This is a genomic window from Paraburkholderia sp. PREW-6R (assembly GCF_039621805.1).
Classification (GTDB): Bacteria; Pseudomonadota; Gammaproteobacteria; order Burkholderiales; family Burkholderiaceae; genus Paraburkholderia.
Window position 1 is genome coordinate 1,838,534 of the sequence record NZ_CP155073.1, and the last position, 115,343, is coordinate 1,953,876.

Sequence of the window (115,343 nt, forward strand, 5' to 3'; positions counted from 1 at the left end):
GATCGGCAACGCGAGTTGTGCGCCGAACTCACGGCTGCCGAGTGTTTTCGGCTGGTCGTAACCCATCCATGCCACCGCGACGAGCGACTGCTGATAGCCGGCAAACCAGCCGTCCTTTGCGTCGTTGGTCGTACCGGTCTTGCCTTGCAGGTCCGAACGATGCAGCACGTTGGTGCCCGAACCCGTACCCGATGTAGCCACCGAATGCAGCAGGCTGTTCATGATGAAAGCATTGCGCGGTTCGAGCGTGCGCGGTGCGTCGCGGCCGGCGGTAAGCGGCTGCGCTTTCGAGAGCGGCTCGCCGCGCGCATCGGTGACTTCGTTGATCAGATACGGGTTGATGCGGTAGCCGCCGTTTGCAAACACCGAGTAGCCGCCCGCCGACTGCAACGGCGTGACGAGGCCCGCGCCGAGCGCCATGGGCAGATACGGCGGGGTCTTGTCCGCATCGAAACCAAAGCGCTGCGTGACGAACTCCTGCGCGTATTTCGTGCCGATGAACGACAGAATGCGGATCGACACGAGGTTCTTGGACTTCTGCAACGCGAGACGCATCGGCATCGGACCGTCAGGCTGGTCGTCGTCCTTCGGCTCCCAGGCGTCGCCGCCCGGCGTGCTCGACGGGAAGTACAACGGCGCGTCGTTGATGATCGTGGCCGGTCCGAGCCCCTTGTCGAGTGCGGCTGAATAGATGAACGGCTTGAAGCTCGAACCTGGCTGGCGCCATGCCTGCGTGACGTGATTGAACTTGTTCTTGTTGAAGTCGAAGCCGCCCACGAGCGCGCGAATCGCGCCGTCCTGCGGCGTGAGCGACACCAGTGCGCCCTCCACCTGCGGAAGCTGCGTGATCTGCCAGCCGCCCTTGTCGCCCTCGACGACCCGCACGATCGAGCCGACCTTGATCTTCGTCGCGGCCGTGGCGCGCGTGCTCAGTGCACCGGCGACGAAGCGCAGACCGTCACCGCTGATCGTGATCTGCGTGCCGTCCACGAGTTGCGCCTTCACCTGCTTCGGGCTGGCATCCGTGACGACCGCCGCGATGATCTCGCCGTTGTCAGGATGGTCGGTCAGCGCGTCGTCAATCGTCTGGTCGCGGTCGTCGCCCGGTGCGGGCAGTTGCACGAAGCCTTCCGGTCCGCGATAGCCGTGACGCCGCTCGTAATCCATCACGCCTTTGCGCACCGCGCGATACGCGGCGTCCTGATCGGCGGAGTCGATTGTGGTGGTGACGTTCAGGCCGCGCGTATAGGTTTCGTCCTTGTATTGCGCGTACATCATCTGCCGCACCATCTCGGCAATGTACTCCGCGTGCACGCTGTACTCGTTGCCCGGGTTCCTCGTGTGAATCTCTTCTTTCACTGCCTGATCGTACTGATCCTGACTGATGTAGCGCAACTCCAGCATGCGCCTCAGAATGTATTCCTGACGGATCTTCGCGCGCTTCGGATTCACCACCGGGTTATACGCCGACGGCGCTTTTGGCAGGCCGGCGAGCATGGCGGCTTCCGCGAGCGTGATGTCCTTGAGATCCTTGCCGAAATAGACGCGCGCGGCCGCCGCGAAACCGTAAGCGCGCTCACCCAGATAAATCTGATTCATGTACAGCTCGAGAATCTGATCTTTAGTCAGCGCGCGCTCGATCTTGTACGCGAGCAGCATTTCGTAGATCTTGCGCGTGTAGGTCTTTTCGCTGGAAAGGAAGAAATTGCGCGCCACCTGCATGGTGATCGTGCTCGCGCCCTGCGACGCGCCGCCGTGCGCCAGGTCGGCAAAACCCGCTCGCAGAATGCCCACGAAGTCCACTCCGCCATGCTCGTAAAAGCGGTAGTCCTCGATCGCCAGCACGGCCTTCTTCATCTGATCCGGTATGTCCTGGAAGCGTACGAGACTGCGGCGTTCTTCACCGAATTCGCCGATCAGCACGTGGTCCGCGGTGTACACGCGCAATGGCACTTTCGGGCGATAGTCGGTCAACGCGTCGAGCGAAGGCAGTTGCGGCCCCATCACCACCAGCGCATAGCCGAGAATCAGCGCGCCTACTACCGCGAGCGTCGCAATCAGGCCGATGAACCAGATACCGATCGTGGCGCCGATCGAGCGGCGGCCAGACTCGGCGTCGCGCGCGGCAGCGTTGCGTCCTGGAGTGCGTTGGTAGGAGTCCCGGTCTTCGCCAGCCGGAGAATTGGAAGAATGCGGTCGTTTGATGATTGGCATGACTGGAATGGTGGGCGCGTAACTGAACGCCTTTCTGCGCGCGCTCCTGGCGCGTGCATGGATCGTGAGCAAACATCGTGGCCTGAAACGCAAAGCACCGCGCGACCCTGTGCCCCCGGCCGGCCGCAACGGCGCGCCCGAGACCGCTTCTGGCGCAACGTAACAGCGCATTTTAAAAGAAATCGCGCACGCTCCAAGGGTGTTTTTTTGTAAGAATTCCCTTTGGACCGGTTCGACCCTGTAGAAGACGCCAGCCTCGTGCGCTATCAGCGGCGCAAAGTTATCAACAGAAAATGTGCAAAGGCCTGTGGACAAGCGCCTCGCAAACGCTACAACCCGTTGATGTCACGGGATTTTCATGCAGCGCACGTTCCGCATCGGTGCAACTCGTCATATGATGGACGCGAGCGCGTGCCAACCACGATTGCCGCGCCGGCGTAGGCCAGAAATACGCCGTGATTCGCCCATGCCAACAAGTCTGCGAGCCGATTATGAACAAGCCCAGCGAGCGCATCGTCGTATTTGTCACGACCGCGCAGAAACGCGCGATCACTGCCACCGCCGACAATCTGGGCATTAGCGTCAGCGAACTGATGCGGCGCGCCGTGCTGAGCTTCGGCGCGACGAGCGAACAGGTGAAAGCGGCGAGTATCGTCGACCGCCTGCGTGCGCCGCGCGCGCCGGATGCGCTCGATGCGGCACTCCAACGTGTCGCTCGCGGCACCAGGTACGCCCGCGCGACGCAGCCGCCAGCTTTGCAAACGGGCGCGGGAAGTGAAAACAACGCTGCCGGCACGGCAGGCGTAGGCGCTGCTTCGGCTGCGGCCACGGGTGCGTTGCCGGGCTCGCCGGTATCTGCGCCCGCTCCACTGCTGCCCGCCGGCGTCCTCGCGGCGCTCGCCGCAGCGGAGGATAGGCAAGCCGCTGCAACCGCAGAGGCCGTCGCGCGCGTCGCGGCCGCTGAAGCCGCAGCGGGTGGCGCGATGCCGACGGCGACCGAAGCGGATGCGCAGGTGCGGCGCGTGATGAAGCGCCCGCGCGTCGACACGTCACACGAAGATGAAGATCCACGCGCCGATCCCAGCACTGAAGGCGGCCGGTTCGCGTGAAGCGTTTTAATCCGTTGCCTATATGACACTTCGCCTGTCGAACCGCGCGCGATCGCGTGCCCGCCGCATCGCTACTGCGAAGTCGTTGCACCTCGTTACACGAAACGACGCCCTCTTCTGAGCTTTCCATACTGCAAGCTTTGCTCGCGCTGCACACATCACAGCCTTCTACTCTCCGACTCCTGCGCAACATTGACGACACGCAATCGACACCGGAACGCTGCAAAGTTGGCAGATCTGTCATCGCGCCCTTTAAGGCGGTTTTAAGAGACCTCGTGGTGTAATATCCGCGAGCGACTGAATCACCTGTCGCATATTTTTATGCATTACGCGGCTGCGCTTCGCCTGCCGGAACGGGACATTTCCTGGCGCAGCTATTGCATTTCACCCGCGCGCCCCGAACTCCGGTCCGAACACTGCGCAGCTTCACGCGCAGCGGCGTAAAGTAGTAACGAAGCAGCACTGGAAAGCACTGAAGCATGCAGATTTTTTCAGCGCCGATTACATTCTCTGGAGGTTTTCATGTCGCTTTTTGACAGCATTTCGCGCACGCTCAAAGGTCTCCTGAACGACGCAGCCGATTCGGTGCAGGACCCGTCGCGTGACTCGCGCCAGATCGTGCGCGAGCTCGACGAGAGCATCGCCAAAGCTGAGAATTCGCTGATCGAGATTCAGGCGCAGGTCGCCACGCAGCAAAGCAAGCGCGATGTCGCCGCGGACAAGGCAAGGAAGTATGAAGACGGCGCAAAGCGCGCGCTGCAATCGGGCGACGAAGCACTCGCTCGCGAAGCACTCGGCGCACAGGCGAACGCGGAAGCGGAACGCGACGCGCTTGCGAAGGAACTGGTTACGCTGGAGCCGTCGGTTGCACAGTTGAAGAGCCAGATCGAAGACATGCGCACGCGTCGCAACGACCTGAACGCGCGCTCGAATATTCTTCAGGCGAAGCAGCAGATCGCCCAGGCGAAAGATGTGGCGGCAACCGCGCTTGGCGGCATTGGCGGCAAGAATCTGTCGGAAGATTTTCAGAAGCTCGAAGATAAGGTCGCATTGTCGAATGCGCGTTCGGACGCACGCCTGAATTCCGCCGACGTGAAAAGCGGCAAGGCGCTCGACGACAAGCTTGCCGATCTGAACCGTGGTCCGTCCGTCGACGATCGTCTCGAAGCGTTGAAAAAGCAGTTGAACACGCCGGCCCAGTAATTGCGTGCATAGCACGGGCCGCAACGGCGGCCATCGAAATGCACTGAAGGAGACGGGCGCGCTGCGCCCGGTCCGTACATGAAAAAAGTTATCGCAAGCGTGTTCGCATCGCTGCTGCTCGCGTCGGCCTCGGCTTTCGCCGTGCCGACGGCTCAGCAGATCGAGTCGGCGATGTCGCAGGGCAACTGGCAGCAGGCCGACGCTGGTCTAAGCGAAGTATTGCAGGCGCATCCGAACAACGCCCATGCGCATTATCTGTATGCACAGGTGCTCGACCGCGAAGGCCGCCCGGCCGACGCGCTGGCGCAGGTGCAGCAGGCGAAAACGCTGGACCCGCAAATCCGCTTTACCGATCCGACCCGCTTCGCGCAGACTGAAGCGCGCATTCGCAGGAATGCGGAGCGCACCGGCGGTGCCGGTGGCGGTACGTCGAGCCGCGCGCCCAATCCTTTCGCGCAACAGACTTCGCCGGCTGTGCAGCAGCAGTCGGCCATGGTGCCTCAGGCACCTCAACGACATGGTCCGGGGGCGGGTATGTGGATCGGAATCATCCTTCTCGTCGTGGTGATTGCGCTGGTATTGCGCTGGACCTTGCGGCGCGCCCGTACGCAGGACGACACGCGCGCCGACGACGATCGTCGCGTGCAACTCAAACGCGCCACGGATATGCTCAACGCCGTGCGCTCGCTCAAGCTCGACGTGAAGCTTTCCACCGCGCCGGGTCATGAGGCGCTGGAGAAGGAAGTCGAAGGCGTCGAAGAACAGTTGCGTGGCGTGATGGAAAGCCTGTCGAACAGCAAGAATCCGGTGCCACCGTACCAACTGGACGAACTTGAACAGCGCATTGGCAGCTTGCGGGCGCGCGCGGACGGACGGCCCGATCCGTACGCCGCGCAGGCCGGCGCGGCGCAGCAGTCGCCGTATGCACAGGAAGCCGAACGGTTCGGCAATCCGCCGCAATCGCCCTATCCGCCTCAAGCGCCTTATCCGCAGCAGGGACCGTATCAGCAGCCGCCCGTCATCGTGCAGCAAGGCGGCGGTGGTTTTGGCGGCGGCATGGGCGGCCTGCTTACCGGCGTGCTGCTCGGCGAAGCGCTGAATTCGGGGCGTGAGCGCGTGGTGGAGCGAGACGTCATTGTCGACGACGAATCGCGCCGCCGGGGCAACGACTCGAACGATGGCGGCGGTCTCGACTTCGGCCAGGGTTCGAACGACTGGAACGACGGCGGCGGCGTCGACATGGGCAACAATGACGATTCGGGCGGCTGGACGGATACCTGATCGACCACGCATCCAGTATCGGTTGGCCGGACACAGCCGTGCCCGAGAAAAAGGCTCCGCAAGGAGCCTTTTTCTTGCGCGGATCGATTTCATTCCGCCAATCCGGCCACTCTGCGCAACGCCGCATCACACGCCTTCTGCGCGTGCGCTCCGCTCACCTCATGCTGCGCGAGCAGCACCGAACCTGCGAACAGTCTGATGATAAAACGCTTCGCATAAGCCCCAACGTGTCGCTGCGCGCATCGGTGGAAAGTAGTCGCACGCGTCAATTGCTTCATTCAATCCTTTTGCCGCATTATTTTTCCAACGATGGAGACCTCCGTGACGCCTGCCTCATCCGCCCCGACCGTACCGCCCCGCATCGCGATTGTCGGGAGCGGCTTTGCGGGAATCGGCATGGCCATTCGCCTGCTGCGGGAAGGCATCACGTCGTTCACGATCTACGAGGCCGCCGCGGACGTCGGCGGCACGTGGCGCGATAACACCTATCCCGGCGCGGCATGCGACGTGCCCTCGCATCTGTATTCGTTTTCGTTCGAGCCGAATCCAGCGTGGTCGCGTGCTTTCGGCGGACAGGCGGAAATCTTCGCTTATCTGAAGCATTGCGCGCGCCAGTACGGCGTCGATCCCTATGTGCGCTGCAATGCGAGGGTGAGCGCCGCGCGCTTCGACGAGGCGCGGCAGGTCTGGCATGTCGAGATCGACGCCAACGGCGTAACCGAGCATATCGAGGCCGACGTGGTGATCGCGGCGAGCGGTCCGCTGTCGCGCCCCGCGCTGCCGCAGATTGCCGGGCTCGATCGCTTTCGGGGCAAGCTCTTTCACTCCGCACGCTGGGACCACGCGTATCCACTCGAAGGCAAGCGCGTTGCCGTCATTGGCACCGGCGCGAGCGCGATCCAGTTCGTACCACGGATCCAGTCACGCGTCGCGCGGCTCGAACTGTTTCAGCGCACCGCACCGTGGATCATGCCGAAACCCGACAGGCCGATCGGCTCTCGCGCACAGTGGCTGTTCCGCCATTTACCGTTCACGCAGCGCTTCGTGCGCAGCGCGATCTACTGGCAACTCGAATCGCGCGCAATCGCATTCGTGGTCAATCCCAAACTGATGAAGTTGCCGATGAAGTTCGGCCTCGGCTATCTCGAACGTCGTGTGAAAGACCCCGTATTGCGTGCAAAGCTGACGCCGAACTACCGGCTCGGCTGCAAGCGGGTGCTGCTTTCGAGCGACTATTATCCGGCGCTCTGCCAGCCGAATGTCGACGTGGTCACGACGGGCATCCGCGAGATCGTCGCCGACGGCATCGTAACCAACGATGGCATTCTTCATCATGCCGACGCGATCATTTGCGGCACGGGCTTCCAGGTCAACGACGTGGGCGCGCCGTTCGACGTGACCGGCATCGACGGCGCGGATCTCGGCGCGATGTGGCTACGCGATGGTCCAGAAGCCTACCTCGGCACGAGCGTGGCCAACTTCCCGAACTTTTTCATGATCGTCGGCCCGAACACCGGACTCGGTCATAACTCGATGATCTACATGATCGAGTCGCAGGTGCAGTACATCGCCGACTGCCTGCGCGTACTGCGCCGTCGCAACGCCCGCACGATGAATCTGCGCCCCGACGTGCAGCGCGATTTCAACGAGCGTCTGCAGAAAGAGATGCAGCACTCGGTGTGGGTTAGCGGCTGTCATAGCTGGTATCAGACGAAAAGCGGCAAGGTCACCGCGCTGTGGCCAGGCTTCACGTTCAGCTTTCGCAAACGGACGCGACGCGTACGGCCGCACGATTACCGTTTTGCGCGTTGAGCGGTGGCGGGGTGCGCCGCGCGTGCGCTCCCTTGCGGACGCGGACAACGCCACACCGCGCGTGAACGTGCACCACAGCGTGTGAAAGCGCGCTGCCGGCCAGATGGAACCAGAATGGGAGACGACGAATGGCAAACCTCGAACTACGTTGCCGCCGGTTGCGCCATCGCCGCCACGCTCGCTTGCCGCGACGCTCGGCATCACCAGGGGGCCGACGCTCGTGCTGTGGGGCGCGCGGGATCGCTGGATTCCGACGGCTCATGCGAGCGGGTTTTCAGTCGCACTCCGGGCGCGAAACCGGTGCTGTATCCGCGGCGCGGGCCTATTCTGACGGCGGGGGCGCCGAAGCGGGAGATATCGGATGTGCTGGCGTTTGCGGGGTCAGGCGGGGCGTTTCCTCGCGGCGAGCTGAGCAGGTCACGCGTTATCCGCTCCCTCCTAGCAGGCGCAACAGTTCCCAAAGGAACTTGCAGAGCATGACGATGAGTTCCCACAAGTGGTAAAGCTGTTGCCAGGCTGTTACGCGGGCGAAGGAATCGAGCATTGAGCTTGCTGGTGGCCGTTTTCTGATTGCACATGATAACCACAGCGGGTTCTTGTGGACCTTTGCCGGTTGGCTGAGTGGTCTATCTGTTGCCCATGTTCGGGGCGGCATTCACGCATTGTGGCGGTTGCGGCCGGAAGATAACAAGCCGTGTGAGCGTCACACCGTGACGCCAGACAGTGTTCGCGCCGACCTCGAGCAGCGCATTGGTTCGATCTACGAATGATCCTCTTCGGACCTGATGATCTTGACGGAGCGGTCATCTGCCGCTGCCGACTGTGTGCATCCCGGCGGGCTCGCTGGGGAGCCAGCGTTTCCCCCTGTTCCGCAAATTGAGATATGTCTGATCGTGTTGTGCTGGCGCGCGTGCGAAGGTTCTTGCATCTTCAATGTATGCGAGAAAGCGATGAAGTCATGTATGGTTTTGGCGGTGACGGTGGGCTGCGTGGCCGGTCTGAGCGGTTGTATTACGCCGACGCACACTTACGATGAGATTCATGCCCGCGGGTGGACGCGGGAGAGTTTCGAGCAGCGCTTTCCGGCTGGCACGACGGAAAAGCAGGTATTCAACAAGCTCGGAAGCCCTTTTGCATCTAAGAATGCGGGCGACCTGACGCGCTGGGATTACGTCGGCGGTGTGTCGGGCCAGGAGCATGTGATGTTTATTTTTCGAAACGCGCAGCTCGTGGAAAAGCGGTACGAGAATTTTTAGTGCCCGGGCGCGGGCGGGCTTTTGCTTTTGGGGATGAGATTTCGGGCGCGCGCAGCGCGGGCGGCTGGTTTTGAATTTTGGTGGTTGTCCTTGGCGTTCGCTTTTTTTGTAGTTCGCCTGCGGCGTTGGGCTTTTTGTGGTTCGCCTGCGGCGTTTGGCTTTTTGTAGTTCGCCTGCGGCGTTGGCCTTTCCTTGTCTTGCTTGTGGTCTATTAGCGTTGCCCCTGTGCGGGGCGGCACTCACTTTCTTTGCGGCCGCAAAGAAAGTAAGCAAAGAAAGCGGCTCACACCGCCAGCCATGAAGCGGGCGCCCCGGCTTGGAGGGCATATTGGTTCGATCTACGAATGATCCCCCGCACACTCCCCGCCCGTGACACAGCCGTCATCCGCTCCCACTCCGCACTGCGTGCGTCGCGGACGGGTCTGCCAGGGAAACCAGTGGTGCACTGACACGGCGGTGGGGCCATCGGCTTCGCCTCGGCGAGGCGCCGAGAAGATCAATGGTTAGTGTGCGCAGGGGCGCGCGGACAACCGATGGTTGCGGATGTACCCGTCGGCGCGCGTAGCGCCGCCGGAAGAATGACTGCCTTGTCACAGGAGCGGAGTGTGCGGGGACACGGATTCCAGATGGGCCACTGCATCCTGCAAGCCAAGGGACCCGCTTAAAAATTAGCGGTTTGAGCCGCTTTCTCTTGCCTACTTCTCTTTGCGGCGGCAAAGAGAAGTAGGTGCCGCCCCGCACAGGGGCAACGCTAATAGACCACAAGCGCAACAAGGAAAGGCCAAAAAAACAAGCAAACTAAAACCTGAACCTGAACCTCAAACCACCACACTCCCCCTCTTCCTCTCAGCCTTCTGCATGAAATAATTAACCACCACCACCCCAACAGTCACCACAGCAATAAACAACGTCGCCAATGCATTCATTTCCGGATTCAACCCAAGCCGAACTCGAGAGAAAACAACCAGCGGCAATGTCGTCGACCCAGGCCCCGACAAAAACGCGGACAGAACAAGATCATCAATAGAAAGCGTAAACGACAACAACCACCCGGAAACAAGCGCCTGCGAAATCAACGGCAACGTAATAAAGAAAAACACGCGCAAAGGCGTTGCACCCAGATCGAGCGCCGCCTCTTCGAGCGATGGATGCAACTCCCTCACCCGCGACTGCACAATGATCGCGACATAAGAAATACAGAGCATCACATGTCCGATCCAGATCGTGAAAATGCCACGACCGGCAGGCCACCCCAGCCACTTCGCCATTTCAATGAACAGCAGCAGCAACGAAATGCCCTGAATCACCTCGGGAATGACCAGAGGCGCATTGATCATCCCCGTATAAAGCGTGAAACCACGAAACCGCCCCATTCTGGCCAGCACAAAACCAGCCCACGTGCCAATCACTACGGAAGCAAACGCCGTCAGCAACGCCACCCGCAATGAAAGCCACGCAGCCGCAATCAACTCGTCGTCCTGCAACAGTGCCGCATACCAGCGCGTCGAAAACCGCGTCCACACCGTCACCAGTTGCGACTCGTTAAACGAATACACCACCAGGCTGACAATCGGCACATACAGAAACAGAAAACCGATGCCCAAAGCCAGCCACTGCAACAACCGGTTCGGCTTCATTTGCGCCTTTCCTCCATCGCCTTTGCCTGCGCGTACTGGAAAAACGCCATCGGTACCAGTAACAGCAACACCATTGCACATGTGACGGCAGACGCCATCGGCCAGTCCGCGTTGTCGAAGAACTCATTCCACATTACGCGGCCAATCATCAGCGTGTTCGCGCCGCCGAGCAGTTCGGGGATCACGTACTCGCCTACCGCCGGAATGAACACCAGCAGACAGCCCGCGATAATGCCATTCTTCGACAACGGCAGCGTAATCTGCCAGAACGCCTTCCACGGCCTTGCGCCAAGATCGTAGGCGGCTTCGAGCAACGTCATGTCCATCTTCACCAGATGCGCGTAAAGCGGCATCACGAGGAACGGCAAGTACGAATACACCATGCCGATGTAGACGGCGGTATTCGTGTGATACAGCTCGATCGGCGAATGAATCAGCCCGATCGACATCAGAAAGTTATTCAGCAACCCGTTGTTCTTCAGAATGCCGATCCACGCATAAACGCGAATCAGGAACGACGTCCAGAACGGCAGCATCACGGCCATCATCAGCAGATTGCGGCTCGCCGGATTCGAACGCGCGATGTAGTACGCCATTGGATAACCGATCAGCAAACACAGCAGCGTCGAAATCGCCGCCACCACGACGGAGTTGACGTAGGTCGCGAAATACAGGCTGTCGGTCAACAGAAACGCGTAGTGCGACAGATCGAGCGTGATGTGAATCGCGCCGTCAGCGAACTGGGTCAGCTCGGTATAAGGCGGAATGCCGAGTTGCAGGTCGGCAAAGCTGATCTTTACGACGAGCAGGAACGGCACGAGGAAAAACAGCAGCAGCCAGACGAACGGTCCCGCCACCACCGCCGTGCGGCCGGTGAGATTGAAGCGGCGCACCGGCCACGTTGCGAATGCGTTGAGCGTGCGCTTCATGATGTGAGGACCACGCCGGCAGATGCGCTCCAGCGCACGTACACTTCGTCGCCCCAGGTGGGCGTATCGATCTCGGTCAGCGCAAGGCTCGTTACATTCGCAATCACGGTCTTGCCGCCGTCGAGCTTCACGTGATACAGCGAATAGCCGCCCATGTACGCAATATTCGTGACCATGCCCTTACCCCAGTTGTACGCGCCTTCGGGCGGCTTGCGGGTCAGCGCGATCCGCTCGGGTCGCACGGAAATGGTCACCGGCATGCCGAGCGGACCGGTAATGCCGTGGTTCACGTATAACCGGCACGGCAGGTCCGGGGTTTCGATAAACACGTGATCAGGCTCGTCCTCGACCGTATGGCCCTCGAACAGATTGGTCGACCCGATGAACTCCGCCGAAAAGCGGCTATTCGGATACTCGTACACCTGGTGCGGCGTGCCGATCTGCACGATCTCACCCTCGCTCATCACGGCAATGCGCCCGGCCATCGTCATCGCCTCTTCCTGATCGTGCGTGACCATCACGCAGGTCACGCCGACCTTATCGAGAATGTTGACCAGTTCGATCTGGGTGCGCTGGCGAATCTGCTTGTCGAGCGCGGACATGGGCTCGTCGAGCAGCAGCAGCTTGGGACGCTTGACCAACGAGCGGGCGAGCGCCACGCGCTGCTGCTGACCGCCCGATAACTGATTGGGCTTGCGCTTCGCGAAACGGCCCATCTGCACGAGCTCGAGCGCGGCCTGCACGCGGTCTTTCAGTTCGGCCTTCGGCACGCCTTCCTGCTTCAGACCGAACGCGACATTGCTTTCCACCGTCATGTGCGGAAACAGCGCGTACGACTGGAACATCATGTTGACCGGCCGCCGGTACGGCGGCAGTTGCGAGAGGTCTTCGCCGTCGATCAGAATCTTGCCGGAACTCACGCTTTCGAGCCCGGCCATCATGCGCAGCAACGTGGATTTGCCGCATCCGGAACTGCCGAGCAGTGCGAACAGTTCGCCCTTCTTCACCGAGAGGTTCACGCCTTTGACCGCGACGGTCTCGCCAAACTTTTTCACGACGTCGACGATCTGGACGAAATTCGCCGCTGCGTCTTCGGCCGCGACTGCAGCGCCCTGATTCGCGGATGGCACGACGGCCCCGGTCAGTGCGCCCGACTGCTCACTACTCATCACAATGCATTACTCCGGCGTTTGACGAACAAAGCCCCCGGTGAACACCGAGGGCTTCTTGATGATGCTGACCCGTTCACGTTGACGGCGTTAGCGGCCAGACTTGAATTCAGTCCACAGCCGCGTTTGCAGCCGCTGGATTTCCGGCGGCAAAGGCTTCAGCAGAAACAGGGTTTTGATCACATCTTGCGGCGGATACACGGCCGGATCGTTCGCCACGTCCTTGTCCACGTATTTGCGCGCTTCGAGATTGGCGCTTGGGTAGTAGACCGCGTTGGTGATCGCGGCGTGAACCTGCGGCGTCTCGATGTAGTTGATCCATTCGAGCGCGGCTTCCTTGTTCTTCGCGTCCTTCGGAATGGCCATGACGTCGAACCACACCGGCGCACCGCCCTTCGGAATGTAATACTCGATCTTGTAAGGCTTCTTCGCCTCGACCGCGCGATGCTTGGCGATCACGACGTCACCAGACCAGCCGTACGCAAAGCACACGTCGCCGCCCACCAGGTCGTTGATATAACCGGACGAGTTGAACTGCGTAATGTACGGGCGGATCTTTTTCATCATCTCGAGCGCGGCGCGGTAGTCGGCCGGATTCGTGCTCATCGGATCCTTGCCGATGTAATGCAGCGCGGCAGCGAACATCTGGTCCGGCGCATCCAGCACCGAGACGCCGCACGCTTTCAGCTTCGAGATGTTCTCCGGCTTGAAGAGCACGTCCCAGTTGTCGAGCGGCACGTTCTTGCCGAGTATCTGCTGCGCTTTCGTGACGTTGTAGCCAAGGCCGGTGGTGCCGTATGCCCAGGGCACGGTGTACTTGTTGCCGGGATCGGCGCCGGCGACGAGCGCCATCAGCGACGGATCGAGGTATTTCAGGTTGGGCAGCTTCGATTTGTCGAGCGGCGCGAAGATGCCCGCGGCGATCTGCTTGCCGGCGTAATTGCTGGTCGGCACGACGATGTCGTAACCCGAATTGCCGGTGAGAAGCTTGGCCTGCAGCGTGTCGTCGCTGTCGTAATTGTCGTATTTGACCTGGACGCCGGTCTGCTTCGTGAAGTTCGGAATGGTGTCCTTGGCGATGTAATCGGACCAGTTATACACGTTCAGCTGCGTGTCTTTCGCAGCGGCCGTCAACCACGGCGCGGCGCACAAGACCAGCGCCGCCACTTGCCCCACTACCCGTCTTTTCATTCCGTTCTCCGATCTCGGCCGACCACGCCGGCCATCCTCACTCGCGCCGCGTTGCCGAGCACGCGACTCCCCTGAAAAACCCGAAAACTACCACTAATTATTGCGCGCGCCAAAAAAAATCCCACCTCGTCGCGCAAACGGTACAGTGCAAGCCGCACCGGAAGAAATGGGCGCAATTTTAGCGGGTTATCGCCCGCTGTCTACCCGAAAAAAACCCCGGCGGCCGCGCTGCTGTTATCTGATTGTCAAGTTGCGACGCCGACGTATCGCAAGAGGGGTGCAGCGTTATATTCATAAAACGTGTGCCGCGTTTGACCCTGCGTACGAGCCGGGCACGAGGTTTGCGCAAATGTGCAGTCTTGACCCCAGGCGCCAATGAACACCAACCCGTCCGTCTTACGGCCCAATCGCCGCCCGCGTTTGCCGGGTAACGGTCCCACACGCCCGGCGCACTGGTTTTCGTTCGTCGGCGCGGGCGCGCTGATCGCAGTCGGCTATATCGATCCGGGCAACTGGGCAACCGCGCTCGGCGCGGGCGCAGCCTATGGCTACAAGCTGCTCGGCATGGTGCTGCTCGCCAGCATCATGGCGATGCTGCTGCAATGGCTGTCCTCACGCATCGGCGTGGTCACGGGCCGCGATCTGGCGCAGCTGTGCCGTGAGCGCACGAGTCGCGGCACCACGCTGTTCCTGTGGCTGACCAGCGAGGTCGCGATTATCGCGTGCGACGTCGCCGAGGTCGTCGGGAGCGCCGTCGCGTTGCAATTGCTGTTAGGCGTCTCGCTCACTATCGGCGTGCTGATGTCGGCGGTATGCACGTTCGCGCTGCTCGCGCTTCAGCAAAAGGGTGGCCGCCGGCTCGAAGCCGTGATCGCAGCGCTGATCGTGTTCGTCGGAATGTGTTTCGTGGTCGAACTGGCGCTCGCGCGGCCCGACTGGCACGAGGCGCTGGCCGGCGTGGCGCCGAGCGTCGATCTGCTGCGGCATGCCGGCATGGTGTGGCTGGCGGCGGGCATCGTCGGCGCGACCGTCATGCCGCACAACCTGTATCTGCACTCGGCGCTCGTCAAGCACCACGCGCCGGAGGGCACCGATACGCAGATCAAGGCCGCGCTCCAGGTGGTCAACGTCGACACGTTCGCGTCGCTTTCATTTGCTTTCGTCATCAACGCGGCGCTTCTGATCGTCGCGGCGGCCGTCTTCTATGCGAGCGGCCATCGCGACGTGACCGATCTCGCCGACGCTCACCGGCTGATCGCGCCGCTCGTCGGCACGCACTGGGCGGGCATCCTGTTTGCCGCGGCGCTGCTCGCCTGCGGACTCAGCGCGACGGTCACCGGCACGCTGGCCGGTCAGGCGGTCATGGAAGGCTTCCTGCAAATCCGGCTGCCGCGCTGGAAACGCGCGCTGCTCACGCGCGCGCTGGCGATCGGCCCGGCGCTCATCGCCGTGACGATGTTCGGCCAGAACGGCTCGAATCAGTTGCTGGTGGCAAGCCAGGTAGTGCTCAGCCTGCAACTGCCGCTCGCCGTGGTGCCGCTGATCCGCTGTGCTTCCGACGCTGCGCTGATGCGCGGCTGGCGTGTGCGCGGCGTGCCGCTCGCGCTGTCCTGGTTAAGCGCGATGTTTATCGTCGTGCTGAACGCTGCGTTGTTGTGGCAGCTGACATTCGGCGCATGAGCGCGCGGAAAGACCCACTCGCTTTTTCGCTCGGACTGGCAATGCAGTGAGTTTGTAAGTATTCTCCGAAATCTGTGGCAAGGCCGGCAGAATGCTCGCAAGGCGCACGTTGCGGGTCGAGCCGTGATGGTTTGCAACGGCTGCCTGTTTTTACTGGCGGCCGTTTTCGCGCCGCTCTTAAACCACTTTTTGAGCCCTGTTGCGCCTGTGGCGCCCGTTGCGCCGCCGCGCTCACATGCGCAACTTGTGGTGGCCTCGACTGCACAGCCGGCGCGGCTGCTTGAGCCGTCTTTCGACGCGCCGTGACGCACTACATTGTTCTCGCTTTTCCGCTTCCTGGACGATAGCCCATGCGCCTTCACGTTTCATCCGCCTCATCTGTTTGCAAGCCGAGGCCTACGGCCCGTCGCGCGGTGCCGTGCCTGCCGCGCACCGCGATGCTCTCGGCGCTCGCCGCTGTCGCACTCTTTGCCGGCGACGCGCGCGCCACGGTCGCCATGCTGCAACCGGCGCGCGTCGCGGCGCTCAACGAACCGCTGCAGATCACGCTGATCTATTCCGCCGACGACGCGAGGCCGCTCACCGTGACCGTGCCGCCGTGCATCCGCGTGAATCTCAGCATGGCGGAACTGTCGCCGCAGCCGCTCGATCTGCAACGCGAGCCGGGCGTGCCAGGCACGCTGCATTTGCGGCCGGGGCAGTTCCGCAAGGTGCGGTTCTCGGCACCGTGGCCACAAGCAGCGCGCGGCGAGGTGCGCATCGACCCGGTGGGTTTCGACGCGTCGCCGGCGATCGTCGCGATCAATCGAGGACCGCAGCAGGACGCGCTCGCTCAGGCCGAGCGCTCGGAGACGCAGGCGACGACTCCCGCGCAGGCCGCCGCCACGGCCGCGAAAGTGGACGGCCCGACGGGCGACGCGATGTCGCCGCCGGGCGACTCGCTTGCCACGACTGGCCGCGGCGTGCTCGCTCACCTGTCGTACTACGAGCCGATGTACATTGCCGTAGGCCGCAACGGCGACACGAATGCACGGCTGCAACTGAGCTTTAAATACCGCATCCGCATTCCGGACGATCTGCGCTCGAAGTCGCTGCTCGACAACCTGTACTTCGCGTACACGCAAACGTCGATCTGGGATCTTTCCGCCGACTCGCGGCCGTTTCGCGATACCACCTACAGCCCCCAGCTGTTCTATTACGTGCCGGACACCGGCTGGCACAGCTCGTGGTTCACGCGCATGGGTTTCGCAGCGGGCGTGAGTCACGAGTCGAACGGCAAGGCTGGCGACGACTCGCGCAGTATCAACATGCCGTTCATCCGGCCGACGTGGGAATTCGGCGACCTGACGGCGAACCATCTGACCGTGTCGCCGAAAATCTATTACTACCTGGGTACGAGCAACAACCCGGATATCGCCGACTATCGCGGTTATGTCGATCTGCTCGTGAAGTATGGAAGCCCTGACGGCTGGCAGCTTGCCACCACGGTGCGCAAGGGCACGAAGCACTGGTACGGCAGCGTCGACACGCAGTTCACTTACCCGCTTGCGAAACTGCTCGGCAGCGCGTGGGGCGGCTATGTGTGGGTCGGCTATTTCAACGGGTACGGGGAGGACCTGCTCGATTACAACAACCGTCAACACTGGATTGCGCGAGTCGGGTACAGCATTGCGCGGTGATTGAGCGGACAACTTGCGCGAATGCGCGGCGCACGCTGCCAGCCGTGCATCGATCACGGCCAACGGGTCCGTCACGGCGAACCTTGCGGCCGGCATCGGTTAACATAGCGGAACTCTGCTTCTGCGCTCAAGGTTTCCGATGGCTTCGAATCTCCACGATCTTCCCGACAGCCCGTGCATCGGCGTCTGTTCCACGCTTTTCGACGACATCTGCAAAGGCTGCGGCCGCACCGCAGCCGAAGTGTCCAACTGGGTGTTCCTCAGCGACGAGGAAAAGCGCGCGGTCTGGACGCGCATCGAGCAGGACGGCACCGCGATGCGCTTCAAAAACGACAAGCTGTAACCGGCGGCTCACAGCACTAGAACCGCATACCCACACCTAGCCCGACCACCACCGGGTCGATACTCAGGCGGCCTAACGCCTCGCCGCCGAGCGATGCATCGGTGTGCATCCAGATCTTCTTGATGTCCGCGTTGACGAACAGCGACTTCGTCACCTGCACGTCGACGCCGGCCTGCAACGCCGGCCCAAAGCTGTGATTCGTGATCGAAATCGGCGCGCCGCCGGCGTTCAGACCGTTGTTGTAGAAGAGCGTGTAGTTCAATCCCGCGCCCACATACGGACGAATCCGCCCTGCATGGTTGAAGTGATACTGGAGCAATAGGGTGGGCGGCAACACGTTGACCCCGCCGAGACTGCCGAGGCTCGACGTCAGCTGATGACGCGACGTGCCGAGAATCAGCTCGACGCCGAGGTAGTCGCGAATCATGTAGGTGAAATCCAGCTCGGGCACGATCGCGTTATTCACATCGACGTTCAACGCCGACAGGGAATGCGTCGTCCCCACATCCGGCATGATGCTGATGGCCCGCAGACGCACGAGCACATCGCCCGCGTGAATGCCGTTCATCGAGTCATTGCTGGTGGCGGTGGTGCCGGTGCTGCCTGCGCCATCGCCCGCGTCTGCGGCATGCGCGAGCGGCGCGAGCGTGCCCGCGACTAACAGACTGGCCGAAATCACCGTGGTCCGGATGCGGCTGCCGAATGAGTGCTTCATGTGCTCCCCGAGCGTGTTGTACGTGCGGGGATTGTCGAAGCAATCACGGGTCCGCACGTTGACCCGCGTCAACCCAGCGAATACACCAGGCGACCTGCGACAGCCGGTCGCGTCGTGTTCGTTGGCAGCCAGTCGATCAGATCATGGACGCTCGACGAATTCGAGTGCCAGCACAAGCGCCAACACATTCGACAATGGTAGGACGGGCGTGTTGTAGCACGTCGTCTTTCTCAAGAATCTTCGTTTCTAGCGATGCGGAGCGCAGGAGTCAGGGTCTTTTCAGGCCGCGTGCCGGCGGCCGCGCGCCATGAAAAAAGCCCGCTTCAAGGAAGCGGGCTTGGTGTGCGACGCGTGGAAACTGGAATCGGCGACGCGCTTACTGCACGCCCTGGCTCGCCAGGAAATCCTCGTAATTCCCGCCGAAGTCGTTCAACGTACCATCCGTTTTCACTTCGATGATCCGGTTCGCGAGGCCGCTCACGAACTCACGGTCGTGCGACACGAAAATCAGCGTGCCTTCGAATTTGTCCAGCGCGATCTGCAGCGATTCGATCGACTCCATGTCCATGTGATTGGTCGGCTCGTCCATCAGCAGCACGTTGTGGCGGCCCAGCATCAGCTTGCCCCAGATCATGCGGCCCTTCTCACCGCCGGAAAGCACCTTGACCGATTTGCGGATGTCGTCGGCATTAAAAAGCAGACGGCCGAGCGTGCCACGCACCATCTGTTCGTCGTCCCCTTCCTGGCGATAGCCGTCGATCCAGTCCATCAGCGTGACGTCGTCAGGAAACTCTTCATACGTGTCCTGCGGCATATAGCCGATGTTCGCATTTTCGGCCCACTTCACCGTGCCGTGATTGAGCTGCAGCTTGCCGAGCAGCGAGCGCAACAGCGTCGTCTTGCCTGCGCCGTTCTCGCCGATGATTGCGATACGCTCGCCCGGTTGCACGCTGATGCTGAAGTTAGTAAAGATCGGCCGCTCGTACTTCTTCGAAATGCTGTCGGCCACCACGGCAATGTTGTGCAGCTTCTTTTCGAACTCGAAGCGGATGAACGGGTTCTGACGCGACGACGGCTTGAATTCCTCGATCTTGATCTTGTCGATCATCTTCAACCGGCTGGTGGCCTGGCGCGCTTTCGACTTGTTGGCCGAGAAGCGGCGCACGAAGTCCTGCAGGTCGGCGACACGTTCCTTGGCCTTTGCATTGGCGGCCTGCTGACGCTCGCGCGCCTGCGTGCTGGCGAGCATGTAGTCGTCGTAATTGCCCGGGTACACCTTCAGCGTGCCGTAGTCCATGTCGGCCATGTGCGTGCACACCTGGTTCAGGAAGTGTCGATCGTGCGAGATGATGATCATCGTCGAGTTGTACTGGTTGAGCATGTCTTCCAGCCAGCGGATCGAGTTGATGTCCAGGTTGTTGGTCGGCTCGTCCAGCAGCAGCACGTCCGGCTTCGAAAACAGCGCCTGTGCGAGCAACACGCGCAATTTCCAGCCCGGCGCGACGTTGCTCATCGGGCCGTTGTGATCCTCGATTGCAATGCCGATGCCCAGCAGCAGCTCGCCCGCGCGCGCTTCCGCCGTGTAACCGTCGTACTCGGCGAATTTCGCTTCGAGTTCGGCGGCGTGCATGTAGTCGTCGTCGGTGGCGTCGGGGTTGGCGTAAATCGCGTCCCGCTCGGTCATGGCGGCCCACATCTCGGTGTGGCCCATCATCACCACGTCGAGCACGCGCACGTCTTCGTATGCGAACTGGTCCTGGCGCAGTTTGCCGAGGCGCACGTTCGGTTCGAGCATCACGTTGCCCGAACTCGGCTCGAGGTCGGAGCCCAGGATTTTCATGAAGGTGGACTTACCGCAGCCGTTCGCACCGATCAGCCCATAGCGGTTCCCTTCCCCGAATTTGACGGAGATGTTCTCGAAGAGGGGCTTCGGCCCGAATTGCATGGTGATATTGGCGGTAGACAGCACGGCGCGTCCCTTTGAATGTGATATCGGCGAAAAACCCAATATTTTAGCAGGTTATCGCGAATTCAACCCGCGCGTGCGACGCCGTTGCGCGCTTTCGCGCCGCCACGCAAACCGGGCATGTGCCGGTGCGACGGAAGCGCCGTGCGGCCCTTTTTGAGGGCAGCATCCTGTAAGCGTCATCCGCGCCGTGCTGGGGGGAACGATGCGCGCCGCCCGGCCCGCGCCAATCAGTCGTGCTGCACGCCGCGCGGCGTTTGCAGGATGTCGATGAAAGCGGACAGGTCGGCCTGAGCCAGTCCCATGGCTGCGCCGAGTCGCAGCAGTTGCTGCACGGTTGACGTGACCGGCATCGGCGTGCCGGTCTCATACGCGGTAGCGGCGACCGTATCGATGTCTTTCTGGAACGTGCGAAATGCGCCCACCGGAGCAAGACCGCTTTGCGTCATACGGGGCACGAAAGTCTGCAGCAGCACCGAGTCGGCCCAGCCGCCGGCGAGACCCTCCGTCAACCTGGCCGGATCGATGCCGCTGCGCTGCGCGAGACTCACCGCTTCCGCGATCGCGGCAAGCGTGGCGGTGACGATGGCCTGGTTGCACAATTTCGACGTCTGGCCCGCGCCGACGTCACCCATACGCGTCACACGCGACGCGTATGCGGCAAGCAGGGGCCGCACCGCATCGACGTCCGCCGCCGCGCCGCCTGCCATCACGGCAAGCGTGCCCGCCGTGGCGCCGGCCACTCCGCCGGAGACCGGCGCATCGATCCACCCGACGCCGCCGGCTGCCTCCCTTCCCTCACCCTGACGCATACCTTGAACGTCACCCTGACTCACACCCGCCCGCACAGCGGTCAACGCCGCCGCGCGCTGCGCAAATGCGCGCGTGGCGGCGGGCGGAATGCTGGAGTGATCGACGATCCAGCGCAACCGTCCCGCGAACGACGCGTCCGCGCCCAGCAGGCCTGTTGCACCGAACACCGTCTCTTCGACCGCGGCCGCATCCGCGACACACAACAGTACGGCCTCGCAACGCTCGACCAGTTCGCGCGGCGTATCCGCCACCTGTGCGCCGTGCGCGAGCAGCGCTTCCGCTTTCGCGCGCGTGCGATTCCACACGTGCACGACATGTCCCGCGCGCAGCAGATGCCGGACCATCGGCGCACCCATCAGGCCGGGGCCGCAAAAACCAATTTCCACGTTCGAACCTCGTCAATGTGCGTCATATGTTGACGCCAATGATAACGGCCGCTTGCGGTCGCGAGATAGCGGGCACGCGATGTGCGACATGACTCGCTCATACGACGGTTTTCGTGCGCGATCCGTTGACTTCATTTTTTACACCAGCGAAGACTGAAGGAGAAAGTTCATGTCAGATCATGTCTACAAACAGATCGAATTGACCGGCTCGTCGACCAAATCAATCGACGACGCTGTGACCACCGCCATTGCAAAAGCGTCGAAGACATTGCGCAACTTGCACTGGTTTCAGGTGACGGAGACGCGGGGCCAGATCGAAGACGACAAGGTCGCTTACTGGCAAGTGACCATCAAGGTCGGTCTGCGGATCGAATAGCGAAAAAAAAGGCTGCGTCCATACGGGACGCAGCCTTTGCGGATCGCGGCGGCCAGCGGCGCCGCGCTTCAATGGTCGCTTACTTCGGCAACGAACCGTCCACGCCTTCCACGTACCAGTTCAACCGCTGCAGTTCCGCGTCGCCGAGCGTCTTGCCGGCCGGCACTTTCACAGCGCCGCTCTGATCCTTGATCGGGCCGGTGAACACATCCCACTTACCGCCTGCCAGCTCGTCGCGCTTCGCGGAAACCTTCGCCTGCGCATCGGCCGAGATCGCCGACGTGTTCAGATCTTCCAGATTGACGGCCTTCTGCGGAATACCCCACCAGACCGGGTCGTTTTTCCACTTGCCGTCCAGCACCTGCTGGATCGCCGCGTCGTAATACACGCCCCAATGCGCGACCACCGAACCCAGGTGCGCGTCAGGTCCGAACTTCTTCATGTCCGAATCCCAGCCGAACGCATGCACGTGCTTCTCGGATGCGGTGGCGAGCGTGGCGCTCGAATCGGTGTTCTGCAGCAGCACGTCCGCGCCTTGGCCGATCAACGTTTCAGCTGCCTGCTTTTCCTTGCCCGGATCGAACCAGCTATTGATCCAGATGACCTTCGTGTGAATCTTCGGGTTCACCGAGCGCGCGCCGAGCGTATAGGCGTTGATGTTGCGCACCACTTCCGGAATCGGCACCGACGCGACGAAACCCAGCGTGTTCGTCTTCGTCACATAACCTGCGGCTACGCCGGCAAGGTAGGCGCCCTGATACATGCGCACGTCGTAGGTGCCGAAGTTCGGCGCCTTCTTGTAGCCGGTCGCATGCAAAAACACCGTGTCCGGAAAATCTTTCGCGACTTTCAGTTCGAAGTCCTGATAACCGAAGCTCGTACCGATGATGATCTTGTTGCCCTTGCTCGCCAGATCGCGGAACACGCGCTCCGAGTCGGCGGATTCCGGCACGTTTTCAATGCGGGTGATCCTGATCTTGCTGCCGAATTTCGCTTCCGCTTCCTTCGAGCCCTGGTCGTGTGCGTAGGTCCACCCGGCATCGCCCGGATTGCCGAGATAGACGAACGCGACGCCCGGTGCGTCGGCGGCCTTCGCGCTCTGCGCGAGCGGCGCGGCGAGCGCCAGCGACGCGGCGCCCCATGCGAAAGCAGTCAGCAGATTCCTTCTTTTCATGTTTTCTCCTGTTGTGTTTGTGTGGTGCGTGTTTCTATCGTGCATGTTGGCGCGTTGTGTTCGCGCGTGAGTTGCTGTGGAGTTTGCCTGTCATGCTTACCTGTGTTGTGCTTGCCCGTGATGCGTGCCTTTCATGCGTGCCCGTCGGGTACGTTGCGCCGGCATCACGCATGCGACGCCGGCGAAGACAAAAGCACGCGGATCAGCCCGCCGAGAAAAACGGTTTGCCGAGCGAGGCTGGCGCGTTCAGGCGAATCGTGTTCGGATTGCGCGAGATCAGCACGAGCACGACGACGGTCGCGACATACGGCAACATCGCGAGGAACTGCGTGGGCACCGGCACGCCGATCGCCTGTGCGTAGAACTGCAGACCGGTCACCGCGCCGAACAGCAGCGCACCGATCAGCAGACGCCCGGGCCGCCACGTCGCGAACACCACGAGTGCGAGCGCAATCCAGCCGCGGCCCGAAGTGAGCTGTTCCTGCCACAGGTGCAGATTCACGATCGAGTAGTAGCCACCGGCGAGGCCCGCCATGCCGCCGCCGAACGCTACCGCGCCGTAGCGCACGCCCACCACCGGAAAGCCGACCGAGTGCGCGACCTGCGGCGACTCGCCCACCGAGCGCAACACGAGTCCGGCGCGCGTACGGTACAGAAACCAGCCGATCACCGCAAACATCAGGAACGCGAGGTAGTCGAGCGGCGTGAGGCTGAACAGCGCGGGGCCAAGCACCGGAATTTTCGAGAGACCGGGAATGGTCCACGTATCGATCGTCGCGCGCACGGCGGCCGACGTGTACGGCTTGCCGACATACGCAGACAGGCCGATGCCGAAGATCGTCAGCGACAGGCCGGTCGCGACCTGGTTGGCGAGCATGGTGAGCGTGAGAAACGCGAAGAGCAGCGACATCGCGAGCCCCGCTCCGATCGCGGCGACCACGCCGAGCCACGGGTTGCCGGTGACCGCCGTGACCGCGTAGCCGGTCACGGCGCCCATCAGCATCATGCCTTCCACGCCGAGGTTGAGAACGCCCGACTTTTCGGCGACGAGTTCGCCCGCGCCCGCGAACATCAGCGGGATCGCGGCAGTGACGGCGCTCGACGTGAGCGCGCTGGCTTGTTGAATATCCATGGGAATCCGGCGGGCAGAAATCAGTGGGCCTGCGCGGCGACGGAGCGCCGGCGCACGCGGTAATTGACGAACAGGTCGGCGCCGAGCAGGCAGAACAGCAGCAGCCCCTGGAACACGCCGGAGAGCGCCTGCGGCAACTGCATCGACGTCTGCACCGCTTCACCGCCGAGATACAGCAGCGCCATCAGCAGGCTTGCGAGCACGATGCCGAGCGGATGCAAGCGCCCCACGAACACGACGATGATCGCGGTGAAGCCGTAACCCGGCGACCAGGTGGCCTGCAACTGGCCGATCGGACCGGCAATCTCGCCCATGCCGGCGAGGCCCGCGAGACCGCCGCTGATCAGCAGCGACGTCCAGATGGTTTTCTTGTCCGAGAAGCCGGCGTAGCGGGCGGCGAGCGGCGCAAGACCGCCGACGTTCATCCGGTAGCCCGCGAAGCTTTTGCGCATGAACACCCACACGAGCGGAATCGCCACCAGCGTGACGAAAAGGGACGCGTTCAGCCGCGTGCCGCGCAGCCATTTCCAATGCCAGTCGCCGGAAAACGTGGGATAGAGCGCGTCCCCGCTGAACATTTCGGAGAGCGGAAAATTCATCCCCTGCGGATCACGCCACGGGCCGCTGACCAGATAGATCAGCAGTTGCGTCGCCACATAGGTGAGCATCAGGCTGACCAGAATCTCGTTGGTGTTGAAGCGGCTTTTCAGCAGCGCGGGAATCGCGGCCCACGCCATCCCGCCGAGTACGCCGGCGACCATCATGGTCGGCAGGATCCACCAGCCGGTGGCCTGGTCGAAGTAGATCGCGACGCCGCTCGCGGCGATGCCGCCGAGCAGCATCTGCCCTTCGGCGCCAATGTTCCACACGTTGGCGCGATAACCGATCGCGAGACCGAGGCCGATCAGGCACAAGGGCGACGCCTTGAGCAGCAGTTCAGACCAGCCGTTCACGCTCGAAAGCGGCTCGATGAAGAACGCGTGCATGGCCTGCACGGGATCACGTCCAACGAGGCTGAAGATCAGGAAGCCGATCGCGAGCGTGAGCAACGCGGCAATCAGCGGCACGGCGAGTTGCATCGCCCGCGAGGGCGTAGTGCGGGCTTCGAGTCGATACGGAAGCATCATGGGGAGCGAGTGGTGATGTGAGGTGAAGAACGGCTCAAACGTGAGCGGGCTGTTCCGCCGACGGCGCCGCGCCTTCGCGGTCGCCGAACAGGCCCGCCATCCAGCGGCCAATTTCCTCGGCGTTGGTCGCGCCGGTGGCCCGCACGGGCGACAGCCTGCCGCGCGCGAGCACCGCGATCCGGTCGCAGATGTCGAACAGTTCTTCCAGTTCTTCGGAAATCACCAGAATCGCCACGCCGCGCGCGGACAAATCCAGCAACTGCTGACGGATGAACGCCGCCGCGCCGACATCGACACCCCATGTAGGCTGCGCGACCACGAGCACCCTGGGCGCCTGCAGAATCTCGCGGCCCATGATGTATTTCTGCAGATTGCCGCCGGAAAGGCTTTGCGCCAATGCTTCGGAGCCGCCGCAACGCACGTCGAATGCTTCGATGCAGCGCTTCGCAAACGCGCGCATCGCGCCGGCCTTGATCCAGCCCGAGCTGACCATCTGCTGACGGTGCGCGGTGAGGAGCGCGTTCTCCGATAGCGTCATCGCCGGCACTGCGCCGCGCCCCAGACGCTCTTCCGGCACGAAGCCGAACCCGAGCGAGCGCCGACCTCCCGCGCCGAGGCGTCCGGCCGCCTTGCCGCAGATCGTGACCGCGTCGGCGCGCACGCCGCGCTTTTCGCCCGACAGCGCCGACAGCAACTCGGCCTGTCCATTGCCCGACACGCCCGCGATGCCGAAAATCTCGCCGGCATGCACGCTGAACGACACCTGCGCGAGCGACGTGCCGAACGGATCGTCGCTTTCCACCGAGAGCTGTTTCACGTCGAGCAGCACCTCGCCGGGATTGTGCTCGCGACGCGTATAGTCGGGCAGCGAGTGGCCGACCATCAGCTGCGCGAGCGACGCATGCGTTTCTTCCTTCGGCGTGACTTGACCCGTGACCCGGCCGCCGCGCATCACCGTGGCGGTGTCGCACAACTCCTGGATTTCGTCGAGCTTGTGGCTGATGTAGAGGATGCTGCAGCCCTCTGCGGCAAGACGCCGCAGCGTGGCAAACAGTTTGCGCACCGCCTGCGGCGTGAGCACCGAAGTCGGTTCGTCCATGATCAGCAGACGCGGATTCTGCAGCAGGCAGCGCACGATCTCCACGCGCTGCCGCTCGCCCACTGTCAGGCTATGCACGTGCCGCTGCGGATCGATGTCGAGCCCGTAGTCCGCCGACACTTCGCGAATACGTTTTGACAGCGTCTTCAGATCGAAAGGCTCATCCAGCGCCAACGCGATGTTTTCGCCGACCGTGAGCGTCTCGAACAGCGAAAAATGCTGGAACACCATGCCGACGCCCAGCTTGCGCGCCGCCGCCGGACTCGCGATCTCGACCGGCTGACCCTCCCAGCGGATCTCGCCGGCGTCGGGCCGCACCGCGCCGTAGATGATCTTCATCAACGTGCTTTTGCCGGCGCCGTTCTCGCCGAGCACGGCATGGATTTCACCCGGCTGCACGATCAACGTGACGTCGTCGTTGGCGCGCACGGCCGGATACTGTTTGGTGATGCCCGCGAGCATCAACCGGGGCGCCGCCTGTTCCGGCCTTTTTGCCGGCTGCGCGGCGGCGCCGTCGCTATAGAAAGAGTCGCTCATGTGATTCCGTTGTACGTCAGTGACTGCCGGTTACAGCGCGTCCGTCCACCTTGCCGGCAGGCGATCCGTCACCAGAACCGGATGACAATACCTAATTCGGGACAGTCAGTCGAGCCGCCAAAATTCCCGCAAACCCGCGTCGCAGCGTGCTCTGCGGGTATCCCACTCTTGACGTGGCCTTTCGTTCATATTAAAAGTCATATACCCACGCCCCCGGTCGATCAGCCAGAACATATATTTCGGAGAAGTCATGAGTCAGCAACGCGAGGCGATCGATACGTATCTATTACGCGTCTTGCACACCCTTCTGATGGAACGCAGCGTCACGCGCGCGGCCGTCAAACTGAATCAGTCGCAACCCGCCATCAGCGCGGCGCTGCGCCGTTTGCGCGACATCACCGGCGACCCGCTGCTGGTGCGCGGGAAGTCCGGCATGGTCCCGACGGAATACGGGCTGCGCCTGCTCGAGCCGGTGCAGAACGCGCTGCGCGAGATAGAACGCATCAAGTTCCAGCAACACAATTTCGACCCCGCGACGTCGATCCGTTGCTACCGGATCGGCTGCCCGGACTACCTGAACGTGCTGTTCGTGCCGACGGTGGTGGAGCGCTTCCGTCAGGCCGCGCCGAACGCGACGCTCGAGTTTCACTCGCTGGGGCCCGCCTTCGACTACGAACTTGCGCTCGAAGACGGCAAGCTCGACATCGTGGTCGGCAACTGGCCGGAGCCGCCGGAACAGTTGCACCTGTCGAACCTGTTCGTCGACCAGATCGTGTGTCTGATGAGCAACACGCATCCGTTCGCCAAGCGTGGCGGGTTGACGCTCGACCAGTACCTGAACGCTCCGCATCTCGCGCCTACTCCTTACTCGGTGGGCCAGCGCGGCGCGATCGACGTGCACCTCGCGCGCGAGCGGTTAAAGCGTCACGTGGTCGTGACGTTGCCTTACTTCAATCTGGCGCCGTACGTGCTGATCAAGTCGGACCTGATCTTCACGACAACGCGCCTGTTTGCCGACTACTACGCCAAATTCCTGCCGCTCACGGTCGTTCCCGCGCCGCTCGATTTCCCGCCGATGCAGTACTACCAGCTGTGGCACGAGCGCGTGCACTATTCGGACGAAGTGCGCTGGCTGCGCAGCCTGGTTGCCGAAGCGACCAGGACGTTGATCGACAAACCTTAAACCTGTTGCGCGGGGTTATCGGCACATGGCGACAACCCCGTTTCGTGTCTCCGTGTTTCCGTGTTCCTGTTACGCGGCCGCTTCGTACAACGTCTTCGCCAGCCGGTTGTGCTGCTCGATGACCGGAGCGAGTTCCAGCGTCGTCAACTGGCCTTCTTTCACCACTACCTTGCCGCCAATCACGCTCGTGCTCACCTGCGACGGCGCGCAGAACACCAGCGCCGCCACCGGGTCGTGCAATGCGCCTGCAAAGAGCGGCTGACGCAGATCGAACGACACGAAATCCGCCGCCATGCCGGGCGCCAACGCGCCGATGTCGTCGCGATTGAGCACTTTCGCGCCGCCGAGCGTTGCAATTTCGAGCGCTTCACGCGCGGTCATCGCATCGGGCCCGAAGCCCACTCGCTGCAGCAGCAATGCCTGACGCACTTCCGCGATCATCTGCGCGCCGTCGTTCGACGCCGATCCGTCCACACCGAGACCTACCGGCACACCCGCGAGCCGGAAGCGCCTGACCGGCGCAATACCCGACGCGAGCCGCATGTTCGAGCACGGACAGTGCGCGACACCGGTGCCCGTGCGGGCGAACAGTTCGATACCGGCATCGTCGAGTTGCACACAATGCGCATGCCACACGTCATGGCCGACCCAGCCGAGATCTTCCGCATACTCCGCTGGCGTCATGCCGAACTTCTCCCGGCTATACGCGATGTCATTGACGTTCTCGGCGAGGTGCGTATGCAGCGAGACCCCGTACTGACGCGCCATGACCGCCGATTCGCGCATCAGATCGCGGCTCACCGAGAACGGCGAACACGGCGCTACCACGACACGTAGCATCGCGTAACGCTCTTCGTCGTGGTAGGTCTCGATCAGGCGCTGCGTGTCTTTCAGTATGTCCGCTTCGCGTTCGACCACCGAATCCGGCGGCAGGCCGCCGTCCTTCTGCCCCACGCTCATGCTGCCGCGCGCCGCGTGAAAGCGCATGCCGATCCGGCGCGCGGCGGCGATGCTGTCGTCGAGCCGGCTGCCGTTCGGGTAGATATACAGATGGTCGCTCGACGTCGTGCAACCGGACAGCAGCAGTTCGGCCATCGCGGTGAGCGTCGACACTTCGATCATCTCGGGCGTGAGGTTCGCCCACACCTTGTACAGGCTCGTGAGCCAGCCGAACAACTCGGCGTTCTGCGCGGCGGGTATGGCGCGCGTCAGGCTCTGGTACATATGGTGATGCGTGTTGATCAGCCCCGGGATCACCAGGTGGCCGCGCATGTCCAGCACTTCGTCGGCCGTTTGCGGCAATTGCGCCGTCGGTCCGACCGCGACGATGCGGTTGTCCTCGATATACAGGCCGCCGTCGCGCAACTCGCGCCGGGCGCCGTCCATCGTGACCAGCACGTCCGCATGCTTGACCAGCATCGTTTTCTTCGGCGTGGTCGCCGTGTGTTCCATCGTCATTCGTTTCTCCGCTTTATTGCTTCCGTGCAAAGCCGTTCGAACGCGATGTGACGGCACGCCACCGTGCCGCCGCGTCCCGTCGAACGCCGTTGGCCCGGTTACCCAGCGTGCTTCCGCCGTCTTCGGGGTGAGTCGCAGTCGAATCGTCGTCGATCCGGGTTGACTGCAACGCACAGACGTAACCTTCGACGGCCAAAATAATGCTGACAACTCGCGCCCGAGCGATACCCAACTTCACGCCGCCGATATAGTGGGCCATTTTTGGCGCCGGTACGATCCGGCGGTGAGGCAAAATGCAGCGTAAACCCCCGTTGATGACGCGCATGGCGGCTTTCAGCAGGCTGTCTGTCATGCGCCAGGTATTATCTTTCCTATCTCGCACGCGCTGGGCGGAACAACCTTTTTACAATGGCTGCCACGGCGCTCGCTTCAATTCGCCGACGGGTATGTAGCCACTGACGTGGAGCCTCGATCCGCCGCAAACGTATCTGGATCGGGCTGCCGCCGAAACCTCGCATTCACATAAGGAAAATTGCGAATGGGAAAGCTCACTACCCATGTGCTCGACACCGCGAACGGCCGTCCCGGCGCGGGCATCAAGGTCGAACTCTTCGCGCTCTCGGGCGACACCCGCCGCGCGCTCAAAACCACCACCACGAATGACGACGGCCGCTGCGACCAGCCGCTGCTCGAAGGCGACGCACTGGTCACGGGCGAATACGAACTCGTATTCGGCGCGGGCGACTACTTCGCGTCGATCGGCACAAACGTGCCGCAGCCGCGTTTCGTCGATCGTGTCGTGCTGCGCTTTGGCGTGGCCGACGCCGGCGCGCATTATCACGTGCCGCTGCTGGTGTCGCCGTGGTCATACAGCACGTATCGCGGCAGCTAGACAGCGTCTCGCTGGCGGCTCCGGCTGCGTCGGGTCGAGGTCGCACCGAATGATGGCTGCGCCCGATTGCATTGCGCAGATGCGCGAAGGTGCTGATTCACGCATCTGCGCGCACCCGCGAAACGCATTCGAATGCACGCGATTCGACCCGATGGCCCATAAAAAACGGCGCTGTGCGAACTGAGCGCACCGCGTCTCTCACCCCGCAGTCTGCGCGTCGATGTAGTGTCCGCCGATCACTCAAAGGCACACACCTCGTTGCGCGTACAACGAATCAGAAGTGGAGGAGTTTCATGGAAGGCTTTATCACCGACTGGCTGAATCTGGCGATTCGCTGGTTTCACGTCATCGCCGCGATTGCATGGATCGGCGAATCGTTTTACTTCGTCGCGCTGGACAACAGCCTGAAACCGCCGACCGACCCGAACCAGCGCAAGCGCGGCGTGTTCGGCGAGCTGTGGCACGTGCACGGCGGCGGCTTCTACAACATGCAGAAGTACACCGTCGCGCCGCCCGAAATGCCGGACGATCTGCACTGGTCGAAGTGGCCGTCGTACACCACATGGCTCTCGGGCTTTGGTCTTTTCACCGTGCTGTATCTGTTCTCGCCGTCCACGTATCTGATCGACAGGAACGTGCTCGACATGGGTCCGGTGGTGGCTGTGGCCGCGGCGCTCGGCTTCCTCGCCGCGGGCTGGATCGTGTATGACTCGCTGTGCCGCATTCTCGGCAACAAGGACAAGGTGCTGGGTATCTGCGTCGGCGCGTACGTGCTGATCGCGGCATGGCTCGCGTGCCACATTTTCGCAGGCCGCGCGGCTTACCTGATCATGGGCGCGATGCTGGCCACGATCATGTCGGCGAACGTGTTCTTCGTGATCATTCCGGGCCAGCGCAAGATGGTCGACGCCATGCTCAAGGGCGACACGCCGAACCCGATCTACGGCAAGCGCGGCAAGCAGCGCTCGGTGCACAACACGTACTTCACGCTGCCGGTCGTATTCGCCATGCTGTCGAACCACTACGCGATGACCTACACGCACCCGCAGAACTGGGCCGTGCTCGTGATCATCATGCTGGCCGGTGCGCTGATCCGTCAGTTCTTCGTGATGCGTCACCGTGGTCAGGTGCTGTGGTATCTGCCGCTCGTGGGTATCGTGCTGATGTTCGGCGCGCTCTTCTGGACCATGCCGAAGCCCGTCGTGCCGAGCGCGCAAGCCGCGAATGCGCCCGTCGTCAAGGTTGCGGATATCGCGCCGGTGCTGCAACAGCGCTGCGTGGCGTGTCACTCCGCGCATCCGACGATGATGGGCAGCGCGCCCGCCGGCGTGTTGCTGGATACGCCGGATGAAATCTCACAGAACGCGCAGCGCATCTATCAACAGGCAGTGACGCTGAAGGCGATGCCGCTTGGCAACGTCACGCACATGACCGACGAAGAGCGCACGAAGATCGCCGCCTGGTTCGAAGGCGGTGCGGTGAAGTGATGCTGTTGGCCGGGCGTGCCGCCTGGCCGGATCAGGTATGAGGCTGGACTGGGGCGGGCTTTTCGCGTGAGCGAAAAGCCCGCTTTTTTGTTGCCGGAGCCTGGCTTATGGGACGTGTGTTGCGGGCGCTAAACATCGACGTCTGCGTTCCTGCGCCTGCATCTGGATCGCGCGGCAAGCTTTGCAGTGCCGTGCAAGGACAAGGTCTTTGCGACGTAACGAAGACATTCGCGCTAGCGACGCCCGGGCGCCAAGCCGACCCGACTCGCTTCGTACAAGGTCCAGGCCGAACAGACCGGGATCACGACTGCGCACGCCATGTGCTGCTAACGTCGCGACAGGAAGTGCGATACGCCCTGCGCAGACCACTTCGCGGCACAGAAAACAGAAAGCCCACGGCACGACACCGTGGGCTTTCTCACTTCGTTCAATGCGTGACGCCGTAGCGTCAAACCGTCAAACAGTCACTGCATTCATTGCGTCTTCGGTGAGCCACAACGACTCGGCCAGATCCTGCTCGTTCAGATTGAGCCCGTCCCCGCCCCGATCGACAACGATGAAGTCGCTCACGTCGCCCAACGCGATCAGCGGATGGTGCCACACGCCTTTCGCGTAATTGACGCCCTGCCAGCCGCTCGTCACGAACGCGCGGATCTTCGACGCGTCCAGGTCGCCGGCCGGCGCCACCACTACGAGATACGGTTTGTCGTTCAGCGGCACGAACGCCTGGCTGCCGAGCGGATGCCGTTCCAGCATCTTCACCTCGAACGGCAGCACGCGCGGTTGCCCACGGAACAGGTTCACGAGCGTGCGACCGTTCTCGTCGGTGACGTCCACTTTCGCGAGATCGTGAAAGCGGATCGTGGTGCCGAGGTTGATCGGAATCTGCTTCGCCCCTTCGAGTTCGATGACGTCGCCGAACGCGGCGAACGCCTCTTTCGTCAACGGTTCGATGGCAAGTGTCTTCATGATGCGAGCGTGCCCCACAGACGCAGACGCGATACGCCGCCGTCCGGAATGATGTTGAAGCGTACGTGCGTGACCGGGCCGAGCGCCGCGATTTCGTTTTCGAAGTAGTGCTGTTTGTCCATCTGCAGCTTCTGCTCGCCGAGCAGAACCGGCCAGAACATGGCCTGCGTAACCAGCGAACTGTCGGTGCCGCCCGTCACGAACGCGGCCTGAATCGAACAGCGGTCCGGATAATTGCCCTTGAAGTGAGCCGTGTCGACTTCGATCTTGCGGATGATGCCCGGCTGCGCCAGCGCGACGATCGCCCAGTCGTTGCCCGGCTCGCGACGGCGCCGCGTTTCCCAGCCGTCGCCCATGTTCACGCCACGGCCCGGCATCAGGATCGTCGACGCAGCGCCGAAATGCTGATTGTTCGCCGCGACGAGATACGCGCCGTTTTCCATTGCGGCCAGATCGAACTGCTCCGTGCGGCTCGCGCCGGCCCAGTCCATCTGCGGCTGGCCATACACGCGCAGGCGTGCGATACCGCCGTCCGGATAGATGTTCACGCGCAGGTGCGTGTAAGCGTTCTGGTCGCTGACCTCGTGGTAGTGGTGGCTATTGCCTTGCAGCGTCGTGGACGGAACGATTTCGGTCCACTGCGTGGACTGGTTCGGCTGGCCGTCCACCACGCGCGCCGCTTCGACGGAAGCGGCCGGCGGGAAGTTGCCCGTAAAGTGGCTCGTGTCCAGATCGAGACCCTTGATGACGCCAGGGCGCGCAAGCTTGACGATGCACCAGTCGTAACCGGTCGCGCGCTTGCGGCGCGTTTCCCAGCCGTCCATCCATTTGCCGTGCTCGTCGTACTTGCCCGGAATGAAAACGGCCGGCTCCGGATTCAGCATGCGTTCCTTCGGTGCGAAGAAATCGTCGCTGGCCTCGAGCGCCTGTGCGCCCAGACGCGGGTCTGCCAGGTTCACGTAGCGGCGCGTGAAGTCCGGTGCGTTGGGGTCGAGAATCGGGAGTGCCATTTGTGTGTCCTTGATTGGTCAGTGCTGAAAAAACGATTCCGGCTCGTGGTTCGCGACGCGCACGGCAATCGCGCGAGCGACGCGCAGGCGTCGATCAGGCGTCGATCAGGTCGTCGAGCCGGAAACGTGCGATGCGGTAGATCTGATCGAGGCTCGCGCGCAACTCTTCGGCGCGGCTGTTGTTCACTCGCGCCTCGAAGTTCGCGATGATGCCGTGGCGATCGTAGCCGCGCACCGCGAGAATGAAAGGAAAACCGAACTTTTCGCGGTACGCGGCGTTCAGCGAAAGAAGCTTGTCGAACTCTTCCTGCGTGCATTGCGAGAGGCCCGCGCCGCTTTGCTCGCGCGTGGACTCCGCGGTCAGCTCGCCGCGCACCGCCGCTTTGCCGGCAAGCTCCGGGTGAGCGTTGATGAGCGCGAGTTGCTTCTCTTCGCCGGCGGTCTCGACAATGGCCGACATCTTCCGGTGCAATTCGTCGATGCTCGCAAAAGGCCGCTGTTGCGCGGCGATTTCCGCGACCCACGGCGAGTGCTCGAAAATGCCCGATAGCGCCGCGACGAACGCGTCGGTCGAGGTACTGTTGAGTTGGTCCAGTGTGTATTGCATCGCCTTCATGCCGCAGCCCCGCGGTTGGTGGGTTGGTAAGGGTGATGTTCGCGCCAGTGCCGCGCGATGTCGACGCGCCGCGTCACCCACACGCGATCGTGCTGTTCGATATGGTCGAGGAAACGTTGCAGCGCGCGGAAGCGGCCCGGGCGGCCGAGCAGCCGGCAATGCATGCCGATGGACAGCATCTTTGGCGCTTCGTCGCCTTCTTCGTAGAGCACGTCGAACGCGTCGCGCAAATAGGTAAAGAAGTGGTCAGCGGTATTGAAGCCTTGCGGACTGGCAAAGCGCATGTCGTTCGTATCGAGCGTGTACGGCAGGATCAGTTGCTGGACCGTTCCGCCACCCGACACGTCCACGTCCATCCAGAACGGCAGATCGTCGCCGTAGTAATCCGAGTCGTACAGGAAGCCGCCGTATTCGGCGACCAGCCGCCGCGTGTTCGGGCTGTCGCGCCCGGTGTACCAGCCAAGCGGGCGCTCACCGGTGACGCGCTGGATCGCTTCCATCCCGAGGCGCATGTGCTCGGCCTCCTTCTCCACCGGCATGTCCTGATAATGAATCCAGCGATAACCGTGGCATGCAATCTCGTGACCGAGCTCGACGAACGCGCGCGCCACCTCCGGATTGCGCTCGAGCGCCATGCCGACGCCGAAGACGGTCAGTGGCAAGCCGCGCTTTTCGAATTCGCGCAGAATTCGCCAGACGCCGACGCGCGAACCGTATTCGTAGATCGACTCCATGCTCATGTGACGCGCCGGATAAGCGGCCGCGCCCACGATTTCCGACAGAAACTGCTCGGAGCCCGGATCGCCGTGCAGCACGCAATTTTCGCCGCCCTCTTCGTAGTTCAGGACGAATTGCACGGCGACACGCGCCTGACCCGGCCAGTTGGCCTGCACCGGGTGGCGGCCATAGCCGATCAGATCGCGTGGGTAGTTCGGGTCGAGTGGCATGGTTTGACGAATGCGTGGTGACAGTACGGTAAATTCGCGTCGCACTCACGGTTTATGCGCGTGAGCGGTACGCGATGGCGTGCATGATGGGCGAACGTATTTCCGCGCGTGAGCTGCCAGTGTTTTTTCTGCAGCGGCTCATGCCGGCGCGGACCTCCGGGGCCCTTTCGAAGCTCTCGGTCCGCACCATCAAAGCGCTGTCGGACCGCCTTTTCAGCGCCCCACAGGTACTCGCGCCGAGTTGGACCAGTGTAGCGAAAAGGCCCGTGTGCGCCCATACACACGGGCAGATAGTGCGAGTCAGAGTGAATGTATGTGCGCAACGGAATTTATAGCGTTTACCCGCAACAAATCGTCGTTTTCTGCGCTTTTTTGGCCGCTTTCTTCTCCAGCGGAACAGAGACCTTCAATTGCTTCACGCGGAGGTCGCGGGTTCGGGTCCGTCTCGGGTGGGCTGAACGACGCCAGTTCGCCGTCGTAGCGCTTGGCAAGCGGCCTTGCGAAGTCGCCGCGCTTGGCAGTGGAGAGCCGCAGCGCGACCAGCGCTTCCGTCCATTTGACCGCCGCCGTCACCCCCTCGATCACCGGCGCCCCAAGCGCGTCTTCGATCTCCGCGCACAACTCGGCCATGCCCGCGCAGCCGAGCACGATCGCGTCCGAGCCGTCCTCGGCCAGCGCCCGCCGGCATTCGTCGAGGATGATGCGGCGCGCCGCCGAGCCCGGCTTGTCGAGGTCGAGCACGGCGACATCGGTTGCGCGGACGTTGCGGCAGAACCGCCGCATGCCGTAGCGCTCGGCGAGATGCCACGCCATCCCGCAGGTTCTCGCGAGCGTCGTCACGACGGAGAAGCCGGGCGCGAGCACGCTTGCCGCGTGCATCGCGGCCTCCGCAATGCCGATTACCGGGCCGCGCGCGAGTTCGCGGGCGGCATACAGACCGGGGTCGCCAAAGCATGCGATCACGTAACCGTCGCAGCCTTCGCGCTCGCCCGCCGCCACCTCGGCCAGCAAACCGGGCGTGGCGAGCGCTTCGTCGTAATAGCCCTCGATCGACGGCGGCCCCATGGTCGGATTGACCGCGATCACTTCGGTGCCGGGCGAAGCGACCTCTCGCGCGCAGCGGCCCATGGCGTCGGTCATCCGCTGCGTCGTGTTCGGGTTGATCAGTTTGATGCGCATATCGACTCCCTATTCCTTCCGTGTGTTCCCTCGACGTTTTTCCTGTGGCGTGCCGGCGCCTAGCGGGCGAGAAAGCGATAGAACAGCGCGGCCAGCCCGGCGCCAATGAACCACGAGAAATTGCCCAGCCCGTCGAGCGACGGCACCATCACGCAGAGCACCGCAATAACCGCCGCCGGCAACAGCGCGCCCACGGCGCGATAATTGACGCCGTTGCGATACCAGTACGAACCCGTCGGCGCGACCGTGTACAGATCGCCAAGCACGATCTTCTGACGCTTGACGAGGTAGTAATCGACGATCAGGACACCATACAAAGGTCCGATGAAACTGCCGAGCACGTCGAGCGTGTAATGGATCACTGCGGGGTTGTTGAACAGGTTCCATGGCGTGATGAAAATCGACGCCACCGCCGCGAGCATGCCGCCCGCGCGCCAGCTGATCAGACGCGGCGCAACATTCGAAAAGTCGAAGGCCGGCGACACGAAGTTGGCGACGATATTGATACCGATCGTCGCAATCGTGAAGGTCAGCGCGCCGAGTATCACCGCGGTCGGATAGTCGATACGGCCGACCGTTTCGACAGGATCGGTAATCAGTTGTCCGAACACAGGCAGCGTGGCGGCGGTCGTCACGACTGTCACCAGTGAAAAAGCCAGGAAGTTGACCGGCAAGCCCCAGAAATTGCCGCGCTGCACGCTGCGAAAACTTTTGCCATAGCGCGAAAAGTCGCCGAAATTGAGCATGGGCCCGGAGAAATACGACACCACCAGCGAGGTCGCGGTGATCATCACCGGAATCACCTGCGCGCCGTGATACTTCACGCCGCCCAGGTTGATGCCGATATTGCGCCACCCCGCTCGATACACCATGTAGCCCGCGAGAATGAACATCACGACGTAGACGGCGGGGCCGGCGAAGTCGATGAACTTCTTGATGGTCTCCATGCCGTTCCAGAACACCAGCGCCTGCAACACCCACAGCAGCATGAAGCCGGACCAGCCCAACGCGGAGAGGCCCATGAAGCCGTGATGATGGACATCCGCATAAGGCAAGAGCTGCGGCACGAATTTCAGCACGACGATAACGAGCGCGCTCGACGCCAGATAGGTCTGAATCCCGTACCAGGCGACGGCGATCAGACCGCGAATCACCGCGGGTATATTGGCGCCGAGTACGCCAAAAGTGGCGCGACACGCGACCGGATAAGGCACGCCGTTCGCCTGGCTCGGCCGCGCGATCAGATTGCACAACACATTGACGATCGTAATGCCGACGAGCAGCGCAATCAGCACCTGCCAGCTCGTCAGACCCAGCGCGAACAGGCTGCCTGCGAACACGTAGCCGCCGACGCTGTGCACGTCCGACATCCAGAAAGCGAAGATGTTGTATGCGCCCCACGTCTGCTGGCGCAGCGGCGCGAGGTCTTCGTTGTACAGCCGTTCGCTGTAGCCGGCGGGTATGGACGGGTCGTTGGGCGAGCCGCCCTCCCCGTAGCTGGGAATGCTGGGATTGCCGGGCGCCGTACTGAACTGAGCCATGATTCCTCCTTGAGATGGGGACCGTCGAGCGCATCGACGGACATTGCATCGGCCATGCCAGCGGCGCCCGTCTCATCTCATTGCCGTGTGTGCCGGTGAAGACGAGTCGACGCTGCTGTGTTGGCGATGCCGCGGGTGTCTCCGTACTGACTACTGGTTGGAATCGCACCGCCGGTGGCCGCGGATCGCCGGCAATGCGTTACTGCTCGGGTGCCGTCTTTCGCCGACGGCCGGACGTGCGCGGACCGGCGGCACTCACGCGGGGCCGCCTGGTCACGTCTCATGCGATTCGATCTGGTTCAGTTCAATTCAGTGCAGCACGCACCACGAACGGGCGCTTGCGTGGCGCTTGCCTGCGCTTGCCTGGCGTTTTGCCTGTGCCTCGCGCGGACTTTCAGCGTGGTGCTGACTTCGATGCGCCACTCAGTGCGCCGAACACTTCATGCAAATCCGCCGCTCCTCGGGCGGGACGCTCCAGCATCTTCAACTCGACGCTTTGCAAATGGCGCGACATCAGAGCCGCTGCTGCTTTTGCGTCGCCGGCGTCGAGCGCGGCGAGAATGGCTTCATGGTCCTCGAACGAGCACGGGCTGCGTCCGAGCGACTCGTACAGCGCGGAAATCAGTGTGGAGCGTGCGACCAGTCCATTCAGGCAGTCGCACAGCACCGTATTGCCGGTGAGACTGGCAAGTTCAGTATGGAACTCGCCCGACAGCCGGATCCACGCTGGAAAATCACGCGTTTCGAACGCCTTGCGTTCGCGGCCGATCATGCTGCCGATGCTCTTTAACCGCCGCACGCCGTGGCCGCTGCAAATCTTCTCCACTACAGCGAGTTCGATGATGCGGCGCATTTCGAACACTTCATGCACTTCCTGTAGCGACGGACTTGCCACGAACGCCCCGCGATTCGGTTCGAGATCGACGAGATGATCGGTCGCCAGTTGCGCGAGCGCCTGCCGGATCGGGCCGCGCTTCACGCCAAATACTTCGCACAACTGCGCTTCTGTCAGCTTGGCGCCAGGCGCGAGCCGATGCTCGAGGATCGCGGCGCGAATGCGCTCGGCGATTGCTTCGGGCTTCGAACCATTCACGGCAGCGAGATCTGTATCAGACATTCAATGTGCGTTCCGGTATGTTGGTCATCATAGGATGGACATAAAGATTGTCAACAATTTTTATCCTGAATTTTAACGATCGGCGATATGCACGGTCGTGCGGTAGCGTTCGGGATAGGCCCAGGCAATAGCCGTGGCCAAATTGGGCGAGCCACCATGCGTACAGGCGGCTGCGGCTGGACGCTATTTTGTCGACAATTTGACTGGACCTTTATACGACTGGCGGATGTGAGGGGATATCGACGGCTGACCGTTAGTTGCGAATTTAGTTATGAAAGAAGCAGGCTTGCTGCCCGCTTCCGCGCTGCCGTCCTCCTCGCGTTGCTACGCTACTACGCGAGGCAGGGATAATTCGACACCGTCAGCTTGAAACCATGCGAATCCGCGACCAGATGCGCGTCCGCGCCGACCGGCAAGGTCAGCATATTCGGCACATGCCCGAACTGCAGCCCGGTGATAACCGGAATGCCGATCACCGAACGCATCTGCTCGATCATCGTATGAAGGTCGTAGCCGTTGTCGTAGTCATAGGCTTTTCCCCCCGATAAGTCGCCGAGCACCACGGCCTGCTGCTGCGCGAGAATGCCGGACAGATGCAACTGGTACAGCATGCGCTCGACGCGAAACGGCTGTTCGTTGACGTCTTCCAGAAACAGGATGCCGCCCTGCACCGGCGGCAGATACGGCGTGCCGATCAGCGACGTCAGCACCGCCAGATTGCCGCCCCACAGCATGCCCGACACGTCGGCCGATTGCGCTTGCGGCGTGTTGCCCGTCACTGTCAAGCTGGGCTTCGTCAGCGCCGACCAGAAATGCTGCATCGTGAATTCGCTGACATTTTCTGCGCCGAAATCGCTCATCAGCATCGGACCGCCGAACGTTTTGATGCCCGCCCGGGCGAGCAACGCCATCTGGATCGCGGTGAAATCGCTATGCCCGACGAGCGCGACCGGCTGGTCGGCAAGGCGCCGCTGCAACCCCTCGTAGTCGAGGCCGTGAAGAATGCGCGTTGCCCCATAGCCGCCGCGCACGGCCAGCACGATGTCGGGCAGCGCACGCGAGGGGTCGGCGAGCCGGTTCAGATCGGCGGCGCGCTCACCATCGGTGCCGGCAAAACGCTGGTAACGACGCCGGGTCGTTTCCACGCCCCCCACACGATGCCCTTGGGCGTGCAGCCGATGCAACGCACGGTGCAGCACGTCTGGATCATGCGGGTAACCCGATGGCGCAATCAGTTCAATAGTGCGATGGACGGTCATGTCGCGAGACCTGCTGGATATTGTTGTGTCAGAGCGGCTGGCTGGGATCGACTTCGGCTGATGCCGCGAGACCGGCTGTTTGGTCAGCCGTGATGGCGTCGTTCGAGACAAGTGTCGCACCGGCTTTGCGTGGCTGTTCCGCTTCGGCCGCGTCGACATCTGGCTGCGCGCGGGTCGCTGCGCGCGCCTCGCGGATCGCGCGCCGCCGCTCGGAGAAGAACGATTTAAGCGCTGCGCCGCACTCGGCTTCGAGCACACCGCCGGTCACGGACGTGTGGTGGTTCAATTGCGGATGGGCAAACGCGTCGACCACGCTGCCGCACGCGCCGGTTTTCGGATCGCGTGCCCCGAACACGACGCGCGCAATCCGCGCGTGCATGATCGCGCCCGCGCACATCAGGCAAGGTTCGAGGGTCACGTAAAGCTCGCAGCCCGGCAGCCGATAATTCCCGACGACTTGCGCCGCCGCGCGCAACGCGACCATTTCGGCATGCGCGGACGGATCGTGAGCGCCGATCGGATGATTAAAGCCCGTGGCGATGACCTCATTGCCGCGTACGAGCACCGCTCCGACCGGCACTTCGCCCGCTGCGCGCGCCTCCTCGGCGGCGGCCTGGGCGAGCGCCATGAAGCGCCGATCGCGCTCGGAAACGGCAGTTTGCGAAGTGGGCACAGTAGGCCCTGAACTGACAGGCGCCGCGGTGGCAGTGTCCGAAACGCCGGCGCCCTCCACTGCGGATCGGCGCGCAATTCGCGGACCGGAATGCGCGGAACGCTGCGTGGGCGTAGCAACCGGTTCAGCGCGCTCCACGGCTGAAGCGTCCACCGACGCGGCAGGAACCAGGGGCTCGCTCACTGCGAACCCGCGTCTGCGGTATTGAGATTGCCGACGCGCTCCGACAGACGTTCGGCGATTCGCCGGCAATACTCGCGCGGCACGACCAGCGGGCCGCCGCGCAGCGACTCGAGCGCCATGTCGAGCGCCAGCATGCGTGCCTGGAGTCGGCAACGAACCGCCTGATCGCTGACGGCGCTCAACTCCGCTTTCAGATTGCGCAACGCGCGCAACTGTTCCACAGCCGGCGGCGCAAAACCTGCATTTTTTAGAATCCGGTTAGCGACACGCACTTCTTCAGGCACCAGCGCATCGTCGTCCCAAGCCAGCGGCGCACCCGCGCCGGGCAAATCGTCGAACTCACCCCGCGCGACGGCGGCGGCGATTCGCTGTTCGACTAACGCATCAAGCAATTTCATCTGCGATCCACTACGTTGCGGCCCAAGCATTCTATCAGGGAGCGTGCAGCGGGCTTCAGCCTGCGATCGATGAAATCTTCTGGTTTTCAGATTTTGCGTATTTGCGTGACACATGGCGTGCTTTAGCGTGAGCGCAGTGCAGCGACGCCCAAACCGCAAGCAGCAAGCGGCCGACCGCCTATCGCCTATCGCCTATCGCCACAAGCATTCGTTCGACGACCCATGCGGTGGCCAAGCTCGTTTTTCACACTTTCAATGTCGACTCCTTCATGCGATCCCTAGCCTCTCATACTTGCCGGGGTAAGCGGCCAACCGCCAACGCTGCATGCCCAAGCCGCTGCAGACACCAGGCAATAACCGGTGACCGCCTGTCTGTTCGTACTAACGGTCATGTCTTTCGCTTACTGCTCGCGGTAGCGGCGCTGTCTGTCGCGCTTTCCGGCTGCGGCGTATTCTGCAGCGGCGGGGGCGGCAGCGGCAGCCACTTCGCGGGCGGCTGCGCGACGTCGCTGCGTTTTTGACGCGGGACGCCACCTGTGTCCGCTTTCTACGAGAGCGGCACGCAAGCACCGGTTCCAGCGACCTCGCGAGCAACTCCCTTCGCCGCGCGCATCACGTCACCCGCTTGCCGCCAGCGGCCATCGACCGAGCGCGACGTGGCGGCTCCGTCCGAGCAGGCTATGCATGAGCACGACCTCCCGCACATTCCATGCGAACGCCTCAACCGTCCGCTCGTCGATCCAGGGCATGCCGTAAGCAAGCGTGACATGCGGCGTGTAAGGCACTGACTCGCGCGCTGCATGACGCTCGAAACCCGCCTGATCAAGCGCCTGACCGAGAATATCGTGAAGCACGTGGAGCCCGGCCGCGCCTTCGCCGCCGCAAAGCACGAGCGGGCCGGGCCGCGGCTTCGATGCGAAGCTGACCACCCTGTCGAACTCCACGCTAAACGGCGCGATTGCTGCAGCTGCGGCTGCGGCCGCGCTCATCGCTGCGTCGACCTTGGGCCCAGGAAGTCCGCCCACAAAATTGCCAAGGTGATGCAACGTGACGTGCAAGCGGTTCGCCGCGAGCGGCTTGCTCCGCGAGCGCGATTGTTCGCGCAACTGCTGCGCCAGTTTCGCGATGCCCGCAGCCGTCGCAGCATTCGGATACACCGCAAAAAAGAGCCCGTCCGTAGGAACGGGAGGCGCTTCAAGGCCCGGCAACCACAGCTGTTCAGGCATCGCGCCCCTGAATCGGTGAAACATGCATATCGACCAGACTCCTGTGTTGGCGCAAGTTCATGCACCGGTTTTTTAAGCAATTCGCCGTCAGAGAACGAATCGCGCGAGGCCTACTGGGCGCCACTCCCGCCCTGCCCCCGGCCCATTGCCTCGTCGGGCTATAGTGCGTCGAGGTCTGCGAGATACACCTCGGCCTGCTGCAGCGTAGCGTGCCGCTCTTCGGCGCCCAACTTTTCCCACAGTTGATAAGGCATCTTCAAACGAGGATTACCACTGAGCAATGCGCGATGACGATCGTGGAAATGCCAGTACAAACTATTGAACGGACATGCGCGCTCGCCGTGACGCCGCTTCGGGTCATACGCGCAGCCTTTGCAATAGTCGCCCTGCTTGCTGATGTACGACGCCGCCCCGCAATACGGTTTGCTTCCAACCACTCCGCCGTCCGCGAACTGACTCATGCCCCGCGTATTGGGCATTTCGACCCACTCGAAGGCGTCGACATAAATGCCGAGATACCATGCGTCGACTTCATCTGGATCACAACCTGCAAGCAGCGCGAAGTTACCAGTCACCATGAGTCTTTGAATGTGATGCGCGTATGCGTGCTTTAGCGACTGCCCAATCGCATGCGCCAGGCACGCCATGCCCGTGTTGCCGCTCCAGTACCAGCCCGGCAACGGACGCACCGCACGAAGCGCATTCTCCTGCCCATACCCCGGCATGCGCGCCCAGTACACGCCCCGAACGAATTCGCGCCACCCCAAAATCTGGCGAATGAAACCCTCCGTGCTCTCCAGCGAAACGGCGCCGCGCCGATAGGCACCCAGCGCGGCGCGAATCACCTCGAGCGGATGAAGCATCTTCACGTTCAGCGAAAACGAAAGCAGCGAATGAAACAGTGCCAGCGAACGGCTGGTCAATGCGTCCTGATAGCGGCCAAAGTGCGGCAGCGCTTCGCGGACAAACTGCGCAAGTCCTGCACGCGCCTCGCGACGGGTCAATGGCCACCGCACTTGCCCCTCGTTGGCGTCCCCCATGGTCACTACGCCGGCAGCCACTATTTCGTGCCATAGATCACTCAGGTCGTGAGCCGGCCACCTCCATGCGGGCGCCGCCGGCGACCCGGGCCATTTGGCCCGGTTGTCGACGTCGTAATTCCATTTGCCGCCCTCCGGCTCGCCGCCGTTCGCCAGCAGAATACCGAAGCGTTGGCGCAGATCGCGATAGAAGTACTCCATGCGGGGCACCGCGTGTGCAAACGCCGTCTTCAGCTCGCTCCGGTCGACCAGAAAATGCTCGCTCCCCACGACGGTTTGCGCAAGCCCGCATTCAGCGGCTGCCGCGTCGAGCGCCTGTTCGACCCGCCATTCGTCCGCCTCCATCCGCTCGAACCGAGTGGCGCCGACGGAGTGCGCCACCTGACGTAAATTCGCGGCGAAACTCTGCCCATTGTCCGCGTCGCCGATCCGGAAATAACGCACCTGATGGCCCGCCGCCTCGATCGCGGCCGCAAATCCGCGCATGCATGCAAATAGTGCCAACACTTTTTGCGCGTGATGGTGCGCGTAGTCCGTTTCGCTACGAATTTCCATCATTACGTACAGCACGTCGTCACGCTGCTCGCGCCACCATGAATGACCGGCGTTCAGTTGGTCGCCGAGCACCAGTCGCAGAATCATTGTTTTGCCTTCCCGCTGTTGCCTGCGGTTTCTTCCAGACGTTCCCTTCCGTTCGCCGTACTGCCCTCACGCCCGTCAAAACCTAAAAATCACTTGCACTCACTGCCCGCCCACGTACAATACTGTACATCCATACAGTATGGGCGGCAACGTGGAATTGCTCAAGAAGCTCGAAGTTCTGGCAGACGCAGCAAAATACGACGCGTCCTGCGCAAGCAGTGGCGCGCCTAAACGCGGCTCGCGCGGAATCGCCGGTCTGGGCGCCAGCACCGGCGCCGGGATCTGTCACAGCTTTACGCCGGACGGGCGCTGCGTATCGCTGCTAAAAATTCTGCTGACCAACTTCTGTCTGTACGACTGTCAGTATTGCGTCAATCGCCGTACCAGCAACGTGCCGCGCGCGCGATTCACGCCGGAGGAAGTCGTCGACCTCACGCTCGACTTTTATCGGCGCAATTACATCGACGGGCTGTTTCTCAGCTCGGGCATCATCCAGTCGTCCAACTACACCATGGAGCAATTGGTGCGTGTCGCGCAGTCGCTGCGGGAAGACCATCAGTTTCGCGGTTATGTGCACCTGAAAACCATCCCGGACGCCGACCCACAGTTGATTGCGCAAGCGGGCCGCTATGCGGACCGTTTGAGCGTGAACATCGAACTGCCGACTGACAGCAGCCTCGCGCGTCTTGCGCCGGAAAAGGACGTGCGCACCATCAAGCTGGCAATGGGCTCCATCCGTCTGGCACAGGAGGAAGCGCAAAGTGAAACGAAGGCCCCGCCTTTTACGCCGGCCGGACAGAGTACACAAATGATCGTCGGGGCCGATGAGACGAACGACCACACCATCCTGCAAACAGCAGAAACGTTATACGGTTCGTACAAGCTCAAGCGCGTTTACTATTCGGCGTTCAGTCCCATTCCCGACAGTCCGTCTGCGTTGCCGGCACAGGCGCCGCCGCTTCTGCGCGAGCATCGGCTTTACCAGGCGGACTTTCTGCTGCGCGGTTATGGCTTCAGTGCTGACGAATTGTTCGGGCAAACCGGCAACCTGTCGCTTGAAATCGATCCTAAGCTTGCGTGGGCGCTCGCGCATCGTGAGAGCTTTCCCGTGGACCTGAACCGCGCTCCACTGCGCATGATCGCGCGCGTGCCGGGCATCGGCATGCGCAATGCCAAACGCCTCGTCGAACTGCGGCGCTCACGCCGCGTGCGCTACGACGATCTGGTGCGGCTTCGTTGTCCGATGGAAAAGATCAAGCCGTTTGTCGTCACACAGGACTACCGCGCGGCCATGCATGACGCGTCGTCGGAGCGGCTGCGTCGCGTGCTAACGCCGCCACCGGTGCAACTAGCGTTGCTGTGAGAGCGGATCATGCACGCGATCGTCATCGAAGATCATTTCGCTGCGTGGCGCGCGGCTTCGCTCACAGCGCTCGGCGAAGGCCTCGCGCCGGAATCGGTCGAATGGCGAATCGCGTCGAGCCCGGATCTACCGCAAGAACAGGCGCCAATCGAATACGCGCAAGCGCGCGATACGACAGCTGTTCCCGCCTCTGCGCCAACGGTGCATGTGTCGAAGGACTTCGCTGCACTGCTGAAAGACGCTGCGTCGTTTCGTGATCCGCAGCGCTGGGCGTTTCTCTACAAAGTGCTATGGCGTTGGCATCATGGCGACCGTGCGGCTGCGTCCGCCGCCGACGAAGACGGCGCGCGACTCTATCGCATGGCCAAAAGCGTGCGGCGCGCGCAGCACGACATGATCGCTTACGTGCGCTTTCGCAAGCAGGAAGCGAGTGCAACGCCCGAATATATCGCCTGGTACGAGCCGGATCACGATGTGTTGCCATGGGCCGCGGAACACTTCGCAGAGCGCATGGGGCGTTCATCGTGGCTCATTACCACACCACGCGGCGCCGCTTTCTGGGACGGCCAGCAATTGCATCTGCACGCGCGTCGTGCATTGCCGGGAGAGCATCGTTGCGAGACCGCGGACGAGGCCGAAGCGCTATGGCTTGCGTATTACCGCAGTACCTTTAATCCTGCGCGGCTCAACGAAGTGGCGCTCGAACAGCACATGCCGGTGCGTTTCTGGAAGGGCTTGCCGGAGGGACATTTGATTCCCGGCATGATCAGCGAGGCGAAGAGTGGCGCAAGACGCCTCGCGCAGGCCGGCAACGTGGGCATGCTTGGCGGAAAAGCCATACCCGTTGATGCGCAAGCCGCGCAACCAATGCGTGACGAACCCTCTTCGCTCGACGCCTGCCGGCGTTGCGACCTGTGGCGCAACGCGACGCAGGCAGTCGGCAGTTCGGGGCCGAACACCGCGCGGATCATGCTGATTGGCGAACAGCCCGGCGATCAGGAAGATCTGAGCGGACAACCGTTTGTCGGGCCCGCCGGGCAGTTGCTCAATACGGCAATCGAGCGCGCCGGTCTGTCTCGCGAGCAGGTCTATATGACGAACGCGGTCAAGCACTTCAAATGGGAGCCGCGAGGCAAGCGCCGCCTGCACAAGACGGCGGGACAGCGTGAGATCGAAGCGTGCTCCTACTGGCTCGAGCGCGAGCTGCAAACGGTGCGCCCTGCGGTGATCGTCGCGCTTGGCGCAACCGCGCTCACTGCGTTGCTGCATAAAAAAGTCAGCCTGCGGGACTATGCAGGGGCTCCGTTCGAAGTCGAAGGCGGGTGGGCCATTGCAACGTACCATCCATCGTTCGCACTGCGGCAGCAGGACCTGGCGTCGCGTGACAGGATCGCAGATGAGATCGCCGACGCGCTTGCCCAAGCGCGCGAACTGGCCGACAAGGAAGCACCGTCCGGAACGAAAGGAAGCGGGCAATGAGCGCGAGCAATCAGGAAAACGCCATGCTTCTCCACTTCGACTATCATGCGAGCAGTCGAGCCTCATGAAAGCGTCCGGCCTATGATGCCGGACGCCTGCCGCCGTGGGCACGGCGCAAAAGGTAGCCTGCCGGCATGCGCACGAGAACGCCCTGCCGCCATGCGCGTGGCATCGCGCTGTGACCAGGCATCTGAATCAAAGCGCGACCTGCACTCCCAGTTCCACCACGTCTTCCGGTCGAAGGCCGTAGTATTCCGCGCTCGACGCCGAATGAAACGACATCTGGCCGAACAGCGCTTCGCGCCATTGCATCATCGCGCCGTGAGAGCATCCTTTGAGAACTTCATCGCGTGGAAGGAAAAAGGTCGTGCGCGCCGGGTCGTAGGTCCATTCACCGAGGCGGCCGTTCATCGACTCGAGCACGCGTCGCAAGTCGGGCCGCTCCACGAAGCCGTGGCGCGCAATGATTTCATAGCATCCGTTGCCAAGATCGCGTATTTCGATACGCGTTTTTTCGTCGATGCGCGGCGCCGACTCGGAAATGTTCGCGAAGAAAATCGCGGTCTCATGCAAGACCCGGTTGTGACGAAGGTTGCTTTTGAGCGCTGCCGGCGTCATCCCGCGAATGTTGCCCGGATAGACTGCGGTGCCCGGCACGCGGGTTGGCTTCAGATCACCGTTGAATGTCTCGCGTAGAAAGTCTTCAAGCGGCTCGGCACGGCTGGCGTGAATCGCGGCGAGTTCGCGTCCGCGCCGCCACGTGGACATCAGCACGAAGAGCACCAGTCCAACGGTGACGGGAAACCAGCCGCCGGACGGAATTTTCGGAATGTTCGCCGCCACCAGCGTCAGGTCCACGGCAAGCAGGGGCGCGCTCACGAGTATCACGCGCCACACCGGCCAGCGCCAGACGTTGCGCGATACGCTGACCATCAGAACCGTGGTGATCAGCATCGTCAGTCCAACCGCGATGCCGTACGCCGAGGTCAGGCGCTCCGAGCTTCGGAATACGAGCACGAGAAACATCACGGCGATAAACAGAATCGCATTGACGGCCGGCACATAAACCTGACCGCGCTGTTGCTTCGACGTTTCAATGATCCTCACACGCGGCATGAAACCCAGTTCGATCGCCTGACTCGTCATCGAAAACGCGCCGGAAATGACCGCCTGCGAAGCGATGATCGTCGCGAGCATTGCGATAATGACGCTTGGAATCAACGCCCACGAAGGCGCGGCGTGAAAGAACGGCTGACTGGAAGAACCGGGCTCGAACAGCAATGTCGCCGCCTGCCCGAAATAGCCGATGATGATCGAAGGAAACACGACCGCAATCAGACCCACACGGATCGGCTTGCGCCCGAAGTGGCCGATGTCGGCGTACAAGGCTTCGGCTCCGGTCAACGCGAGAATAACCGCGCCGAGAATCACAAAGGTCAACTGGGGACGGTCAATCGTAAGCGACCAGGCCCATTGCGGCGACAGTGCGCGCAACACCTCGGGATGCTGCACGATCCGGTAAAGGCCCACTGCGGCAAGGTAGACGAACCAGATCGCCATGACGGGGCCGAACGCACGCCCGACTACTGCGCTGCCGCGTCGTTGAAAGGCAAAGAGCGCAATCAGGATAGCCGCCGCAATCGGCACGATCCACGGATTGAACGCAGGGCTGATTTCGCCCAGTCCCTCCACCGCGGACAACACCGACACGGCCGGCGTAATCATCGAATCGCCGTAGAACATGGCCGCGCCAAACAGCCCGGCCAGCAGCAACACGCGCGGCGCATGGCGGCCCGCCTCTCTGTAGCCCGAGCGCACCAGCGCGGTCAGCGCGATGATGCCGCCCTCGCCTTCATTGTCCGCGCGCATCACGTAGCACGCATATTTCAACATGACGACGATCACGACCGCCCACACGATCATCGACAGCACGCCCATTACGATTTGCGTATTCGCGGAGCCTGCATCGACAACCGACTGGCGCAACGCGTAAATCGGACTCGTGCCGATGTCGCCAAACACGATACCGAGCGCGCCGAGTACGAGCGCGCCGCTGCCCGCTTCGCCGTGGGAGGCGGGGCTGCCTTGAAGGTCGAGTCGCTGTTTGAGCATCTTTCTCGGGCAAATAGCTGGCAAGGTGCTGCGAAGCAATCGACATTCCAGCGCCGGTGCGCGCCTCGCATACGGATTGGCCAGCCGCCGTTTCGCAGCCGCCTCACGCCACGTCGAACTCCTCCATCCAGTTTGCCTACCCGCGCCGGGTCCACCGCCCGCATCTGAGGTCGACCCCCGGCTCGAACGTGAACCCAAACCCCAGCCTGCTCTTCAGGACCAAGCCGCCCGTCGCGCTAAACGCCGACCATCTCCTGGCCAGGCTGCCTGGCCCGTTCGGCTCATTGAGCGCGAAATCGGCTTTGTCGTGGAAATAGCCGCCGGAGATCTGCCAACCCAAATAGCGCATGCCGGCTTCTCCCCGTTTGGCAAACGATACGCGCGAGGCGTCCAATGTACCGCAGGGAAGACGCATTTAACCCATCGCATGGACTCCGCGCTGACCGCTCGCCGGTATGCGGGTCGGGAATAGCTCGGCGAAGGTCGGATGCACGCCGGACACCAACGCCGCCTTAAAACCGTCGGGAAAAAGCTGAGCATGACGGTGACACCGGCGCGAATCGGTATGAGCAGATAAGCGGCGACGTTGACGCCTCGCAGCACGACGCGCCTACCCGTCAAAACACCCCATTGGCGCGCTCGCCGCCGATTCTGAAATTGCGGTTGGTCATATCCGGATTACGGTTCACCAGCGGCCTCGCGTAAAGCGGATGACGCAAGCTGCGCACTTCATGTTCGAGCGTGAAGCAACACGCTCCGGTTTCGGGATCGACGAGTTCGGCGAAACGATACTGATGAGCTTCCTCGTCGTAATTCAGCCTGCGCCGGGCGAGGCGTTCATAGGGTCCGGAAAAATCGGCCACATACAGCTGGATGTGATGCCCATCGTAGTCGTTGCCCGCCGACGGCGATTCGGCAAATACGAGCTGTTGATGCCTGCCGACCGCGACCACCGCTTGCAGTGAACCGCCGCGCTCGCGCACCTCGGCGAACGCGTCAAAGATCTCGCGGTAGAACGCGGCGATCGACGCCGCGCAACCGAGCGGCACATCGAAATGTACGTAGGCCATGCCGAGATCAATGCCCGCCCACGGGTCGCTCGCGGCGCACGCGTCGGGGTCGAGACAGTCGTATCGATTGCCCCACGGGCAAGTCACTTCGACACGGTCGTCCCGCTCGGCCCATGTGAAGCGGGTCTGTCCCAGCACGGGCCTGGCCGCCCGCAAGCGCTCGAGCAGCGACGCGCGCGGGCCCACGATCAGCCCAACGTGACCGCGGAGCAGCTGGGCGTCGCCGTGCGGCAGGTGAATCTGCGAACGATCGACGTTGATCCACATATTGTTCACGCCGGTCATGAGAAACGGATCGCGCGTCAGACCGAGGGCGCTGACATAGAACGCGGTGGCAAGACGCTGGTCCGGAATCTTAAGATTGACGTGCTCGAGCAATACGAGATTGCCGATGTCTTCCCGTGCATAGCTGGAACGCTCCATCCTGTTTGCCCTCGCCAATCGATGCGGTGATGCAAACATACACCACTTGCACGGTGCTCACCTCAAGCTCACACCGCCCGCCTGCTGCGTCGGAACTGGTCGAACAGCACCGCGAGCAGCAGAATACCGCCGCGAATCAGGTATTGATAGAACGTCGGCACGTTCATGAGACTCATCGCGTCCTGCACGGCGCCCATGATCAGCACGCCCACCAGCACGCCCGAGATCGTTGCGACGCCGCCTGTCAGCGATACACCGCCCAGCACGCACGCGGAAATCACGCCAAGCTCCAGTCCCACCGACGTCTTCGGATCGCCGAGGCTCATACGCGAGGCCAGCATCACACCCGCAAAGCCCGTCACCAGTCCTTGCAGGACGAAGACGGTGATCTTGATCCGGGTGACCGGAAGCCCGGCCAGCAACGCGGCCTCGCTATTGCCGCCCACCGCAAGCACATTCTTGCCGAACACCGTTTTGCGCAGCAGAAAACCAAACACCACGAAGCCGATGATGTTGCTCCAGATCGGAAACGAGATGCCAAGAAACGAGCCGCCGCCCAGATCGAAGAAGCGCTCCTCCGAGATCATCACCGCATCGCCGTTCGAAGTCAGGAACGCGAGACCGCGCACCGCTTCCATCATCGCCAGCGTGGCGATCAGCGAGTTGACCTTGAATCGCGCGACCAGCACGCCATTCACGAGGCCAACCGCGCCGCCCGCCAGCACGCCCGCCGCAATGCCCAATGCCACGCTATGCGACTGCGTGATCACAGTGGACGCGACGACGCCCGAAAAGGCGACGATCGACGCCACGGAAAGGTCCACCTCGCCAAGCGCGAGGACGAACATCATCGTCACGGCGATCGAGCCGATCAACGTGACGGACAGCAGAAGACCCTGGATATTGCGGGATGTGAGGAAGTCGGGCACCGTCGCGGAAAGCGTCGCGAACAGCACGACGAAGACCACGACGATTCCGGACTTGTTGATCATCTCCCACGCGCGGGCGCGCGACGGCGTGATCGGCGCAGCCGCTTCGTTTGCGGTGGGTCTGCCTTGTGGTTGCATGGCTTGTCTCATGTCTCGTTCATCAGTTCGGGCACGCGCGCCGGCGGTCTTGCCGGCGCCCACGCCAGGTGGGTGTTCAGCGCGGCAGCGCCATTCTGATCAGTTCGTCGGGCGACGCTTCGGCTTTCGGCACGCGGCCGGCCACGCGCCCTTCCCGCATCACGATGATGCGGTCCGCCACGCCGATCACCTCCGCCAGATCGCTCGACACCATGATCACCGTCCGCCCGGCCTCGGCCAGTTCGTACAGCAGGTTGTAGATTTCGGCGCGCGCGCCTACGTCGATGCCGCGTGTCGGTTCGTCCATCAGAAACACGTCGATGCGCTCGGCCAGCCAGCGCGACAGAATCACCTTCTGCTGGTTGCCGCCCGACAGCGTGCCGATGGCGGTATCGCCGCTGCGCGTTTTGATCCCGAGCTTGCGGATATAGTCCTGCGCCAGTTCGCGCTCCCGTTTCGGCGCGAGCAGAAAACGCCCCGGGCTGAAGTGGCGCCGCGCGCTGATATTCAGATTGTCTGAGACGGACGCGATCGCCACGATGCCTTCCTGCTTGCGGTCTTCCGGACAGAGCGCGACGCCGGCGCGCACGGCGTCGCGCGGGGTCGCGAAATTCACGCGTTTGCCGTTCAGTTCGACGTGGCCCGCGCTCGCGCGCGTAGCGCCGCAAATCAGCTTCATCAGCTCGGAACGTCCCGCTCCGACGAGCCCGAAAAAGCCGATGATCTCGCCGCGACGCGCCGAAAACGACATCGGCTCCGCGAGTCCCGGCCCCATCAGTTCCTTCACTTCGAGCAGCACCTCACCCGGCTCGCGCGAGCGATAACCATAGACGTCCGAGATCGAGCGACCCACCATCGCGGAAATGAGCCGGTTGCGATCGAGCTCGGCCACCGATTCGAACGTTTCGATATGCTTGCCGTCGCGAAACACCGTGACGCGGTCGCATAACTCGTCCACTTCATCCATGCGATGCGTCACGTAGATGATCGCGCGCCCGTCGGCGCGAAGCGCGTCGATGATGCGAAAGAGGTTTTCGGTCTCGCGCGCCGACAGCGAGCTGGTGGGCTCGTCGAACGCGATCACGCGCGCGTTGCGCATCAGCGCCTTGCCGATCTCGATCATCTGGCGCTGGCCGATGGAGAGGTTCTTGACCGGCGTGCGCGGATCGATGCGCTCGCCGAGACGCTTGAGTTCGTCTATTGCACGCTGCACGATGCCGCGCTCGTCGAGCACGCCAAAGCGATTGGGCAACTGGCCGAGCATCAGGTTTTCCGCCACCGTCAGCTCGGGCACGAGATGCAGTTCCTGATAGATGATCGCGATGCCCGCGTCGAGCGCGGCGCGCGTGGTCGTAAAGCGCTGCTCGACGCCGTTAAGGCGCAGCGTGCCTTCCTGCGGCTGATTCACGCCCGAGAGCACCTTGAGCAACGTGGATTTGCCCGCGCCATTCTCACCCATCAGCCCATGCACTTCGCCTGCGCGCACGTCGAGCGACACGCGATCGAGCGCCCGCACGCCCGGGAAACTCACCGTGATGCCGTCGAGTTCCAGACAGGTTGGCTGCGCCTGTGACGGCGCAGTGTTTTCCGCGCGCTCATATGCGTCGGTTTCGGTCATTTCGTGGTCGCCCTCGGTCGATCGATGCGTGTACAGCCGTTAAATACCGAGTTCGCTGCGCACCGACGTCCAGTTTTCGCGTGTCATCAGCTTGCCGGTCGTCTGCGTATCGGCTGGCGGCTGCTTGCCGTTGCGAATCCAGTCGACGAGATTCTGCGCGCTTTCCTTGCCGTGGTTCGTCGAGCTGACCGCGATCGTGCCGTAAAAGCCGGTGGGCGCCTTTTTCTGGAACTCGGCAAAGGCTTCGCCGGCACCGTTGATACCCACGCCGATCACGTCGGCCGCCGGCAGATGCAACTGCTCGGTCGCACGCACCGCGCCCAGCACCGATTCCTCGTTAAGCGCGAAGATCACCCACTTCTTGATGTTCGGGTGTTGCGCGAGCACGGGCGATGCGGCATTGAAGCCGCCTTCGTCGTCGGTGGTCTTCTGCGGCGCGTCGAAGATGTTCGCCTTTTTGAAACCGTTAGCCAGCAGCGATTGCGTTGCGCCATCCGTGCGCAGCTTCGCGGTGGGCAGTTCGTAGTCCGTGATGCGCAGCGCGCCGACTTCGTCCGGATTCCAGCCGCGCTTTTTCATCTCGTCGGAAATGGCCTGACCGACCTGATTGCCGATCTTCAGCGCGGACATGCCGAGATGCGGCACATTCGGCAGCGGCTTGCCCGACGAATCGACGAGCTGATCGTCCACCGTGACGAACTTCATGTTGTAGCGTTTCGCGCGGGCCTCGATCGCCGGTCCGAGCCGCACGTCCGGCGCGCAGATGACGAAGCCTTGCGCGCCCTGCGCGCCGAGGTTGTCGACCGCGGCGAGCACTTTCTCGCCGTCGGGCGTACCGATATTCACGACGGAGAAATGCTCTTTCTGGCCGAGCGCGGTGGCCGCTTTCTGTTCGTTGATGAACCAGGCCTGCTCCGGCATTTTCACGAGAAAGCCGATCTTGGTCTGCCCATCGGCGCGGACCGCGCCATGCATGCCCAGCGGGGCAATGCACATCGCAGCCAGCAGGGCACGAAGCGTAAAGCGGCGAACGGTGGTATTCATTTTTTGTCTCCTCAGATTGGCTGATGCCTGTGTGTCAAATGGACTTCCAGATAAATCCTCACTGCCCGAACGGCTCGACCTGAACGTGCTTGCCGACCAGGAACGCGTCGGCGACAAGACGCAGCGGACGCACGTCGACATCGTCTGTTTCGTGCGCGATCAGCCAGTGGAAACGCTCGTAGAGCGCCGCATATTCACGCTCGCCTTCGAGCGCCACAGGCTTGCCGTCGATTGCGAGGCGCTTGCCGCCTTCGCTGATCGAGAGCAGGCCATCCGCGGTCTCCACGTCGATCTCCCATTGCTCGACCGGACCGTGGCGCCAGTCGAACTCCGCGCGCACGGGCGCGCCGCCCGTGTCGATGCAGTCGAGCTCCGCTGCGATAGGCGTCGCGCAATCGGACGGCACATGCAGTGTCGCGCCACGCAGCAGCACTTCGCGCGGCAGGATGCGCGTGACAATGGAAAGTGCGTTGATGCCCGGATCGAACACGCCGAGGCCGCCCGGTTCCCAGATCCATTGCTGGCCCGGATGCCAGCGGCGGACATCTTCTTTCCAGCGCACGTGCACTGCGCGGACCGTGCGTCCGGCGAGCCACGCGCGCGCGGGTTCCACCGCGCTTGCGCAGCGCGAATGCCATGTCGCGAAAAGCGTGCGTTTGTGTTCGCGCGCGAGATCGCGCAATGCTTCCACTTCGCTCACGCTCGCGCCGGGCGGCTTTTCCAGCATCACATGCTTGCCCGCCATGAGCGCCGCGCGCGCCTGTGCATAGCGCACCTGAGGTGGCGCGCACAGTGACACTGCGTCGAGCTCGGGTTCGCCGGCGAGCAGCGCATCGATATCGTGATAGTTGCGCACGTTGTCCACCTGCGCATTGCGGCTCGCACTTGCCACGAGCTGGAAACCCGGGTTCGCTGCAATCGCCGGCAGATGCTGGTCGCGCGCGATCTTGCCCACGCCGACGATGCCCAATGTAAATGACCCTTGCATGTCGCTCTCCGCGCCCATGATTACCTGCCCCAACGCAGCACGAGCGGATCGAGCCGGCGCGCGACGTCGATCAGTTCGGCCCGCGTCTCGGGGTGCATCGCCGGCAATGGATGGCGCGGCAGTTCGCAGGCGATCACGCCGCCCTCTTTCATCAGCGCCTTGCAGGCAAGCAGGCCGGCCTGACGATTCTCGTGATTGATGAGCGGCAACCACTTCTGATACAGCGAGAACGCGTCGTCGAGACGCCCTTCGCGATGGGCTTCGATGATCGGCCGAATGCCGTCGGGAAAGCCGCCGCCCGTCATCGAGCCGGTCGCGCCCGCGTTGAGGTCCGCCAGCAGCGTAATCCCTTCCTCGCCATCCCACGGTCCTTCGGCGGCGTCGCCCGCGAGCCGGATCAGTTCGCGCAGCTTGTTCGCGGCGCCCGGCGTTTCGATCTTGAAGTAGGAAACCTGCTCGATCTCGCGAGCCATGCGGGCGAGAAAGGCGGCGGAGAGCACCGTGCCGCTCGCGGGCGCATCCTGAATCATGATCGGAATGTCGATCGCGTCCGACACGCGCTGATAGAAGTCGTGGATCTGCGCTTCAGGCACGCGGAAAGTCGCGCCGTGATACGGCGGCATCAGCATGACCATCGCCGCACCCTGCTCCTGAGCGCGCCGGCTGCGCGCCGCGCAAACATGGGTGCCGTAATGCGTCGTGGTCACGATCACGGGCACGCGGCCTGCAACGTGTTCGAGCACGGTACGCGTAATGCGCTCCCGCTCGTCATCGGCGAGCGAGAACTGTTCAGAGAAGTTCGCAAGGATGCACAGACCATCCGAACCGGCGTCGATCATGAAGTCGACGGCGCGTTTCTGGCTTGCCAGGTCCAGCTCGCCTGTCTCGGTGAAGGTGGTCGGCACCACAGGAAAAATGCCTCGGAATCGGGGCGTACGGTAGGTGTGCATGGTCTCAGTTCTGTATCAGGGATGGCGTGAGGCTTGCGGCCGGACGTTCGCCTGTGAATCGCATGTCGTTCGCGCCTGCGCGTCAGTGAGTCAGTGAGTCAGTGAGAATGGCGCGGCACCGCGGCGCCGCGACTGCCCACGAGGAAGTCGAGATCACAGCCTTCATCGGCCTGCAGCACGTGGTCGACATAAAGACGCGCGTAGCCCCCCTTGTCCACTTGCTCGGCGACGCCGGGCGCCGCCGCCGGATCGACGTCGGACAGGCGGCGCTGCAACTCCTCGTCGCTGATGTCCAGATGCAGGCGGCCGGACTCGCAATCCAGTTCGATCCAGTCGCCGTTGCGCACAGCGGCGAGCGGACCGCCGGCCGCCGCCTCGGGCGCCACGTGCAGCACGACCGTGCCGTAGGCCGTGCCGCTCATGCGGGCGTCCGAGATACGCACCATGTCCTTTACCCCCTGCCGCAGCAGCTTGGGCGGCAGGCCCATGTTGCCGACCTCGGCCATGCCGGGATAGCCGCGCGGGCCGCAGTTCTTCATCACCAGAATCGAGTCTTTGTCGACGTCGAGCGATTCGTCGCCGATCGTCGCCTTGTAGTGGTCGAAGTTTTCGAACACTACCGCGCGGCCGCGATGGGTAAGCAGTTCCGGCGTGGCCGCCGAAGGCTTGAGCACGGCGCCTCGCGGCGCGAGATTGCCGCGCAGGATGCGGATGCCGCCATCATCGATCAGCGGCTGATCCAGCCGGCGGATCACCTCGTCGTTATAGTTCGGCGCCTCGCGCACGTTCTCCCAGATCGACTTGCCGTTGACCGTGAGCGCGTCCGGATGCGGCAGCAGATTGGCCTCGCCGAGCCGGCGCAACACGGCCGGCAAGCCGCCTGCGTAATAGAACTCCTCCATCAGGAAACGGCCCGACGGCTGCAGATCGACGATGGTCGGCGTATTGCGGCCAATGCGCATCCAGTCTTCGAGTTCGAGCGGCACGCCGACGCGCCCCGCAATTGCCTTCAAATGAATCACCGCATTGGTCGAGCCGCCGATCGCAGCATTGGTACGGATCGCATTCTCGAACGCTTCGCGCGTGAGAATCTTCGAGAGCGTCAGGTCTTCGAGCGCCATCTGCACGATGCGGATGCCCGACATGTGCGCGAGCACGTAACGGCGCGAATCGACTGCTGGAATGGCGGCGTTATGCGGCAGCGAGACACCTAGCGATTCGGCCATGCACGCCATGGTCGAGGCCGTGCCCATTGTGTTGCACGTGCCCGCCGAGCGCGACATGCCGGCTTCGGCGGAAAGAAAGTGATGGAGATCGATCTCGCCTGCTTTCAGCGATTCGTGCAGCTTCCAGACGGCGGTGCCCGACCCGATGTCGCGCCCTTCCAGTTTGCCGTTGAGCATCGGCCCACCGGTCACGACGATTGCCGGCACGTCCACGCTCGCGGCGCCCATCAGCAATGCCGGCGTGGTCTTGTCACAGCCGCACAGCAGCACGACAGCGTCGATCGGATTGCCGCGGATCGCTTCCTCGACGTCCATGGACGCCAGGTTGCGCGTGAGCATCGCCGAGGGCCGCAGGTTCGATTCGCCGTTCGAAAACACCGGGAACTCGACCGGGAAACCTCCCGCTTCGTAGATACCGCGCTTGACGTGTTCGGCGAGCTTGCGGAAGTGCGCATTGCACGGCGTCAGTTCGGACCACGTATTACAGATGCCGATGATGGGCCGGCCGTCGAATTCGTGGTCTGGAATACCCTGGTTTTTCATCCAGCTTCGATACATGAAGCCGTTTTTGTCCGTGGTGCCGAACCATTGTTGTGATCGTAATCTGGGTTTCGTAGCAGGCATTGTCCGTGGTCCTGGCGGGGCTGGAGTGCATGCAGTCTAAAAACAAAACTGATAACCTACCAATGAATAATTGGATGCCTCCCATACCTGTTTCGACATTGGTATAAACGCTGAGTGATGCTCGATAGAAACCCTTGGTATGTCCGCACGCGGCTCAAGACGCGGCAATTGCTGCTGGTGGTTGCACTGGCAGAGGAAGGCAACATACACCGCGCGGCGGCCGCGCTGAACATGACGCAGCCTGCGGCTTCAAAGCTATTGCGTGAACTGGAAGACATGGTGGGCGCGCTCCTTTTCGAGCGCTTGCCGCGCGGCGTGCGGCCAACCCTTTATGGCGATGCGTTGATTCGCCATGCGCGCATCGTGCTCGGCAGCCTCGAGCAGGCGCAGGAGGAACTCGCCGCGTTAAGCGCCGGACGACTTGGGCACGTCGCAGTCGGCGCGATCACGTCGCCCGGCGTGCGGGTGCTGCCAGCGGCGGTGGCGGCGGTCAAACGCAGGCATGCCACGATCCGTATCTCGGTTGAAATCGACACGAGCAACGTGCTGCTCGACCGGCTCGCGCAAGACAAGCTCGACGTCGTGATAGGTCGCCTGTCGCCGGAGCATGACAAACGGCAACTGCGCTATGAGTCGCTCGCTGGCGAACCAGTCTGCGCCGTGGTGCGGCCCGGTCATCCGCTCCTGCTGGGTTCGCCGGTTTCGCTCTCCGACGTTCAGCGCAGCCCGTGGATCGTCCCGCCGGCGGGCACCGTGTTGCGGCACCGTTTCGATCTGATGTTCCAGCGCGCGAGCCTCGCTCCGCCATCGAACGTCGTCGAGACGGCGGCACTGCTCTTCCTTACGCAAGCCGTTGAAAAAAGCGAGATGATCGCCGTGCTTGCGGAAGATGTGGCGCGCTACTACGCGGCGCACGGGATGGTGGAGATTTTGCCACTGGCCATGGAATGCACGATGGACGACTTCGGCCTGATCACTCCGGCAGAAAAGCTGCTGTCTCCCGCCGCTAGCCTGATGATCGACGCGCTGCGTGCAGCGAGCCGGGAGACCTATCGGTTGACGGGTGTGGGGTGAATGCGGGGGTTGTGGAGTGTTGGGGGCGTGCGTCGAAAAATGTCGGTACGTGGCCGGTACCGACATTTTCATAACACAGGATGCTGTACGAGAACTACGTGGGCGAGGTGAGGATCATTCCCACTCAATAGTCGCCGGCGGCTTCCCCGAAATGTCATACACGACCCGGTTAATCCCCCGCACCTCATTGATGATGCGGTTCGACACATGCCCAAGCAATTCATGCGGCAGATGCGCCCAATGCGCGGTCATGAAGTCGAGCGTCTGCACGGCGCGCAGCGCGACGACATACTCATAGGTCCGCCCGTCGCCCATCACGCCGACGCTTTTCACCGGCAGGAACACCGCGAAGGCCTGGCTCGTCAGGTCGTACCATGACTTGCCCGTTTCCTTGTCGATAAACGTGCGAAGCGTCTCGATGAAAATCGCGTCCGCGCGGCGCAGCAGGTCGGCGAATTCGCGCTTTACCTCGCCGAGAATCCGCACACCGAGACCCGGACCCGGGAACGGATGGCGATACACCATGGCCGGCGGCAAACCAAGCTTCACGCCGAGTTCGCGCACTTCGTCCTTGAACAGTTCGCGCAACGGTTCGAGCAGTTTCAGGTTCAGCGTCTCCGGCAAGCCGCCGACGTTATGGTGGCTCTTGATGGTCTGCGCGGCCTTCTTGCCCTTGCCCGCCGATTCGATCACGTCCGGGTAGATCGTGCCCTGCGCGAGCCATTTCGCGTCGGTCAGCTTGCCAGCTTCAGTCTGGAACACTTCCACGAACTCCGCGCCGATGATCTTGCGCTTCGCTTCCGGGTCGGTCACGCCGGTGAGCTTGCGCAGGAACACATCGCTTGCGTCGACGTGTATCACCTTCACGCCCAGATGGTCCGCGAAAGTGGCCATCACCTGCTCGGCCTCGTTCAGACGCAGCAGACCGTGATCGACGAACACGCAGGTCAGTTGATCGCCGATCGCGCGATGCAGCAGCGCAGCGGCCACCGACGAATCCACGCCGCCCGACAGGCCCAGGATCACATGCTCGTTGCCAACCTGCTCGCGGATCTTCGCGACGGCTTCGTCGATATAGTGACCCATTTCCCAGTCAGGCTTCGCCGCGCAGATCTGCAACACGAAGCGTTCGAGCATTGCGCGGCCTTGCACGGTATGCGTGACTTCCGGGTGCCATTGCAGCCCATAGAAGTGACGCTTTTCATCGGCCATGGCCGCGATCGGGCACGATTCCGTCGACGCCATCAGCTCGAAACCGGCCGGCATTTCCAGCACCTTGTCGCCGTGGCTCATCCACACCTTCAACATGCCGTGACCTTCCGGCGTGGTGAAGTCGCTGATGCCTTCCAGCAGGCTCGTGTGATTGCGCGCGCGCACTTCGGCATAGCCAAACTCGCGCAGATGACCGACGTCCACCTTGCCGCCGAGTTGCTGCGCCATGGCCTGCATGCCGTAGCAGATGCCGAGCACGGGCACCCCGAGTTCGAATACCGCCTGCGGTACGCGCGGCGTATCGGTCTCGGTGACCGAGCTCGGGCCGCCGGACAGGATCACGCCCTTGGGCGCGAAGTCGCGGATGAACGACGCGTCGACGTCGTACGGATGAATTTCCGAATACACGTTAGCTTCGCGAACGCGACGTGCAATCAGTTGGGTGACTTGCGAACCGAAGTCGAGAATCAGGATCTTGTCATGCATGGCAGCGGACGGAGTCAAAAGTGAGCGATACGGAATGCCGCGCACGAAGCGCGGCGTTGAATTCAAAACAGTCCACAGGGGACGATCGTGCGTGATGCGCTGACGCAGCCGACGCTGGTCTTGCAGAAAGCCGAACCCGTTCACGCTGGGCGTTAGCCGGCAACACGAGTGAACGGAATCCAGCAGCGATGGCAGCCGTTGTGCGTTCCAGCGCATCAGCCATGAAACGGCGGCCGGGGCGCACCGGCTGCATCGGCGGCGGCGTTGCGCGCTTCGGCGCGGGCGGCTGCGGCATCGGCGCTGGCGGAACGCGCCGCCAATTCGGCGCGCTCTGCACGCTCGGCGGCGGTCAGGCCAGCTTCATCAACGGATGTGTCGACCCGCACCGACGCGACAGAAGCCGCCGGGTCCGCAGCAGGCGTGAGAGGCACGACGGGCACGACAGGCTCGATGACCGGCTCTGCCTGATAGACCGGAAAACCTGCGGTGACATGACCCGGCTCGCGCCGGTTCGCGGCGTTTTTGGCGGCGTCTTTCGCCGCCTGTCGCTCCGCGCGTTCGACCGCGGCGGCGTCAGCCAGCCGCTGCCTGTCACGCCGGCGCACCGCGCCCGACAAACGCACGCCGCCGAGACCGACCACCAGCAACACGACACCGGCCAGCACCGCGATGATCTGCCCGAAGCCGGTCAACGCGGGCGTATGCAAACCGAGCAGCCAGACCAGCATCAACACGCCGGTCAACCAGTTCACGTGACCGACTACCTTGGAGACCGTCGACGTCAGCGCACCGTCGATCGACGCATGCAATGAAAGCCACGCCAGCCCGATCAGCGCCACGCCGAACCCCTGGCCCACCAGAGTGGGTTGCGTTTGCACCAGTTGCAGCGCGTTGTACAGCGAAGTCCACGGCGTCAGCAGAAACAACAGGCCAAAGCCGAGCAACAGCAGTGCGTCGAGAATGAGTACAGCGCGCAGCAATGGCTTCATGGCGGTTAGTCCACGTGGTAGTTGGGCGCTTCCTTCGTGATCTGCACGTCGTGCACGTGCGACTCGCGCAAGCCCGCACCGGTGATCTGCACGAACTCGGCCTTGTCGTTCATCTCGGCGATGGTGCGGCAGCCGCAGTAACCCATGCTGGCGCGCACGCCGCCGATCAGCTGGAACAGGATCGCGTTGACCGAGCCCTTGTAGGCGACACGGCCTTCGATACCTTCCGGCACCAGTTTGTCGATATTGGCTGAGTTGTCCTGGAAGTAGCGGTCCGCCGCGCCATCTTTCATCGCGCCAACCGAACCCATGCCACGGTAAGACTTGTACTGACGGCCCTGATACAGGAACACGTCGCCCGGCGCTTCTTCCGTGCCGGCGAACATGCTGCCCATCATCACGGCGTTCGCGCCGGCGGCCAGCGCCTTGCTGACATCGCCCGAAAAACGCACGCCGCCGTCTGCGATGACCGGCACGCCCGTGCCCTTCAGCGCTTCCGACACATTGGCGATCGCAGTGACCTGCGGCACGCCCACGCCGGCGACGATCCGCGTGGTGCAGATCGACCCCGGGCCGATACCGACCTTCACGCCGTCTGCGCCGTATTCGACGAGCGCCTTGGCCGCCGCCGCGGTGGCGATGTTGCCGCCGATCACTTCGACGTGCGGGAAGGTCTGCTTGACCCACTTGACGCGCTCGAGCACGCCCTTGCTATGGCCATGCGCGGTGTCGACGACGATCACGTCCACGCCCGCCTGCACGAGCAGCTCGACACGCTCTTCGTTGTCTTCGCCCACGCCGACCGCTGCGCCCGCGCGCAGCTTGCCGTGTTCGTCTTTACAGGCGTCCGGGTGCTCGGTCTGCTTGGTGATGTCTTTCACCGTCATCAGGCCGCGCAGTTCGAATGAATCGTTGATCACCAGCACGCGCTCGAGGCGGTGGCTGTGCATCAGCGCCTTGGCTTCGGCGAGCGGCGTGCCTTCCTTCACGGTGACGAGGCGCTCGCGCGGCGTCATGATGTTGCGCACCGGCTCGTCCAGACGCTCTTCGAAGCGCAGGTCGCGGTTCGTGACGATGCCGACCAGCTGCGCGCCTTCGACGACCGGGAAGCCCGAAATGCCATGCTGGCGCGACAGGGCGATCACGTCGCGCACTTTCATTTGCGGCGGAATGGTGATCGGATCACGCACGACACCGGATTCGAAACGCTTGACCTTGGCGACTTCACGCGCCTGTTCGGCCGGCGTGAGGTTCTTGTGGATGATGCCGACGCCACCCATTTGCGCCATCGCGATAGCGAGACGTGCTTCGGTGACCGTGTCCATGGCGGCGGACACGAGCGGCATATTGAGGGAAATGTTGCGGGTCAGCCGGGTCTTGAGGCTGGTGTCGCGCGGCAGGACATCGGAAAAAGCCGGGACGAGGAGCACGTCATCGAACGTGAGTGCTGTTTGGATCAGACGCATGGCAAATCCTATAGGCGCAAAAGCGAATTATACGCGATACCTCCCCGGTTTTCACTGCACGAACAGCAGCTTAGCGAATTTCGGGCAATTTTTCCTGTCACTTCAGGCCGCGTGATTTCGCCTGGCTGTTCGCCTCGGGTTCGATCGAGTTTCGTTTGCGCGTTCGGGATCGTGCGCGTGTTCTTGCTCGCTCGTGATTATCGGAATGCAGGATCGAACAAGACGCGCGAGCGGGCACCCGCTATCCTGCGAACCTTTCCATTTTTCTTGCAGGGACAGTCGATGCAGCGCGCAGTGGCATACGGAATCATGGCCGGAGCGCTATGGGGAATGGTTTTTCTGGTGCCGCGCGTGCTGCCGGACTTTTCGCCGCTGCTGCTAAGCGCGGGCCGCTACTCGATGTATGGCATCGTGTCGCTCGCCGCCGCGCTGCCGAAGGCGCGCTCGCTCGTCAGGCGTCTCACGCGCGAAGATCTGGGCGCGCTCGTCAAGCTGGCGCTCGCGGGTAATCTGCTTTACTACCTGCTGCTCACGGCAGCCGTTCATCTGATTGGAATTGCGCCAGCGTCGCTGATCGTCGGCGTCTTGCCGGTCACGGTGACACTGCTCGGCCGCCGCGATCACGGCGCGGTGCCGCTCGCCCGCCTCGCATGGCCGCTCGCGATGGTGATGGCAGGCATCATCTGCATCAACGTCGACGTATTCACGGTCGCGGACGGCACGCGTGCGCACATTGCCACCCGACTGCTCGGTCTGGCGTGCGCCGTTGGCGCGCTGGCTTGCTGGACCTGGTTCGCAGTCGAAAACGCACGTTACCTGCGGCGTCAGGATCATTTCAGCGGCAACGAGTGGTCGGTGCTGTGGGGCGTGGTGACAGGTGCGCTCGGCGCGGCGCTTTGGCTCGTGATCGCCGTGCTGCCGTCGGGCGCGCCTGCAGGCGAACTCGCCCATGGCCGCTGGCAGACTTTCTGGCTTCTGAATCTGGGTCTCGCGGTGGGCGCCTCGTGGCTTGGCAATGGACTATGGAACGCGGCGTCAAAACGGCTGCCGCTGACGCTGTCGGGCCAGATGATCGTTTTCGAGACGCTGTTCGCGCTGCTTTACGCGTTCATTTATGACCAGCGCCTGCCGCGTGCGCTGGAGACGGCGGCGATCCTGCTGCTGGTAGCGGGCGTGTGCTGGTCAGTTCGTCAACACGCGGACGGCGATTCGTCCGCGGACACAGGCACCAAGGGGGAGAAGCAAAGAGAAGAGGCGGACAACGCGCATGAGGCGCATGAGGTGCATGAGGTGCATGAGGTGCATGAGGTGCATGAGGTGCATGAGGTGCATGAGGTGCATGAGGTGCGTAGAGCGCGCGAACCGAACGAATCGCCCAAGGCTCATACGGCCGCCGGGTGATGCGGCAGCAAAGGCCGCAACGAAATGCGGCCCGCGCGATGACACCGCGCTATCGCGAGTCCTTGTTCAGCCAGCGCCGCCCTTCGATCGAGCCCGCCTTGCGCGTTTTCTCGACGCGCCTTTGGCGCGACACTTTCGGGTCGACCAGCAGCGGCCGGTAAATTTCCACGCGGTCATGGTCGGCCAGCACCGCGTCGAGCGGCTTGACCTTGCCGAAAATGCCGACTTTCTGCGTAGCGAGATCAATCTGTGGAAAGCGCTGCAGGATCCCGCTTACGTGCAAAGCGTCCCGCACGGTCGCGCCTTGCGGCAGTTCGAGCGCAATCAGCGTCTGCTCAGTGGCGAGCGCATAGCCGACTTCGATCGACAGTTGCGCGCTCATGCCTTACCGTAACGCTGATCGGCGCGCTTCACGAACGATTCGACAAAGGTGTTGGCGATGTGATTGAACACCGGCCCAATGATCTTCTCGAGGATGATGTTGGTGAACTCGTAGTGCAGCGCGAATTCGATCTTGCAGGCGTCCGCGCGCAGCGGCGTGAAGCGCCAGAAGCCTGTGAACTTGCGAAACGGGCCGTCGGCGAACTCCATGTCGATCCGCGTGGGACGCTCCATGCTGTTACGGGTCGCGAAATGCTGCCTGATGCCCTTGAAGTTGATATCGATCTTCGCCTCCATGCCGGTTTCGTCACGGCGGCGAACTTCAACACCGCCGCACCAGGGCAGGAAGTTGGGGTAATCGTCGACGTCGGTGACAAGGTCGAACATCTGTTCCGCCGAATGGCGGATCAACACGGTTTTCTGGACATCTGCCATAGATTGAACAGCGCGTGGCAAGGGTGGACGGGCGCTGCGGGCTTTCCTTGCCCCGCTTTGCTAAAATCGTGATTTTAAACGAGTTGGGCACTTTCCATTCATGAGCATCATCGACAACAGAAAAGCCTTTTACGACTACTCGGTCGAAGAGCGCTACGAAGCGGGGCTCGTGCTCGAAGGATGGGAGGTCAAGGCGCTGCGCGCCGGGCGCGGCCAGATCAAGGAAGGTTACGTGGTGATCCGTAACAACGAACTGTTCCTGATCGGCACGCACATCAGCCCGTTGCCCGAAGCCTCGACCCACATCAATCCCGACCCGGTGCGCACGCGCAAGCTGCTTTTGCACAGCGAAGAGATCAGCAAACTGATCGGCAAGGTCGAGCAGCGCGGTTACACGCTCGTGCCGCTGAATTTCCATTACAAGGGCGGTCGCGTCAAATGCGAAATCGGTCTTGCGAAAGGCAAGAAGCAGCACGACAAGCGCGAGACCGAAAAGAAACGCGACTGGGAACGCGAAAAGGCGCGCCTGATGCGCTCGCCCAGTTGATGCAGGCTTACGGATAAGTCGGCGGAAACGTCGGCGGAAAGCTCGGCCGGCACGCCAGCGGAACCCGAGCGAATTCATAGTACGATCGGTTCGCGCGACCGCCGGCGGTGTGAACCGCCGCGCGCGGCCGGTCAGCGCAGTTCGGTCGTACCTTTTCCTTTGTTCACGATCGTCAGCGCCGACGCGATCATCGAACTCATGTCCGACAGATTGCCCGGCACGATCAGCGTGGTGCCCTGCTTCGCGAGATTGGCGAACGCATTCACGTACTGTTCAGCCACTTTCAGGTTCACCGCCTCCATTCCACCTGTCGACTGAATCGCGGCCGCGATTTTCTGAATCGCCTGCGAGTTCGCCTCGGCCACGGCGAGAATCGCCGCCGCCTGCCCTTGCGCCTGATTGATCGCCGCCTGCCGCTCGCCTTCGGATTTCTGGATCGCCGCTTCGCGTCCACCGGATGCGATGTTGATCTGCTCCTGCTTGCGCCCTTCGGACGCCGCGATCAACGCGCGCTTCTCACGTTCGGCGGTAATCTGCGCCTGCATTGCGTGGAGAATTTCTTTTGGCGGCGTGAGGTCCTTGATCTCATAGCGCAACACCTTCACGCCCCAGTTGGCTGCTGCTTCATCGAGCGACGACACGATGCTGTGGTTGATGAAGTCGCGTTCCTCGAACGTTTTGTCCAGTTCCAGCTTGCCGATCACCGAGCGCAGCGTGGTTTGCGACAGCTGCGTGATCGCGAATACGAAATTGCTTGATCCATAGGACGCCTTCATCGGATCGGTGACCTGAAAATAGAGTACACCGTCCACCTGCAACTGCGTGTTGTCACGCGTGATGCAAACCTGACTCGGCACTTCGAGCGGAATTTCCTTCAGCACATGCTTGTACGCGATCCGGTCGACGAAAGGAAACGCGAAGCTCAGCCCGGGCGTGAGCGTGCGGTGATAGCGGCCGAGGCGCTCCAGCACCCACGCGTGCTGCTGCGGGACGATCTTGAGCGTCTGCGCGGCAGTCACGATTACGATCACCAGTACCACAACCCCAACGATGGTCGATACATCCATTGTTATTCTCCGGTCTACTCGATACGTTACGGAAAGCTGGCGGAACAAGCGGCGCAACAGGCGCGATCAGGCGCGCACAGGCCGCCTGCTCGCTACCACGACGAGGCAACTGCCCTTGAGCGCGGTGATTTCATAGAGATGGGCGTCTTCCGGCTCGCCGGGCGCGAGTTCGATGTCCCACGCGGCGCCGCGATAACTGGCGCGGGCCCGGCGCGCCTGCCACGCGTCGACGGTCAAGGTCTGGCCGATGTCGAGATTGACATCCGGATTGTGGGCCGCGTCCTTGCGCACGCGGCGCCCGAAGCGCGAGCGCCGCAGCGCCAGCACCGCGACGGACGCGACCACCGCGGCCACCACGAATTGAAGATAGGAAGCCGCGCCCGCGATATGCGCAATGGCCGCCGCGGCAAAACCCAACGCGATCATCAACAGATAGAAAGTGCCGCTGATCAATTCCAGCACGACCAGCACGCCCGCCCCGATCCACCAGAACAATCCACCTGGCGCCACGTCGACCTCCACAAAGCAAAACACCCCGGATCTACCGGGGTGTTTATAGCACGAAGCAGGTGCGTTTCAACGGACAGCGCAACACGTTTCACCGCGTGTGCAGTACGCCTTCGAACCGGCGCACCGCCCTTGACGCACTCCGCTTACTTAGCCGCCGACTTCGCCAGTTGCTGCCACGTTTCGATGATCGTGTCAGGGTTCAGCGAAATCGACTTGATGCCTTCGTCGGTCAGCCACTGCGCAAAGTCCGGATGATCCGACGGGCCCTGACCGCAGATACCGACATACTTGTCGAGGCGCAGGCAGGTTTCAATCGCGCGCTTGAGCATGAACTTGACCGCCGGGTCGCGTTCGTCGAAGTCGACCGCCAGCAGTTCCATGCCGGAGTCGCGGTCGAGGCCGAGCGTGAGTTGCGTCAGGTCGTTCGAACCGATCGAGAAGCCGTCGAAGAATTGCAGGAATTCTTCGGCAAGAATCGCGTTCGACGGCACTTCGCACATCATCACGAGGCGCAGGCCGTTTTCGCCACGCTTCAGGCCGTACTTCGCGAGCAGCCCGACCACGCGTTCCGCCTGCTTCAGCGTACGCACGAACGGCACCATGATCTCGACATTGTCGAGGCCCATTTCTTCGCGCACTTTCTTCAGCGCAATGCACTCCATCTGGAACGCTTCGGCGAAGTCGTCCGCGATATAGCGCGACGCGCCGCGGAAACCCAGCATCGGGTTCTCCTCATCCGGCTCGTAGCGCGAACCGCCGATCAGCTTCTTGTACTCGTTCGACTTGAAGTCCGACAGACGCACGATCACGGGCTTCGGATAGAACGCCGCCGCGATCGTGGCAATGCCTTCCGTCAGCTTGTCGACGTAGAAAGCACGCGGCGACGCGTGGCCGCGCGCAACGCTTTCCACCGCTTTCTTCAAGTCCTGATCGACGTTCGGGTACTCGAGGATCGCCTTCGGATGCACGCCGATATTGTTGTTAATGATGAACTCGAGCCGCGCCAGACCCACCCCTGCGTTCGGCAACTGCGAAAAATCGAATGCCAGTTGCGGGTTGCCCACGTTCATCATGATCTTCACCGGAATGGGCGGCAGTTCGCCGCGCTGCACTTCGGTGACTTCGGTTTCGAGCAGGCCGTCGTAAATCCGGCCCTCGTCGCCCTCCGCGCACGACACGGTGACGAGCGAGCCTTCTTTCAGCACGTCGGTCGCATCGCCGCAACCCACCACGGCCGGCACGCCCAGCTCACGCGCGATGATCGCCGCGTGGCAGGTGCGGCCGCCACGATTCGTGACGATTGCGGACGCGCGCTTCATGACCGGCTCCCAGTTCGGGTCCGTCATGTCGGCCACCAGCACGTCGCCCGGCTGCACACGGTCCATTTCCGACGGATCGTGAATGACGCGCACAGGACCCGCGCCGATTTTCTGGCCGATCGCGCGGCCCGTGGCGAGCACGTTCGACTGGCCCTTCAGCTTGAAGCGCTGTTCCGCCTTGCCGGCCGCCTGGCTCTTCACGGTTTCGGGACGCGCCTGCAGAATGAAGATCTTGCCGTCGCGGCCGTCTTTGCCCCACTCGATGTCCATCGGACGCTCGTAGTGCTTTTCGATGATGACAGCGTATTTCGCGAGTTCGATCACGTCTTCGTCCGTGATCGAAAAACGGTTGCGCTGCTCGTGCGGCACGTCGACAGTCTTCACGCGACCTTCTTCGCCGGCCTTCGTGAACTCCATCTTGATGAGCTTCGAACCGATCGAGCGGCGGATGATCGGGTATTTGCCCTGTTCGAGCGTGGTTTTGAAGACGTAGAACTCGTCCGGATTCACCGCGCCCTGCACGACCGTTTCGCCCAGGCCGTAGCTCGACGTGATGAACACCGCGTCCTTGAAACCCGACTCCGTGTCCAGCGTAAACATCACGCCCGCTGCGCCGACGTCCGAGCGCACCATGCGTTGCACACCCGCGGACAAGGCCACTTCAGCATGCGTGAAACCCTTGTGGACACGATAGGAAATAGCGCGGTCGTTGTAGAGCGACGCGAACACGTGCTTCATGCGATCGAGTACGTCCTCGATGCCGACCACGTTGAGATAGCTTTCCTGCTGACCGGCAAACGACGCGTCCGGCAAGTCTTCAGCCGTGGCCGAAGAACGCACGGCAAACGACAGCTCTTCGGGCGAGCTGTTTTGCAGCGTGTCGAAACCGGCACGAATATCGGCTTCAAGCTGCGGCTGGAGCGGCGCGTTGACGATCCATTGACGGATTTCCTTGCCTGCTTCGGCAAGCGCCTTCACGTCGTCGACGTCCAGCGTTTCGAGACGTGCGGCGATGCGTTCAGTCAGATTGTTGTGATGGAGGAAGTCGCGGAAAGCCAGTGCCGTAGTGGCAAAACCAGTAGGCACGCGCACGCCGGCTTCGGCGAGCTGACTGATCATCTCCCCTAGCGACGCGTTCTTGCCACCGACGATATCCACGTCGGTCATCCGCAACTGCTCGAACGGAACTACATACGCCTTGTCCTTTGCGACGGTAACTGCGTTAGTCATACAAGCCCCTAAGTGTGAAAGAAATTCACGGCTGTGCAAGTGGGCTTGGACGCGAGACGCCCATTGGAAGCGTGACCTCGCGTCTTGCACAACCTGTTGGAGAAACAATCGCGAGACCTGTGTGCCGCCCTCGCGCGCCCGGCATACATGCAAGGGAAAAGGGCAACACGTGAAGAAAGCGGTTGGACGATTTTACCGGCCAATCCCGCCCATTCAACTCAAGTACCGACAAAAAAGCGAGGCGTTGACCAACCGTTCGCGGGTAGTTAGACGCCATTCGCCTGCAATTGCTTATCCAACAGGTTGCCGCTATTCTACCGTGCCGACTTCCGAAATGTGGTAGTTGGACGAGAATTGCGCGTCGAATCGTGCTCCGGACCGCACACGGGCTTGTAAAGCCCGCCGCCGGTCGGGCGCGATTGCGGTGCCCACGGCGCGCTGTGCGGCGCCGCTGCGTCATCCGGTTAGCCACCGGGCAGCGGCGTCAGCGCAGCGATGTTCCATTCGAGTGCAATGTCGCGCTCACGTTCCCCAGCCCCACTGATGCCGCCCACCGTATTCATCGTCTCCGACGGTACCGGGATCACTGCCGAAACTTTCGCGCATTCGATCCTCTCCCAGTTCGACCAGAAATTCCGCCTGGTTCGCGTGCCTTTCGTCGACTCGACGGAAAAAGCGTACGCCACCCTCGAAAAAATCAACGAAGCCGTCAAACAGGACGGCCGCCGTCCGATCGTCTTTACGACGCTGGTAGACAGCGCGTCGAACCAGATCGTGAAAGGCTCGAACGCGCTCGTGCTGGACATGTTCCAGACGTTCGTCGAACCACTCGAACAGGAACTGGAACTGAAGTCGAGCCACGCCATGGGCCGTGGTCACCAGAATGCAGATACGGAGGAGTACAAGAACCGGATCGAGGCGATCAATTTTTCGCTCGCCCATGACGACGGTCAGTCGAACCGCAATCTCGCCGACGCCGACGTGATTCTGGTCGGCGTATCGCGCAGCGGCAAGACGCCGACCAGCCTCTATCTGGCCATGCAATACGGCGTGAAGGCGGCGAACTATCCGCTGATTCCGGAAGACTTCGAACGCGGCAAGCTGCCTACGCCATTACTCGCGCATCGGCAGAAAATGTTTGGACTGTCGATCGATCCGCAGCGGCTTTCGGAGATTCGCAATGAGCGCCGGCCCGGCAGCAAATATGCCGCCCCGGAAAACTGCCGCTATGAGATCAACGAAGCCGAGACGATGATGCGCCGTGAAGGGATCAAATGGCTTTCGTCCACGCACAAGTCGATTGAAGAGATCGCGACCACGATCCTGCAGGAAATCAAGCCGGACCGGCCGTCTTATTGAAGGTGCCAGGCGCGCCCGAACTGTCGCGCCGCCGCCCTATTTCCCACCCACACCGCGCTGCTGGCGGCACTGCTCGAACAAGCAGACTGCCGCCGCAGCCGCCACGTTCAGCGACTCCATGCCGCCTGGCTGCGGAATCGTGACTCGCAGCGAAACAGCGTCGCGCCATGCCTGCGAAACGCCCGCACCTTCGTTGCCGAACACCCATGCAAGCGGGCCGCTCAGGTCGCAATCGTAGAGGGCTTGCGCGCCATGCGAGTCCGTGATCACGATCGGCGCGTCGAGGCGGCCGATTAACGTGTGCGCTTCCACGTCCTCGTGGATCTGCAACAGAAAATGGGCGCCCATCGCCGAGCGCAGCACTTTCGACGACCACGCGTAAGCGGTGCCGGGCGCGCAGAACACCTGCTGGATGCCGGCGGCCGCCGCGCTGCGCAGTATCGAGCCGACATTGCCGGCGTCCTGCACGCCGTCGAGCACGACGCAGGTCTGCGCGACTTTATCCGGCACCGGCGCATCCGGTTTGTCGACCAGCAACAGAATCCCGACGCCGTGCACGACGTTCGACAGTTGCCCGAACAACGCGTCCGGCAGCGTGACGACGCGATGTTCGTCGATACGCGACACGATCGCCTGGGCTTCGTCGTGACGCAGCGCGCCGTCGGTGACGATGCACATTTCCGGCTGCCCGGCGACGTCGAGATACGCGCTTGCGAGATGAAAGCCTTCGAGCAGCGCATGACCGCTGCGACGCTGCTGGTGCGTCGAACCGGCCAGCGCTTTCAGGCGTTTATAGAGCGGATTGTCCCGCGAGGTGATGGCTTTCACAGGCAGCGAAGACAGTGAGAATGGAAGATGGACCGCGATGCGTCGCGTCTCGGCGCTTGACCCGTCAGACGCGCCCGTCGCAAAAGACGCAACACGTGGAGGCTTAAGCGCTGGCCCGCTCGCCGAACGCGTCGTCGTCGAGCATGCTGTCGGCGAGCGCGCCGGGCACGATCATCAGGTCCGCCGCCGGCAGCGGAACACCCGTGCCGAAGCGAAGATGCGCGTCGCGCACCGGCGCGAACGAGCGCCGGTGATGCTCGCATGGCCCATGCTCGCGCAGCGCCGCGAGATGCTGCGGCGTGCCGTAACCGGCATGCGCATTGAACCCGTAGACCGGATGGACCTGATGCAGTTCGAGCAGCATCCGGTCACGCGTGACCTTGGCGAGGATCGAGGCGGCCGAAATGCTCTTGACGAGCGCATCGCCGCCTATCACCGCTTCACTACGAACGCTTAGCGTAGGGCAGCGATTGCCGTCGATTTTCACGAGCGTGGGCGTGACGGACAGCCCTTCCACCGCGCGCTTCATGGCCAGCATGGTGGCGTGCAGGATGTTCAGCGTGTCGATTTCTTCAACCGTCGCCGACGCGATGCAGTACGCGAGCGCGCGGTCGACAATCTTCTCGTACAGCTCATCGCGCTTTTTGGCGCTGAGCGCCTTGGAGTCGTCGAGGCCGCGAATCATCGGCTTTGCGGGATCGAGGATCACCGCCGCCGCGACGACCGGGCCCGCCAGCGGGCCGCGCCCGGCTTCGTCCACGCCGCAAATAATGTCGTCCGGCGTGTCGAAGTTCAGGCCGACCTGTTGCGCCGCGGCGCCTGCCACGGTCGCGCCTTTGCGGCGCGTGACGCGCGCGCCGGTCACGCCCGCCCCTTGCGTTTTTCGATGACGCTCGCCACGACTTCCGCCGCACGCTGCGCGGTATTCTGCTTCAGCACGTGATGCATCTCCGTGAAGATTTCCGTCAGCGTGCGCCGGTTCGCTTCATCGCGCAACTGTTTCAGCGTGGCCTCCGCCAGCGCCTGCGGCGTGGCGAAGTGCTGCAGGATTTCCGGCACGACGAAGCGTCCCGCCAGAATGTTCGGCAATCCGACGTAGGGCAAGTAGCCCTGGCGCCGCATGATCTGTCCGGTCAGCCAGGGCACCTTGTACGAGATCACCATCGGCTTTTTCAGCAGCGCGGCTTCGAGCGTGACCGTACCGCTTTTGACGAGAATCGCGTCCGACGCGGTCATCGCCCGTTGCGCGTCGCCGTCGGTGATAGTCAGCGAAAGACCCGGGTGTGAGTCCACGAGCGGTTGCAGCATATCGCGCAGCGCAGGGGTGGCCGCCGGCATCACGAAGCGCAAACCCGGCTCCTGATGCTGCATCATCTCCATCGCGGCGAAGAACGTCGGGCCGATCAGGTCGATTTCCGAGCGACGGCTGCCTGGCAGCACGGCGATGATCGGACCGTCTTCGGCCAGGCCGAGCGCGCGGCGTGCGCCAAGCGTGTCCGGCACGAGCGGAATGTCGTCGGCGAGCGGATGGCCGACATACGAAGCCGCCACGCCCGCCTTCTCCAGCAACGCCGTTTCGAACGGAAACACGCACAGCATGTGATCCACCGCTTTCGCGATCTTCTTGATGCGCCCGCCGCGCCAGGCCCAGATCGACGGACACACGAAGTGCACTGTCGGAATGCCGGCGTCACGCAGTGGGTGCTCAAGGCCAAAGTTGAAGTCCGGCGCATCGACGCCCACGAACACCGCGGGCGGCTCGGCGAGCAGCTGACGTTTCAGTTCATTGCGGACGGCGAGAATGCCTGGAATGTGCTTCAGCGCTTCGACATAGCCGCGCACCGAGAGCTTTTCCATTGGAAAGTGGGCGTCGAAACCGGTGGCGATCATGCGCGGGCCGCCAATTCCGTAGTATTGGGTGCCGGCGGGCAGACGGCTCGCGAGTCCGTCGAGCAGCGACGCCGCCAGCAGGTCGCCGGACGGTTCGCCAGCGACCATTGCGACGCGCAGCGGACTGGGTTGCAGGACCATCGGTTAGCGAATGATGCCGCGTTGCGACGTCTCGACAAACGCGAGCAGCGTTTGCACCGGTGCGTCGCCGTCGCCACCCGCGGTGGCCAGTTCGCGTAGCTGCACCTTCGCGTCTTCAAGCGAGAGGCCGTTCTTGTACAACACGCGGTACGCTGAGCGCAGCGCCGAAATCGCATCCGGCGAGAAACCGCGGCGGCGCAAACCTTCGACGTTAATACCGTGCGGCTCTGCCTTGTTGCCCGCCGCGATCACGAACGGCGGAATGTCCTGAACGAGGGCCGACGCGCCGCCCAGCATCGAATGCGCGCCAATACGCACGTACTGGTGCACGCCCGACATCCCGCCGACGATCGCGTAGTCGCCGATCGTCACGTGCCCGGCCATCTGCGCGTTGCTCGACAGGATCACGTTATTGCCGACATGGCAGTCGTGCCCGATATGCACGTACGCCATGATCCAGTTGTCGTCGCCGACTGTGGTCACGCCCGCGTCCTGCGTCGTGCCCGTGTGGATCGTCGTGAATTCGCGGATCGTGTTGCGGTTGCCGATCACGAGGCGCGTCGGCTCGTCCTTGTACTTCATGTCCTGCGGCCGGCCGCCGACGGACGCGAAGTGGCCGATCCGGTTCTCTTCGCCGAGCGTGGTGTGGCCTTCGATCACGCTATGCGAACCGATCGTGGTTCGAGCGCCGATCGTCACGTGTGCGCCGATCACGGCGTAGGGACCGACCTCGACGGATTCGTCGAGCTGTGCGCCCGGTTCGATGATCGCAGTGGGATGAATCCTGCTCATGCGTCCTCGCTTCTGATTCTGTTGCGTTGTCTGGATGGGCGCGGTTAGCGCGCGGCTGACGGTGAAAGACTTACGCTTCTTTGTCCGTGTGCCGCACGGCGCACATCAGGTCGGCCTCCGCCGCCACGACGCCATCCACTTCGGCACGCGCCTTGAACTTCCAGATGCCGCGCATATGGCGTTCGAACGTGCAGTTCAGGATCAACTGATCGCCCGGTTCCACCACGCGTTTAAAGCGTGCATTGTCGATGCCGACAAACAGATACAACGTGCTCGACGGATCGCTCGGCTCCTCCGAAAACGTCAGCAGCGCGGCCGTTTGCGCGAGCGCTTCGAGAATCAGCACGCCAGGCATCACCGGACGGGTCGGAAAATGACCCTGAAAATACGGTTCGTTGATCGACACGTTCTTCAACGCTTTGATGCTCTTGTGCGGTTCGAGTTCGAGCACCCGGTCCACCAGCAGGATCGGGTAACGATGCGGCAGCAGCGTGAGAATCTTATGAATGTCGAGATTGATTTTTTCGGTGCTCATGGTGTTTCTGCTCACGCTTCGAGTGCGCGATGATGACTGCGGATACTGCTGCAGGTAGGTTGTTGACGCATGCCGCCGGCGCGCGCCGCGATCCGGCGGCCGTGCCACCCGGTCACGGCAACCGGCTGTGCTTCCTTGATGCCCGGCCGCTATTTTACGCGGTGCCGACAGGTTACCCTGCGTTTTGCTTGTCGAATGACGCAGTAAAGCGCCCGGCAAACGGCGGTGCGATCTGTTTCGCTGCCTCAGGCATTCTCGCCCGCGGCATGATTACCGGCGTTCGGCGGCGTCTTACCAGACTTCTCCTCAGCGGCGTTTTCCAGTGCCTTGATGCGGTCGCGGAGTTTGTCGATATTGCGTAGCAGTGCGGCACTTCTGTTCCAGTCCGCATGGTTCACGGCCGGGAATGCGCTCGTGTACATGCCGGGTTTGAGCAGCGACTTCGACACGCCCGATTTCGCCGTGACGATCACGAAATCGGCCAGCGTGACGTGTCCTGCAATGCCCACGGCACCGCCGATCATGCAATGACGACCGATTGTCGTGCTGCCCGCGATGCCCGCGCAGCCGGCAATCACCGTGTATGCGCCGATCTTGCAGTTGTGGCCGATCTGCACGAGATTGTCGATCTTCACGCACGCTTCGATGATCGTGTCGGCCATCGCACCGCGGTCGATCGTGGTGTTGGCGCCGATTTCGACATCGGCCGCAATCGACACGCCGCCCACCTGCGGAATCTTGACCCAGCTACCCGTACGTGCGTCGCCTTCGCCGACGAAATCCGGCGCAAAGCCGAATCCGTCGGAACCGATGACCGCGCCCGCCTGCACGATCACGCGCTCGCCGAGCGTGCAGCCGTGATAGACGGTGACATTCGGGTACAGATGCGTGCCCTCGCCGATACGCGTACCGCGCCCAATGAACACATTGGCGTCGAGCCGCACGTTTTCGCCGACTACCGCGCCGGCTTCCACCATGACGCGCGGACCGATCACCGCGCTCGCGGCGATCTGCGCGGATGGGTCGATCGTCGCGCTCGGATGGACGCCGGGCACCGCCTTCGGCGCGGCCATGTCGATGAACGTTTGCGCGACGCGCGCGAAATAAGCGTAGGGATTCGGCGTGACGATGAAGTTACGATTCTCGCGCGAGGCCAGCCTGGCGAGGTCGTCGGCGTTGATCAGCACGGCTCCCGCGCGGGTCGTTTCGACCTGCGACAGGTATTTCGGGTTGGCGAGGAAGGCCAGTTGCTCAGGGCCCGCCTGATCGAGCGGCGCGAGGCCGCCGACGCGCTGCGAACCATTGCCGACTACGTGACCGCCGAATCGTTGGACGATGTCCTCGAGCGTAAATACCATGCCTGTGCTGTCTCCTGCAATTCAGTCCAACTTGTCGATTCTGTGCTTCGGTGCTGTGCTTCGGTGCTGTGTTTCAATTCCGTGCCAGGTGCAGCGCGCCGGTTTGCCGCCGGCGCTGTACGACGGTGTCAGCCAGCGTGTCAGGTCGCGTGTCAGTTGCCCGACGCCGCGAGAGCCTTGAGCACCTGATCGGTAATGTCGATACGCGGGCTCACGTACACCGCTTCCTGCACGATCAGGTCGTAATGCTGCTGCTCGGCGATCTGCTTGATGACCTTGTTCGCGCGATCGAGCACGGCCGCGAGTTCTTCGTTGCGGCGCTGGTTCAGATCTTCGCGAAACTCACGTTGCTTGCGCTGGAAGTCCGTGTCCATTTGCGACAGGTCGCGCTGCTTCTGCGCGCGGTCCGCCGGCGACATGGACGCGCCATTCTTGTCGAGCGAGTCGGACATCGACTTCAGCTTCTGGGCCATGTCCGCGAGATCCTTGTCACGCTTGGCGAACTCGGCTTCGAGCTTGACCTGCGCAGCCTTCGCCGCTGCGGATTCCCGCAGGATACGGTCCGAATTGACCGCGGCGATCCTGGCTTCCTGACCGTGCGCAACCCCGACGCCGAGCGTCATTGCCAGCGCCAGCGCGCACGCCACACGTTTCGAAAACATACCAGTTAGCAAAGTCGTCCTCTCGATACTGTTGTTTGGCCGGCGGCCCTTGCTGAGCGCCGACCGCCGGGCGCCGGATCGCCGGGCGCCGGATCGCCGGGCGATCAGAATGCCGTCCCGATCTGGAACTGGAATTTCTGATACTGGTCGCCCGTGTGCTTCACAAGCGGGAAACCGAGGCTGAGCTTGAGCGGACCAATCGGCGAAATCCACGCGAGACCCACACCGTAGCCGTAACGCAAACCGTTTGCACCAACGCTGTTGCCTTCCGTACCCCAGACGTTACCGGCGTCGAGGAAGGTGAAAACACGCAACGTGCGGTCATAGCCCGTACCCGGCAACGGGAACGTCAACTCGATGTTACCCACCAGCAGCTTCGAGCCGCCGATCGGGTCATTCGTCTTTGCGTCACGCGGACCCAGAGAACTTGGCTCGTAGCCTCGCACCGAACCGATACCGCCCGCATAGTAGTTCTTGAAAATCGGATAAGGCTTACCGGAGAGGCCGTTACCGTAACCGCCCTGGAAGTTGAAGCCCAGCACGAAGCCACGCGCGAACGAGTAATAGTACTGCGCGTTGATGTCGGCCTTGTAATACTGGGTGCCGCCGATCGGCGTACCGTATTCAGCGTTCGCCTGCGTGAAGTAACCGCGGCTCGGCACCAGTGCGCTATCTCGCGCGTCGCGTGACCAACCCACCGTGATCGGCACGTTGTTCGATACACGACCGAACTCGTTCACGTAGTCTATATAGCTTTGCGGCGTATTCGCGTCGATGTCCAGCTGGTTCTGCTCGAGACCCGCGCCGAAGTACACCGTATCCACTTCGGAGAACGGAATACCGAACTTCAGGTCGCCACCGATAGTCACGATCTTGAAGCTCGAGTCCGTCGAGTAGTACAGCGGCTGATACGTGCGGTAGTAGACGTCGGTAATCCGCTTGATGCCGTCCACTGTGAAGTACGGGTCGACCTGCGTGACCGTCAGCGTGCGGTACGTCTTCGCGGTATTCACGTTCACCGAAAGGCTCGTGCCCGAACCGAACACGTTGTCCTGCGAGACGCCTGCCGACAGCACCACCTTGTCGGTCGACGAGAAGCCGGCGCCCAGCGTGATCGCGCCGGTCGGCTTCTCGGCCACCTTCACGTCCACGTCCACCTGGTCCGGCGTGCCTTCCACCGGCACCGTGGTCACGTCGACGTCCGTGAAGTAGCCGAGGCGGTTGATCCGGTCTTTCGATAGCGCAAGACGGTTCGAATCGAACCACGAGCTTTCGAGCTGGCGCATTTCGCGGCGCACCACTTCATCGCGTGTACGCGTGTTGCCGACCACGTTGATGCGGCGCACATAGACACGGCGGCTCGGGTCCACCTGCAGCGTGAGGTCGACCTTGTGGTGTTCCTGATCGATCTGCGGCTGCGCGTTGACGGTGGCGAACGCGTAGCCGTATTCGCCGAGCTTGTCGACAATTGCCTTCGTGGTGGCTTGCAGCTTTTCAGCCGAGAAGCGATCGCCCGGTTTGATCTTGATGAGCTTGGTCAGCTCGGGCTCGCGATCGAGCAGATTGCCGGCGAGCTTGATGCTGTTGATCGAATACGGTTCGCCTTCATGCAGCGTAACCGTGAGATACATGTCTTTCTTGTCCGGCGTGATCGACACCTGGGTCGACTCGATATTGAACTCGAGATAGCCGCGATTCAGGTAATACGAGCGGATGTTTTCGAGGTCGCCGGTGAGCTTGTCTTTCGCGTACAGATCGTTCTTCGTGTACCACGAGAACCAGTTCGGCGTGGACAACTGCATTTCATCGCGCAGCGTGCCGGTGCTGAACGCCTTGTTGCCGATAAAGTTGATCTGGCGGATTTTCGCGCTCGGCCCTTCGGCCACCGAGAACAGCACCGCCACGCGGTTGCGGTCGATCGGCGTGATCGTGGTGGTGACCTCGGCCGCGTAATAACCGCGCGTGAGGTACTGGCGCTTCAGTTCCTGTTCCGCCTTGTCGACGAGCGCCTTGTCGTAGTAACGCCCTTGCGACAACCCGACGGCGCGCAGCGCCTTGGTCAGATTGTCCTTGTCGAACTCATGAATGCCTGCGAAATCGATCGTGCCGATGGCGGGACGTTCGAGCACTTGCACGATGACGACGTTGCCCTCGGTCGCGATCTTGACGTCGTTGAAAAAGCCCGTGGCGTACAGCGCGCGAATCGCTTCGGACGCCTTGTCGTCGGAGAACGTGTCGCCTTGCTTGATGGGCAGGTACGCGAACACGGTGCCGGGTTCGACGCGTTGCAATCCCTCAATGCGGATGTCTTGCACCACGAAGGGCGTCGTTGCGTGAGCAACCAGCCCATGCGCGGCGAATGCCGCGGCTATAACCGTCTTTGGAACAAAGCGATGAGGTTTAAACAACGTGCTTCCCCAGTGTGTATAGCTGCATCAGGTCAGACGGTCGCCATCGTGAACGCCGCCGGACACTTTAAAAATGGATTAAACGAGCCAGATCGTTGAACAGCGCGATCGCCGACAATGCGACGATGCAGGCGAGACCCGCCCTCTGAAAAACGAGTTGCCAGCGATCGGAAACAACTTTGCCGGTCACGGCTTCAACCAAATAATATAACAGATGACCCCCGTCCAATACCGGAATTGGTAGCAGGTTCAGTACGCCGAGGCTAATACTGACAAGGGCCAGGAACGACAAAAATGCGGAAGGACCCAGACGTGCGCTCTTTCCTGCGTAGTCGGCGATCGTCACCGGACCCGAAAGATTTTTCAGCGACGCTTCGCCCACGATCATTCGGCCGAACATGCGCACGGAATACACCGCGAGGTCCCACGTGCGCCGGGCACCGAGTTGCAAGCTCTCGATCGGACCGTAATGTACGTCGATGGAAGGCACCTGGGTAGCCAGTTCCGCGCCGATCCTTCCGATTGGCTGCCCGGTTGTTTCATCCCGTTGCGACTGCGGGACGATGCGGATATTGTCGAGCTGTCCCTGCCCCTGACTCTGGCCGCCGCGCACTGGGCGCTCCACCTGCAGCGTGAGCGGCCGGCCGGCGTGCGATTTTACATACCCGATGAAGGTCGTGGCGTTATCCGTAGGAATGCCATCCACCGCGCGCAAACGGTCGCCCGCTGCGAGACCCGCCTGCTGCGCGGCGCTGCCTGGCTGAACGCCTGCGACCGTCAGCTTGCCGCCACCCGGCTCGAAGCCGAGATGCGACATGAAGTCGTCGTCGACGTCTTTCTCCGTGACGCCATGCAGATCGAGCTGGAAGTCGGAGGTGCCATGCGCATCTTTCGCACTCAACGTCACGCGCTTGTGATCGAATGCCGCGCCCAGCAGTTTCCAGCGCAGGTCCGACCATGAGCGAACCGGTTCGGACTCGCTCGCGTCACCTGTACGGGCGGCCACGATGGTTTCGCCGCCTTCGAGCCCCGCGACCGCAGCCGGCGTGTTCGGCGCGGGCGTGGCGATTACCGCCGCCGGTTCCGTGACGCCCGTTGCGAATACGAGCGCGAAGAGCACGATGGCAAGCAGGAAGTTGGCGACCGGGCCCGCTGCAACGATCGCAAAACGGCGCCACACGGACTTGCGATTAAACGCCTGGTCCAGCAGTTCCGCGGGAATCGGCGCCCCGCCGGTTTCACGCTCGTCGAGCATCTTCACGTAGCCGCCGAGCGGCAATGCGGCGATCGTCCATTCGGTGCCTGTCTTCGGGCTCACCCGCTGGAAAAGCGGCTTGCCGAATCCTATCGAAAAGCGCAGCACCTTGACGCCGCACAGGCGCGCCACGCTGTAATGCCCGTACTCGTGGACGACCACCAGCACGCCAATCGCGACCGCGAAAGCGAGCAGTTCGATCAGCAGGTTCATAAGCGCCTCACTGGACGGCGCGTTCCGTGCGACGGGCGACGTCGGGCAGACGCGCGATGAATTCGGCAGCGGCGCGACGTGCGGCGGCATCCGCTTCTATCACGTCTTCGAGCGCGTGCGCGCTGCGGTTGGACAATGAGTTGAGCACCGAATCGACCACCTGCGCAATCGCCATGAAGCCGATCTGGCGAGACAGGAAAGCGTCCACGGCGATTTCATTCGCGGCATTCAGCGCGGCGCTTGCAATGCCGCCTTCGGCGAGCGCCTTCATGGCGAGCGCGAGACATGGAAAGCGCGCGTAATCCGGCTTTTCGAAAGACAGCGATGCGACTTGCAGCAGGTCGAGCGGCGCGACGCCCGACTCGACGCGATCCGGGAACGCGAGCGCGTGCGCAATCGGCGTGCGCATGTCGGGATTGCCGAGTTGGGCGAGCACCGAGCCGTCCGCATACGAGACCATAGAATGAATCACGCTTTGCGGATGGATCAGCACGTCGATACGGTCGCCCGGCAGGTTGAACAGCCAATGCGCCTCGATCACTTCGAGGCCCTTGTTCATCATGGTGGCGGAGTCGACGGAAATCTTGCGGCCCATGACCCAGTTCGGGTGCTTGCAGGCTTCGTCCGGCGTGACTTCGGCGAGCGTGGACGGTTCGCGTGTGCGAAACGGGCCGCCCGACGCGGTCAGAATGATCTTGGAGACGCCGCCATGCAGCGCGGCTTCACGTGGCAGGCATTGGAAGATTGCGTTGTGTTCGCTGTCGACCGGCAGCAGCACGGCGCCATTGTCGCGCACCGCGTCCATGAAAATCGCGCCGGACATGACGAGCGCTTCCTTGTTGGCAAGCAGAATGCGCTTGCCGGACTGTGCGGCCGCGAGACTCGGCGCAAGGCCTGCCGCGCCGACGATCGCCGCGACGACCGTATCGCAGCTTTCGCTCTTCGACACGTCGACGAGCGCTTGCGGCCCATACGTGACCTCGGTCTTGCAACCCGCTTCGCGCAGCTTTGCCGCGACGCGCGCGGCCGTACTGGCGTCGCCGACCACAGCGACTTCGGGCTTGAAGCGCAGACATTGCTCGACGAGCTTGTCGCCGTTGCGATGCGCGGTCAGCGCATAAACCGAGAAACGCTCTGGATGACGCGCGACGACGTCGAGCGTGCTGTCTCCAATCGAGCCCGTGGAACCGAGCAATGTCAGACGTTTTTGCATATCTCTTTCTCTAGCCGAGCAGCAGCATGGCAAGCGGCAGCACCGGCAATAATGCGTCGATGCGGTCGAGCACGCCACCGTGCCCCGGCAACAGGCCGCTTGAATCCTTCACCCCGGCCTGGCGTTTCATCATCGATTCGAACAGATCGCCCACCACGCTGAACGCGACCAGCAAGGTCAGCGCGAGCAGCGCGCGAATGGCGCCCCAGTGCACCAGCAGCGCAGAATACAGGGTCGGCTCGAACGCATGCAAAAAGATCGCCGCGCCCGCGACGATCATGACCACCAGCCAGCCGCCTATTGCGCCCTCCCAGGTTTTACCCGGACTGATGGCAGGCGCCAGCTTGTGCTTTCCAAAAGCTTTGCCGGAGAAGTATGCACCGATATCGGCCAGCCATACCAGAAGCAGCAAGGACAGCACGAACGGCACGCCCTGCATGCGCGCGGCGACGAGAGCATGCCAGCACGCGGCGAACACCACAATGCCGGCAACCAGCAGAAAGGGGCGCCATGCGCGTTGCGCCAGCGTCGGCTTGCGCAGCAGCACGAACGGGCCCGCAATGACCCAGAAGATGGCAGCCGCCTTGAACAACGGCCGCGGCTCCACGACGCCCGTACCCAGCCGCGTACTCGCGACGAGCGCGGCCGCGGCCACCAGCGCGTAGATGACCGGACCGGCGCCGCCCAGCTTCAGAAGCCGCGCCCACTCCCACGCCGCGAAAACGACCACGAAAGCGATCAGCGCGCCGAACGCGCCCACCGGCGCGAACAGCGTAACCGGCAGGAACACCGCCAGCAGGATGATCGCCGTGATAACACGGGTTCTTAGCATGGAAGCGAATCGACGTTCTGCGATTGCCGCTCGAGTTGAGCGCTGGTGCGGCCGAAACGGCGTTCACGCTCCGCATACGAAGCGATCGCATGGTTGAGCGCGTCGGCGTCGAAGTCCGGCCAGAAGGTGTCGGTGAAGTAAAACTCGGTGTACGCAAGCTGCCACAGCAGGAAATTGCTGACACGACGCTCGCCGCCGGTGCGGATGAAGAGATCCGGCTCCGGCGCATAAGCCATGGACAGATGCTCCGCAAACGAATCCTCGTTCACCTCGACCGCCTTGCCTGCCAGCGCCGATTGCTCGGCGAGCTTGCGGGTGGCCTGCATGATGTCCCAGCGGCCGCCGTAATTGGCGGCGATGGTCAGCGTAAGACGGGTATTGCGCGCGGTTTTGGTTTCCGCGCGCCGGATCAGGTCGCGAATGCGCGTGTCGAACTTATCGAGATCACCGACTACGCGCAGACGGATGCCGTTGGCGTGCAGCCTGCCGATCTCGCGTTCGAGGGCGCTGACGAACAGGCGCATCAGGAACGACACTTCGTCGTTCGGACGACGCCAGTTTTCGGAACTGAAGGCGAACAGCGTCAGATACTCGACGCCCTGGCGGGCGCACGCCTCGACAGCCGCACGCACTGCGTCGACGCCGCGTGTATGGCCAGCCACACGCGGCAGGCGCCGTTTCGTGGCCCAACGGCCATTGCCGTCCATGATAATCGCGATATGTCGCGGCACCGCGGCGACATCAGGCACGCGCACGGTTGAGCTGGTATAGGTCATGGCCGTTGGGACAGTGACTGCAAAATTAGAAGTGGAAACCCTGAAACTGACTGGGTGCCCCAAACGTGGCGCTTCACGCCAGGTTCCCCGAGGGGCGGACGCCCTGGGCGCGCCCGGCGTAGTGCCAAGGCGCCCCAACCGGCCTCAGACCGTCATGATCTCGGCTTCCTTCGTCACGACGAGCTTGTCGATCTCGGCAACGAAACGGTCCGTCAGCTTCTGCACGTCGTCGCTCGCGCGACGCTCGTCGTCTTCCGAAATTTCCTTGTCTTTCACGAGCTTTTTCAGTTGCTCGTTCGCGTCACGGCGCAGATTGCGCACGGCCACCTTGGCCGTTTCCGCTTCGCTCTTGACCACTTTGGTCAGTTCGCGGCGGCGCTCTTCGGTCAGCGCGGGCATCGGCACGCGGATCACGTCGCCTTGCGTGGCAGGGTTCAGACCGAGGTCCGACTCACGGATCGCCTTTTCGACGACCTGGACCATCTTCTTTTCCCACGGCTGCACGCCGATAGTACGTGCGTCGATCAGCGTGAGGTTCGCGACCTGCGAGATGGGCACCGGCGAGCCGTAGTAATCGCACTGGATGTGATCGAGCAGGCCGGTATGCGCACGGCCCGTGCGGATTTTCGACAGGTCGTTCTTGAACGCGTCGATGGAGCGCTGCATCTTCTGCTCAGCGCCCTTCCTGATATCAGCCACAGACATTTTTAAACCTCCGAACCTTCAGAACGGTGCGAGCCGGCCAGCACGCGCGATGCGGCGGCCCGGGCTCGCGCAAAAGCCCACGTTATGTGAACGAGAGTTTACACGTGGACGAGGGTGCCCTCGTCCTCGCCTAGTACGATGCGCTTGAGCGCGCCCGGCTTGACGATCGAAAACACACGGATCGGCAGCTTCTGGTCGCGACACAGCGCGAAGGCGGTGGCGTCCATCACCTGCAGATTGCGGCCGATTGCCTCGTCGAAGCTGATCGTGGTGTAGCGCGTCGCGCTCGGGTCTTTTTTCGGATCGGCGGAATAGACGCCGTCCACCTTGGTTGCCTTCAGCACGACCTCCGCACCGATTTCCGAGCCGCGCAGCGCGGCGGCGGTATCCGTAGTGAAGAACGGATTGCCCGTGCCCGCGGCAAAAATCACAACTTTGCCTTCTTCGAGCTGGCGGATCGCACGGGGCCGAATGTACGGCTCGACTACCTGATCCATGCGCAGCGCGGATTGCACGCGCGCTTCGATGCCGGCGTGACGCATGGCGTCCTGCAGCGCGAGCGCGTTCATCATGGTGGCCAGCATACCCATGTAGTCGGCCGTGGCGCGGTCCATACCCGCCGCGCCACCCGCGACGCCGCGGAAAATGTTGCCGCCGCCGATCACCACGGCCAGCTGTGTTCCGAGACGGACCACTTCGGCCACGTCCGCCACCATTCGTTCGATGGTCGCGCGATTGATGCCGAAGGCATCGTCGCCCATCAGAGCTTCACCGGAGAGTTTGAGCAGGACGCGTTTGTAGGCTGTGGGCATAGGGGTATCCAGATCGCGCAGAACAGGGCAACAACAAGGGACTAATGTAGGGGTGAAATGCTGATTCGGGCAAGCGCCGCCAAATTTGCCGGGCCGTGAAGCCCACCAGAGGCGGCTCGCGCGGCGAGGGTCAACCCGCGCGCGGCCTTGCGGCGCCGCCGACCGCGGCAGGGTCTTGCCCTGCCGCGGGTCCAACGATACAACAGCAATGCTTAGGCGAACCTTATTGTTGCTTTGCAGCAGCGACTTGGGCGGCCACTTCTGCTGCGAAGTCGTCCTGCTTCTTCTCGATGCCTTCGCCCACCACGAACAGTGCGAACTTCTGAACGCTCGAGTTGCCGGCCTTCAGCATCTGTTCGATCGTCTGCTTGTCGTTCTTCACGAACGTCTGGTTCAGCAGCGACACTTCCTTCAGATACTTTTGCACGCTGCCGTCGACCATCTTCGCGACGATTTCAGCCGGCTTGCCCGATTCGGCAGCCTTCTGCTCAGCGATGCTGCGCTCCTTGGCGATCAGATCCGCCGGCACGTCGTCCGACGACAGCGAGACCGGCTTCATTGCAGCGATGTGCATGGCCACGTCCTTGCCGACCTGCTCGTCGCCGCCGGTGTACTCGACCAGCACGCCGATACGCGTGCCGTGCAGGTAAGCTGCCAGCTTGTTCGACGTTTCGAAGCGCACGAAACGGCGGATCGACAGGTTTTCACCGATCTTGCCGACGAGCGCGAGACGCACTGCGTCGACCGTCGAGCCGTCGAGCGGCAGGGCCGACAGCGCAGCGACGTCAGCCGGATTTTGCGTCGCGACCAGTTCGGCGATCTTCTTCGAGAACGCGAGGAAGTCGTCGTTCTTCGAAACGAAGTCGGTTTCGCAGTTCAGCTCGACCAGCGAACCTGCGTTGCCGCCGATGAACGATGCGACCACGCCTTCCGCCGTCACGCGCGACGCTGCCTTGCTCGCCTTGTTGCCCAGCTTGACGCGCAGCAGCTCTTCAGCGCGCGCCATGTCGCCGTCGGCTTCCGTGAGCGCTTTCTTGCATTCCATCATCGGCGCGTCGGTCTTCGCGCGCAGTTCTGCAACCATGCTTGCGGTAATTGCCGCCATCATTTGCTCCTTGAGTTCTATCTGTCACACGCCGCCCGGACTTCGATACCGGCGGCAAGAATTCGTTTCAGCGTAATGCGTATTTTTTACGGACTACATGTTGGGCACCGTACGGAGCGCTGCTTCCGCAGCCCCGCCAAAGGCGTCGCGGCTTAAAAAAAGGGGGCCTGTAGTCAGCCCCCTTTTTTGCCGGACACGGGGCAGCTTTACGCTTCCGCGTTGACCTCGACGAACTCGTCGCCGTCACCGCCACGTGCAGCCTGCACCACTTCGTTGACCGCATTCGCACGGCCTTCGACGATAGCGTCAGCCACGCCAGCCGCGTACAGAGCAACAGCCTTCGACGCGTCGTCGTTACCCGGGATCACGTAGTCGATGCCTTCCGGCGAGTGGTTCGTGTCGACCACGGCGATTACCGGAATGCCCAGCTTGTTGGCTTCGGTCACGGCAATCTTGTGATAACCGACGTCGACCACGAAGATCGCGTCCGGAACGCCGCCCATGTCCTTCACGCCGCCAATCGACTTTTGCAGCTTGGCCATTTCGCGCTCGAACAGCAGCGCTTCTTTCTTGCTCATGCGCTCGGTTTCACCGGCTTCCAGCGCTGCTTCCATGTCTTTCAGACGCTTGATCGACACCTTCAGCGTCTTGAAGTTGGTCAGCATGCCGCCGAGCCAGCGGGCGTTGACGAAAGGCATGCCCGCGCGCTGCGCCTCTTCGGCGATCGTGTCGCGCGATTGACGCTTCGTGCCGACGAACAGGATCGTGCCGCGATTCGCTGCCAGTTGACGCGCGTACTTCAGCGCGTCGTTGTACATCGGCAGCGTCTTTTCGAGGTTGATGATGTGAATCTTGTTGCGATGACCGAAAATGAAGGGGGCCATCTTGGGGTTCCAGAAGCGCGTTTGGTGACCGAAGTGGACACCGGCTTCCAGCATTTGACGCATGGTAACTGCCATGAAAATCTCCGCGAGGGTTGGGTCTTAAGCCGGCTGCCGTATCGGCCGCGCCCGCCGTTCTCTCCGGCTGGCACGCGACGGACACCCTGGGTGCACCGGCTTGCGAGTTTGTTGCCTTTTTTACTGCTTTATCTGCTCTCATGACGCAGGCAACTAACGCCACGAAAAGCCGCCCCGCCGACCTTGATAGCTGATTCAAGACTCACACAGCTAAAAAACAAGACGTGGACCGACTTAGCCAAAGAGTATAGCACGCGACTACCGCCCGACTCAACCGACCGGACCGCCCGCCCAAGCCGTGCCGGTCAGCGAGCGGGCGAAGCGCGACTGTGCCTCCCACCCGACCTAAGCGCGTCAAGACCGCGTCAGAGTCGCGTCAAAAACGTGACAGAAGCGCGGCCGAAGTCGCAACCGATACCTGCGCAAGCCGTTGCAAAACGCTGCGGCAGCCGGAATATGGTGCGATAATCATGCAATAAATCGCATTTCAGGCCCGACTCATGGCTATTACTCTCAAAAACGAACACGATATCGCGCAAATGCGCGTCGCCTGCAAGCTGGCAAGCGAAGTGCTCGACTACATCACGCCGTTCATCACGGCCGGCGTCACAACGGGCGAACTCGACCGCCTCTGTCATGAATATATGCTGAAGGAACAGGGCACGGTTCCGGCGCCGCTGAATTATCAGCCCCCCGGCTACCCGCCCTACCCGAAAGCGACCTGCATTTCCGTGAACGACGTGATCTGCCACGGCATCCCCGGCGAAAAGGCACTGAAAAACGGCGACGCGCTGAATATCGACGTCACGGTTATCAAGGAAGGCTATTTCGGCGACACGAGCCGGATGTTCATTGTCGGCGAAGGCTCGATCATGGCCAAACGGCTGGTGCAGACCACCTTCGAATGCATGTGGCTCGGCATCGACCAGGTTCGGCCGGGCGCGCATCTCGGGGATATCGGGCACGCGATCCAGAAGCATGCGGAAGCGCAAGGCTACAGCGTCGTGCGCGAGTACTGCGGCCATGGCATCGGCACGGTATTTCACGAAGATCCGCAGATCCTGCACTACGGCCGTCCCGGTACAGGGCTCGAGCTGCAGGCCGGCATGATTTTCACCGTCGAGCCGATGATCAACGCCGGCCGTCGCGACATTCGCACCATGCCGGACCAGTGGACCGTCAAGACCAAAGACCGCAGCCTGTCGGCGCAGTGGGAACATACCGTGCTCGTCACCGAAACCGGCTACGACGTGTTGACCATTTCCGCCGGCACGCCGGCGCGTCCGCCGATCGTCGCGGCCACCACGGCCTGAGCCGCCCGCGACCTCCGAACCCACCGCCCGCCTGCCAATGAGTAGTGTTCCAGTCGTCGCCCCTTCCCACGCCACGTCGCTCAAGGCGGACTACAAAGTGGCCAAAGCCCGCTTGCTGGAACGCTTCAGGACCGCCACCAACGTCGACGCGTTGATGGCGTCTCTGGCGCGCGCCACGGACGACTCCCTGCGCGCCGCCTGGAACACTTGCGAACTGCCGTCCGAACTTGCGCTGCTGGCGGTCGGCGGCTACGGGCGCGGCGAACTCGCGCCGCACTCGGATATCGACATTCTGGTGCTGCTGCCCGACACGCCGGTCGAACATCTCGAAGCGCGCGTCGAGCGATTCATCAGCCTTGCGTGGGATCTCGGGCTGGAACTCGGCAGCAGCGTGCGCAGCGTGTCGCAATGTCTGGAGGAAGCCGCCAACGACGTGACCGTGCAAACCTCGCTGCTGGAGGCCCGCCGGATTACAGGCAGCGCTGAACTGTTCGACGACTTTTCGAGGCGCTACCGTGAAGCGCTCGACCCGAAGGCGTTTTTCCAGGCCAAGGTGCTGGAAATGCGTCAACGTCACGCGAAGTTCCAGGACACGCCCTATGCGCTCGAACCGAATGTCAAGGAAAGTCCGGGCGGCCTGCGCGATCTGCAACTGATCCTGTGGATCACGCAGGCGGCGGGTTTCGGCAGCAGCTGGCGCGAACTCGAAGCGCGCGGCCTGATTACCGGACGCGAAGCGCGCGAACTGCGCCGCAACGAAAGTTTTCTGAAGGCGCTGCGCGCGCGGCTGCACGTGGTCGCGGGGCGTCGGCAGGACATCCTGGTTTTCGATCTGCAGACCGCGGTCGCGGAGAGTTTCGGGTACAAGCCCACCGCCACCAAGCGCGCGAGCGAACAGCTGATGCGCCGCTACTACTGGTCGGCGAAGGCCGTCACCCAGTTGGCCACGATCCTGATCCAGAATATCGAAGCGCAACTTTTTCCTAGTACGAGCGGCATCACGCGCGTGCTGTCGGACCGGTTCGTCGAAAAACAGGGCATGCTGGAAATTGCGCATGACGACGTGTTCGAGCGCGAGCCGAACGCGATCCTGGAAGCGTTCCTGCTGTACGAGCAGACGCCTGGCGTGAAGGGGCTATCGGCGCGCACGCTGCGCGCCATCTACAATGCGCGCGACCTGATGGACCAGCACTGGCGGCGCGATCCCGAGAACCGGCACCTCTTCATGGAGATTCTGAAGCAGCCAGCCGGCATCACGCATGCGCTGCGTCTGATGAACCAGACCAGCGTGCTCGGTCGCTATCTGCTGAACTTCCGCCGGATCGTCGGCCAGATGCAGCACGATCTGTATCACGTGTACACGGTCGATCAGCACATTCTGATGGTCCTGCGCAATCTGCGCCGTTTCGCGGTGGCCGAGCACGCGCACGAGTATCCGTTTTGCAGCCAGCTGATTGCGAACTTCGACCGTCCATGGTTGCTGTACGTGGCTGCCCTCTTTCACGATATCGCGAAAGGGCGCGGCGGCGACCATTCCACGCTGGGCATGGCTGACGCGCGGCGTTTCTGCCGCGCGCACGGCATCGACGCCGAGGACACCGAACTCGTCGTCTGGCTGGTTCAACAGCATCTGACCATGAGTCAGGTCGCGCAGAAGCAGGACACGAGCGACCCGGAAGTCATCAAACGTTTTGCCGAGCTGGTTGGCACGGAGCGCCGGCTCACCGCGCTCTATCTGCTGACCGTCGCCGACATTCGCGGCACCAGCCCGAAAGTCTGGAATACCTGGAAGGGCAAGCTGCTCGAAGACCTGTACCGTGCGACGCTGGCGGTGCTCGGCGGCGCGCGGCCTGACGCGCACTCGGAGCTCAAGTCGCGCCAGGAAGAAGCGCTCGCGCTGCTGCGCCTCGAAACCGTACCGGAAGGCGCGCAACGGGCGCTGTGGGACAAGCTCGACATCGGCTATTTTCTGCGTCACGACGCCGCGGACATTGCGTGGCAGACCCGCGTGCTGTATCGCCATGTCGAGACGCCAACGCCCATTGTGCGCGCGCGTCCGTCGCCGATCGGCGAAGCGCTGCAGGTGCTCGTGTACGTGAAGGACGAGCCCGATCTGTTCGCCGGCATCTGCGCCTATTTCGACCGCAACGGGCTCTCGGTGCTGGATGCGCGAGTGAGCACGACCCGTCACGGCTATGCGCTCGATAATTTCCTCGTCGCGCATACCGAAGAAGACGTGCATTATCGCGATATCGCCAATCTGGTCGAACAGGAACTGACCGCCCGCCTGACCGGTGACGGCACCCTGCTCCCCGGGCCGTCGAAAGGCCGGTTGTCGCGGCTGTCGCGGACCTTCCCTGTCACGCCGCGCGTCGATCTTCGGGCCGACGAGCGCGGCCAATACTACATCCTGTCCGTGTCGGCGAACGACCGGCCAGGCCTTCTTTATTCGATTGCGCGCGTGCTGGCCGAGCATCGGGTCGGCGTCGCTTCGGCGCGGATCAATACGCTCGGCGAACGCGTCGAAGACGTGTTCCTGCTTGATGGACGCGGCCTGTCTGACAGCCGCCTGCAAATTCAGGTCGAGACCGAACTGCTGCGCGCAATCGCAGTGTGAGATTTCATGCGAGTCAAATTAACAGCCAAGCACCCGCGGCCGGCTTCGTCCGAACGCGCCCCTGTCCGTACCGGAAGTCCGTCGGCGCGTAAGCCGACGCGCCCGGCGGGGCCGAAGTCGTCAACGTCGGCGGCGGGTTCGGGTGCTGAGCGCGGAGAACGCGGGCGCGCCGGCACGGCATCGTCAGGTGGTCTTGGCGGCGCCGGCGGCAAACGGGCGACGGGCGGCAAACCGGCCGGCGCCGGAGCGCGTGCGCCGCGCGCAGAGGGATCGTTTTCCCGCGAACGCGGCGCTGGCGCTGGCGCAGTCGCCGGAGCCGGACGTCGTGAGACTTCGGAGCGTCCACCGCGACGCGAAGGCGCGGGCGGCGCGGCGCGTCGCTTCGAGGGCGCTGGAGATCGCACCGAGCGCGCGCCGCGCAGGTTCGAGGGCACAGCCGATCGTGGCGAACGTGCGTCTCGCCGCTTCGAGGGCGCAGCCGATCGCAGCGAGCGCGCGCCTCGCAGGTTTGAAGGTGCAGGTGAACGCGGCGAACGTGCGCCGCGAAGGTTTGAAGGCGCGCCTGATCGCAGTGAACGCGCGCCGCGCAAGTTTGAAGGCGCAGGTGGCCGTAGCGACCGCGCGCCGCGCCGCTTCGAAGGCACAGCCGATCGTAGCGAACGTGCGCCTCGCCGCTTCGAAGGCGCAGCCGATCGTAGCGAACGCGCCCCGCGCCGCTTCGAAGGCACCGCCGATCGCAGCGAACGCGCGCCGCGAAAATTCGAGGGCAGCAGCAACCGCGGTCCTCGTCCAGTCGATGGCCAACGTACGCCGCGTCGCGACGACGGCGAGCGTCGTCCGCTTGCCGGCGCACGGCATGGCGCAGGCCGACCGGCAGAGGGCGGCGCCCGCGGCGAACGTCCCGCGCGCAGTGCCGGCAGCGGCAGCGGCACAGACCGGCCGCGCTTCGGCAGCGATCGCGCCGAGCGCGGCGATCGGGGCAACCGCGGTGAGCGCACCGAACGCGCACCCCGCGAAGGCGCGCCGCGCCGTTTCGACAACGAGCGCGGCCCCTCGGAGCGTGGCGAGCGTAGCTTTGCAAAGCCGGTCCGCAGCGGCAGCTACGGCGAACGTTCAGACCGCCCGGCACGCGCCCCGCGCGACGATCGCAGCGAACGCGCCCCCGCCAGACGTGGATCCGCAGACCGCCCGGCACACGCCGGCGAACGGGGTGACCGTACGGGTGAGCGCCCGGCACGCCCGTTCGACAGATCAACCCCGTCCGCAGGCCGCCGCTTCGGCGACGATCGCAGCGCGACACGCGGCGACAAGCCGCGCGGCGCATCAGCCGCAGCCCACGCGCGCCGTGACGCGGAATCGGACGACATCCCACGCACGCCGCGCCGCGACTACGAAGATGCGCCCGGCACGCTGCGTCTGTCCAAGCTGATGTCGGAACTCGGCATGTGCTCGCGCCGCGAAGCCGACGAATGGATCGAAAAAGGCTGGGTGCTGGTGGACGGCGAACGCATCGACACGCTCGGCACGAAGGTCCGTCCGGATCAGCGCATCGAGATCGACCCCGCCGCCGAAGCCGCGCAGGCGAGTCAGGTGACCGTGCTGGTTCACAAGACGGTGGGCTTCGTGTCGGGTCAGGCGGAAGACGGCTATCAGCCGGCGATCACGCTCGTCACGCCCGAAAATCGCTGGGAAGGCGATCGCTCGGAGATCCGCTTCTCCGTCGCGCATTTGCGCCAATTGGCGCCGGCCGGCCGTCTTGATATCGATTCGACGGGTCTGCTCGTGCTGACGCAGGACGGCCGTATCGCCAAGCAGCTGATCGGCGGTCATTCGGAGATCGACAAGGAATATCTGGTGCGCGTCGCCTACGGCGAACACACCGTCGACGTCGAACACCATTTCCCGCCGGAAAGCCTCGCGCTGCTGCGCCACGGCCTGTCGCTCGACGATGTGCCGCTCAAGCCCGCGCAGGTAAGCTGGCAAAACGGCGAGCAACTGCGCTTCGTCTTGCGCGAAGGCAAGAAACGGCAGATCCGTCGCATGTGCGAACTGGTCGGGCTCGAAGTGATCGGCCTCAAGCGCGTGCGCATGGGCCGGGTGATGCTCGGCGCGTTGCCGCCGGGACAGTGGCGCTATCTTTCACCGGACGAGACTTTCTGACAACGCGCGCTGCGTGCAGGCTGCTCGTCTCTGGCCGCGTGCTCCGCCGCTGCAAAAGAAAAACCCACGCCACGCGTGGGTTTTTTCATGGCCGCCGTGTGGGCGGCAGATCGCGCGATCAATCGTCGCTATTCGGGTCCATGTCGGGAAACAGCACCTCGGTAAAGCCAAACTTCGCGAAATCCGTGATCCGCATGGGATAGAGCTTACCGATCAGATGATCGCACTCATGTTGCACTACGCGCGCGTGAAAACCTTCGGCGACACGGTCGATCGCATTGCCGTACTGGTCGAAGCCGTGGTACCTGATCATTGAGAAACGGTTCACCGCGCCGCGCAGGCCCGGCACCGACAGGCAACCTTCCCAGCCTTCTTCCATATCCTGCGAAACCGGCGTGATGGTCGGATTGATCAGCACCGTTTCGGGCACCGGCGGCGCGTCCGGATAGCGCTGATTGCTGCCGAAACCAAAGATCACGACCTGCAGGTTGACGCCAATCTGCGGCGCGGCGAGACCCGCGCCATTGGCGTCGTGCATGGTCTCGAACATATCTTTGATGAGTTCATGCAACTCGGGCGTGTCGAAGTGATCGACCGGATCGGCAATGCGCAGCAAACGCGGATCGCCCATCTTGAGAATGTCGCGGATCATAACTGGCCCTCCAGGAGCTTACGCATACCATCTTCGTCGAGTACGGGAACGCCGAGTTCCTCGGCCTTCGCCAGCTTGCTGCCCGCGTCCGCGCCCGCCACCACATAGTCGGTTTTCTTCGACACCGACCCCGCCACTTTCGCGCCGGCCGCTTCGAGCATTTCTTTCGCTTCCTCGCGGGCAAGCGACGGCAACGTGCCCGTCAGCACAACGGTCTTGCCGGCCAGTACGCCTTGCGGCGCCTTCGGCGCAGGCGGCCCTTCCGGCCACGTGACCTTGCCCGGCGCGCGCAACTGCTCGATCACCGTGCGGTTGTGCTCTTCCGCAAAAAACTGGTGAATCGCCTCGGCGACCACCGGCCCGACGTCGTTGACTTCCAGAAGCGCCTCCACCGACGCGTCCATGATCGGATCGAGCGAGCCAAAATGTTTGGCGAGGTCTTTGGCCGTCGATTCGCCGACGTGCCGGATACCGAGCGCATAGATGAAGCGCGCGAGCGTGGTGTGCTTGGCCTTTTCCAGTGAATCGAGCAGGTTCTGCGCGGACTTGTCGGCGAAGCGGTCCAGTTGCGCGAGCGTTGCAAAGCCAAGATTAAACAGATCGGCCGGCGTACGCACCAGGTTCTGTTCGACCAGTTGATCGATGATCTTTTCGCCGAGCCCGTCGATGTCCAGCGCGCGCCGTTGCGCAAAGTGCCATAACGCCTGCTTGCGCTGCGCCGGGCAAAACAGGCCGCCGGTACAACGCGCAATCGCCTCGTCCGGCAGCCGCTCGATACTCGATCCGCACACCGGGCAATGCGTGGGCATGACGAACTCGCGCGCATCGTCCGGACGACGATCCAGCAGCGCGCTCACTACTTCGGGGATCACGTCGCCGGCACGCCGCACGATCACCGTGTCGCCGATGCGAATGTCCTTGCGGCGCACTTCGTCTTCATTGTGCAGCGTCGCGTTCGTGACCGTCGCGCCGCCGACGAACACCGGCTCCAGCCGCGCCACGGGCGTGATCGCGCCGGTGCGCCCCACTTGCACGTCGATCGCGACGAGCCGGGTCAGCGCCTCCTGTGCCGGGAACTTGTGCGCGAGCGCAAAACGCGGCGCACGCGACACGAAACCGAGCGCGTCCTGTTCATCGCGGCGGTTCACCTTGTAGACCACGCCGTCGATGTCATAAGGCAGCTTGTCGCGCTTCTCGCCGATCTTGTGGAAGAAGCCAAGCAGACCGTCCGCGCCTTTCACCACCGCGCGCTCGCCGTTCACCGGCAAGCCGAGTTCCTTGTACCAGTCGAGCAGTTCGCTGTGTGTAGCGGGCATCTCGACGCCTTCGAGCACGCCGATCCCGTACGCAAAAAACGACAGCGGGCGCTGCGCGGTGATCTTCGGATCGAGTTGCCTCAGACTGCCGGCGGCGGCGTTACGCGGATTGGCGAACTCCCTGTGTTCCGCGGCCCGCTGCCGTTCGTTCAGGCGCTCGAAATCGCGCTTGAACATCAGCGCTTCGCCGCGCACGTCGAGCACGTGCGGCACGCGTTTGCCCTTGAGCTTGAGCGGAATCGAGCGGATGGTGCGGACGTTTTCCGTGACGTTCTCGCCCGTGGTGCCGTCGCCGCGAGTGGACGCCTGCACGAACACGCCGTCGACGTAGCGCAGCGAGATGGCCAGCCCGTCGAACTTTAGTTCAGCGGCGTATTCGACCGGCACGGGCGGCTCGCTCGCGTTCTTGCCGAGCGCGTCGCCAACCCGCTTGTCGAACGCGAGAATGTCTTCGTCGGCAAAACCGTTGTTCAGCGACAGCATGGGCTGATCATGCACGACCGGCTCGAAACCGCTCGCCGCCTCGCCACCGACACGCTGCGTGGGCGAGTCCGGCACGATCAGGTCAGGGTGCTCCGATTCGATATGCTCCAGTTCCTTGAAGAGCTTGTCGTATTCCGCGTCCGGCAAATCCGGCTGGTCGAGCACGTAGTAGGCGTAGTTGGCGCGTTCTAGTTCCGCGCGCAGCCACGCGGCACGCTCGGCCGGGGCGCTGGTTGCTTTTCTGGAGGCGGGATTTCGGGCCATGCTGTCAGAGGGTTCTTCGTTGTAATACGGACATGGGATTATCGCAGGAAGCGTGCCCCTTTACATCGGCCGAATAGCCGGGTCGACGCGCTTCGCGTGTGCGGATCTGAGCGTACAAGTGAAATGAGCAGGCGCGCGAACAAATGAAAACGGCCGCACAGTCGTGCGGCCGTTGAACGGCAAAAAATGAGGATTCACCGCGGGACTACGGTGGCAATCAACAAAAAAACACCAGCAGCAAAAACGGTCAAGCCGCCGCTTACTGGCTGAACAATCGCCGCGTAGCCGGCGAGCCCGCCGGAATGCCCGCCTGTTCAAGCTTCGCGTAAAGGGTCATCAACTGCTTTTCGATCGCAAGCAGCGCGCTTTCCGGCAAAGGCCGGCGGCCGTCGTCCACCACTCGTCCACCAATGCGCTCGGCCAACGATTTCGCGTAGTCGCACATCAAACGGAACGGCAGGATGTCTTCGTCCGCGACCGGCACGTCGAGCACCAGCGTAATCATCTGGCCGCCCTTGTACGTGAGGTCGTCGCGCAGAAAATTGGTGTCCCCGAACTGCAGCATGAACACCGGGCTCTGCTTTGCATCGAGCTTGACGAAGCGGGTGCCGTCGCGCGAAAGCAGCAGGCCGTCCTGCGACGCCACTGCCTGCACATAGTTCGCTGACCAGGGCGCGCCATCGGACAGCACGTTGATCGACAGTTGCGCGTCGCACTGCGCGGCAAAAGCGTCGAGTTCGCGCGCCATTGCCACCGTTTCGAGCATGTCGGGAAATTCCGGCGATGCGTCCAGCGCGTCGGCGAACTGCTGCACACCCGTGACGAACTCGGAAAACTCCAGTTCATTGAGCGCGCCGCTACGATTGGCCAGTTGCGCGGCCGCGCGCAGTTCTTCATAACGCGCGCCGTTTTGCAGCAACTCCCATGCGCCACCTTCGAGCTTGCCCTCGATATGCACCGGCTTGCTGCCCGCCCGGCGCAGACGCTGCGCAAGCGGAATGACCTTGTCGCCTGCCACCGGCCCATTCAGGCGGATCGGCACGATACAGTCGATGCGACGATCGACGATGGCCGGCGGCGCCGACGAGATGGTCGTGGCGGCGGGCAGGATCGGCTCGATGGGCTCGTCGGCCGCGGACCTCGCGGCTCTGGCAGCGCTCGCCGCCCTCGCCTCATTCGCTGCCGCTTCGGCACCTTCCGCCTCGGCTACGCCTTCGGCTTCCGGGTAGCCGTTCGGTGTGGTCGTCTCGGCCTGAATGTCAGCGGGCGTGTCGAGCGGCGCGGCGCCGGTCGCCGCGCCAAAGGTCGGCTCGACACGCGCGGACGAAGGATCGCCGAGCGGTTCCGTGCCCACCACGGGTTCGCGACGCGTCGTGGGCCGGGCCGGTTCAATGAACGGACTGTGGTCCTGCTGGTCGTCCTGCGCAAAACTCTCGGCGGTTTCGGCCGGCATGGGCCGAGGCATCTTGCGACGCACCTTCGCGCCCTGCCACGCGTTGTACACCACCACGCCACCGACCACCACGGCACCCGCGCCGATCAAACCGAGTGTCAACTCGTCCATGCATGCTCCGTCAGCAATTCTCTTATCTGCGCGGCTTTGCGCCCGCTCCACGTTCGCGCGGCCCAGAGCCGCTGCGCTGAACGCGGACGCCCGCGATCTTCTTCAACCTGAAATCAAACGATATTCTGGGCGAAACCCGCAGCCGTTTCCATGTCGACGGCCACGATCCGCGATACGCCCTGCTCCTGCATCGTCACACCGATCAATTGCTGCGCCATTTCCATGGCGATCTTGTTGTGCGAGATGAACAGGAACTGCGTTTTGTCCGACATCGCCCGCACGAGGTTCGCGAAACGTTCCGTGTTCGCGTCGTCGAGCGGCGCGTCCACTTCGTCGAGCAGACAGAACGGCGCGGGATTCAGCTGGAACATCGCGAACACCAGTGCGGTCGCGGTCAGCGCTTTTTCGCCGCCCGACAGCAGGTGAATCGTCGAATTCTTCTTGCCAGGCGGCTGCGCCATGACCTGCACGCCGGCATCGAGAATTTCGTCGCCGGTCATGATGAGCCGGGCCTGGCCGCCGCCAAACAGACGCGGGAACAGTTCGCCGAAATGCAGGTTCACCTGATCGAACGTGCCTTGCAGCAGCGTTCGCGTTTCGGCGTCGATCTTGCGGATCGCGTCTTCGAGCGTTTCGATTGCGCTGTTCAGGTCGGTGGACTGCGAATCGAGGAACGACTTGCGCTCGGTCGCCGCCTTCAGTTCATCGAGCGCGGCCATGTTGACCGGCCCAAGCGCCGTGATGGCGTTATTGATGCGCGTGACCTCGCCTTGCAGATATGACGGCTTCATGTCCGGCGTGAGCTTGGCCTGCAGCTCGGCCTCGTCGACGCCGGCGGCCGCGAGCTGTTCGACGAACTGTTCTCCGTTCAAACGCGCCGCCTGTTCCTTTAACTGCAATTCGTTGATACGGTCGCGCAGCGGTTGCAGCGCGCGTTCGGCCGTCAGACGGGTTTCATCGGCGGCGCGCAGTTTGGCGGTCAGGTCATCCAGTTCGAGGCGCGCGGCATGCAGCGCCTCTTCCTTCACGGAACGGATGTCCAGCGCGTCCTGCAAGCCGGTGTGCGCGGTTTGCTCGTTGATCGTCTCAAGTTCGGCGCGGGCATCTTCGAGCGACGCTTCGACTCGCTCGCTCTGCTCCTGTGCGATCTGGATGCTGCGCTTTAACTCGTCGATGCGGTTCGCCATGTTACGCGCCGCGAAGCGCGCGTCGGTCGCGGCGCGATCGAGCTCACGCGCCTCGCCGCGTGCAGCGGTGAGGGTTTCGTCGAGTGCTTCGAAGGCCAGTTGATGGTCTTCGAAACGCGCCTGCAACTCAGCGAGTTCCCCATCGTGACGCTCGAAATTGGCCTCGGACTCGGCCCGCATCGCGCGCTGCTCTTCGATCTGCGCATTGATCTCCTCGAGCTCTTCGCGAATCTGCGTGCTGCGCTGCGTGTAACGCTCGTGCGCCTGCGTGAGCTTGAGTACGTCGAGTTGCAGTGCATGAACGCGCTGCGTCGCGCGTTCGGCCTGCTGGCGCACCTCCGTCAACGCCTGAGCGGCTTGCGTGTGGGCGGCTTCGGCGCGAATCGCCGCGGCCTTTGCCTCGTCGGCGAGCAACGCCTGCGCGCGCACCTGACGAGCGAGATTTTCGATTTCCTGCTGGCGCGCGAGCATGCCGGCCTGCTCGGAGTCAGCCGCATACAGTTGCACACCGACGCGCGTCACCATGTGACCCGCCTTGACGACGAACACGCCGCCTTCGGGCAACTGCGCGCGCATGGCGAGCGCCTGCTGCAGATCGTCGGCGACGAACGACAGGCCGAGCCAGTCGTTCAGCACCGCGCGGATGCCCGCGTCGTCAATGCGCACGAGCGACAGCAGCGGACGCAACGAAGGCGGCGCGGCGACCGGCTGGCCGGCGGCGGGCGGCGCGTAGAACGCGAGCTTGGCGGGCGGCGCGTCGGTGGCGAAGGCCTTCACCCAATCGAGATTCGACACTTCGAGCGCCGCGAGCCGCTCGCGCAGGACCGCTTCGAGCGCGCTTTCCCAGCCGGCTTCGACATGCAGCTTCTTCCACAGACGCGGCAGGCCGCCCAGTTCGTGCTTCTCGAGCCACGGCTGGATCTTGCCTTCGGTCTGGACGTTTTCCTGCAACTGCCTGAGCGCCGCAAGCCGCGCGTCGAGCTGATGGATCTGCGCACTCTCCGCCTGCACGCGCTCCTGCGCGGCACGGCGTTCGCCGTCCAGACGCGGCAGCGTTTCATGTGCGTCGGCGAGCCGCGCCTGGGCGTCGGCGAGAATTTCCTCGTGCTCGGCCAGTTGCATGCGCAACTCTTCGAGCTGCGCTTCGTCGGGGGCGTCGAGACCGCCCGCTTCCGACTTCAGACGCTCATGGCGCTGCTGCAACTGCTGCAATTGCTGGTCGGCGTTCCGTTGATGCGCGGCTTCGAGCTTGAGCGCCTGTTCCGTTTGCGCAATTGCGCCGCGCTCGGCGTTCAGGTCGGTTTGCGCGTCGCGCCAGCGCGCTTCGAGCGCGGGCATGGCGTCGTGCTTCGCGGCGGCTTCGTCTTCGGCGAGCGCGGCTTTTTCTTCGGCGACGGCCAGTTGCTCTCCGGCGTCTTCGAGATCGTCCTGCGCCTTTTGCGACTGGGCGAGCCACTGTTCGCGTTGCGCGGTGAGCGCGGCGATCTGCGCCTGCACGCGGTTGCGCGATTCGACGATGAACCTGATCTCCGCTTCGAGCCGGCTCACTTCCGAATTCGCCTCGTACAGCGCGCCCTGCGCGCCTTGCATTGCGTCGCTCGCGGAATAATGCGCGACACGCAGCGTTTCGAGTTGCGCCTCGACTTCACGCAGCTTCGCGGTATGCGCTTCGAGGTCGATCTGCGCCTGTTCGATTGCGCGCTTCTGACGTTCCTGCTCGCTGCCCGCTTCGTTCTTGCGCAGCAGCCACAACAGGCGCTGCTTCTCCTCGCCGTCCGTCTGCAATTCGCGGTAGCGCGTGGCGACCACGGCCTGCGCTTCCAGCTTCTCGAGATTCGTACTGAGTTCGCGGACGATATCTTCGACGCGCGTCAGATTCTCCCGCGTGTCATGCAGACGATTCTCCGTTTCGCGGCGGCGTTCCTTGTACTTCGACACGCCCGCGGCTTCTTCGAGGAACACACGCAGTTCTTCCGGCTTCGCCTCGATCAGGCGCGCGATCATGCCCTGCCCGATGATGGCGTACGCGCGCGGCCCGAGGCCCGTACCGAGAAAGATGTCCTGAATGTCGCGGCGGCGCGCCGGCAGATTGTTGATGTAGTAGCTCGACGTGCCGTCGCGCGTGAGCACGCGCTTGACGGCGATTTCGGCATACTGGCCCCACTGGCCGGCGGCGCGGCCGTCGGCGTTGTCGAACACGAGTTCGACGCTGGCGCGGCTACCCGGCTTGCGCGCGGTCGAGCCATTGAAGATCACGTCCTGCATCGACTCGCCACGCAGCTCGGAGGCGCGCGATTCGCCGAGCACCCAGCGCACGGCGTCAATAATGTTGGACTTGCCGCACCCGTTCGGCCCGACCACGCCGACTAGCTGGCCCGGAACCTGAAAATGCGTGGGATCGACGAATGACTTGAAGCCAGCGAGTTTGATCGAGGTCAGACGCACGGCGATTTCGCTGTTGGAAAAGGGAAATTAACAGGTGGCTCGTGGAGGCTGCGTGAACCGCTCGCCAAGGCTGCATGCACATGCAATCAATCGGCCCGCGAATCCCCTCAGATTCCCCACGACGGGGCGCCGACTGCGCGCGGTGAGGCGCGCGTCTGGCTAATGAGGGGCAATCATACCATCGCACGTGGACGGTTCTTGCCGTCCTTTTGCCCGGGATTGCCCGTGGTGTCGTGGTGCGGGCCATGCGGCGAGTCAGGGTGCGAGTCGTTGAGCGCGTCGGGCTGGCCGTCGCTCGCGGCGCGATTGAACGGCTCGGGCTTCGTCCGGTGCACCCAGCTGGACAAAGCCGAGGCCAACACGATGCACGCACCGCCCGCCCATTCGCGCGGACCGGGTGTCTCGCCGGCGAAAAGCCACGCGGACAGCGCGGTGACCACGATCTCGAACAGCATGATGATCGACGCCCGGTTGGCCGGTACGCGCGAAAGCCCGTACTGCACCAGCATATTGTTCGACGCCAGCAGGAAACCCAGCCCGAGCACCAGCAGCGCCGCCGTGCCCAGATGTGCGCCGGTGGGCGGCGCGGGCATCGCCTCGAACAGCGACGCGCACGCGCTGAAGATCGCCGCGCCGCCGAAGATGGTCGCGGTACGCATTTCCGGCTTCATGTCGGGCAGCACGCGGCTTGTCTTGAGAATCAGCACGTTGCTCATCGCGAAGCCCATGCCGCCCATGAGCCCCGCCCACTCGGCGAGATTGCCGGGTACCGGAATGCCGAGCTGGGGCGACCACAGCATCGTCATCGCACCCGCGAGCGACAGCGCGGCAAGCATTGCGCCCGACCACGTCAGGCGCTCGTGCAGGATGAAATGCGCGAACAGCGCGGTCCATGCCGGGGTGAGATAGAACAGCAGCAGCACGCGCATCACCTGCCCATGAATCGATCCCCACACGAAGCCCAGATTGGTGATGCCGGCCGCGAGCGCGAGCGCCGGCAACAGCCCGTGCCACCTCACGGTCCTGAGGGCGCGATAACGCACCAGCAGCACGAACAGACACCCTGCGGCGCTCGTTAGCGCGCTCGCGGCCGTGCCGGTTACGCCAAGCGCGGCCAGCATGCGCAGCGGATACCAGATCATTCCCCACACCGACGCACCCAGCATGATTGCGAGCGTCGGCCAGCCAGTGCGCAGCCAGTTCGTCATGATGCGCGCCTCCGGCTGAACGGGAAGCGCGCGGCGCGAATGAGAAAGCCCCGCGCGGCACGATGGCGGGTCACATGCGAGACCGCACGCGACCTCTTCCGGCGAGATCCGGTCATGCCGAAGCATCGAACCGGATCGGAGTTGGCGCGGCCGTGCGGACGCTGGGCCTGCGGGCTGTCGCCAGAAAATGGCGCGTCGTGGCGCGCGTGGTGTGCCGATGTCTCCGTTGCTGCGAGATACATTGCTGCTCCTGCTTTTTTACGCGAACCGTCGGCGGTTCGCGTCGTTCCCGCTGCCGCACATTCAATGTGCGGCCTGGCGGGTCGCGCCGGCTGTACCACCGCCGGTGCCGCGGCGCTGCTTCGGCCGCGACCGGCCGCGCGCCACGTTATAATCATTCGCTCGACGCTGCTGCCATTCGCCGCTGACGCAGGTGGTCGGCATCGGCCGGCGCTATTGCTGCCGAGCGGCTTTGCACGTGGCAAGCTTGCGTGCGGCAGGTTGTACCGGCAGCCGCGTCCGTGGCAACTGTCCGTGGCCACTACAAGCGGCGACTGTCGGTGGCATCTGTCGGTCGCAACCGTCAGCGGCAACTGTTGGCAGCAACGGTCAGGCGCTTCAGGCAACGCCACGCAGCACGAGCTTCAGCACCTCTCTGCGTTTTCTCTTCGATCAGGCCCGATCCACCCGTGAACCCGCTACTCGACTCCCTTCAGTCCTATCCGTTCGACAAGCTGCGCGTCCTTTTCAAGAACGTCACGCCGCCAGCCGGCCTCTCGCCCATCAGCTTCGGCATTGGCGAACCGAAGCATCCCACGCCCGCGCTGATCCGCGACGCCGTGATCGCCTCGCTCGGCGGTCTCGCGGCCTATCCGGCGACGATCGGCACGCCCGCGTTGCGTGAGTCGATTGCGAAATGGGTGACGCAGCGCTACGGCCTGCCGCCGGTCGATCCCGCGACCCAGGTGCTGCCGGTGTCGGGTTCGCGCGAGGCGCTGTTCGCGCTCGCCCAGACGGTGATCGACCCGAAAAGGAATGCCGGCGGCGAGCCTGCGATCGTACTCTGTCCGAACCCTTTCTACCAAATCTATGAAGGCGCGGCCATTCTCGCCGGTGCGCAACCGTACTTCGTGAACAGCGACCCGGCGCGCAACTTCGCCTGCGACTATTCGGCGGTGCCGGACGACGTCTGGGCGCGCACGCAACTGCTGTACGTGTGCTCGCCGGGCAATCCCACCGGCGCAGTGCTCACGCTCGACGACTGGCGCGAACTGTTTGCGCTGTCCGACCGTCACGGCTTCGTGATCGCATCGGACGAATGCTATTCCGAGATCTATTTCGACGAAGCAAGCCCGCCGCTCGGCGGTCTGCAAGCCGCGCACCGGCTCGGCCGCGGCTTCGAACGGCTCGTGATGCTGTCGAGCCTGTCCAAGCGTTCGAACGTACCGGGCATGCGCTCGGGCTTCGTCGCCGGCGACGCCGCGATCCTGAAAGACTTCCTGCTATACCGGACATACCACGGCGCCGCCTTGTCGACCGTGTTCCAGAATGCCAGCATCGCAGCCTGGAACGACGAGCAGCACGTGCGCGAAAACCGCGCGAAGTACGTGCAGAAGTTTTCCACCGTCACGCCCATGCTCGCGCAGGTGCTCGACGTGCGCCTGCCCGACGCCGCGTTCTACCTGTGGGCCGACGTGTCGCGCACGGGTCTGTCGGACACCGAGTTCGCCCAGCGCCTGCACGCCGACTATAATGTGACGGTTCTGCCGGGCTCGTTTCTCGCGCGCACTGCGCACGGTGTGAACCCCGGCCGCAATTTCGTGCGCCTCGCGCTCGTTGCCGACGTCGACGAATGCACCGAGGGCGCGCAGCGCATCGTCGATTTTTGCCGCGCGCTCGCGGGCTGAACTTACGGGTTCATCGCGCTCACGCACTGCATTCCCTCTTCAGACTTCAACTCTTCAGAAAAGCACGCATATGTCGCAACAACTTCAGCAGATCATTGACACCGCCTGGGAAAACCGCGCCGAGCTGTCGCCGAAAGCCGCGCCGGCCGACGTGCGTGAAGCCGTGACTCACGCCATCGAGCAACTGGACAAGGGCGCGCTGCGCGTGGCCGAGAAGAAAGACGGGGACTGGGTCGTCAATCAGTGGCTGAAGAAAGCGGTGCTGCTGTCGTTCCGTCTGGAAGACAACGCGCCCATGCCCGCCGGCGGCTACTCGCAGTTCTACGACAAGGTGCCGTCCAAATTCGCGAACTACAGCGCTGAAGACTTCGCGGCCGGTGGCTTTCGCGTGGTGCCGCCCGCCATTGCGCGACGCGGCTCGTTCATCGCGAAGAACGTCGTGCTGATGCCGTCGTACACCAACATCGGCGCGTATGTGGACGAAGGCACGATGGTCGATACGTGGGCCACTGTCGGTTCATGCGCGCAGATCGGCAAGAACGTTCACCTGTCGGGCGGCGTGGGCATCGGCGGCGTCTTGGAGCCGCTGCAGGCGAACCCGGTCATCATCGAAGACAACTGCTTCATCGGCGCGCGCTCGGAGGTGGTGGAAGGCGTGATCGTCGAAGAAAACTCGGTGATTTCCATGGGCGTGTACCTTGGCCAGAGCACGAAAATTTACGACCGCGAAACCGGTGAAGTGACGTACGGCCGCATTCCGGCGGGCTCGGTGGTGGTGGCGGGCAATCTGCCTTCGAAAGACGGCACGCACAGCCTGTACTGCGCGGTGATCGTCAAGAAGGTGGACGCGAAAACGCGCGCGAAGGTCGGTCTGAACGAGCTGCTGCGAGGCGACTGATGGCGCGCGGCACGAAAACCGTGGTGTACGGCATTCCGAACTGCGACACCGTGAAGAAAGCCCGCGTGTGGCTGGAAGAGCACGGCGTGGAGTTCGAGTTTCACGACTTCAAGAAGCACGGCGTGACCGAACCGCTCGTGCAGGACTGGCTGAAGGACGTGAAGCTGGACGCACTGCTGAACCGTCGCGGCACCACGTGGCGCGCGTTGTCGGACGACATGAAAGCGGCTGCGGATACGCAGTCCGGCGCGATCGCGCTGATGATCCACAAGCCGTCCGTGATCAAGCGGCCGGTGCTGGTGGTCAACGGGCGCGTGAAGTCGCTGGGTTTTTCGGCTGAAGACTACGCAGCGCTGTTCGCGTGAACCTGCGCGCGAGGAGCATCGCGCCACCCGGCGCAATATGAAGTGACGCGCGGCCCAGGCCGCGTGGCCTGACAAGCCGTTGCCGGCTGCGGTGCCGCACCGCCAGCCGGCATTTTTTCATTTTAAAGTGGCTCGTATCGAATCCATGTCCGGCACCCTCGCCCTTACCGAACAACTGATCGCGCGCGCGTCCGTGACGCCCGACGACCAGCATTGCCAGCGCCTCCTGATCGAACGCCTCGCCGCGATCGGTTTCGAGCACGAGACGATCGAATCGAACGGCGTCACCAATCTGTGGGCCGTGAAACGCGGCGTCGACGGAACGAACGGCAAGCTGCTCGCTTTCGCCGGCCATACCGACGTGGTGCCGACCGGTCCGCTCGACCAGTGGCATTCGGCGCCGTTTGAGCCGACACAACGTGACGGCAAGCTGTACGGCCGCGGCGCGGCGGACATGAAAGCGTCGATTGCCGGCTTCGTGGTCGCGAGCGAGGAGTTCGTCGCGGCGCATCCCGCGCATCGCGGCTCGATCGCGTTCCTCATCACGAGCGACGAAGAAGGCCCCGCCACGGACGGCACCGTCAAGGTCGTCGACGCATTGCAGGCGCGCGGCGAACGCATGGACTACTGCGTCGTCGGCGAGCCGACTTCGAGCCAGCACTTCGGCGACATGGTGAAGAATGGCCGGCGCGGTTCGATGTCGGGCAAGCTGGTCGTCAAGGGCGTGCAGGGGCACATCGCTTACCCGCATCTGGCGAAAAACCCGGTGCACCTGCTGGCACCCGCGCTTGCCGAACTGGTCGCCGAGCGCTGGGACGACGGCAACGAATATTTCCCGCCCACCACATGGCAGGTGTCGAACATCCACAGCGGCACCGGCGCGACGAACGTGATTCCAGGCCATGCCGACGTGATGTTCAACTTCCGCTTTTCGACCGCGAGCACGGTGGAAGGCTTGCAGGCGCGCGTTCATGCGATCCTCGACCGACACGGGCTCGACTACGACCTGCAATGGAACGTGAGCGGGCTGCCGTTTCTCACGCCGCGCGGCGATCTGTCGAACGCGTTGACCCGCGCCATCCGGGACGAGACCGGCGTGACCCCCGAGCTGTCCACCACGGGCGGCACGTCGGACGGCCGCTTCATCGCGCGCATCTGCGAGCAGGTGATCGAATTCGGTCCGCTGAATGCGAGCATCCACAAGATCGACGAACATATCGAAGTCGCACACATCGAGCCACTCAAGAACGTGTACCGCCGTGTGCTCGAACAACTGATCGCCTGACCAAGGAAAGACCGCGATGACGCTCCCGTTTTCCACCGTTCGCGACGTGCTGCGTTTTGCAGTGTCGCGCTTTAACCAGGCCGAACTGTCGTTCGGCCACGGCTCGGCCAATGCATATGACGAGGCCGTCTATCTGGTGCTGCACACGCTGCACCTGCCGCTCGATCTGCTCGACCCGTTTCTCGACGCCAAACTGACGTCGGGCGAGATCGACGCCGTGCTGAACGTGATCGAACGGCGCGCAACCGAGCGCGTGCCAGCCGCCTACATCACCCAGGAAGCGTGGATGCACGGCTTTCGCTTCCATGTGGACGAGCGCGTGATCGTGCCGCGTTCGTTCATCGGCGAACTGCTCGCGGACGGCCTGCAGCCGTATGTGGAAGATCCCGAGCAGGTGAGCGCGGTGCTCGAACTGTGCACGGGTTCGGGTTGCCTCGCGATTCTCGCGGCGCACGCGTTTCCGAACGCGGATATCGACGCGGTGGATCTTTCCGCACCCGCGCTCGAAGTGGCCGCGCGCAACGTTGCCGACTACAAGCTCGACGACCGCGTCGCGTTGTTCGAGGGCGATCTGTACGCGCCGCTCGCGCAACGCCGCTATGACGTGATCATCAGCAATCCGCCATATGTCAATGCGGCGGCGATGCAGGCACTGCCGGCCGAGTACAGGCACGAGCCGGACATGGCGCTCGCGGGCGGCGCGGACGGCATGGACATCGTGCGCCGGATCATGGCGCAGGCGCGTAACTGGCTCACCGACGAAGGCGTGCTGGTGGTGGAGATCGGCAACGAGCGTGAGCACGTCGAAGCGGCGTTTGGCGGCCTCGACCTGGTGTGGCTCACGACCAGCGCCGGCGACGACAACGTCTTTCTGATCCAGGCCACGGATTTGCCTGCGACAAGCTGAGCGTTGCCAGCCGGAACTGTGTGCGGGATGCTGGCCAGAGGTGGTGATCTGGCCGCCGCACTTCGCCAAACCATCTTCCGCCTATGCCCATCGACCTGCTGCACATCGGCCCGCTGGTCGCCCTCGCCCATATTCTCGGCGTGGTCGCGGCGTGCCACGCGATTCTGAACACCCGCACTTCGCAAGGCGCGATTGCATGGGCCGTGTCCCTGGTCGCGATGCCCTACCTCACGCTCGTGCCGTACCTCTTCCTCGGGCGCAGCAAGTTCGCCGGCTATGCGGACGCGCGCCGCGTCGAGAATGAGTTGCTGCGCACGCGCGCGCATCCGCCCGAGTGGGACGCGCACGCTTCTTCCGCGGGTCTGCCGACCCAGCAACTCGGCGTGCGGCTCGTGCATTCGCTCACGCGACTGGGCGGCATGCCGTTCCTGCCCGGCAATTGCGTGCGCACGCTGGTGAACGGGGCGGCCACGTTCGAGGCGATTTTCGAAGCGATCGAAGGCGCGCGCCGTTACGTGATCGTGCAGTTCTTCATCGTGCGCGACGACGCGCTCGGCGAAATGCTGAAAGACGCGCTGATCGCCAAGGCCAGACAGGGCGTGCGTGTCTACTTCCTGTACGACAGCATCGGCAGCTTCGATCTGCCGCACCGCTACGTGGCGGCGTTGCGCGCGGGCGGTGTGGAGACCCACCCGTTCGCCACCCATCGACGCTTCGTCAACCGGCTGCAACTGAACTTCCGCAACCACCGCAAGATCGTGTCGGTGGACGGCGAGCGCGCGTTCGTCGGCGGACACAATGTCGGCGTCGAATATCTTGGCGGCAAGCCGCCGCTTTCGCCGTGGCGCGACACGCACATCGAGGTGCGCGGCCCGGCAGTGGCGAGCATCCAGTTCGTGTTCACCGAAGACTGGCACTGGGCCACGCAGCAGTTGCCCGAATTCGACATGCCGGCCGGCCTGGCTCCGAGCCCCGGTCAGCCGGATCAGGGCATGCACTGCCTCGTGGTGCCGAGCGGCCCCGCGGACAAACAGGAAACGTGTTCGCTTTTCTTCGTCGAAGCGATCAACGCAGCGCGCGAGCGCATCTGGATCACCACGCCCTATCTCGTACCCGACGAAGCGGTGTTCGCGGCACTGCGGCTCGCCGTGCTGCGCGGCGTGGACGTGCGGATTCTGATTCCCTGCCGCCGCGACCATCGCGTGGTGTTCGCGGCGTCGAAAATCTATGCGTATGACTCGCTGCGCGCCGGCATCCGGATCTTCCGCTATCAGCCTGGCTTTCTGCATCAGAAAGTGGTGCTGATCGACAGCGTGGCCGCGGCGATCGGCAGCGCCAACCTCGACAACCGCTCGTTCCGCCTGAACTTCGAAATCATGGTGCTGACGGTCGATCACGGCTTCGCGACCGAGGTCGAAACGATGCTGCTCCGGGACTTCGCCGAGTCGCTCGAAATCGATCGCAACGAATATCGTCACGCAAGCGCGTTCAAGCGCGTGCTGATGCATGTGGCGCGGCTCTTTTCGCCGGTGCTGTAGTCCGCCGCGCCGCCGCTTACCGTCACTGCATCACAGCAACTTCTCGATGTCGTCGGCAATCGCTTCGGGTTTGGTGAGCGGCGCATAGCGCTTGACCACGTTGCCGTCGCGGCCAATCAGGAACTTGGTGAAATTCCATTTGATCGCTTCGAGCCCGAGCAGTCCCGGCGCTTCGCCCGTCAGGTAGCGAAACAGCGGATGCGCGTTCGCGCCGTTCACGTCCACCTTGTCGAACATGGGAAACGTCACGCCGTAGTTTTTCTCGCAGAAGCTGCCGATCTGCGTGGCGTCGCCCGGCTCCTGCTTGCCGAACTGGTTGCACGGAAACCCGAGCACCGCGAGTCCACGCGCGGCGTACGTGTCGTACAGTTTCTGCAAACCCGCATATTGCGGAGTGAATCCGCACTCGCTCGCCGTGTTCACGACCAGCAGGACCTTACCCTCGTAGCGCCCGAGGCTCACTTCCTCGTTGCTGCCCAGTGGACGTGCCGAAAATGAATAGATCGATGTCATCTGCTCTCCCCGTGAAAGCCGACAGTCTATGCCAAAAGCCTGGCCGGTACAGTCGGCCGGATGGCCGACCCCGGCTGAGCGCCCGATGCGCTGTGCGGCGGTCTAAAATAGCGTTTTTCTTCAGCCGGCCTCTTCGTGATCCGCTTTAACCAGTTCAGCCTCGCGCGCGGCACCAAGCCGCTCTTCGACAACACCACGTTCACCCTCAATCCGGGTGAGAAGGCCGGTCTCGTGGGCGCGAACGGCGCAGGCAAGTCCACGCTTTTTGCCGTGCTGCTCGGTCAACTCCATGCGGACGGCGGCGATTTCTCGATGCCGCCTACCTGGCAAGTCGCGCACGTTGCACAGGAAACGCCTGCAACGGAGAAGACTGCGCTTGCCTACACGCTGGACGGCGACGCGGCGTTGCGCGCGATCGAAGCGCGCATTGCCGCGGCTTCGGCCGCTCACGACGGCGCGGCCGAAGGCGAAGCGCACGCCGCCTTTGCGGACGCGGACGGCTACACCGCGCCGGCCCGCGCCGAAGCGTTACTGCTCGGCCTTGGCTTCACGCTCGAACAGACGCGCGAGCCCGTGAGCAGTTTTTCGGGCGGCTGGCGCATGCGTCTGAATCTGGCCCAGGCGCTGATGTGTCGCTCCGACCTGCTGTTGCTCGACGAACCCACCAACCACCTGGACCTCGATGCAATTGTCTGGCTCGAAGACTGGCTGCACCGTTATCCGGGCACGCTGATCGTGATCTCGCACGACCGCGAGTTTCTCGACTCCGTCTGCAATGTCACGCTGCATCTGGAGAATCAGCAGGTCAAGCGGTACGGCGGCAACTATTCGCAATTCGAAGTGCTGCGCGCGCAACAGATCGCACTCCAGCAAAGCGCGTATGAAAAGCAGCAGCGCACGGTCGAGCATCTGCAGAGCTACATCAACCGCTTCAAGGCGCAGGCCACCAAGGCTCGCCAGGCGCAGAGCCGGGTCAAGGCGCTGGAAAAGATGGAACTGATTGCACCCGCGCATGCGTCCTCGCCTTTTACGTTCGAATTCCGCACGCCCGACTCCGCGCCTAATCCGATGATGGTGATGGAGAACGTACGCTGCGGCTATCGCAGTGAAGACGACTCAGCCGCCGAAATCCCGATCGTCGAGCATGTAATGCTGTCGATCCAGAACGGCCAGCGCATCGGCCTGCTCGGCGCGAACGGCCAGGGCAAATCCACGCTGATCAAGACGCTCGCCGGCACGCTGGAGCCGCTCGGCGGCCACGTGCGCGAAGGCAAGGGTTTGCGCATCGGCTACTTCGCGCAGCATCAGCTGGAAACCTTGCGGGCGGACGACACGCCGCTGCAACATCTGGCGCGTCTCGCACCGGACACGCGCGAACAGGAACTGCGCGACTTTCTCGGCAGCTTCAATTTCTCCGGTGAGATGGCGACCTCGAAAATCGGCCCATTTTCAGGAGGCGAAAAAGCGCGTCTTGCGCTCGCGCTGATCATCTGGCAGAAGCCGAACCTGCTGCTGCTCGACGAACCGACCAATCACCTGGACCTCGAAACCCGTCACGCGCTCACCATGGCGCTCGCGCAGTTCGAAGGCACGCTGATTCTGGTGTCGCACGACCGGCATCTGCTGCGCGCCACGACCGAGCAGTTCATGCTGGTCGCTAAACATCGTCTGCAGGAATTCGACGGCGATCTCGACGACTATCGTGACTGGCTGCTTCAGCATGCCGCCGAACAGCGCGCAGCATTGAAGGCTGCGGGAACCAATGGCACGAGTGGCACGAGCGGGTCGAACGGCCCGGACGTCAGCGCGGACAGCGGCGTCAACCGCAAGGAACAGCGCCGGCTCGAGGCCGAAACGCGCCAGAAGCTCGCGCACCTGAAAAAGCCGCTGCAAAGCCGCATTGCGAAGATCGAAAAGGAAATGGACTCACTCAACACGGAGAAAACGACGCTCGACGCGTTCGTCGTCGACCCGGCGAGTTACGAGCCCGAGCAGAAAGCGAAACTGACCCAAGCGCTTCGCCGTCAGGCCGACGTGAATGCGCGCCTTGAAACGCTCGAAGCCGAATGGCTGGAGATTCACGAGGAACTCGAACAGATCGGCTAGCGCGGCGGACGGCTTTACGTGCGCCGGCATTGATAAAAGGGGTAGCGGTGTCTATGGGGACGTCATCTGCGGGACCAGCGGGAGCAGCGGGATCAGCAGCCGGAACGACAAAGCAGGCAGCCGTCGAACCCGCCGAGGGATCGGCCACACGAACGGCTCAAGCGGCTCGAGCGACTCGAGCGGAACAAACGGCCCGAGCGACACATCAGGCAGCGGCATCGTCCGATACGTTCGCGCCGCCGCTGAAGGGCCTGCGCGTGCTCGACCTGACGCGTCTGTTGCCGGGTCCGGTCGCTGCGCTGAGGCTCGCCGAACTCGGCGCTGACGTGCTGAAAATCGAAGCACCGGGAGCGGGCGATCCAACACGCACGATGATGCAGTCGTCGGGCGACCGCGTCGCGGGACGGCCTGGGGCGTTCTACCGGCTGGTGAACCGCGGCAAGCGCGAAACGCGACTCGATCTGAAGTCGGATGCGGGTCGCAATGTGCTGCGCGCGCTTGCGGCCGAGGCAGATGTACTGATCGAGAGCTTCCGGCCCGGCGTCATGGAGCGCCTCGGTCTTGGTTACGAAACGCTGCGCGCGGCCAATCCCCGACTTGTCTATTGCGCGATCAGCGGCTATGGCGCGAGCGGGCCGTTTGCCGAGCGTGCGGGCCACGATCTGAACTACATCGGTTATGCGGGCGTGCTCGATCAACTGGCGAGCCGGGACGGCGCACCCATCCTGCCCAACTTCCAGATCGCCGACCTGCTCGGCGGCGCGCTTGCGGCGGTTACGCAGATTCTGGCCGCGCTGTGGCACGTATCGCGCGGCGGCGAAGGCCGTTTTGTCGACGTGTCGATGACGCACGTCACGCACGCGCACAACGTGGTCGCGCAGGTTTCAGTGTCGAACGAGGGCGCCGCGCCCGCCGCAGGTGAAGGGCTGTTGAACGGCGGCGTGCCCTGCTACAACCTGTATCGCACGCTCGATCAGCGCTGGCTTGCGGTCGGCGCACTCGAACAGAAGTTCTGGGAGACGCTGTGCATGGCGCTCGATCGTCCCGAGTGGGCGACGCGTCACTGGAGTCTCGGTCAGGCAATCGGCGGCCCGGACGCCGCCGCGCTCACGCAGGAACTCGCCGGAATCATTGGCGCGCGCACGCTGAAAGAGTGGGTTCTGCTGCTGGAGCCGCTCGATTGCTGCGTGTCGCCGGTGCTGACGCCGGCTGAAGCGGCACTGCACCCGCTGTTCAACCTGTCGGCCGGTGCGGCGGACAGTGACGAAGGCATCGACGAAACCGAAGCGGCACGGAGCACTCGCCACCCGGAATGATCATGCGGCGAACTTATTTGTCCGCGCAGGCCGCCGGTTCGCAAGCCGGCCCAACAGGCGGCGGCAGCACTCACCGCCGCGCCGCCGTCTGCCTGGGCAAGGTCTGACGCGGCGTTTTTTCGTCGTCGTACAGCACGTGTTTGCGCCCTTCCACGTGACGGTTGATCGTGGCGCGCACGTCCGCGGCGGTCGCATCTTCGGCAACGACGCGCCGCGATATCTGCCCTGTCGTGTCGATCCATTCGACAATCCGGCAGGCGCCGCCCCAAGGCTGGCGAATCGGCGCGGAGACGCGGCACCCGCGCACCTGTATCGGCCGCTCGGCGGCGGTATCATAAGTCTGTTTCAAGGCGCGATCCTTTTTCGGGCGTCTGAAGGGATGCAATGTCCTTCCAGCTTAGGAAAAAGGAGCCGCCATCAGGTTACAACCACTGTGGGGATATTTACCGAACGTTACGGCGGCGATTCGCGCCGGGTGCCCGCGAGCCCCGTCTACTCGAGCGTTCGGACCCGATCGATCGCCTGTTCGATCCGCTCCACCGCAACGACCTGTAAGCCTTCCATCGGCTGCTTCGGCGCATTGGCCTTCGGGATCACCGCCACCGAGAAGCCGAGCTTGGCCGCTTCCTTCAAACGTTCCTGGCCGCGCGGCGACGGTCTAATTTCGCCGGCCAGACCCACTTCGCCGAACACCACGAGCCCCTTGGGCAGCGGCTTGTTGCGCATC

94 protein-coding genes and 2 pseudogenes (2 of these 96 running past the window's edge) are annotated in these 115,343 nt (G+C 63.0%); 30 read left to right on the top strand and 66 right to left on the bottom strand.

Annotation, left to right across the window (positions count from 1 at the left end):
- Positions 1-2,214 carry the 5' portion of a penicillin-binding protein 1A gene (locus AAGS40_RS07945; protein ID WP_345810740.1) on the bottom strand. It extends 288 nt beyond the left edge of the window, so only the first 2,214 of its 2,502 coding nucleotides appear in the window; its start codon is at positions 2,212-2,214; its stop codon lies beyond the left edge, outside the window.
- Between the two features lie 491 nt (positions 2,215-2,705).
- On the opposite strand from AAGS40_RS07945, the gene AAGS40_RS07950 reads away from it, so the two are divergent.
- From AAGS40_RS07950 to AAGS40_RS07975, 6 genes and pseudogenes are all read left to right on the top strand, one after another.
- Positions 2,706-3,323: a hypothetical protein gene (locus AAGS40_RS07950; RefSeq protein WP_345810741.1), complete on the top strand. Its 618-nt coding sequence runs from the start codon at positions 2,706-2,708 to the stop codon at positions 3,321-3,323.
- A 522-nt stretch (positions 3,324-3,845) separates the two neighbouring features.
- A complete protein-coding gene (locus AAGS40_RS07955) occupies positions 3,846-4,526 on the top strand; it encodes a PspA/IM30 family protein (protein ID WP_345810742.1) in 681 nt (226 codons plus the stop codon).
- A gap of 78 nt (positions 4,527-4,604) precedes the next feature.
- Positions 4,605-5,807 carry a tetratricopeptide repeat protein gene (locus AAGS40_RS07960; RefSeq protein ID WP_345810743.1) on the top strand — a complete coding sequence of 401 codons (1,203 nt, stop codon included), beginning with the start codon at positions 4,605-4,607 and terminating at the stop codon, positions 5,805-5,807.
- Between the two features lie 321 nt (positions 5,808-6,128).
- Entirely contained in the window at positions 6,129-7,619 is a 1,491-nt protein-coding gene (locus AAGS40_RS07965) for an NAD(P)/FAD-dependent oxidoreductase (RefSeq protein WP_345810744.1), read from the top strand.
- A gap of 193 nt (positions 7,620-7,812) precedes the next feature.
- Positions 7,813-8,099: pseudogene (locus AAGS40_RS07970) on the top strand (hypothetical protein); the annotation flags it as partial.
- 482 nt (positions 8,100-8,581) lie between these two features.
- Positions 8,582-8,875, top strand: a complete 294-nt coding sequence (locus AAGS40_RS07975) for a hypothetical protein (protein WP_345810745.1) — start codon at positions 8,582-8,584, stop codon at positions 8,873-8,875.
- An 818-nt stretch (positions 8,876-9,693) separates the two neighbouring features.
- On the opposite strand, the gene AAGS40_RS07980 is transcribed toward AAGS40_RS07975, so the two are convergent.
- From AAGS40_RS07980 to AAGS40_RS07995, 4 genes are all read right to left on the bottom strand, one after another.
- Entirely contained in the window at positions 9,694-10,512 is an 819-nt protein-coding gene (locus AAGS40_RS07980) for an ABC transporter permease subunit (protein WP_345810746.1), read from the bottom strand.
- A complete protein-coding gene (locus tag AAGS40_RS07985) occupies positions 10,509-11,441 on the bottom strand; it encodes an ABC transporter permease subunit (protein ID WP_345810747.1) in 933 nt (310 codons plus the stop codon). Before AAGS40_RS07985 ends, AAGS40_RS07980 begins: the two co-directional genes overlap by 4 nt.
- Complete coding sequence (potA, locus tag AAGS40_RS07990) at positions 11,438-12,610, bottom strand: polyamine ABC transporter ATP-binding protein (RefSeq protein ID WP_345810748.1); 1,173 nt, start codon at positions 12,608-12,610, stop codon at positions 11,438-11,440. Before potA ends, AAGS40_RS07985 begins: the two co-directional genes overlap by 4 nt.
- Positions 12,611-12,700: 90 nt before the next feature.
- Entirely contained in the window at positions 12,701-13,801 is a 1,101-nt protein-coding gene (locus tag AAGS40_RS07995) for a polyamine ABC transporter substrate-binding protein (protein ID WP_345810749.1), read from the bottom strand.
- A gap of 375 nt (positions 13,802-14,176) precedes the next feature.
- Between AAGS40_RS07995 and AAGS40_RS08000 the strand changes: the two genes are divergently transcribed.
- The 3 genes from AAGS40_RS08000 (at position 14,177) to AAGS40_RS08010 (ending at position 17,503) form a co-directional block, all read left to right on the top strand.
- Positions 14,177-15,481, top strand: coding sequence for an Nramp family divalent metal transporter (locus AAGS40_RS08000; protein ID WP_345810750.1), 1,305 nt, complete (start codon positions 14,177-14,179; stop codon positions 15,479-15,481).
- A 437-nt stretch (positions 15,482-15,918) separates the two neighbouring features.
- Positions 15,919-17,160, top strand: coding sequence for a phospholipase A (locus AAGS40_RS08005; RefSeq protein WP_345810751.1), 1,242 nt, complete (start codon positions 15,919-15,921; stop codon positions 17,158-17,160).
- A 139-nt stretch (positions 17,161-17,299) separates the two neighbouring features.
- Positions 17,300-17,503, top strand: coding sequence for a DUF1289 domain-containing protein (locus AAGS40_RS08010; protein ID WP_345810752.1), 204 nt, complete (start codon positions 17,300-17,302; stop codon positions 17,501-17,503).
- A gap of 16 nt (positions 17,504-17,519) precedes the next feature.
- On the opposite strand, the gene AAGS40_RS08015 is transcribed toward AAGS40_RS08010, so the two are convergent.
- From AAGS40_RS08015 to AAGS40_RS08025, 3 genes are all read right to left on the bottom strand, one after another.
- Entirely contained in the window at positions 17,520-18,218 is a 699-nt protein-coding gene (locus tag AAGS40_RS08015; RefSeq protein ID WP_345810753.1) for an OmpW family outer membrane protein, read from the bottom strand.
- Positions 18,219-18,594: 376 nt separating this feature from the next.
- Complete coding sequence (locus AAGS40_RS08020) at positions 18,595-20,187, bottom strand: ABC-F family ATPase (protein ID WP_345810754.1); 1,593 nt, start codon at positions 20,185-20,187, stop codon at positions 18,595-18,597.
- Between the two features lie 227 nt (positions 20,188-20,414).
- The gene (locus AAGS40_RS08025) at positions 20,415-21,383 is read right to left on the bottom strand and encodes an NAD(P)-dependent oxidoreductase (RefSeq protein WP_345810755.1); all 969 of its coding nucleotides are present in this window, start codon (positions 21,381-21,383) and stop codon (positions 20,415-20,417) included.
- Positions 21,384-21,552: 169 nt separating this feature from the next.
- On the opposite strand from AAGS40_RS08025, the gene AAGS40_RS08030 reads away from it, so the two are divergent.
- A complete protein-coding gene (locus tag AAGS40_RS08030) occupies positions 21,553-21,759 on the top strand; it encodes a dodecin (protein WP_345810756.1) in 207 nt (68 codons plus the stop codon).
- Between the two features lie 79 nt (positions 21,760-21,838).
- Here the strand turns inward: AAGS40_RS08030 and AAGS40_RS08035 are convergent, their stop codons facing one another.
- The 4 genes from AAGS40_RS08035 to AAGS40_RS08050 form a co-directional block, all read right to left on the bottom strand.
- Positions 21,839-22,933: a BMP family ABC transporter substrate-binding protein gene (locus tag AAGS40_RS08035; protein ID WP_345810757.1), complete on the bottom strand. Its 1,095-nt coding sequence runs from the start codon at positions 22,931-22,933 to the stop codon at positions 21,839-21,841.
- A 202-nt stretch (positions 22,934-23,135) separates the two neighbouring features.
- Positions 23,136-24,065 (bottom strand): ABC transporter permease, encoded by a 930-nt coding sequence (locus AAGS40_RS08040; RefSeq protein WP_345810758.1) that lies wholly within the window; start codon positions 24,063-24,065, stop codon positions 23,136-23,138.
- Between the two features lie 20 nt (positions 24,066-24,085).
- A complete protein-coding gene (locus AAGS40_RS08045) occupies positions 24,086-25,192 on the bottom strand; it encodes an ABC transporter permease (protein ID WP_345810759.1) in 1,107 nt (368 codons plus the stop codon).
- A gap of 34 nt (positions 25,193-25,226) precedes the next feature.
- Positions 25,227-26,828 carry an ABC transporter ATP-binding protein gene (locus AAGS40_RS08050; protein ID WP_345810760.1) on the bottom strand — a complete coding sequence of 534 codons (1,602 nt, stop codon included), beginning with the start codon at positions 26,826-26,828 and terminating at the stop codon, positions 25,227-25,229.
- A 250-nt stretch (positions 26,829-27,078) separates the two neighbouring features.
- Here AAGS40_RS08050 and AAGS40_RS08055 point away from each other — a divergent pair, with 250 nt between their 5' ends.
- The gene (locus AAGS40_RS08055; protein WP_006051768.1) at positions 27,079-28,011 is read left to right on the top strand and encodes a LysR substrate-binding domain-containing protein; all 933 of its coding nucleotides are present in this window, start codon (positions 27,079-27,081) and stop codon (positions 28,009-28,011) included.
- Positions 28,012-28,080: 69 nt separating this feature from the next.
- Here AAGS40_RS08055 and AAGS40_RS08060 read toward each other — a convergent pair whose 3' ends face one another.
- On the bottom strand, positions 28,081-29,469 hold the full coding sequence (locus tag AAGS40_RS08060; protein ID WP_345810761.1) for an 8-oxoguanine deaminase: 1,389 nt from the start codon (positions 29,467-29,469) through the stop codon (positions 28,081-28,083).
- A 13-nt stretch (positions 29,470-29,482) separates the two neighbouring features.
- Entirely contained in the window at positions 29,483-29,821 is a 339-nt protein-coding gene (locus tag AAGS40_RS08065; RefSeq protein WP_345810762.1) for a hypothetical protein, read from the bottom strand.
- Positions 29,822-30,007: 186 nt separating this feature from the next.
- On the opposite strand from AAGS40_RS08065, the gene uraH reads away from it, so the two are divergent.
- The gene (uraH, locus tag AAGS40_RS08070; protein WP_345810763.1) at positions 30,008-30,361 is read left to right on the top strand and encodes a hydroxyisourate hydrolase; all 354 of its coding nucleotides are present in this window, start codon (positions 30,008-30,010) and stop codon (positions 30,359-30,361) included.
- Between the two features lie 293 nt (positions 30,362-30,654).
- A complete protein-coding gene (locus tag AAGS40_RS08075) occupies positions 30,655-31,848 on the top strand; it encodes a urate hydroxylase PuuD (RefSeq protein ID WP_345810764.1) in 1,194 nt (397 codons plus the stop codon).
- Between the two features lie 456 nt (positions 31,849-32,304).
- On the opposite strand, the gene AAGS40_RS08080 is transcribed toward AAGS40_RS08075, so the two are convergent.
- From AAGS40_RS08080 to AAGS40_RS08135, 12 genes are all read right to left on the bottom strand, one after another.
- Positions 32,305-32,817: an ureidoglycolate lyase gene (locus AAGS40_RS08080; protein ID WP_345810765.1), complete on the bottom strand. Its 513-nt coding sequence runs from the start codon at positions 32,815-32,817 to the stop codon at positions 32,305-32,307.
- A complete protein-coding gene (alc, locus tag AAGS40_RS08085; RefSeq protein ID WP_345810766.1) occupies positions 32,814-33,827 on the bottom strand; it encodes an allantoicase in 1,014 nt (337 codons plus the stop codon). Before alc ends, AAGS40_RS08080 begins: the two co-directional genes overlap by 4 nt.
- 94 nt (positions 33,828-33,921) lie before the next feature.
- A complete protein-coding gene (uraD, locus tag AAGS40_RS08090) occupies positions 33,922-34,443 on the bottom strand; it encodes a 2-oxo-4-hydroxy-4-carboxy-5-ureidoimidazoline decarboxylase (protein ID WP_345810767.1) in 522 nt (173 codons plus the stop codon).
- Positions 34,440-35,390, bottom strand: coding sequence for an allantoinase PuuE (gene puuE / locus AAGS40_RS08095; protein WP_345810768.1), 951 nt, complete (start codon positions 35,388-35,390; stop codon positions 34,440-34,442). The genes uraD and puuE overlap by 4 nt, the downstream gene beginning before the upstream one ends.
- A 300-nt stretch (positions 35,391-35,690) precedes the next feature.
- Entirely contained in the window at positions 35,691-36,569 is an 879-nt protein-coding gene (locus AAGS40_RS08100) for an aspartate/glutamate racemase family protein (protein ID WP_345810769.1), read from the bottom strand.
- 59 nt (positions 36,570-36,628) lie between these two features.
- Complete coding sequence (locus AAGS40_RS08105) at positions 36,629-38,110, bottom strand: NCS1 family nucleobase:cation symporter-1 (protein ID WP_345810770.1); 1,482 nt, start codon at positions 38,108-38,110, stop codon at positions 36,629-36,631.
- A 394-nt stretch (positions 38,111-38,504) separates the two neighbouring features.
- On the bottom strand, positions 38,505-39,227 hold the full coding sequence (locus tag AAGS40_RS08110; protein ID WP_345810771.1) for a GntR family transcriptional regulator: 723 nt from the start codon (positions 39,225-39,227) through the stop codon (positions 38,505-38,507).
- Positions 39,228-39,559: 332 nt separating this feature from the next.
- Positions 39,560-40,486 (bottom strand): muramoyltetrapeptide carboxypeptidase, encoded by a 927-nt coding sequence (gene ldcA, locus AAGS40_RS08115; protein ID WP_345810772.1) that lies wholly within the window; start codon positions 40,484-40,486, stop codon positions 39,560-39,562.
- A 28-nt stretch (positions 40,487-40,514) separates the two neighbouring features.
- A complete protein-coding gene (tadA, locus tag AAGS40_RS08120; RefSeq protein WP_345810773.1) occupies positions 40,515-41,342 on the bottom strand; it encodes a tRNA adenosine(34) deaminase TadA in 828 nt (275 codons plus the stop codon).
- Positions 41,339-41,740 carry a DnaJ family domain-containing protein gene (locus tag AAGS40_RS08125; protein WP_345810774.1) on the bottom strand — a complete coding sequence of 134 codons (402 nt, stop codon included), beginning with the start codon at positions 41,738-41,740 and terminating at the stop codon, positions 41,339-41,341. Before AAGS40_RS08125 ends, tadA begins: the two co-directional genes overlap by 4 nt.
- Positions 41,741-42,357: 617 nt before the next feature.
- Positions 42,358-42,966: a 2'-5' RNA ligase family protein gene (locus AAGS40_RS08130; protein ID WP_345810775.1), complete on the bottom strand. Its 609-nt coding sequence runs from the start codon at positions 42,964-42,966 to the stop codon at positions 42,358-42,360.
- Between the two features lie 158 nt (positions 42,967-43,124).
- A complete protein-coding gene (locus tag AAGS40_RS08135; RefSeq protein WP_345810776.1) occupies positions 43,125-44,648 on the bottom strand; it encodes a cryptochrome/photolyase family protein in 1,524 nt (507 codons plus the stop codon).
- 151 nt (positions 44,649-44,799) lie between these two features.
- Here AAGS40_RS08135 and AAGS40_RS08140 point away from each other — a divergent pair, with 151 nt between their 5' ends.
- Positions 44,800-46,011 (top strand): putative DNA modification/repair radical SAM protein, encoded by a 1,212-nt coding sequence (locus tag AAGS40_RS08140; RefSeq protein WP_345810778.1) that lies wholly within the window; start codon positions 44,800-44,802, stop codon positions 46,009-46,011.
- 9 nt (positions 46,012-46,020) lie between these two features.
- Positions 46,021-47,490 carry a UdgX family uracil-DNA binding protein gene (locus tag AAGS40_RS08145; RefSeq protein ID WP_345810779.1) on the top strand — a complete coding sequence of 490 codons (1,470 nt, stop codon included), beginning with the start codon at positions 46,021-46,023 and terminating at the stop codon, positions 47,488-47,490.
- 195 nt (positions 47,491-47,685) lie between these two features.
- Here the strand turns inward: AAGS40_RS08145 and AAGS40_RS08150 are convergent, their stop codons facing one another.
- The 8 genes from AAGS40_RS08150 to AAGS40_RS08185 form a co-directional block, all read right to left on the bottom strand.
- Complete coding sequence (locus AAGS40_RS08150; protein ID WP_345810780.1) at positions 47,686-49,602, bottom strand: KUP/HAK/KT family potassium transporter; 1,917 nt, start codon at positions 49,600-49,602, stop codon at positions 47,686-47,688.
- Between the two features lie 617 nt (positions 49,603-50,219).
- On the bottom strand, positions 50,220-51,095 hold the full coding sequence (locus tag AAGS40_RS08155; protein WP_345810781.1) for a glyoxalase/bleomycin resistance/dioxygenase family protein: 876 nt from the start codon (positions 51,093-51,095) through the stop codon (positions 50,220-50,222).
- 68 nt (positions 51,096-51,163) lie between these two features.
- Positions 51,164-52,174, bottom strand: a complete 1,011-nt coding sequence (gene araH, locus AAGS40_RS08160; RefSeq protein ID WP_345810782.1) for an L-arabinose ABC transporter permease AraH — start codon at positions 52,172-52,174, stop codon at positions 51,164-51,166.
- A gap of 64 nt (positions 52,175-52,238) precedes the next feature.
- On the bottom strand, positions 52,239-53,780 hold the full coding sequence (araG, locus tag AAGS40_RS08165; RefSeq protein WP_345810783.1) for an L-arabinose ABC transporter ATP-binding protein AraG: 1,542 nt from the start codon (positions 53,778-53,780) through the stop codon (positions 52,239-52,241).
- A 39-nt stretch (positions 53,781-53,819) separates the two neighbouring features.
- Entirely contained in the window at positions 53,820-54,824 is a 1,005-nt protein-coding gene (locus tag AAGS40_RS08170; RefSeq protein ID WP_345810784.1) for an arabinose ABC transporter substrate-binding protein, read from the bottom strand.
- A 58-nt stretch (positions 54,825-54,882) separates the two neighbouring features.
- The gene (locus AAGS40_RS08175; protein WP_345810785.1) at positions 54,883-55,812 is read right to left on the bottom strand and encodes a Gfo/Idh/MocA family oxidoreductase; all 930 of its coding nucleotides are present in this window, start codon (positions 55,810-55,812) and stop codon (positions 54,883-54,885) included.
- A gap of 20 nt (positions 55,813-55,832) precedes the next feature.
- Complete coding sequence (locus tag AAGS40_RS08180; RefSeq protein WP_345810786.1) at positions 55,833-56,762, bottom strand: dihydrodipicolinate synthase family protein; 930 nt, start codon at positions 56,760-56,762, stop codon at positions 55,833-55,835.
- A 98-nt stretch (positions 56,763-56,860) separates the two neighbouring features.
- Positions 56,861-58,612 (bottom strand): IlvD/Edd family dehydratase, encoded by a 1,752-nt coding sequence (locus tag AAGS40_RS08185; RefSeq protein WP_345810787.1) that lies wholly within the window; start codon positions 58,610-58,612, stop codon positions 56,861-56,863.
- A 117-nt stretch (positions 58,613-58,729) separates the two neighbouring features.
- On the opposite strand from AAGS40_RS08185, the gene AAGS40_RS08190 reads away from it, so the two are divergent.
- The gene (locus AAGS40_RS08190) at positions 58,730-59,686 is read left to right on the top strand and encodes a LysR family transcriptional regulator (protein ID WP_345810788.1); all 957 of its coding nucleotides are present in this window, start codon (positions 58,730-58,732) and stop codon (positions 59,684-59,686) included.
- Positions 59,687-59,800: 114 nt separating this feature from the next.
- Here AAGS40_RS08190 and guaA read toward each other — a convergent pair whose 3' ends face one another.
- The 3 genes from guaA to guaB all read right to left on the bottom strand — a co-directional run bounded on the left by guaA (position 59,801) and on the right by guaB (position 63,839).
- Positions 59,801-61,384, bottom strand: coding sequence for a glutamine-hydrolyzing GMP synthase (gene guaA / locus AAGS40_RS08195; RefSeq protein ID WP_345810789.1), 1,584 nt, complete (start codon positions 61,382-61,384; stop codon positions 59,801-59,803).
- A gap of 215 nt (positions 61,385-61,599) precedes the next feature.
- Positions 61,600-62,373 (bottom strand): hypothetical protein, encoded by a 774-nt coding sequence (locus AAGS40_RS08200; RefSeq protein ID WP_345810790.1) that lies wholly within the window; start codon positions 62,371-62,373, stop codon positions 61,600-61,602.
- Positions 62,374-62,378: 5 nt separating this feature from the next.
- On the bottom strand, positions 62,379-63,839 hold the full coding sequence (gene guaB / locus AAGS40_RS08205; RefSeq protein ID WP_345810791.1) for an IMP dehydrogenase: 1,461 nt from the start codon (positions 63,837-63,839) through the stop codon (positions 62,379-62,381).
- 282 nt (positions 63,840-64,121) lie between these two features.
- Here guaB and AAGS40_RS08210 point away from each other — a divergent pair.
- Positions 64,122-65,054 (top strand): annotated as a pseudogene (locus AAGS40_RS08210) (DMT family transporter); the annotation flags it as partial.
- A gap of 235 nt (positions 65,055-65,289) precedes the next feature.
- Here AAGS40_RS08210 and AAGS40_RS08215 read toward each other — a convergent pair.
- Complete coding sequence (locus AAGS40_RS08215; RefSeq protein ID WP_345810792.1) at positions 65,290-65,622, bottom strand: RnfH family protein; 333 nt, start codon at positions 65,620-65,622, stop codon at positions 65,290-65,292.
- Positions 65,619-66,056: a type II toxin-antitoxin system RatA family toxin gene (locus AAGS40_RS08220; RefSeq protein WP_345810793.1), complete on the bottom strand. Its 438-nt coding sequence runs from the start codon at positions 66,054-66,056 to the stop codon at positions 65,619-65,621. Before AAGS40_RS08220 ends, AAGS40_RS08215 begins: the two co-directional genes overlap by 4 nt.
- Positions 66,057-66,156: 100 nt before the next feature.
- On the opposite strand from AAGS40_RS08220, the gene smpB reads away from it, so the two are divergent.
- A complete protein-coding gene (smpB, locus tag AAGS40_RS08225) occupies positions 66,157-66,603 on the top strand; it encodes an SsrA-binding protein SmpB (protein WP_007181451.1) in 447 nt (148 codons plus the stop codon).
- A gap of 131 nt (positions 66,604-66,734) precedes the next feature.
- Here smpB and AAGS40_RS08230 read toward each other — a convergent pair whose 3' ends face one another.
- The 3 genes from AAGS40_RS08230 to ppsA all read right to left on the bottom strand — a co-directional run bounded on the left by AAGS40_RS08230 (position 66,735) and on the right by ppsA (position 70,729).
- Positions 66,735-67,670: a stomatin-like protein gene (locus tag AAGS40_RS08230; protein ID WP_345810794.1), complete on the bottom strand. Its 936-nt coding sequence runs from the start codon at positions 67,668-67,670 to the stop codon at positions 66,735-66,737.
- Between the two features lie 66 nt (positions 67,671-67,736).
- Complete coding sequence (locus tag AAGS40_RS08235; RefSeq protein ID WP_345810795.1) at positions 67,737-68,180, bottom strand: NfeD family protein; 444 nt, start codon at positions 68,178-68,180, stop codon at positions 67,737-67,739.
- A 143-nt stretch (positions 68,181-68,323) separates the two neighbouring features.
- Complete coding sequence (gene ppsA / locus AAGS40_RS08240) at positions 68,324-70,729, bottom strand: phosphoenolpyruvate synthase (protein ID WP_345810796.1); 2,406 nt, start codon at positions 70,727-70,729, stop codon at positions 68,324-68,326.
- 543 nt (positions 70,730-71,272) lie between these two features.
- On the opposite strand from ppsA, the gene AAGS40_RS08245 reads away from it, so the two are divergent.
- The gene (locus AAGS40_RS08245) at positions 71,273-72,088 is read left to right on the top strand and encodes a pyruvate, water dikinase regulatory protein (protein ID WP_345810797.1); all 816 of its coding nucleotides are present in this window, start codon (positions 71,273-71,275) and stop codon (positions 72,086-72,088) included.
- 36 nt (positions 72,089-72,124) lie between these two features.
- Here AAGS40_RS08245 and AAGS40_RS08250 read toward each other — a convergent pair whose 3' ends face one another.
- The 16 genes from AAGS40_RS08250 to rpsB form a co-directional block, all read right to left on the bottom strand.
- Positions 72,125-72,916, bottom strand: coding sequence for an RNA methyltransferase (locus AAGS40_RS08250; protein WP_345810798.1), 792 nt, complete (start codon positions 72,914-72,916; stop codon positions 72,125-72,127).
- Between the two features lie 103 nt (positions 72,917-73,019).
- Positions 73,020-73,781, bottom strand: a complete 762-nt coding sequence (rnhB, locus tag AAGS40_RS08255) for a ribonuclease HII (protein WP_345810799.1) — start codon at positions 73,779-73,781, stop codon at positions 73,020-73,022.
- The gene (gene lpxB / locus AAGS40_RS08260) at positions 73,778-74,947 is read right to left on the bottom strand and encodes a lipid-A-disaccharide synthase (protein ID WP_345810800.1); all 1,170 of its coding nucleotides are present in this window, start codon (positions 74,945-74,947) and stop codon (positions 73,778-73,780) included. Before lpxB ends, rnhB begins: the two co-directional genes overlap by 4 nt.
- 3 nt (positions 74,948-74,950) lie before the next feature.
- Positions 74,951-75,739 carry an acyl-ACP--UDP-N-acetylglucosamine O-acyltransferase gene (gene lpxA, locus AAGS40_RS08265; RefSeq protein ID WP_345810801.1) on the bottom strand — a complete coding sequence of 263 codons (789 nt, stop codon included), beginning with the start codon at positions 75,737-75,739 and terminating at the stop codon, positions 74,951-74,953.
- Positions 75,740-75,809: 70 nt separating this feature from the next.
- Positions 75,810-76,274, bottom strand: coding sequence for a 3-hydroxyacyl-ACP dehydratase FabZ (gene fabZ / locus AAGS40_RS08270; RefSeq protein ID WP_345810802.1), 465 nt, complete (start codon positions 76,272-76,274; stop codon positions 75,810-75,812).
- A 245-nt stretch (positions 76,275-76,519) separates the two neighbouring features.
- On the bottom strand, positions 76,520-77,632 hold the full coding sequence (gene lpxD / locus AAGS40_RS08275; RefSeq protein WP_345810803.1) for a UDP-3-O-(3-hydroxymyristoyl)glucosamine N-acyltransferase: 1,113 nt from the start codon (positions 77,630-77,632) through the stop codon (positions 76,520-76,522).
- Positions 77,633-77,784: 152 nt separating this feature from the next.
- Positions 77,785-78,306 carry an OmpH family outer membrane protein gene (locus AAGS40_RS08280; protein WP_345810804.1) on the bottom strand — a complete coding sequence of 174 codons (522 nt, stop codon included), beginning with the start codon at positions 78,304-78,306 and terminating at the stop codon, positions 77,785-77,787.
- A 92-nt stretch (positions 78,307-78,398) separates the two neighbouring features.
- The gene (gene bamA, locus AAGS40_RS08285; RefSeq protein ID WP_345810805.1) at positions 78,399-80,702 is read right to left on the bottom strand and encodes an outer membrane protein assembly factor BamA; all 2,304 of its coding nucleotides are present in this window, start codon (positions 80,700-80,702) and stop codon (positions 78,399-78,401) included.
- 67 nt (positions 80,703-80,769) lie between these two features.
- Positions 80,770-82,170 carry an RIP metalloprotease RseP gene (gene rseP, locus AAGS40_RS08290; RefSeq protein ID WP_345810806.1) on the bottom strand — a complete coding sequence of 467 codons (1,401 nt, stop codon included), beginning with the start codon at positions 82,168-82,170 and terminating at the stop codon, positions 80,770-80,772.
- A 7-nt stretch (positions 82,171-82,177) separates the two neighbouring features.
- Complete coding sequence (locus tag AAGS40_RS08295; protein ID WP_345810807.1) at positions 82,178-83,383, bottom strand: 1-deoxy-D-xylulose-5-phosphate reductoisomerase; 1,206 nt, start codon at positions 83,381-83,383, stop codon at positions 82,178-82,180.
- A gap of 10 nt (positions 83,384-83,393) precedes the next feature.
- Positions 83,394-84,215 carry a phosphatidate cytidylyltransferase gene (locus AAGS40_RS08300; RefSeq protein WP_345810808.1) on the bottom strand — a complete coding sequence of 274 codons (822 nt, stop codon included), beginning with the start codon at positions 84,213-84,215 and terminating at the stop codon, positions 83,394-83,396.
- Positions 84,209-84,991, bottom strand: coding sequence for a polyprenyl diphosphate synthase (gene uppS, locus AAGS40_RS08305; RefSeq protein WP_345810809.1), 783 nt, complete (start codon positions 84,989-84,991; stop codon positions 84,209-84,211). Before uppS ends, AAGS40_RS08300 begins: the two co-directional genes overlap by 7 nt.
- Before the next feature lie 144 nt (positions 84,992-85,135).
- Positions 85,136-85,696 carry a ribosome recycling factor gene (frr, locus tag AAGS40_RS08310; protein ID WP_345810810.1) on the bottom strand — a complete coding sequence of 187 codons (561 nt, stop codon included), beginning with the start codon at positions 85,694-85,696 and terminating at the stop codon, positions 85,136-85,138.
- Positions 85,697-85,794: 98 nt separating this feature from the next.
- On the bottom strand, positions 85,795-86,508 hold the full coding sequence (gene pyrH / locus AAGS40_RS08315; protein WP_006048674.1) for a UMP kinase: 714 nt from the start codon (positions 86,506-86,508) through the stop codon (positions 85,795-85,797).
- A 223-nt stretch (positions 86,509-86,731) separates the two neighbouring features.
- Positions 86,732-87,613 (bottom strand): translation elongation factor Ts, encoded by an 882-nt coding sequence (tsf, locus tag AAGS40_RS08320; protein ID WP_345814321.1) that lies wholly within the window; start codon positions 87,611-87,613, stop codon positions 86,732-86,734.
- Between the two features lie 206 nt (positions 87,614-87,819).
- A complete protein-coding gene (rpsB, locus tag AAGS40_RS08325; protein ID WP_345810812.1) occupies positions 87,820-88,572 on the bottom strand; it encodes a 30S ribosomal protein S2 in 753 nt (250 codons plus the stop codon).
- A gap of 500 nt (positions 88,573-89,072) precedes the next feature.
- Between rpsB and map the strand changes: the two genes are divergently transcribed.
- Genes map through AAGS40_RS08340 form a run of 3 tightly spaced genes read left to right on the top strand, consistent with a single transcriptional unit; the run spans position 89,073 to position 94,662 of the window.
- Entirely contained in the window at positions 89,073-89,885 is an 813-nt protein-coding gene (map, locus tag AAGS40_RS08330; protein WP_345810813.1) for a type I methionyl aminopeptidase, read from the top strand.
- A gap of 37 nt (positions 89,886-89,922) precedes the next feature.
- Positions 89,923-92,502, top strand: a complete 2,580-nt coding sequence (locus tag AAGS40_RS08335; RefSeq protein WP_345810814.1) for a [protein-PII] uridylyltransferase — start codon at positions 89,923-89,925, stop codon at positions 92,500-92,502.
- A 6-nt stretch (positions 92,503-92,508) separates the two neighbouring features.
- Entirely contained in the window at positions 92,509-94,662 is a 2,154-nt protein-coding gene (locus AAGS40_RS08340) for a pseudouridine synthase (protein WP_345810815.1), read from the top strand.
- A gap of 118 nt (positions 94,663-94,780) precedes the next feature.
- Here the strand turns inward: AAGS40_RS08340 and def are convergent, their stop codons facing one another.
- The 5 genes from def to AAGS40_RS08365 form a co-directional block, all read right to left on the bottom strand.
- A complete protein-coding gene (gene def / locus AAGS40_RS08345; RefSeq protein ID WP_345810816.1) occupies positions 94,781-95,314 on the bottom strand; it encodes a peptide deformylase in 534 nt (177 codons plus the stop codon).
- Positions 95,311-97,377: an NAD-dependent DNA ligase LigA gene (gene ligA, locus AAGS40_RS08350; protein ID WP_345810817.1), complete on the bottom strand. Its 2,067-nt coding sequence runs from the start codon at positions 97,375-97,377 to the stop codon at positions 95,311-95,313. Before ligA ends, def begins: the two co-directional genes overlap by 4 nt.
- Positions 97,378-97,636: 259 nt before the next feature.
- Positions 97,637-98,941, bottom strand: a complete 1,305-nt coding sequence (locus AAGS40_RS08355; protein ID WP_345810818.1) for a cell division protein ZipA C-terminal FtsZ-binding domain-containing protein — start codon at positions 98,939-98,941, stop codon at positions 97,637-97,639.
- A gap of 113 nt (positions 98,942-99,054) precedes the next feature.
- Positions 99,055-102,573 carry a chromosome segregation protein SMC gene (gene smc / locus AAGS40_RS08360; RefSeq protein WP_345810819.1) on the bottom strand — a complete coding sequence of 1,173 codons (3,519 nt, stop codon included), beginning with the start codon at positions 102,571-102,573 and terminating at the stop codon, positions 99,055-99,057.
- A 173-nt stretch (positions 102,574-102,746) separates the two neighbouring features.
- Positions 102,747-103,781, bottom strand: a complete 1,035-nt coding sequence (locus AAGS40_RS08365; RefSeq protein WP_345810820.1) for a DMT family transporter — start codon at positions 103,779-103,781, stop codon at positions 102,747-102,749.
- A 689-nt stretch (positions 103,782-104,470) separates the two neighbouring features.
- Here AAGS40_RS08365 and dapC point away from each other — a divergent pair.
- The 6 genes from dapC (at position 104,471) to cls (ending at position 110,681) form a co-directional block, all read left to right on the top strand.
- Positions 104,471-105,688, top strand: coding sequence for a succinyldiaminopimelate transaminase (gene dapC, locus AAGS40_RS08370; RefSeq protein WP_345810821.1), 1,218 nt, complete (start codon positions 104,471-104,473; stop codon positions 105,686-105,688).
- Between the two features lie 70 nt (positions 105,689-105,758).
- A complete protein-coding gene (dapD, locus tag AAGS40_RS08375) occupies positions 105,759-106,586 on the top strand; it encodes a 2,3,4,5-tetrahydropyridine-2,6-dicarboxylate N-succinyltransferase (protein WP_345810823.1) in 828 nt (275 codons plus the stop codon).
- Positions 106,586-106,951: an ArsC family reductase gene (locus tag AAGS40_RS08380; RefSeq protein ID WP_345810824.1), complete on the top strand. Its 366-nt coding sequence runs from the start codon at positions 106,586-106,588 to the stop codon at positions 106,949-106,951. The genes dapD and AAGS40_RS08380 overlap by 1 nt, the downstream gene beginning before the upstream one ends.
- 145 nt (positions 106,952-107,096) lie before the next feature.
- A complete protein-coding gene (gene dapE, locus AAGS40_RS08385; protein ID WP_345810825.1) occupies positions 107,097-108,236 on the top strand; it encodes a succinyl-diaminopimelate desuccinylase in 1,140 nt (379 codons plus the stop codon).
- A 16-nt stretch (positions 108,237-108,252) separates the two neighbouring features.
- Positions 108,253-109,143 carry a 50S ribosomal protein L3 N(5)-glutamine methyltransferase gene (gene prmB, locus AAGS40_RS08390; RefSeq protein ID WP_345810826.1) on the top strand — a complete coding sequence of 297 codons (891 nt, stop codon included), beginning with the start codon at positions 108,253-108,255 and terminating at the stop codon, positions 109,141-109,143.
- 83 nt (positions 109,144-109,226) lie between these two features.
- A complete protein-coding gene (cls, locus tag AAGS40_RS08395) occupies positions 109,227-110,681 on the top strand; it encodes a cardiolipin synthase (protein ID WP_345810827.1) in 1,455 nt (484 codons plus the stop codon).
- A 30-nt stretch (positions 110,682-110,711) separates the two neighbouring features.
- On the opposite strand, the gene AAGS40_RS08400 is transcribed toward cls, so the two are convergent.
- Positions 110,712-111,194 carry a glutathione peroxidase gene (locus AAGS40_RS08400; RefSeq protein WP_345810828.1) on the bottom strand — a complete coding sequence of 161 codons (483 nt, stop codon included), beginning with the start codon at positions 111,192-111,194 and terminating at the stop codon, positions 110,712-110,714.
- Positions 111,195-111,329: 135 nt separating this feature from the next.
- On the opposite strand from AAGS40_RS08400, the gene AAGS40_RS08405 reads away from it, so the two are divergent.
- Both AAGS40_RS08405 and AAGS40_RS08410 read left to right on the top strand, forming a co-directional pair.
- Entirely contained in the window at positions 111,330-113,300 is a 1,971-nt protein-coding gene (locus tag AAGS40_RS08405; RefSeq protein WP_345810829.1) for an ATP-binding cassette domain-containing protein, read from the top strand.
- A 242-nt stretch (positions 113,301-113,542) separates the two neighbouring features.
- A complete protein-coding gene (locus AAGS40_RS08410) occupies positions 113,543-114,616 on the top strand; it encodes a CaiB/BaiF CoA-transferase family protein (protein WP_345814322.1) in 1,074 nt (357 codons plus the stop codon).
- A gap of 70 nt (positions 114,617-114,686) precedes the next feature.
- Here AAGS40_RS08410 and AAGS40_RS08415 read toward each other — a convergent pair whose 3' ends face one another.
- On the bottom strand, positions 114,687-114,965 hold the full coding sequence (locus AAGS40_RS08415) for a DUF2866 domain-containing protein (protein WP_345810830.1): 279 nt from the start codon (positions 114,963-114,965) through the stop codon (positions 114,687-114,689).
- Positions 114,966-115,108: 143 nt separating this feature from the next.
- Positions 115,109-115,343, bottom strand: the 3' end of a protein-coding gene (gene radA / locus AAGS40_RS08420) for a DNA repair protein RadA (protein ID WP_345810831.1). 1,142 nt of this gene lie beyond the right edge of the window; only the last 235 of its 1,377 coding nucleotides appear in the window; its start codon lies off the right edge, out of view; its stop codon occupies positions 115,109-115,111.

Excerpts from the sequence above, each read along its gene's own strand:
- AAGS40_RS07950 (WP_345810741.1), top strand. The coding sequence starts at position 2,706 with ATGAACAAGCCCAGCGAGCGCATCGTCGTATTTGTCACGACCGCGCAG.
- AAGS40_RS07955 (WP_345810742.1), top strand. The coding sequence starts at position 3,846 with ATGTCGCTTTTTGACAGCATTTCGCGCACGCTCAAAGGTCTCCTGAAC.
- AAGS40_RS07960 (WP_345810743.1), top strand. The coding sequence starts at position 4,605 with ATGAAAAAAGTTATCGCAAGCGTGTTCGCATCGCTGCTGCTCGCGTCG.
- AAGS40_RS07975 (WP_345810745.1), top strand. The coding sequence starts at position 8,582 with ATGGTTTTGGCGGTGACGGTGGGCTGCGTGGCCGGTCTGAGCGGTTGT.
- AAGS40_RS07980 (WP_345810746.1), bottom strand. The coding sequence starts at position 10,512 with ATGAAGCCGAACCGGTTGTTGCAGTGGCTGGCTTTGGGCATCGGTTTT.
- AAGS40_RS07985 (WP_345810747.1), bottom strand. The coding sequence starts at position 11,441 with ATGAAGCGCACGCTCAACGCATTCGCAACGTGGCCGGTGCGCCGCTTC.
- potA (WP_345810748.1), bottom strand. The coding sequence starts at position 12,610 with ATGAGTAGTGAGCAGTCGGGCGCACTGACCGGGGCCGTCGTGCCATCC.
- AAGS40_RS07995 (WP_345810749.1), bottom strand. The coding sequence starts at position 13,801 with ATGAAAAGACGGGTAGTGGGGCAAGTGGCGGCGCTGGTCTTGTGCGCC.
- AAGS40_RS08000 (WP_345810750.1), top strand. The coding sequence starts at position 14,177 with ATGAACACCAACCCGTCCGTCTTACGGCCCAATCGCCGCCCGCGTTTG.
- AAGS40_RS08005 (WP_345810751.1), top strand. The coding sequence starts at position 15,919 with ATGCTCTCGGCGCTCGCCGCTGTCGCACTCTTTGCCGGCGACGCGCGC.
- AAGS40_RS08010 (WP_345810752.1), top strand. The coding sequence starts at position 17,300 with ATGGCTTCGAATCTCCACGATCTTCCCGACAGCCCGTGCATCGGCGTC.
- AAGS40_RS08015 (WP_345810753.1), bottom strand. The coding sequence starts at position 18,218 with ATGAAGCACTCATTCGGCAGCCGCATCCGGACCACGGTGATTTCGGCC.
- AAGS40_RS08030 (WP_345810756.1), top strand. The coding sequence starts at position 21,553 with ATGTCAGATCATGTCTACAAACAGATCGAATTGACCGGCTCGTCGACC.
- AAGS40_RS08035 (WP_345810757.1), bottom strand. The coding sequence starts at position 22,933 with ATGAAAAGAAGGAATCTGCTGACTGCTTTCGCATGGGGCGCCGCGTCG.
- AAGS40_RS08040 (WP_345810758.1), bottom strand. The coding sequence starts at position 24,065 with ATGGATATTCAACAAGCCAGCGCGCTCACGTCGAGCGCCGTCACTGCC.
- AAGS40_RS08045 (WP_345810759.1), bottom strand. The coding sequence starts at position 25,192 with ATGATGCTTCCGTATCGACTCGAAGCCCGCACTACGCCCTCGCGGGCG.
- AAGS40_RS08050 (WP_345810760.1), bottom strand. The coding sequence starts at position 26,828 with ATGAGCGACTCTTTCTATAGCGACGGCGCCGCCGCGCAGCCGGCAAAA.
- AAGS40_RS08055 (WP_006051768.1), top strand. The coding sequence starts at position 27,079 with ATGAGTCAGCAACGCGAGGCGATCGATACGTATCTATTACGCGTCTTG.
- AAGS40_RS08060 (WP_345810761.1), bottom strand. The coding sequence starts at position 29,469 with ATGACGATGGAACACACGGCGACCACGCCGAAGAAAACGATGCTGGTC.
- AAGS40_RS08065 (WP_345810762.1), bottom strand. The coding sequence starts at position 29,821 with ATGACAGACAGCCTGCTGAAAGCCGCCATGCGCGTCATCAACGGGGGT.
- uraH (WP_345810763.1), top strand. The coding sequence starts at position 30,008 with ATGGGAAAGCTCACTACCCATGTGCTCGACACCGCGAACGGCCGTCCC.
- AAGS40_RS08075 (WP_345810764.1), top strand. The coding sequence starts at position 30,655 with ATGGAAGGCTTTATCACCGACTGGCTGAATCTGGCGATTCGCTGGTTT.
- AAGS40_RS08080 (WP_345810765.1), bottom strand. The coding sequence starts at position 32,817 with ATGAAGACACTTGCCATCGAACCGTTGACGAAAGAGGCGTTCGCCGCG.
- alc (WP_345810766.1), bottom strand. The coding sequence starts at position 33,827 with ATGGCACTCCCGATTCTCGACCCCAACGCACCGGACTTCACGCGCCGC.
- uraD (WP_345810767.1), bottom strand. The coding sequence starts at position 34,443 with ATGAAGGCGATGCAATACACACTGGACCAACTCAACAGTACCTCGACC.
- puuE (WP_345810768.1), bottom strand. The coding sequence starts at position 35,390 with ATGCCACTCGACCCGAACTACCCACGCGATCTGATCGGCTATGGCCGC.
- AAGS40_RS08100 (WP_345810769.1), bottom strand. The coding sequence starts at position 36,569 with ATGCGCATCAAACTGATCAACCCGAACACGACGCAGCGGATGACCGAC.
- AAGS40_RS08105 (WP_345810770.1), bottom strand. The coding sequence starts at position 38,110 with ATGGCTCAGTTCAGTACGGCGCCCGGCAATCCCAGCATTCCCAGCTAC.
- AAGS40_RS08110 (WP_345810771.1), bottom strand. The coding sequence starts at position 39,227 with ATGTCTGATACAGATCTCGCTGCCGTGAATGGTTCGAAGCCCGAAGCA.
- ldcA (WP_345810772.1), bottom strand. The coding sequence starts at position 40,486 with ATGACCGTCCATCGCACTATTGAACTGATTGCGCCATCGGGTTACCCG.
- AAGS40_RS08125 (WP_345810774.1), bottom strand. The coding sequence starts at position 41,740 with ATGAAATTGCTTGATGCGTTAGTCGAACAGCGAATCGCCGCCGCCGTC.
- AAGS40_RS08130 (WP_345810775.1), bottom strand. The coding sequence starts at position 42,966 with ATGCCTGAACAGCTGTGGTTGCCGGGCCTTGAAGCGCCTCCCGTTCCT.
- AAGS40_RS08135 (WP_345810776.1), bottom strand. The coding sequence starts at position 44,648 with ATGATTCTGCGACTGGTGCTCGGCGACCAACTGAACGCCGGTCATTCA.
- AAGS40_RS08145 (WP_345810779.1), top strand. The coding sequence starts at position 46,021 with ATGCACGCGATCGTCATCGAAGATCATTTCGCTGCGTGGCGCGCGGCT.
- AAGS40_RS08150 (WP_345810780.1), bottom strand. The coding sequence starts at position 49,602 with ATGCTCAAACAGCGACTCGACCTTCAAGGCAGCCCCGCCTCCCACGGC.
- AAGS40_RS08155 (WP_345810781.1), bottom strand. The coding sequence starts at position 51,095 with ATGGAGCGTTCCAGCTATGCACGGGAAGACATCGGCAATCTCGTATTG.
- araH (WP_345810782.1), bottom strand. The coding sequence starts at position 52,174 with ATGAGACAAGCCATGCAACCACAAGGCAGACCCACCGCAAACGAAGCG.
- araG (WP_345810783.1), bottom strand. The coding sequence starts at position 53,780 with ATGACCGAAACCGACGCATATGAGCGCGCGGAAAACACTGCGCCGTCA.
- AAGS40_RS08170 (WP_345810784.1), bottom strand. The coding sequence starts at position 54,824 with ATGAATACCACCGTTCGCCGCTTTACGCTTCGTGCCCTGCTGGCTGCG.
- AAGS40_RS08175 (WP_345810785.1), bottom strand. The coding sequence starts at position 55,812 with ATGCAAGGGTCATTTACATTGGGCATCGTCGGCGTGGGCAAGATCGCG.
- AAGS40_RS08180 (WP_345810786.1), bottom strand. The coding sequence starts at position 56,762 with ATGCACACCTACCGTACGCCCCGATTCCGAGGCATTTTTCCTGTGGTG.
- AAGS40_RS08185 (WP_345810787.1), bottom strand. The coding sequence starts at position 58,612 with ATGCCTGCTACGAAACCCAGATTACGATCACAACAATGGTTCGGCACC.
- AAGS40_RS08190 (WP_345810788.1), top strand. The coding sequence starts at position 58,730 with ATGCTCGATAGAAACCCTTGGTATGTCCGCACGCGGCTCAAGACGCGG.
- guaA (WP_345810789.1), bottom strand. The coding sequence starts at position 61,384 with ATGCATGACAAGATCCTGATTCTCGACTTCGGTTCGCAAGTCACCCAA.
- AAGS40_RS08200 (WP_345810790.1), bottom strand. The coding sequence starts at position 62,373 with ATGAAGCCATTGCTGCGCGCTGTACTCATTCTCGACGCACTGCTGTTG.
- guaB (WP_345810791.1), bottom strand. The coding sequence starts at position 63,839 with ATGCGTCTGATCCAAACAGCACTCACGTTCGATGACGTGCTCCTCGTC.
- AAGS40_RS08215 (WP_345810792.1), bottom strand. The coding sequence starts at position 65,622 with ATGAGCGCGCAACTGTCGATCGAAGTCGGCTATGCGCTCGCCACTGAG.
- AAGS40_RS08220 (WP_345810793.1), bottom strand. The coding sequence starts at position 66,056 with ATGGCAGATGTCCAGAAAACCGTGTTGATCCGCCATTCGGCGGAACAG.
- smpB (WP_007181451.1), top strand. The coding sequence starts at position 66,157 with ATGAGCATCATCGACAACAGAAAAGCCTTTTACGACTACTCGGTCGAA.
- AAGS40_RS08230 (WP_345810794.1), bottom strand. The coding sequence starts at position 67,670 with ATGGATGTATCGACCATCGTTGGGGTTGTGGTACTGGTGATCGTAATC.
- ppsA (WP_345810796.1), bottom strand. The coding sequence starts at position 70,729 with ATGACTAACGCAGTTACCGTCGCAAAGGACAAGGCGTATGTAGTTCCG.
- AAGS40_RS08245 (WP_345810797.1), top strand. The coding sequence starts at position 71,273 with ATGCCGCCCACCGTATTCATCGTCTCCGACGGTACCGGGATCACTGCC.
- lpxB (WP_345810800.1), bottom strand. The coding sequence starts at position 74,947 with ATGGTCCTGCAACCCAGTCCGCTGCGCGTCGCAATGGTCGCTGGCGAA.
- lpxA (WP_345810801.1), bottom strand. The coding sequence starts at position 75,739 with ATGAGCAGGATTCATCCCACTGCGATCATCGAACCGGGCGCACAGCTC.
- fabZ (WP_345810802.1), bottom strand. The coding sequence starts at position 76,274 with ATGAGCACCGAAAAAATCAATCTCGACATTCATAAGATTCTCACGCTG.
- lpxD (WP_345810803.1), bottom strand. The coding sequence starts at position 77,632 with ATGGTATTTACGCTCGAGGACATCGTCCAACGATTCGGCGGTCACGTA.
- rseP (WP_345810806.1), bottom strand. The coding sequence starts at position 82,170 with ATGAACCTGCTGATCGAACTGCTCGCTTTCGCGGTCGCGATTGGCGTG.
- AAGS40_RS08295 (WP_345810807.1), bottom strand. The coding sequence starts at position 83,383 with ATGCAAAAACGTCTGACATTGCTCGGTTCCACGGGCTCGATTGGAGAC.
- AAGS40_RS08300 (WP_345810808.1), bottom strand. The coding sequence starts at position 84,215 with ATGCTAAGAACCCGTGTTATCACGGCGATCATCCTGCTGGCGGTGTTC.
- uppS (WP_345810809.1), bottom strand. The coding sequence starts at position 84,991 with ATGACCTATACCAGCTCAACCGTGCGCGTGCCTGATGTCGCCGCGGTG.
- frr (WP_345810810.1), bottom strand. The coding sequence starts at position 85,696 with ATGTCTGTGGCTGATATCAGGAAGGGCGCTGAGCAGAAGATGCAGCGC.
- pyrH (WP_006048674.1), bottom strand. The coding sequence starts at position 86,508 with ATGCCCACAGCCTACAAACGCGTCCTGCTCAAACTCTCCGGTGAAGCT.
- tsf (WP_345814321.1), bottom strand. The coding sequence starts at position 87,613 with ATGGCGGCAATTACCGCAAGCATGGTTGCAGAACTGCGCGCGAAGACC.
- rpsB (WP_345810812.1), bottom strand. The coding sequence starts at position 88,572 with ATGGCAGTTACCATGCGTCAAATGCTGGAAGCCGGTGTCCACTTCGGT.
- map (WP_345810813.1), top strand. The coding sequence starts at position 89,073 with ATGGCTATTACTCTCAAAAACGAACACGATATCGCGCAAATGCGCGTC.
- AAGS40_RS08335 (WP_345810814.1), top strand. The coding sequence starts at position 89,923 with ATGAGTAGTGTTCCAGTCGTCGCCCCTTCCCACGCCACGTCGCTCAAG.
- AAGS40_RS08340 (WP_345810815.1), top strand. The coding sequence starts at position 92,509 with ATGCGAGTCAAATTAACAGCCAAGCACCCGCGGCCGGCTTCGTCCGAA.
- def (WP_345810816.1), bottom strand. The coding sequence starts at position 95,314 with ATGATCCGCGACATTCTCAAGATGGGCGATCCGCGTTTGCTGCGCATT.
- ligA (WP_345810817.1), bottom strand. The coding sequence starts at position 97,377 with ATGGCCCGAAATCCCGCCTCCAGAAAAGCAACCAGCGCCCCGGCCGAG.
- AAGS40_RS08355 (WP_345810818.1), bottom strand. The coding sequence starts at position 98,941 with ATGGACGAGTTGACACTCGGTTTGATCGGCGCGGGTGCCGTGGTGGTC.
- AAGS40_RS08365 (WP_345810820.1), bottom strand. The coding sequence starts at position 103,781 with ATGACGAACTGGCTGCGCACTGGCTGGCCGACGCTCGCAATCATGCTG.
- dapD (WP_345810823.1), top strand. The coding sequence starts at position 105,759 with ATGTCGCAACAACTTCAGCAGATCATTGACACCGCCTGGGAAAACCGC.
- AAGS40_RS08380 (WP_345810824.1), top strand. The coding sequence starts at position 106,586 with ATGGCGCGCGGCACGAAAACCGTGGTGTACGGCATTCCGAACTGCGAC.
- dapE (WP_345810825.1), top strand. The coding sequence starts at position 107,097 with ATGTCCGGCACCCTCGCCCTTACCGAACAACTGATCGCGCGCGCGTCC.
- prmB (WP_345810826.1), top strand. The coding sequence starts at position 108,253 with ATGACGCTCCCGTTTTCCACCGTTCGCGACGTGCTGCGTTTTGCAGTG.
- cls (WP_345810827.1), top strand. The coding sequence starts at position 109,227 with ATGCCCATCGACCTGCTGCACATCGGCCCGCTGGTCGCCCTCGCCCAT.
- AAGS40_RS08400 (WP_345810828.1), bottom strand. The coding sequence starts at position 111,194 with ATGACATCGATCTATTCATTTTCGGCACGTCCACTGGGCAGCAACGAG.